The organism is Schaalia radingae (genome assembly GCF_900106055.1).
In the GTDB taxonomy this organism is placed as follows: Bacteria; Actinomycetota; Actinomycetes; order Actinomycetales; family Actinomycetaceae; genus Pauljensenia; species Pauljensenia radingae_A.
The window spans coordinates 1,326,446-1,441,788 of the sequence record NZ_LT629792.1; the positions used below are offsets into that span (position 1 = coordinate 1,326,446).

The 115,343-nt window shown below is 59.7% G+C and carries 97 protein-coding genes, 3 rRNA genes, 1 other RNA gene and 1 riboswitch (2 of these 102 running past the window's edge); of the genes, 11 read left to right on the plus strand and 90 right to left on the minus strand.

What is annotated here, in order from left to right:
• From BLT69_RS05865 to BLT69_RS05995, 27 genes are all read right to left on the minus strand, one after another.
• Positions 1-693, minus strand: the beginning of a protein-coding gene (locus BLT69_RS05865) for a DEAD/DEAH box helicase (RefSeq protein WP_092648613.1). It extends 2,064 nt beyond the left edge of the window; 693 of the gene's 2,757 nt are visible here — the first part of the coding sequence; the start codon lies at positions 691-693; its stop codon lies beyond the left edge, outside the window.
• A gap of 14 nt (positions 694-707) precedes the next feature.
• Positions 708-1,625, minus strand: coding sequence for a helix-turn-helix transcriptional regulator (locus tag BLT69_RS05870; protein WP_092648614.1), 918 nt, complete (start codon positions 1,623-1,625; stop codon positions 708-710).
• The gene (locus BLT69_RS05875; protein ID WP_092648615.1) at positions 1,618-2,562 is read right to left on the minus strand and encodes a helix-turn-helix transcriptional regulator; all 945 of its coding nucleotides are present in this window, start codon (positions 2,560-2,562) and stop codon (positions 1,618-1,620) included. The genes BLT69_RS05870 and BLT69_RS05875 overlap by 8 nt, the downstream gene beginning before the upstream one ends.
• 222 nt (positions 2,563-2,784) lie before the next feature.
• Positions 2,785-3,630, minus strand: coding sequence for an ATP phosphoribosyltransferase (gene hisG, locus BLT69_RS05880; RefSeq protein WP_092648616.1), 846 nt, complete (start codon positions 3,628-3,630; stop codon positions 2,785-2,787).
• A gap of 32 nt (positions 3,631-3,662) precedes the next feature.
• Positions 3,663-3,926, minus strand: coding sequence for a phosphoribosyl-ATP diphosphatase (locus tag BLT69_RS05885; protein ID WP_058236761.1), 264 nt, complete (start codon positions 3,924-3,926; stop codon positions 3,663-3,665).
• Between the two features lie 21 nt (positions 3,927-3,947).
• Positions 3,948-4,991, minus strand: coding sequence for an ABC transporter substrate-binding protein (locus tag BLT69_RS05890; protein ID WP_157886355.1), 1,044 nt, complete (start codon positions 4,989-4,991; stop codon positions 3,948-3,950).
• A gap of 22 nt (positions 4,992-5,013) precedes the next feature.
• Positions 5,014-5,748 carry an ABC transporter permease gene (locus tag BLT69_RS05895; protein ID WP_092649105.1) on the minus strand — a complete coding sequence of 245 codons (735 nt, stop codon included), beginning with the start codon at positions 5,746-5,748 and terminating at the stop codon, positions 5,014-5,016.
• 125 nt (positions 5,749-5,873) lie between these two features.
• Positions 5,874-6,000: riboswitch (FMN riboswitch) on the minus strand.
• Between the two features lie 47 nt (positions 6,001-6,047).
• Positions 6,048-6,710, minus strand: coding sequence for a ribulose-phosphate 3-epimerase (rpe, locus tag BLT69_RS05900; RefSeq protein ID WP_058236763.1), 663 nt, complete (start codon positions 6,708-6,710; stop codon positions 6,048-6,050).
• A 4-nt stretch (positions 6,711-6,714) separates the two neighbouring features.
• Positions 6,715-8,160, minus strand: a complete 1,446-nt coding sequence (locus BLT69_RS05905; RefSeq protein ID WP_070727283.1) for a transcription antitermination factor NusB — start codon at positions 8,158-8,160, stop codon at positions 6,715-6,717.
• A gap of 1 nt (position 8,161) precedes the next feature.
• Positions 8,162-9,106 carry a methionyl-tRNA formyltransferase gene (fmt, locus tag BLT69_RS05910; protein WP_070727285.1) on the minus strand — a complete coding sequence of 315 codons (945 nt, stop codon included), beginning with the start codon at positions 9,104-9,106 and terminating at the stop codon, positions 8,162-8,164.
• A 9-nt stretch (positions 9,107-9,115) separates the two neighbouring features.
• A complete protein-coding gene (locus BLT69_RS05915; RefSeq protein ID WP_070727287.1) occupies positions 9,116-10,711 on the minus strand; it encodes a GTPase family protein in 1,596 nt (531 codons plus the stop codon).
• Positions 10,711-12,405 carry a dynamin family protein gene (locus BLT69_RS05920; protein ID WP_070727289.1) on the minus strand — a complete coding sequence of 565 codons (1,695 nt, stop codon included), beginning with the start codon at positions 12,403-12,405 and terminating at the stop codon, positions 10,711-10,713. Before BLT69_RS05920 ends, BLT69_RS05915 begins: the two co-directional genes overlap by 1 nt.
• A gap of 7 nt (positions 12,406-12,412) precedes the next feature.
• Entirely contained in the window at positions 12,413-13,759 is a 1,347-nt protein-coding gene (hisS, locus tag BLT69_RS05925) for a histidine--tRNA ligase (protein WP_070727291.1), read from the minus strand.
• A gap of 32 nt (positions 13,760-13,791) precedes the next feature.
• Positions 13,792-14,511 (minus strand): MBL fold metallo-hydrolase, encoded by a 720-nt coding sequence (locus BLT69_RS05930; protein WP_058236769.1) that lies wholly within the window; start codon positions 14,509-14,511, stop codon positions 13,792-13,794.
• 3 nt (positions 14,512-14,514) lie between these two features.
• Positions 14,515-15,846, minus strand: coding sequence for a DUF349 domain-containing protein (locus tag BLT69_RS05935; RefSeq protein ID WP_083314510.1), 1,332 nt, complete (start codon positions 15,844-15,846; stop codon positions 14,515-14,517).
• 83 nt (positions 15,847-15,929) lie between these two features.
• Positions 15,930-18,263, minus strand: a complete 2,334-nt coding sequence (locus BLT69_RS05940) for a RelA/SpoT family protein (RefSeq protein WP_307876260.1) — start codon at positions 18,261-18,263, stop codon at positions 15,930-15,932.
• 73 nt (positions 18,264-18,336) lie between these two features.
• Positions 18,337-18,882 (minus strand): adenine phosphoribosyltransferase, encoded by a 546-nt coding sequence (locus BLT69_RS05945; RefSeq protein ID WP_070727295.1) that lies wholly within the window; start codon positions 18,880-18,882, stop codon positions 18,337-18,339.
• Positions 18,879-19,985: a protein translocase subunit SecF gene (gene secF, locus BLT69_RS05950; protein WP_070727297.1), complete on the minus strand. Its 1,107-nt coding sequence runs from the start codon at positions 19,983-19,985 to the stop codon at positions 18,879-18,881. Before secF ends, BLT69_RS05945 begins: the two co-directional genes overlap by 4 nt.
• Positions 19,982-21,823: a protein translocase subunit SecD gene (secD, locus tag BLT69_RS05955; protein ID WP_070727299.1), complete on the minus strand. Its 1,842-nt coding sequence runs from the start codon at positions 21,821-21,823 to the stop codon at positions 19,982-19,984. Before secD ends, secF begins: the two co-directional genes overlap by 4 nt.
• A gap of 46 nt (positions 21,824-21,869) precedes the next feature.
• On the minus strand, positions 21,870-22,328 hold the full coding sequence (locus BLT69_RS05960) for a preprotein translocase subunit YajC (RefSeq protein WP_070727300.1): 459 nt from the start codon (positions 22,326-22,328) through the stop codon (positions 21,870-21,872).
• Positions 22,329-22,480: 152 nt separating this feature from the next.
• Entirely contained in the window at positions 22,481-23,509 is a 1,029-nt protein-coding gene (gene ruvB / locus BLT69_RS05965) for a Holliday junction branch migration DNA helicase RuvB (protein ID WP_058236775.1), read from the minus strand.
• A gap of 1 nt (position 23,510) precedes the next feature.
• Positions 23,511-24,104 carry a Holliday junction branch migration protein RuvA gene (ruvA, locus tag BLT69_RS05970; RefSeq protein ID WP_058236776.1) on the minus strand — a complete coding sequence of 198 codons (594 nt, stop codon included), beginning with the start codon at positions 24,102-24,104 and terminating at the stop codon, positions 23,511-23,513.
• 35 nt (positions 24,105-24,139) lie between these two features.
• Positions 24,140-24,769: a crossover junction endodeoxyribonuclease RuvC gene (gene ruvC / locus BLT69_RS05975; protein WP_058236777.1), complete on the minus strand. Its 630-nt coding sequence runs from the start codon at positions 24,767-24,769 to the stop codon at positions 24,140-24,142.
• Positions 24,760-25,353, minus strand: a complete 594-nt coding sequence (gene pdxT, locus BLT69_RS05980; RefSeq protein ID WP_058236913.1) for a pyridoxal 5'-phosphate synthase glutaminase subunit PdxT — start codon at positions 25,351-25,353, stop codon at positions 24,760-24,762. The genes ruvC and pdxT overlap by 10 nt, the downstream gene beginning before the upstream one ends.
• 7 nt (positions 25,354-25,360) lie before the next feature.
• Entirely contained in the window at positions 25,361-26,284 is a 924-nt protein-coding gene (gene pdxS, locus BLT69_RS05985; protein WP_058236778.1) for a pyridoxal 5'-phosphate synthase lyase subunit PdxS, read from the minus strand.
• On the minus strand, positions 26,281-27,045 hold the full coding sequence (locus BLT69_RS05990; protein ID WP_070727302.1) for a YebC/PmpR family DNA-binding transcriptional regulator: 765 nt from the start codon (positions 27,043-27,045) through the stop codon (positions 26,281-26,283). Before BLT69_RS05990 ends, pdxS begins: the two co-directional genes overlap by 4 nt.
• A gap of 113 nt (positions 27,046-27,158) precedes the next feature.
• A complete protein-coding gene (locus tag BLT69_RS05995; RefSeq protein ID WP_070727411.1) occupies positions 27,159-27,653 on the minus strand; it encodes a SixA phosphatase family protein in 495 nt (164 codons plus the stop codon).
• Positions 27,654-27,688: 35 nt separating this feature from the next.
• Between BLT69_RS05995 and BLT69_RS06000 the strand changes: the two genes are divergently transcribed.
• Entirely contained in the window at positions 27,689-27,904 is a 216-nt protein-coding gene (locus BLT69_RS06000; RefSeq protein WP_070727304.1) for a hypothetical protein, read from the plus strand.
• Positions 27,905-27,930: 26 nt separating this feature from the next.
• On the opposite strand, the gene BLT69_RS06005 is transcribed toward BLT69_RS06000, so the two are convergent.
• The 28 genes from BLT69_RS06005 to BLT69_RS06140 all read right to left on the minus strand — a co-directional run bounded on the left by BLT69_RS06005 (position 27,931) and on the right by BLT69_RS06140 (position 59,411).
• A complete protein-coding gene (locus BLT69_RS06005) occupies positions 27,931-29,541 on the minus strand; it encodes an ABC-F family ATP-binding cassette domain-containing protein (protein ID WP_058236782.1) in 1,611 nt (536 codons plus the stop codon).
• Between the two features lie 19 nt (positions 29,542-29,560).
• Positions 29,561-31,558, minus strand: coding sequence for a primosomal protein N' family DNA-binding protein (locus BLT69_RS06010; RefSeq protein ID WP_058236783.1), 1,998 nt, complete (start codon positions 31,556-31,558; stop codon positions 29,561-29,563).
• Positions 31,559-31,564: 6 nt separating this feature from the next.
• Positions 31,565-32,182 carry a vitamin K epoxide reductase family protein gene (locus tag BLT69_RS06015; protein WP_058236784.1) on the minus strand — a complete coding sequence of 206 codons (618 nt, stop codon included), beginning with the start codon at positions 32,180-32,182 and terminating at the stop codon, positions 31,565-31,567.
• 4 nt (positions 32,183-32,186) lie between these two features.
• The gene (gene metK, locus BLT69_RS06020; protein ID WP_058236785.1) at positions 32,187-33,389 is read right to left on the minus strand and encodes a methionine adenosyltransferase; all 1,203 of its coding nucleotides are present in this window, start codon (positions 33,387-33,389) and stop codon (positions 32,187-32,189) included.
• Complete coding sequence (coaBC, locus tag BLT69_RS06025) at positions 33,386-34,606, minus strand: bifunctional phosphopantothenoylcysteine decarboxylase/phosphopantothenate--cysteine ligase CoaBC (protein WP_070727307.1); 1,221 nt, start codon at positions 34,604-34,606, stop codon at positions 33,386-33,388. The genes metK and coaBC overlap by 4 nt, the downstream gene beginning before the upstream one ends.
• 2 nt (positions 34,607-34,608) lie before the next feature.
• A complete protein-coding gene (rpoZ, locus tag BLT69_RS06030) occupies positions 34,609-34,875 on the minus strand; it encodes a DNA-directed RNA polymerase subunit omega (RefSeq protein ID WP_058236787.1) in 267 nt (88 codons plus the stop codon).
• Positions 34,876-34,918: 43 nt separating this feature from the next.
• Positions 34,919-35,491, minus strand: a complete 573-nt coding sequence (gene gmk, locus BLT69_RS06035; protein ID WP_082628524.1) for a guanylate kinase — start codon at positions 35,489-35,491, stop codon at positions 34,919-34,921.
• Positions 35,492-35,500: 9 nt separating this feature from the next.
• Complete coding sequence (mihF, locus tag BLT69_RS06040; protein ID WP_058236788.1) at positions 35,501-35,812, minus strand: integration host factor, actinobacterial type; 312 nt, start codon at positions 35,810-35,812, stop codon at positions 35,501-35,503.
• A 101-nt stretch (positions 35,813-35,913) separates the two neighbouring features.
• Complete coding sequence (gene pyrF / locus BLT69_RS06045) at positions 35,914-36,762, minus strand: orotidine-5'-phosphate decarboxylase (RefSeq protein ID WP_070727309.1); 849 nt, start codon at positions 36,760-36,762, stop codon at positions 35,914-35,916.
• The gene (gene carB, locus BLT69_RS06050) at positions 36,759-40,073 is read right to left on the minus strand and encodes a carbamoyl-phosphate synthase large subunit (RefSeq protein ID WP_070727312.1); all 3,315 of its coding nucleotides are present in this window, start codon (positions 40,071-40,073) and stop codon (positions 36,759-36,761) included. The genes pyrF and carB overlap by 4 nt, the downstream gene beginning before the upstream one ends.
• Positions 40,057-41,259, minus strand: a complete 1,203-nt coding sequence (gene carA / locus BLT69_RS06055) for a glutamine-hydrolyzing carbamoyl-phosphate synthase small subunit (RefSeq protein WP_070727314.1) — start codon at positions 41,257-41,259, stop codon at positions 40,057-40,059. The genes carB and carA overlap by 17 nt, the downstream gene beginning before the upstream one ends.
• A complete protein-coding gene (locus BLT69_RS06060; protein WP_070727318.1) occupies positions 41,256-42,578 on the minus strand; it encodes a dihydroorotase in 1,323 nt (440 codons plus the stop codon). The genes carA and BLT69_RS06060 overlap by 4 nt, the downstream gene beginning before the upstream one ends.
• Positions 42,571-43,563: an aspartate carbamoyltransferase catalytic subunit gene (locus tag BLT69_RS06065; protein ID WP_058236793.1), complete on the minus strand. Its 993-nt coding sequence runs from the start codon at positions 43,561-43,563 to the stop codon at positions 42,571-42,573. Before BLT69_RS06065 ends, BLT69_RS06060 begins: the two co-directional genes overlap by 8 nt.
• Positions 43,563-44,135, minus strand: coding sequence for a bifunctional pyr operon transcriptional regulator/uracil phosphoribosyltransferase PyrR (pyrR, locus tag BLT69_RS06070; RefSeq protein ID WP_070727319.1), 573 nt, complete (start codon positions 44,133-44,135; stop codon positions 43,563-43,565). The genes BLT69_RS06065 and pyrR overlap by 1 nt, the downstream gene beginning before the upstream one ends.
• Before the next feature lie 153 nt (positions 44,136-44,288).
• The gene (nusB, locus tag BLT69_RS06075; protein ID WP_058236795.1) at positions 44,289-44,954 is read right to left on the minus strand and encodes a transcription antitermination factor NusB; all 666 of its coding nucleotides are present in this window, start codon (positions 44,952-44,954) and stop codon (positions 44,289-44,291) included.
• Positions 44,955-44,956: 2 nt separating this feature from the next.
• The gene (gene efp / locus BLT69_RS06080; protein ID WP_058236796.1) at positions 44,957-45,520 is read right to left on the minus strand and encodes an elongation factor P; all 564 of its coding nucleotides are present in this window, start codon (positions 45,518-45,520) and stop codon (positions 44,957-44,959) included.
• 42 nt (positions 45,521-45,562) lie between these two features.
• A complete protein-coding gene (locus BLT69_RS06085; RefSeq protein WP_058236797.1) occupies positions 45,563-46,096 on the minus strand; it encodes a shikimate kinase in 534 nt (177 codons plus the stop codon).
• Positions 46,086-47,732 carry a 3-dehydroquinate synthase gene (aroB, locus tag BLT69_RS06090; RefSeq protein WP_257590271.1) on the minus strand — a complete coding sequence of 549 codons (1,647 nt, stop codon included), beginning with the start codon at positions 47,730-47,732 and terminating at the stop codon, positions 46,086-46,088. The genes BLT69_RS06085 and aroB overlap by 11 nt, the downstream gene beginning before the upstream one ends.
• Entirely contained in the window at positions 47,681-48,892 is a 1,212-nt protein-coding gene (gene aroC, locus BLT69_RS06095; RefSeq protein WP_070727324.1) for a chorismate synthase, read from the minus strand. The genes aroB and aroC overlap by 52 nt, the downstream gene beginning before the upstream one ends.
• A gap of 57 nt (positions 48,893-48,949) precedes the next feature.
• Positions 48,950-49,645, minus strand: coding sequence for a prepilin peptidase (locus BLT69_RS06100; protein ID WP_157843506.1), 696 nt, complete (start codon positions 49,643-49,645; stop codon positions 48,950-48,952).
• 2 nt (positions 49,646-49,647) lie between these two features.
• Entirely contained in the window at positions 49,648-50,532 is an 885-nt protein-coding gene (locus BLT69_RS06105) for a shikimate dehydrogenase (RefSeq protein ID WP_058236801.1), read from the minus strand.
• The gene (gene mltG, locus BLT69_RS06110) at positions 50,498-51,646 is read right to left on the minus strand and encodes an endolytic transglycosylase MltG (RefSeq protein ID WP_257525466.1); all 1,149 of its coding nucleotides are present in this window, start codon (positions 51,644-51,646) and stop codon (positions 50,498-50,500) included. The genes BLT69_RS06105 and mltG overlap by 35 nt, the downstream gene beginning before the upstream one ends.
• A gap of 136 nt (positions 51,647-51,782) precedes the next feature.
• On the minus strand, positions 51,783-52,280 hold the full coding sequence (gene ruvX, locus BLT69_RS06115; protein WP_058236802.1) for a Holliday junction resolvase RuvX: 498 nt from the start codon (positions 52,278-52,280) through the stop codon (positions 51,783-51,785).
• A 24-nt stretch (positions 52,281-52,304) separates the two neighbouring features.
• Positions 52,305-54,995: an alanine--tRNA ligase gene (alaS, locus tag BLT69_RS06120; RefSeq protein WP_070727327.1), complete on the minus strand. Its 2,691-nt coding sequence runs from the start codon at positions 54,993-54,995 to the stop codon at positions 52,305-52,307.
• A gap of 124 nt (positions 54,996-55,119) precedes the next feature.
• Positions 55,120-55,743, minus strand: coding sequence for a 30S ribosomal protein S4 (rpsD, locus tag BLT69_RS06125; RefSeq protein ID WP_058236804.1), 624 nt, complete (start codon positions 55,741-55,743; stop codon positions 55,120-55,122).
• A 112-nt stretch (positions 55,744-55,855) separates the two neighbouring features.
• Positions 55,856-57,196 carry a replication-associated recombination protein A gene (locus tag BLT69_RS06130; protein ID WP_070727330.1) on the minus strand — a complete coding sequence of 447 codons (1,341 nt, stop codon included), beginning with the start codon at positions 57,194-57,196 and terminating at the stop codon, positions 55,856-55,858.
• Between the two features lie 11 nt (positions 57,197-57,207).
• Entirely contained in the window at positions 57,208-58,653 is a 1,446-nt protein-coding gene (locus tag BLT69_RS06135; protein ID WP_070727333.1) for a L,D-transpeptidase family protein, read from the minus strand.
• Positions 58,654-58,793: 140 nt separating this feature from the next.
• Positions 58,794-59,411 (minus strand): L-threonylcarbamoyladenylate synthase, encoded by a 618-nt coding sequence (locus BLT69_RS06140; RefSeq protein ID WP_058236807.1) that lies wholly within the window; start codon positions 59,409-59,411, stop codon positions 58,794-58,796.
• 153 nt (positions 59,412-59,564) lie between these two features.
• Between BLT69_RS06140 and BLT69_RS06145 the strand changes: the two genes are divergently transcribed.
• Positions 59,565-61,208 carry a DUF4091 domain-containing protein gene (locus BLT69_RS06145; RefSeq protein WP_092648619.1) on the plus strand — a complete coding sequence of 548 codons (1,644 nt, stop codon included), beginning with the start codon at positions 59,565-59,567 and terminating at the stop codon, positions 61,206-61,208.
• Positions 61,209-61,268: 60 nt separating this feature from the next.
• On the opposite strand, the gene aspS is transcribed toward BLT69_RS06145, so the two are convergent.
• Entirely contained in the window at positions 61,269-63,125 is a 1,857-nt protein-coding gene (gene aspS, locus BLT69_RS06150) for an aspartate--tRNA ligase (protein ID WP_092649106.1), read from the minus strand.
• Positions 63,126-63,214: 89 nt separating this feature from the next.
• Here aspS and BLT69_RS06155 point away from each other — a divergent pair, with 89 nt between their 5' ends.
• The 6 genes from BLT69_RS06155 to BLT69_RS06180 all read left to right on the plus strand — a co-directional run bounded on the left by BLT69_RS06155 (position 63,215) and on the right by BLT69_RS06180 (position 71,798).
• Positions 63,215-64,606: an MFS transporter gene (locus BLT69_RS06155; protein ID WP_092648620.1), complete on the plus strand. Its 1,392-nt coding sequence runs from the start codon at positions 63,215-63,217 to the stop codon at positions 64,604-64,606.
• A gap of 228 nt (positions 64,607-64,834) precedes the next feature.
• A complete protein-coding gene (locus tag BLT69_RS06160) occupies positions 64,835-66,847 on the plus strand; it encodes a DEAD/DEAH box helicase (protein ID WP_092648621.1) in 2,013 nt (670 codons plus the stop codon).
• Between the two features lie 33 nt (positions 66,848-66,880).
• Positions 66,881-67,582, plus strand: a complete 702-nt coding sequence (locus BLT69_RS06165) for a queuosine precursor transporter (RefSeq protein WP_092648622.1) — start codon at positions 66,881-66,883, stop codon at positions 67,580-67,582.
• Positions 67,575-68,921, plus strand: a complete 1,347-nt coding sequence (gene tgt, locus BLT69_RS06170) for a tRNA guanosine(34) transglycosylase Tgt (protein WP_092648623.1) — start codon at positions 67,575-67,577, stop codon at positions 68,919-68,921. Before BLT69_RS06165 ends, tgt begins: the two co-directional genes overlap by 8 nt.
• A gap of 16 nt (positions 68,922-68,937) precedes the next feature.
• Positions 68,938-69,825, plus strand: coding sequence for a KPN_02809 family neutral zinc metallopeptidase (gene ypfJ / locus BLT69_RS06175; protein ID WP_092648624.1), 888 nt, complete (start codon positions 68,938-68,940; stop codon positions 69,823-69,825).
• A gap of 74 nt (positions 69,826-69,899) precedes the next feature.
• Positions 69,900-71,798, plus strand: coding sequence for an AMP-binding protein (locus BLT69_RS06180; RefSeq protein WP_092648625.1), 1,899 nt, complete (start codon positions 69,900-69,902; stop codon positions 71,796-71,798).
• Positions 71,799-71,815: 17 nt separating this feature from the next.
• On the opposite strand, the gene BLT69_RS06185 is transcribed toward BLT69_RS06180, so the two are convergent.
• From BLT69_RS06185 to argH, 20 genes are all read right to left on the minus strand, one after another.
• Positions 71,816-72,259 carry a metal-sulfur cluster assembly factor gene (locus BLT69_RS06185; RefSeq protein WP_257590272.1) on the minus strand — a complete coding sequence of 148 codons (444 nt, stop codon included), beginning with the start codon at positions 72,257-72,259 and terminating at the stop codon, positions 71,816-71,818.
• Entirely contained in the window at positions 72,252-72,722 is a 471-nt protein-coding gene (gene sufU / locus BLT69_RS06190) for a Fe-S cluster assembly sulfur transfer protein SufU (RefSeq protein WP_092648626.1), read from the minus strand. The genes BLT69_RS06185 and sufU overlap by 8 nt, the downstream gene beginning before the upstream one ends.
• Positions 72,722-74,002: an aminotransferase class V-fold PLP-dependent enzyme gene (locus tag BLT69_RS06195; protein ID WP_092648627.1), complete on the minus strand. Its 1,281-nt coding sequence runs from the start codon at positions 74,000-74,002 to the stop codon at positions 72,722-72,724. Before BLT69_RS06195 ends, sufU begins: the two co-directional genes overlap by 1 nt.
• 16 nt (positions 74,003-74,018) lie before the next feature.
• On the minus strand, positions 74,019-74,768 hold the full coding sequence (gene sufC, locus BLT69_RS06200) for a Fe-S cluster assembly ATPase SufC (protein WP_058236816.1): 750 nt from the start codon (positions 74,766-74,768) through the stop codon (positions 74,019-74,021).
• A gap of 32 nt (positions 74,769-74,800) precedes the next feature.
• Positions 74,801-75,952 carry a Fe-S cluster assembly protein SufD gene (sufD, locus tag BLT69_RS06205; protein ID WP_092648628.1) on the minus strand — a complete coding sequence of 384 codons (1,152 nt, stop codon included), beginning with the start codon at positions 75,950-75,952 and terminating at the stop codon, positions 74,801-74,803.
• A gap of 1 nt (position 75,953) precedes the next feature.
• Complete coding sequence (gene sufB / locus BLT69_RS06210; protein WP_058236818.1) at positions 75,954-77,402, minus strand: Fe-S cluster assembly protein SufB; 1,449 nt, start codon at positions 77,400-77,402, stop codon at positions 75,954-75,956.
• A gap of 70 nt (positions 77,403-77,472) precedes the next feature.
• On the minus strand, positions 77,473-78,168 hold the full coding sequence (locus BLT69_RS06215) for a helix-turn-helix transcriptional regulator (protein ID WP_070727355.1): 696 nt from the start codon (positions 78,166-78,168) through the stop codon (positions 77,473-77,475).
• A 126-nt stretch (positions 78,169-78,294) separates the two neighbouring features.
• A complete protein-coding gene (locus BLT69_RS06220) occupies positions 78,295-78,924 on the minus strand; it encodes an NUDIX domain-containing protein (RefSeq protein WP_058236918.1) in 630 nt (209 codons plus the stop codon).
• A gap of 28 nt (positions 78,925-78,952) precedes the next feature.
• Positions 78,953-79,957 (minus strand): copper transporter, encoded by a 1,005-nt coding sequence (locus tag BLT69_RS06225; RefSeq protein ID WP_092648629.1) that lies wholly within the window; start codon positions 79,955-79,957, stop codon positions 78,953-78,955.
• An 11-nt stretch (positions 79,958-79,968) separates the two neighbouring features.
• On the minus strand, positions 79,969-81,150 hold the full coding sequence (gene steA, locus BLT69_RS06230; protein ID WP_157886356.1) for a putative cytokinetic ring protein SteA: 1,182 nt from the start codon (positions 81,148-81,150) through the stop codon (positions 79,969-79,971).
• Positions 81,143-82,819, minus strand: a complete 1,677-nt coding sequence (gene recN, locus BLT69_RS06235) for a DNA repair protein RecN (RefSeq protein ID WP_092648631.1) — start codon at positions 82,817-82,819, stop codon at positions 81,143-81,145. Before recN ends, steA begins: the two co-directional genes overlap by 8 nt.
• A 39-nt stretch (positions 82,820-82,858) precedes the next feature.
• Complete coding sequence (locus tag BLT69_RS06240) at positions 82,859-83,698, minus strand: NAD kinase (RefSeq protein ID WP_058236919.1); 840 nt, start codon at positions 83,696-83,698, stop codon at positions 82,859-82,861.
• A complete protein-coding gene (locus BLT69_RS06245) occupies positions 83,698-84,534 on the minus strand; it encodes a TlyA family RNA methyltransferase (protein WP_092648632.1) in 837 nt (278 codons plus the stop codon). Before BLT69_RS06245 ends, BLT69_RS06240 begins: the two co-directional genes overlap by 1 nt.
• 1 nt (position 84,535) lies before the next feature.
• Positions 84,536-84,721, minus strand: coding sequence for a hypothetical protein (locus BLT69_RS06250; RefSeq protein WP_058236824.1), 186 nt, complete (start codon positions 84,719-84,721; stop codon positions 84,536-84,538).
• On the minus strand, positions 84,714-87,338 hold the full coding sequence (locus BLT69_RS06255; protein ID WP_092648633.1) for an HAD-IIA family hydrolase: 2,625 nt from the start codon (positions 87,336-87,338) through the stop codon (positions 84,714-84,716). The genes BLT69_RS06250 and BLT69_RS06255 overlap by 8 nt, the downstream gene beginning before the upstream one ends.
• A 295-nt stretch (positions 87,339-87,633) precedes the next feature.
• Positions 87,634-87,752: ribosomal RNA gene (gene rrf, locus BLT69_RS06260) — 5S ribosomal RNA — on the minus strand.
• Between the two features lie 125 nt (positions 87,753-87,877).
• Positions 87,878-90,982 (minus strand): 23S ribosomal RNA (locus BLT69_RS06265).
• A gap of 264 nt (positions 90,983-91,246) precedes the next feature.
• A 16S ribosomal RNA gene (locus tag BLT69_RS06270) occupies positions 91,247-92,797 on the minus strand.
• Together the 16S, 23S and 5S rRNA genes form the textbook arrangement of a ribosomal RNA operon.
• 511 nt (positions 92,798-93,308) lie before the next feature.
• Positions 93,309-94,577, minus strand: a complete 1,269-nt coding sequence (gene tyrS / locus BLT69_RS06275) for a tyrosine--tRNA ligase (RefSeq protein WP_058236920.1) — start codon at positions 94,575-94,577, stop codon at positions 93,309-93,311.
• 121 nt (positions 94,578-94,698) lie between these two features.
• Entirely contained in the window at positions 94,699-96,174 is a 1,476-nt protein-coding gene (argH, locus tag BLT69_RS06280; RefSeq protein ID WP_092648634.1) for an argininosuccinate lyase, read from the minus strand.
• 91 nt (positions 96,175-96,265) lie between these two features.
• Here argH and BLT69_RS06285 point away from each other — a divergent pair, with 91 nt between their 5' ends.
• Positions 96,266-97,495: an arginine deiminase gene (locus BLT69_RS06285; protein ID WP_058236922.1), complete on the plus strand. Its 1,230-nt coding sequence runs from the start codon at positions 96,266-96,268 to the stop codon at positions 97,493-97,495.
• On the opposite strand, the gene BLT69_RS06290 is transcribed toward BLT69_RS06285, so the two are convergent.
• The 10 genes from BLT69_RS06290 to pheS all read right to left on the minus strand — a co-directional run bounded on the left by BLT69_RS06290 (position 97,401) and on the right by pheS (position 109,902).
• Positions 97,401-98,996 carry an O-antigen ligase family protein gene (locus BLT69_RS06290; protein WP_058236923.1) on the minus strand — a complete coding sequence of 532 codons (1,596 nt, stop codon included), beginning with the start codon at positions 98,994-98,996 and terminating at the stop codon, positions 97,401-97,403. The two genes, BLT69_RS06285 and BLT69_RS06290, sit on opposite strands and share 95 nt — an antisense overlap.
• A 193-nt stretch (positions 98,997-99,189) precedes the next feature.
• Positions 99,190-100,428, minus strand: a complete 1,239-nt coding sequence (locus BLT69_RS06295) for an argininosuccinate synthase (RefSeq protein WP_058236924.1) — start codon at positions 100,426-100,428, stop codon at positions 99,190-99,192.
• A 42-nt stretch (positions 100,429-100,470) separates the two neighbouring features.
• Positions 100,471-100,989 carry an arginine repressor gene (gene argR / locus BLT69_RS06300; protein WP_058236925.1) on the minus strand — a complete coding sequence of 173 codons (519 nt, stop codon included), beginning with the start codon at positions 100,987-100,989 and terminating at the stop codon, positions 100,471-100,473.
• A complete protein-coding gene (locus tag BLT69_RS06305) occupies positions 100,989-102,242 on the minus strand; it encodes an acetylornithine transaminase (RefSeq protein WP_092648635.1) in 1,254 nt (417 codons plus the stop codon). The genes argR and BLT69_RS06305 overlap by 1 nt, the downstream gene beginning before the upstream one ends.
• Entirely contained in the window at positions 102,239-103,141 is a 903-nt protein-coding gene (argB, locus tag BLT69_RS06310; protein ID WP_092648636.1) for an acetylglutamate kinase, read from the minus strand. Before argB ends, BLT69_RS06305 begins: the two co-directional genes overlap by 4 nt.
• Entirely contained in the window at positions 103,138-104,334 is a 1,197-nt protein-coding gene (gene argJ / locus BLT69_RS06315; protein WP_092648637.1) for a bifunctional glutamate N-acetyltransferase/amino-acid acetyltransferase ArgJ, read from the minus strand. The genes argB and argJ overlap by 4 nt, the downstream gene beginning before the upstream one ends.
• Positions 104,331-105,392: an N-acetyl-gamma-glutamyl-phosphate reductase gene (gene argC, locus BLT69_RS06320; RefSeq protein WP_092648638.1), complete on the minus strand. Its 1,062-nt coding sequence runs from the start codon at positions 105,390-105,392 to the stop codon at positions 104,331-104,333. Before argC ends, argJ begins: the two co-directional genes overlap by 4 nt.
• Positions 105,393-105,456: 64 nt before the next feature.
• Positions 105,457-105,978, minus strand: a complete 522-nt coding sequence (locus BLT69_RS06325; RefSeq protein ID WP_092648639.1) for a flavodoxin domain-containing protein — start codon at positions 105,976-105,978, stop codon at positions 105,457-105,459.
• 181 nt (positions 105,979-106,159) lie between these two features.
• Positions 106,160-108,814, minus strand: coding sequence for a phenylalanine--tRNA ligase subunit beta (pheT, locus tag BLT69_RS06330; protein ID WP_092648640.1), 2,655 nt, complete (start codon positions 108,812-108,814; stop codon positions 106,160-106,162).
• 2 nt (positions 108,815-108,816) lie between these two features.
• Positions 108,817-109,902, minus strand: a complete 1,086-nt coding sequence (gene pheS, locus BLT69_RS06335) for a phenylalanine--tRNA ligase subunit alpha (protein ID WP_070725171.1) — start codon at positions 109,900-109,902, stop codon at positions 108,817-108,819.
• A gap of 176 nt (positions 109,903-110,078) precedes the next feature.
• On the opposite strand from pheS, the gene panB reads away from it, so the two are divergent.
• The gene (panB, locus tag BLT69_RS06340) at positions 110,079-110,933 is read left to right on the plus strand and encodes a 3-methyl-2-oxobutanoate hydroxymethyltransferase (RefSeq protein ID WP_070725173.1); all 855 of its coding nucleotides are present in this window, start codon (positions 110,079-110,081) and stop codon (positions 110,931-110,933) included.
• Positions 110,934-110,972: 39 nt separating this feature from the next.
• Positions 110,973-111,893, plus strand: coding sequence for a type I methionyl aminopeptidase (map, locus tag BLT69_RS06345; protein ID WP_257590273.1), 921 nt, complete (start codon positions 110,973-110,975; stop codon positions 111,891-111,893).
• 5 nt (positions 111,894-111,898) lie between these two features.
• Here map and rnpB read toward each other — a convergent pair.
• The 4 genes from rnpB to ettA all read right to left on the minus strand — a co-directional run.
• Positions 111,899-112,279: RNase P RNA component class A (rnpB, locus tag BLT69_RS06350), an RNA gene on the minus strand.
• A gap of 152 nt (positions 112,280-112,431) precedes the next feature.
• Positions 112,432-113,163 (minus strand): zinc ribbon domain-containing protein, encoded by a 732-nt coding sequence (locus BLT69_RS06355; protein ID WP_092648641.1) that lies wholly within the window; start codon positions 113,161-113,163, stop codon positions 112,432-112,434.
• Positions 113,160-114,008: a Nif3-like dinuclear metal center hexameric protein gene (locus BLT69_RS06360; RefSeq protein WP_058236934.1), complete on the minus strand. Its 849-nt coding sequence runs from the start codon at positions 114,006-114,008 to the stop codon at positions 113,160-113,162. Before BLT69_RS06360 ends, BLT69_RS06355 begins: the two co-directional genes overlap by 4 nt.
• A 71-nt stretch (positions 114,009-114,079) precedes the next feature.
• On the minus strand, positions 114,080-115,343 hold the 3' portion of the coding sequence (gene ettA, locus BLT69_RS06365) for an energy-dependent translational throttle protein EttA (protein WP_092648642.1). 419 nt of this gene lie beyond the right edge of the window; the window shows 1,264 of its 1,683 coding nt (coding positions 420-1,683); its start codon lies beyond the right edge, outside the window — the gene reads right to left on this strand; its stop codon occupies positions 114,080-114,082.

The window sequence follows — 115,343 nt, forward strand, 5'->3', positions numbered from 1 at the left end:
CTGGTACAGGGGAACAGGGCGTTTTTCGGAGACGATCACGCGACATGTGCCACGCACCTGCTGCATCCACGCGCCGAACTCTTCGGCATTCGACACCGTGGCCGACAGCGCAATCACACTGACACGCTGCGGCAGGTGGATCATCACTTCTTCCCACACCGGGCCGCGGAAACGGTCAGCCAGGTAGTGAACCTCGTCCATGACTACGTGCGTCAGATCATCGAGCGGCGCACCCGCATAAATCATGTTCCGTAGAACCTCAGTGGTCATCACGACCACTGGAGCACCCGGATTGATGGACGTATCACCGGTGAGCAGACCCACCGATTCTGCCCCGAACCGCTTTTGGAAATCCATGAACTTCTGGTTGGACAGGGCTTTGATCGGGGTGGTGTAAAACGCGCGGGTTCCACGCTCAACAGCCAGATAGGTGGCGAATTCGCCGACAACAGTCTTTCCTGCTCCGGTCGGCGCGGCCACCAGCACAGACTCGCCACCCTCAACAGCTTCAAGCGCTTCCCACTGAAAATCATCAAGCGAAAACCCAAGCGAGTCGGCGAATGCACTGCGCGCACTCGAATCGACGGCGCGCTGAGCCTTGGCAGCCTCGAAGCGTTCAGCCGGACTCATCTGATCCATTTCGCGGGTTGGTTCGCCTTCCTCGCGGACGCGGCAGCGTCTTTTCGGTGACATGCTCGCTTACTCCCCTACTTCCCCATCGCCCACACGTTGCGGGCCCGGCGCGCCACGCGCGCAGCACGTTCTTTCCATTCGGAGGGCACAACCTGCACAACATGTGGGGCAATGTCGATCAGGAAGTGAGTCACCCATTCCTCGTCCCACACTGGCACATCGACACTGAATTCGCTGCCCGAGTCACTCACGACGCTCAGCGGCACGGCGTCAAGAATCCATCGTGCCTCGCTCGTACACGTCATACGCACCATTGCCGAGGGGGACCCATCCGCTGCTGCAGGGTGTGTCACCGGCTGATCGCTGACCCTGATATCGCGCATACGGTCTATCCGAAATGTCCGCTCAGCTGCAGCGTCGTGATCCCAGCCGGTCACTGTCCAGCCGGTTTCGAAACGCTTGATGTTCCACGGGTCAATGGCGCGCTCGCGGTCATGGTCGTCATGCGGGTAGGTGAATCTCACCGCTACTTGGGCAGACAGCGCGCTCAAAATGTCATCGATTCGGGCCTGGTCGCTTCCGGAGGGCGAATAGACCAGGGATTCTTCAAAGGTCTGCGCGCCACGTGTCACCGCCAGCGCCGTGTGCATGACGTGATCGTGCAGGTCAGGACCCAGGATCGGTGTGAGGACCTGCAACCCCACAATGATCAGTGCTGCTTCCTCTTCGGTCAGCCTGGGCGGGACGTCTGCGCCGAGCGTCGAATGCATGGCGACGCGTTCTTCACGCGCGTACAGATCCCAGTCAATTTCCAGCGAGGCCCCCGGCAGGGAGTCGCGCACACTGCCCAGCACTTCGATGTCGCGTTGGACCTGCTTGCGTGTGCGACCAAAGTGCTCGGCAATGTCGTTGACCAAGGATCCAGGATGATCACCGATCCAGGCGACCAGTGACAGCAAACGCGCGGCGGCTACTTCTGTGCGTTCAGGCATCGTCACACCCCCAGCCAGCAGCGGCGTCCAGTCGCGTCATGATCGCTTCGCGCAGCCATTCAGGTGAACGCACCACTACGTGTGAAACGTGTGCGAGGATCGCGCTTATCCATTCGCTGCGTTCGGCGGCCTGTCCGCGATACAGCATCCATCCGTCAGCAACACTCACCTCGCCCTCGCAGCTGCGGGCGCCCTCGGCACGGCACATATCTCGCACTGCCTGCGCCTGTCCGTCTTGAATTGCCAGGGTGGGCGAAACCATGAGGCGTTCGAATGGGTCGCCCACATTGTCCGGGATAGGGCCGGCGTCTCCGGGTTCTCCCAGCAGCGTGACGCCTGACGTTATGCGGGAGGTACGGAAGAGCCGTGGTTCGTCGCAATCCAAATCCAATCCCCACACGTACAGGCCGCGTCCTCGCATGATGATGCGCCACGGTTCGATTGCGCGCTCTGAAACGCGGGTGGATTCGTACATGAATGTGATCGGTTGGCGGTTGCGGATCGCGGTGAGAATATCGACGATCATGTGAGCGCCCGATAATCCGACGCTGAGCGGTGCACACGGTTTTTCTGCACCATCGCTGAGGGCACGCAGTTTCGTGGTCAGCATTGCGCCGCGCTCGGCTCCATCCTGCTCGTTCCACGCGCCCAACGCCATGTTGATCAGCGCGCCGTCCACTGCGTCGAACGTGGCGCGACGGTCAGCAAATGAGTCCGGCGAAATCGCATATCGCTCTCCGTGACGGCCGGGCGTGACGGTCATGATGATGCCAATGTCACGAAGAGCGTCCTTGTCGCGTTGGAAGGCGGAACTGAAGGCTTCTTCTGACAGATTTCGATAGCCTTCCAGCCTCCAGATCTGATCGCGTGTGCGCCCCACATCGGACGTGAGTAACTCAAAGAACGTGTTGAGAACACGGACGTTCGTTGATGACATACTCACTGTTTCAGCCTAGCGGATTGAGTCGCGCCGACATGACGTGGCGGATGGCGTGTGCAGGGTGCGGGGCGCGCGTGAACCGTATGAACGATATCCTCATTCGAACACCCCGCGGGGCGCTGCGATCTGAACCATATGGTTCCCTATCAGATCGGCGGGCTGCCCGGGCACACCAATATGGGCACCCTCGGGCCCCTGCCGTGGCCGGATCGACGCTGTTCAGATACGTGAAGCAGCCAGTTTGGTCACGATGATGGCGCGCGCGCCCTCCGCGTAGAGACGGTCCATCACCGAGTTGATGTTCTCTGCCTTTACCATGACGCGCACGGCGAGCCACTCGGTATTCATCAGGGGCGAAATGGTTGGGGAATTCAGGCCCGGCGTAATCGCAATCGCGGCGTTCAGGTCGCGCTCACGCACGTTGTAGTCGACCAAGACATACGAGCGTGCAACCAGGACGCCTTCCAGGCGTCGGTCGAGCGTCGCAAGCGCTGCGTTATCCCGCATGTCCTCACGGGCAATCAGCAGGGCCTCCGATTGCATCAGAGGGTCACCGAACACTTCCAGGCCGGCTGCGCGAAGCGTACCACCTGTTTCGACGACATCCGCGATCAGGTCGGCAACGCCCAGACGAACTGAGGATTCCACTGCACCGTCAAGGTGGACAACTTCGGCATCGATACCGGCCTCATTCAAGTAATCTCGCACGAGTTTGTCATAAGAGGTCGCAATGCGGCGCCCTTGTATGTCCTCCAGTGACGTGAACTCACCGGCTGGTCCCGCGAAGCGGAAGGTTGAACGGGCAAATCCGAGCGCCCGATGCTCCACCGCGCCCGAAGGCGAATCGCGCAGCAAGTCACGCCCGGTGATACCGACGTGAATCGTGCCATGACCAACGTGGACCGCAATATCGCGCGGACGCAAGAAGAAAAACTCGACATCGTTCGCGTGGTCGCTGATCACCAGTTCACGGCCGCGGCGGTGCAGCTGATAGCCCGCCTCGGTGAGCATCGTGATAGCAGGTTCGGACAGTGAGCCCTTGTTGGGCACGGCAATTCGTAGCATGGTGAGTCCTTCGCAGGTGCGGTGCTGTGAGCTTACAGGTGCTTGTAGACGTCTTCGAGCGTCAAGCCCTTCTTGATCATCATGACCTGAGCATGATAGAGCAGCTGAGAGATTTCGAGCGCCAGGTCGTCGTCGGTTTCATATTCGGCTGCCATCCACACTTCAGCCGCTTCCTCGACGACCTTTTTGCCGATGGCGTGGACGCCGCGGTCAAGTTCAGCGACCGTTCCAGATCCCTCAGGACGTGTCTGGGCCTTCTCGGTCAGTTCTGCAAACAGTTCATCAAATGTAGTCACACGATCACATTACTCGAGCAATCAGCGGCTTGCGAACTCGTTCGTCACCGCGGCGTCAACATCGGGAGCCTGCGTGAGCACACCTGCAGTGTCATACAGGAATTGTCCCATCTTGTTCCATCTGTCGAGATCCTGCTTGCCGCTGGCGGCTCCGTTCCCTGTCGTCATCAGCTTGATCGTGGCTTCGAGTACTGCTCGGGCACCCTCGAACGATGCCGGATCGTTCAGCGTGTCATCGTATTTCTTCGTCACCTCCAAAGCGTGCTGAGGATTATCGGCCGCTCGCTCAATCCCCTGCGTCGTACCGTCCACGATGGCACGCGCCGCATCAGGATGTGCGTCAACCCATTCGCGGGTGCTCACCAGCGTGGCGGACACCAACGGTAAAGCGTCTTGGTCGACGTCAAGGGCGCGCACCTTCATACCATCGAGCCCGAAACGGACCATCTCGTTGTTCGTGAAGACGACGACTGCGTCGACCTGGCCAGCCGCCAGGGCAGCCTGCTGCGTGAAGCCGATCGACACGACGTTGACATCCTGCGTGCTCAACCCAGCGTTGTTCAGGATTGCGAGCAGGCCCAGCCAGTTGGAACCGAATTCGCCGGGGATACCGATACTGTGTCCGCGCAGGTCGTCAATGGAGTCAATGTCGGATTCTTCTGGGACGGCGACAACCACCGGGTAGGTGTGGTAGTAGGAGCCAATGGCAACCACATCCATTCCCTGATCACGAGCCTGCAGTACCTCATCACCCGAGGCAAGCACGACATCTTCTTCACCGGCTGTCAGAGCGGTGAACAGTCCTTCATCGGCGCCGTGATGGCGCAGCGTGACGTTCGCTCCCGCATTCGCGTATACCGCGTCTTCCTCGGCAATGTATGTGGGCGCGAACTGAACGTTGGGAATGTAAGTCAGCCCGAGCGTGACGTCAGTGGGCTCCTGCAAGTCAACTTCGCTTTGGGCATTAGCGGCCGGCGAGGGCGACTCGGAGGAGCTGCAGCCACATAAGGTCAGAGCGCTCGCCGCTACCACTAGTGTTGTCAAAGCGCGTATGCCACGTGCCATCAGTAATCCTTCTTTCATCTTGTCAACTGCGGTTATACCGCTTTTCAATCCGGTAGATAACGATGTAAATGCTCATTGCCAACACGCAGAGCACAACGATGGAGACGAACATTCCGGGCGTGTCCATGTTTTGGCGTTGCTGGACAAGAATGCCGCCCATACCGTTGCCCCCCATGACCATCTCCCCCACCACGGCACCGGTCACCGACAGGGTGAAACCGTTGCGCAGACCGGCCAGGATTGATGGTGCCGCCATTGGCGCTTCAATTTGGCGCAGCATTATCCACCCTGACGCGCCGTCCAGTGAAGCAGCTTCCAGTACGTCCTGGTCAAGGTGACGCAGTCCGACAACGGTGGACACGAGAATCGGGAAAAAGACCATGATCGCGCACAGGGCAATCACTGGGGCCAAGCCAAAGCCGACCCACAGGACCAGCAGGGGTGCCAGTGCGATCGCCGGGATCGCCTGGGTTGCACCCAGGAACGGCTCGACTGCTGCGCGGAACCAATTCACTTTGTAGATCGCGTACGCCAGTGGCAACGCCACAAGGGCACCCGTCGCACAGCCGAGCACTGCTTCGCCTGCGGTGATCAGCACTCGTTGCCACATCCAGGGCTGTGTGAGCAATACCTGTGCTCGCTGAAGGACTTGTGCGGGGCTGGGCAGTCGCCACGGTTCGAGTGAAAAAACAGTGGTGGCCAACGCCCATACGGTCATGATCAACAGGAGGAAAATGAGGGGTGCGCACACGTTCATCACGCTGCTGATTCCTCGAGCGCCGCGTCGCTGGCTCTGGCTGGTTGCCACCTGTTCGTGTCCTCCGCGCACCGGGGGCTCACGCAGCACAAATGACGAGCGCGTCCGAACGCGCGGTCACGCTTCCTGTGCTCCTCCCATCCGGACTTTCACCGTCGGTACCGGAGTTTCACCGGTTCAGCCACGCGTATGAACGCGCGGGTCGCGGACTCTCACCGCCGGTTCGGACTTACACCGACCCCGGAGCATGTGGCAATTATGGCACGCCAACTGGGAAAAGGAAAACTAGATTCCTCAGCTCAGTGACAGTGCGAACCGGCAAGTTCGCGCAACGTCGCAATCTCCGTGTATGCATCCTCTGCCTTGAAAATCGCCGACCCGGCAACGAAGTTCGTGGCACCAGCCTGTGCGCACTGTTCAATCGTCTGGCGTGACACGCCACCGTCAACCTGAATCGACACGGGCAGGTCAGCCGACCTAATCGCATCACGAGTGCGGCGAATCTTGGGCAGCATTGACTCAAGGAACTTCTGACCACCGAATCCCGGCTCGACCGTCATGATGAGGATCATGTCGAATTCGGACAAGATATCGACGAATGGTGCAATGTCAGTTGCCGGGCGCAGCCCCAGGCCCACACGCGCACCCTGGTGTCGGATCTCGCGCGCAAGCCGAATCGGTGCCGCTGCAGCTTCGACATGGAATGTCACCGACTCACAGCCAGCCTCAGCGTAGGCCGGCGCCCACCGGTCAGGATCCTCGATCATCAGGTGCGCGTCCACCGGCAGGATGCCGGTCTTCACGCAGGCTTCTACAACCGGAAGGCCCCACGTCAGGTTGGGCACAAAGTGATTGTCCATCACGTCAACGTGAGCAATGTCAGCTGAGGAAATCGATTCGAGCTGGCCATGCAGATCAGCAATATCGCAATTGAGAATCGACGGCGAAATAGTCAGATGCATGCTCTCAGGATACCCGTTTCATCAGAGCCATAAACATCGCATCGGTGTCATCACGATGCGGCCACAACTGCAGGGTCGGTCCGTCAGCGCTCAACGGCTCAGGCGAGATACCCGCAGCAACCGGCACAGCATCGATCAGTTCCACGCGTCCCGACTCGCTCAGGCGTCGGACCTGGTCAACAGTTTCCGCACGATGCGGCGAACAGGTGACATACGCAACCACTCCCCCAACGCGAACCAGATCAACAGCCCGGTCCAATAAGTCACGTTGAAGCGCAACCAGATCCGCCAGGTCCCCCTCGGACCTGTGCCAGCGTGACTCCGGGCGACGGCGAAGTGACCCCAGGCCCGTACATGGCGCGTCGACCAGGACGCGATCGAATGAGCCAAGCTGCCACGGTGTTCCCTGCCCGCCGAGCGTGCGCCCATCAGCGGAAATGACCTCGACGTTGGTCAGGCGGGCGGTTGCGCGCTCAACGAGGCGTGCGCGGTGAGTGTGGACTTCGTTTGCCAACAGGTGTGCCCCTCGCTCGGCTCCCTCAGCCGCCAGCAGCGCGGCCTTCCCGCCCGGACCAGCGCACAGGTCAAGCCATGCGGTGTCCGACCCTTCGATCGGCGCGGCGGCAGTGACGAGGGCGGCCAGCTGGGAACCTTCATCCTGCGCACCGGCCAGTCCGCGTCGAACAGAGCCGATGCGTGCCGGGTCGCCCGACTCCAGGACAACAGCAAGCGGCGAACGCGTGCCGGGAGCTACCCGCGTGTGGCATGCATCAATCGCTTCATCAGCCAGGTCCTCCACGTCAATCAGACCCGGGCGGGCAACTAGAGTCACCAGTGGTGCCTCATTATTGGCAGCCAGTGTTTCTTCCAGCTCATCCTTGGAGCAGCCATGAGCTGTCAGGGCGTCGCCCAGTGCCGAAACAATCCAAGTCGGGTGTGAATAACGCACAGCCAGGCGTTCGACCGGATTCTCGATTGCGTCAATGTCCGCGTCGATCTGATCAGCGCCGGTGCGGATAATGGAGCGCAAAACAGCATTGACCATCTTCGCCGGACCGTCAGTGAGGACTTCGCGAGCAAGGTCAACGGTTGCGGCGACGGCCGCATGGTCCGGCACGCGCATGTTGAGGATCTGGTGGGCTCCCATGCGAAGCACCGTGCGCAACGATGGATCGAGCTGGTCGACCGGACGTGTCGAATGGGCGTTGATGATCCAGTCGAGGCGGCCCTGTGCGCGCGTTGTGCCGTAGACCAGTTCAGCGGTAAATGCCGCATCACGCCCGTCGAAGGATGCGAAGTCCTCTTTCGCAGCGCGCAGAGCTTTAGGTAGTGCAAGGTTCGCGAACGCGCCGTCCTGCTCGATCAAATCAAGGACCTCAAACGCGACGAGCCGGGCAGGGTCAACGTTGCGTTTCGCCCGATAACCATCCGCATATCGTCCTGTTGCCATCTCACTCCTCCGTTGCCATAACGCCGACACGTTCCTCGCCGCTAAGGCGTGCCCCACGCGCCCAGGCCGCTGCGTCCATCCAGCCTTTACCTGCTGGTGCGACCTGGCCCAGTCTGACGCACGCGTCAGCGCACCCGACCATGACCTCATGCTTTGTCACCTGCAGCAGACCCGTGCCGGGTGTGGGCTGATCGATCGGTTCAGCTCCTGCAATCTTGAGGCGCTTCCCGTCAGACAGAACAGTCCATGCGCCTGGGTTCGGAGTGAAGGCGCGGATGTGACGCGACACCTCTGCCGCGCTCTGGGTGAAATCAATGAATCCCTGGGCGGGGGTGAGCATGTGAGCATAGGTGACACCATCTGTATCCTGCACGTGTGCTGATGCGCGTCCGTCAGCCAGTGCATCCACCGTGGCCACCATCTGGTCGGCTCCGAGACGTCCCATTCGTTCCAGCAGTTCCCCGGCAGTTTCAGACGGGTCGATCGTGACCGGCAGGCGCGAAAAAACCGGCCCGGTGTCCAGGCCGTCTTCCAGCTGGAAGATACTCGACGCCGTTCGTGCATCACCCGACCAAATCGCATACTGGACCGGGGCAGCTCCGCGCCAGCGCGGCAAATCCGAGAAGTGCAGGTTAACCCACCCCAACCGCGGCATTGTTAAGACAGCAGGCGGAATGATCGCGCCGAATGCAACAACGACGCCAAGGTCGGCGTCATAAGCATCAATGTCGCGCTGAAGCGACGGATCGGTAAAACGTGACGACTCGATCAGCTCGAGGCCATGGTCAACCGCGTATTGCGCGACAGGTGATGGGAAGGTTTTCTTGCCTCTGCCTCGTCGAGCCGGCGGACGAGTGATGACCGCGACCACGTCATGTTTCGAATCGTTCAACGCCGACAGGGTGGGCACAGCGACGTCAGGAGTTCCAGCAAAAATAATGCGCACAGCTATATTCTAGTGGGTTCGCGAGGCGGCAGCATTCAGGTGCTTCACGATGTCAGCCTGACGTTCGCATTCAGCTACGAGGGGCCCGCTGACACTCTGTTCGATGACTTCGCTGATCGACCGAGTCAAGCGTGAGTGTGCCCGGCGCCGAGCACGGGCTGCTCCTATGCGCACGCCTATCCACGACAGCAGAGCCACGATTACCGTCAGGGCCAGCCCTCCAAGAACGCACCAGGTGGGAATGGGCAGTCCGCGCCACATCGGCACGTCCCACTGGATCATGAGGAACTGGTCGGCCCCACGCACCGCCAGGATCCACAGCACTCCGGCCAGTGCCATCAGCCATCCGATGCCTTGGAGGATCGCGCTCGCACGCCACCAGGTACGTCGTTCTTGCAGGCCAAAATCGGTTCCGGCAACAGCCTGGTCGAGCGGTGTGGTGACGCTTTCGGCACGTTCGCGGGCTAGTTCACGTACGCGGCGCTGCCACACCTGCGGTCTGCCGTGCGCAATCTGCCCGGCAATGGTTCGCACGCCAGAATTCAATTTGGCACGGGCGACGGGTGTTGCTTCGGGCACAGATGACACTGATGATTCCGAGCTTTCCAGATGGAGGCGTGCCAGCGGGTCGGATTTGAATCGGGCAAGCAGACGGAACGGAAGCCAGCCGCACACTTTCTGAGCACGGTGACGATACCCCGCATCAACAGCTGACGTCACGTGTCCCACACCTGCAGCGCCCGCTGCAACATTAACCAACTGTAAGGTCAGGTTCTTCGGCACCTTCGGCAGTTCAGCAGTTTCAATCTCCAGGTCCCGGCGCGCCACATCAACGGCTTCATCCAGGACGGCGCCAACACGTTCAGCCTGCTGACGCACAATACGTGCGCGCTCAGAGATCATCGAGCGAACCGCATCAATGCCCTCCCCTGTCACCGACGAGGCACCCACCAGCTTCATGCCGGCTGCCTGATCAGCTTCCAGGAGACGACGAATGTCCGCTTCGATCTGGCTACGATCAGTCGGCGACAGCTGGTCGACGTGCGTGAGCACCATACACGCCGGCGCACCGTAGGCAGCGAAACGCGCAATCCACTGCGAATGGATAACGTGGTCGGCATACTTTTGCGGATCAACGACCCATACGATCAGGTCAACGCGGGACGCAAGACGCTCGGTGAGCGCCACATTGTCCTGCTGAATAGAGTCGATATCAGGCAGATCAACCAGGGCCACACTTTCCGGAAGGCCGGCGCCCGACGGGATCATGACCTGCTCGCGCACGCCCATCCATTCGACCAGTTCAGGTGCACGCGTGCCCGCGCCGATAGCGGCCAGAGCCTGTGTGGTGGTGGGGCGGCGTACGCCAACCTGCGCGATGTCGTGCCCCAGGATCGCGTTAAAAAGCGACGACTTGCCTGACCCGGTTGCTCCCACGAACGCAACCACGGTCGTGTCAGGATCGAGCCCTGTGCGTTCGTGTGCGCGCAGCAAGCAATCCGCGACGCGGTCCACGCATTCATTGGATACATCCGGTCCGGCAAGCTCCATAGCGGAGGCAATATGATCCACGCGTTCGGCAGGGTTGGAGAGACCACGGGTCATTATTCGGCTCCTACCGACCATTGTTGGCTCGCCTGCGCAATCGCCTCGGCTAGGCGCGCGTAGTCACCTGCTTCGGGCAGAGCGTCGCGCGCCGGCTGCAGGATTTGGGCGATCTCCTGGTCGGCTGCCTCCACGAGGTTACGGTGCGCCTTCTTGGCCATGTCACGCACCGCCTGGTCGCCGAAAATCGCTTCGAGCAGTTTGTGCGCCACGGCCGCGGTTGCACCAGCTACACCCACTTCAGCTCCGGTCAGTCCACCCGTTGACGCAAAAATGACGATCATCAGCGCCACGCCCACCACGTTGACACCAATGGCCATCATCTGGGCTCCGGCGCGCTTGGACTGGCCCTCGCTGCGCACCATCGCAAGCAGTTCGCGCTGCCATTGGTTCGCGACGCGCTGAGCACGCTCGGACGGATCCAACGCCGTCATGATTGACGAGGGCGACGCGCCTACCAGTGCCGGATCAGTGCGCGACAGCTCGGCCACCTGGTCACTCACGTCAGCAAATTCATCTGCCAGCAAGCTGGTCAAGCCAGCTTCAATGGCATCTTCAACAGGTTCGGACGGGGTCGGGCGCCCTCGAAAGAAGGCAGAAATGCGGTCACGCAGACGCGAAATGCCTCGCGACAGTATGCGCGTGAAATCTGCTGCGCCGACAACTTCCTGCCAGCGGGCCAGCACCTCACCACGCAGCAGCGTGCCGTCGGCAGTGCCCTGGCGGACACGACGCCCGGCAGCCTCCCCGATCCGGTCTATGCGCTCCACAAGTGCCTCAACGGCGGCACGTTCCTCGTCGAGAGCCTGGCTGACTGCGCCGGCCGATTCGATCACCTCTCGCACCGATCCGCGAATCGCCTGCTGAGCCAGTTCGCTGCGGCGTTCGGCGTCTGCACCCAGTGCGCGTAGTCGGTCAACAAGCGGCTGGACGGCATCGTGGGGCAGCAAGCCGTCCTCGAGCGCCTGTTCATCGATAGCGAGCACCGGGGCGTTGCCAAGGCCGCGCTCGGACAATAATGCATTCAGGTCGGCCGCGACCTCCTGGGTTGCCCCAGGCGGAATGCGGTTGAGGACGATCACCGTCTCGATGCCGCGACTTCCGGCCTCTTCGAGCACCTGCCACGGCACGGCATCCGCGTAGCGGGCCGCAGTCGTGACGAAAATCCACAGGTCAGCCGCGTCGAGCAGTTGACGAGCCAAGGCACGATTGTCGTCCACGACCGAATCAAGATCAGGTGCATCGATAACGCCGACACCGTGGGGAATGGCTTCGAGGGCGCGCACACGTAGCGAGTGAGGATGTGATTCGCGCTCAGGATCAGCATCCGCCTCTTCACGCCTGCGCGTCAGGGAGGTGAGAATCCGGTTCGAGTCGAACCACATGGCGTCGCTGGGATTGTGCAGCAGGAGCGGGTCGCGTGTCGTGGGACGTACGGCTGACGACGCCGACACTGCGTACCCAACCATCGTGTTGACCAGGGTAGATTTCCCGGCCCCCGTAGATCCGCCGATCACGCACAGAATGGGTGCCTGGGCATGTTCGAGGCGCGGGATCACATGATCGTCGAGGCGCCGCAGGGCTCGAGCCTGTTCACTACGTGCACGGCGGGCTGACGGCGTTTCGACATTGATCGACACGTCCGCCAACGCATCACGCATTTCACGCGCACTGTGCAGTGGTGAACGCTCCATAGTCAGCCTAGTCCTCCTGTGTGGCCGACGCGATGCGCGGATGCATATCCTCTGCCGGAGGCATCCATGTCTCGCAATCGGCTTCGACCTGGTCACCCGATCGAATGTCCTTGACAGTGTCACCTTCCGAGGCGTCCGGGAACCAGACGAATGGTATTCCTAATCGATCAGCGTAGCGGATCTGTTTGCCGAATTTGGCCGCTGTAGGCGCAACATCGGTGGGAATACCGCGTGAACGCAGGGTCGCTGCGATCCGGTTGGAGTGCCCGCGGTCTTCCTCGTTCATGACGGCGACGACCACCGCGGCCGGTGAGGTACGCGTGGCGGTCACCATTGGCTGCGCGATCATGCGGGAGACGAGGCGAGAGACACCAATGGACAGCCCGACGCCCGGGTAGCTACGTTTGCCGTCCGATGCCAGAGAATCGTAGCGCCCACCTGAGCAGATCGATCCCAGTGACGGGTGTTCGGTCAGCACTGTTTCGTAGACCGATCCAGTGTAGTAGTCCAGTCCGCGCGCAATCTTCAAGTCAGCAAAGACAGCGCCGGGCATGCGCTCATGAGCGTCGCTAATCAGCGCACACAGCTCATCCAGCCCCTCGCGCAAAATGTCGTTGGACAGTTCCAACGCGTCAATACCGTCGCGAAGCTCGGCCACATCATCGGTGTGGATCTGCGCCATTGTCAGCAGGGTGCGTGCCTGGTCGCCTGAGATTCCGGCTTCTGCCAGTTCCTCGGTCACACCCTCGGGCCCAATCTTGTCCAGCTTGTCCAAACCGCGCAGCGCTGCGTCAACGTCGCCAACTCCGAGCGCTTCGCATACGCCCTGAACGACCTTGCGGTTGTTGGCCAGGATCTTGAACGGGCCGATGGGCAGTGAGGACAGTGCTTCGGCCATCACGAGCGGCAGGTCGACCTCGAAGTGGAACGGCAATGCACCGTTGCCGACGATGTCGATATCGGCCTGAGTGAATTCGCGGAAACGTCCTTCCTGCGGGCGTTCGCCGCGCCAGACTTTTTGAATCTGGTAGCGCTTGAACGGAAAATGCAGGTCGTTGACGTTATCCAGGACGTATCGGGCCAGCGGAACGGTCAGGTCGAAGTGCAGTCCGATCCTGCGGTCCTTATCGGTGTGTTCGCCTTTCTCGAGTCCCTGGAGACGTTCAAGCAGGTACACCTCTTTGGAGGTTTCCCCTTTGGACAGCAGCGAGTCGAGGGTTTCGACGGCTCGGGTTTCAATGTTGGAAAACCCGTGGAGTTCGAACACATGACGCAGCGAATCGAGCACATGCAGCTCGATCAGCCGGCCCTCAACGCTCCATTCGGGAAATCCAGACAATTTTGTCCGTGCCATCGTATGTGTCCTTCGATTCTTTTACTCTGTGTCTAGCCTTCGCGTCGTGCGCGCGCAACGTACTGATTGGTCTGAAGTTCGTGTGCCCACGTCGTCAGTGGCCCGTGCCCCGGGATCATGACCGTTCGCGGATCAATGGCGTTGGCCATGGTGCGAAGCGTATGTTTCATTTGGCGTTCGTCTCCACCGGGCAGGTCGGTGCGTCCAACCGACCCGGCAAAGATCACGTCAGCACTCAGCGCCCACGGAATTGGATCGTCATGCTGCCACAGGATTGTGCCCTCGTGGTCCGCGATATTGACGTCGCACTCCCCCAGGAACAATGCCGACCCCTCTGTGTGGCCTGGCGCAGGAAGCATCTGCAGCCAGATGCCGGGCTGGATTTCGAACGTGTCAGAAGGCACGTCGCGCAGATCTTCCGGCTTGTGCCACGTCAGGTCCATGCCGCTCGGTTTCATCGGCAGATACGACATCGGGTCATCCATGCGGTATCTGTCAGGACCAGGGATCCACACCGGTGCGGGCGCGTCAGGTGCCCATGAGGCCACCTCGTGAGCATCCCAGACATGATCAGGATGACCGTGAGTGCACAGAACGGCGCCCACCTGAGCATCAGCGCGATCCAGTGCCCCGCGGATCTGGTCGCACACACCTGCCGACGGGTCAACCACTACGACGTTCGCTTCTGCGTCGGGCTGAAGCACGATGCAGTTTGCCCCGAAAAACGGGGTCGGTATGACAGTGATGAGCACGCGTCACTCCATTGACGAGCGGATCTGATCCAACCACGCAGTCTTCGTTGCCAGTGTTTCGCGCAACGACTGTACCTGATCGGAATTTCCGGCGCTTTCGGCCTTCTCGATGTCGGCTTTCAGTCGGTCGAGCTGTTCTTCCAGCTGCCCCAGCATGCCTTCGGCGCGGGCACGTGTCTCCGGGTTCGAGCGCTTCCACTCGCGTTCTTCAGCCTGGCGCACCGCATCCTCCACGGCGCGCATCCGGCCTTCAACCTGGCCGACGTGGGCCGATGGCACGCGGCCAATCTCATCCCACTGGTCCTGGATGGCGCGCAAACGAGGCTTGACAGCGTCCATGTCTTCGATCGGCAAGAGCGCCTCGGCCTGCTCCAGCAGCGCTTCCTTGGCCTTGAGGTTTTCTTCAGATTCGGCATCTGCTGCTTCATCCTTGGCGCGGCGCGCATCGAAGAACACCTGCTGCGCTGTCCTGAAACGTGCCCACAACGCATCGTCTTCCTTGCGAGACGCGCGAGGCGCTGCCTTCCAGCGATCCATCAGGTCCCGGTAGGCCGACGAGGTTGGCCCCCAGTCCGTTGAATTCTGAAGGGCTTCAGCTTCAGCAATCAGCCCTTCCTTCACGCGACGCGCCTCAGTCTGCTTCTGGTCAAGTGCCGAGAAGAACTGGCGACGATGACGGTCAAAAACAGTGCGTGCACTGGAAAAACGCTTCCAGAGCTCATCTTCGGTGGATTTGTCCAGGCGTGGCCCCTTGCGCTGTAAAGTCTTCCACTCTTCAAGCAAGTCACGCAGTGCCTGTCCTGAATGCTTCCAGTGGGTGCGTTCTGGGTCCTGTTGAGAAATTTCTTCGGCCCGCTCGACCACTTTGGTGCGATCTGCAATGGCCTGTTCGCGAGCAGCCTGGCGCTCGGCCTTGGCTTGAACCTTGCGCTCCTCACCAGCCTGAGCGGCCTTGTCGACGCGCTCACGCAACGCGGGCAGGTCACCGATTGCTGCCGGCTCCGCAACGGCCTCACGCAGCGTGGCTACGGTTTGGTCGATGTCGCGTGCCCCCAGGTGAGGCAGACGGTCTTCAAAAAGGCGGATCGTGGCTTCCAAGTCGCTGTAGCGCCGCTCGTACAGTTCGAACGGGTTGTCCGGAGCGCCCTCCGGGTAGGATCCGATGAGGCGTTCGCTCTCACCGTCAGTGACGTAGATATTTCCTTCAGTGTCCATTCGCCCGAACTCGGTACGAGCAGGTTCGGATGCGGTTTCCGGGGAGCCAGTGGATGGCTGCTGTGGATTAGGCGAGATAGTCACGATCTTCCTTCTCGGGACGTGGATGGACCGATCCATCCGTGCGCGGTTATGTGTCTTGACTGACACTTCCTTATCCTACGCAAAATCACGCTCGAGGGGCGAACTGTCGGTCTCCTCGTTCACGATTCGTCTGCACGGGATTCACGCGCACGTTTCCGGGTGCCCGTCACGCGACGCGCCTCAAAAACACCATCAACACGTCTGAGAGCAGATAAAACGGCGTTCAGATGTGCCATGTCCGCAAGTTCGAATGTGAAGCGCGTAGAGGCCACCTGGTCAGCCGACGTCGACATTGATCCGGTCAGAATATTGACCGAATAATCCGACAGGACCTTCGTCAGATCCGACAGCAATCCAGCCCGATCCAGTGAACGCAATTCAATTTGGACGCGGTACTGCGCGTTCGAACGGTTCGTATCCCACGAGACATCAATGAGACGTTCAGGGTGGAGCTCTTCCAGACGGGCTGCGTTCAAACAGTCACTGTGGTGGACGGAAACACCTTGCCCACGTGTGATGAACCCCATAATCGGGTCGCCGGGCACCGGCGAACAGCATCGGGCCAGCTTCACCCAGATGTCATTGGAACTCATTCCAGACACCACGATGCCCACATCCGAGGTCGCCTTGCGTGTGCGCGTATCGCCTGGTGTGATGCCTTCAGCAAGCGTCTCTTCAGTGCCGGCTCCCCCGCCCAGGTTCTCCACCAGTTTGGACACGACATTGTGGGCAGACAGGTGGTTCTCTCCTACTGCCGCGTACAGACCCGACACGTCCTGGTAACCCAGGTCAGTTGCCACCGACAGGATCGATTCATGATTCATCAGGCGCTGCAGAGGCAGGTTCTGTTTGCGCATCGCGCGCGCCAGTGCTTCCTTGCCGGCTTCGATGGCTCCCTCACGGCGTTCGCGCGAGAACCACGATTTGATTTTCGATCGTGCACGAGGGGACGCCACAAATGCCAACCAGTCATGAGACGGGCCGGCCTTTTCTGACTTCGAGGTGATGATTTCACACGTGTCGCCCGATTCCAGCTGCGTATCAAGAGGAACGAGGCGGGCGTTGACGCGTGCACCGACAGTGTGATGGCCGACCTCGGTGTGGACGGCGTAGGCAAAGTCGACGGGTGTGGCGTGTGCAGGCAGCACGACAACTTCGCCTCGCGGGGTGAACACGTAGACTTCTTCGCCGGCAATTTCGTAGCGCAGCGAGTCGAGGAACTCTTCCGGGTCACCTGTTTCCCGTTCCATTTCCACCAGAGCGCGCAACCAATTCATTTGCTCATTGGTGCTCATTGCGTCGGACGTGCCCGATGTTGCGTTCGGGTTCTCCTTGTACTTCCAGTGAGCGGCTACGCCATTTTCGGCACGCTCGTGCATCTCATATGTACGTATCTGGATTTCCACCGGCTTGCCGCCCGGCCCGACCACCGTCGTGTGCAGCGATTCGTAGAAGTTGAACTTCGGCATGGCGATGTAATCCTTGAACCTGCCCGGAATCGGATTCCACCTGCCGTGCATTGCGCCCAAAACGGCGTAACAGTCTTTGACACTGTCAACAAGGACTCGCACCGCCACCAGATCGAAAATCTCATCGAACGCTTTGCCGCGCACAATCATCTTCTGGTAGATCGAATAGTGGTTCTTCGGGCGCCCGCCGACCGTTCCGCGAATTCCGGCGCGCCGCAGATCCTCTTCGATCTGCGCGATCACGTCACGCAGATAGGTTTCGCGGCGCGGTGTGCGCTGTTGAACAAGCCGGTCAATCTCTTCGTAGATTTCCGGCAGCATCGTCTTGAATGACAGCTCTTCAAGCTCCCACTTGATCGTGTTCATGCCCAGGCGGTGGGCAAGCGGCGCATAAATCTCCAGTGTCTCTTTCGCCTTGCGTTTAGCGGATTCAGGCGAGACGTACTTCCACGTGCGCGCATTGTGCAGGCGATCTGCAAGTTTGATCAACAGCACGCGGATATCCCGACTCATCGCCACGATCATCTTGCGCAGTGTTTCCGACTGGGCTGCGGTGCCATAGCGGATTTTATCGAGCTTGGTGACACCGTCGACCAGCAGTGCGATTGACTCACCAAAGTCAGCGGTGAGCTGCTCAACCGTGTAATCCGTGTCCTCAACCGTGTCATGCAGCAGCGCCGCCACCAGCGTTGGCGTCGTCATGCCCATTTCAGCCAGAATCGTCGCCACTGCGACGGGATGAGTGATGTACGGCTCGCCAGATGCGCGTTTTTGCCCTCTGTGATGAACTTCAGCCGTCTCATAGGCGCGCTCAATAACTGAGATATCTGCTTTCGGGTGGTTGGCGCGCAAGGCACGCACCAATGGTTCAATCTCAGGTGCGGTCGTGCGCCCTCGCGAACCAAACCAGACCAGTCCCGACCGCACAAAGGACCCTGCCGACGGCGCTTTCGGCCTGCTCGGTGGTTTAGTTCTCTCACTCACACAGTCATCATAGGCTCAGGCGCGCCCCCACGTGTGAGGAAGCGCGCCTGAGCTGGAAAGTTACCGGGTGATGTCAGACAGACAGTGCCACTGCAGACTGCACATCCAGGCCCTCAAGCTTGTCTCGGCCCTTCAATTCAGTCAACTCGAGGAGGACCGCCACACCTGCAACCTCGGCCTTGCACTGCTCAAGCAGATTCACCGAGGCACGTGCCGTGCCGCCGGTGGCCAGCACGTCGTCAATGATCAGGACGCGTTGTCCCTCTACGACAGAGTCCGGGCGAAGCTCCATGCGAGCGATGCCGTATTCGATGGAGTAATCCTCACCGATCACCGGTCCGGGCAGTTTGCCGGCCTTACGAATCGTGATCATACCGATGCCCATACGTGTCGCCATCGGTGCAGCCAGGACGAAGCCTCGTGACTCCAGGCCTGCGATAGCGTCAATGCGTCCCTCGTAGTGCTCGCAGAGCAAATTGATAGTTTCCTGGAACGCCGGGCCGTTGGCCAGCAGCGGTGTGATGTCGTGGAAGAGGACGCCTTCCTGCGGGAAACCGGGGACGTCACGCATATTGTCGACGACCAGTTTCTTGATGCGCCTTCCGAGTTCTTCTGTCATTTGCGCTTACGCTTCTTTCGTTGAGGTTGAGCATCATTGCCAAGACGGTGCCCCGGGATGACCGGTCGCGCCGCCACAGCTTGTACCTGAACACTGTCAGATGTTGGGGCGTGGTCACCCTCGTCAGTCGAATCGATTGAGCGTTGCCTGGCGACGATGGTGTTGTGTTCACGGGCGCGTGACCGACGCTCCTCCAGCATGACCAACAGCGGCGAGGCGATAAATATCGACGAGTAGGTACCCACAATCATTCCGACGAACAGTGCCAGAGCAATATCCGTCAGCGTGCCCGCCCCCAGAAGAACAGTACCGATCACGAGGATCGCTCCCACCGGCAGAAGTGCAACAACGGAAGTGTTAATGGAACGCACCATCGTCTGGTTGACGGCGAGATTGACCAGTTCGCCATATGTGTAGCGCTTCTGCTCCCACACGTTCTTCGTCAGGCCGCGCACGTTGTCGAAAACGACCACCGTGTCATACAGGGAGTATCCCAAAATGGTCAGGAAGCCAATGACGGTTGCAGGCGAGACTTCGACTCGAGTGATCGCGAAGAACGCGACGGTCAGGGCCACGTCGTGCAGCAGAGCCGTCATAGCAGAGATTGACATGGTCCACGAGCGGAAGTACACCGTCATCAAGGCGGTGATGACCGCCAGGAAGATGACCAGAGACTGCAGTGCCTTCCCGGTAACGTCTTTACCCCATGACGGGCCGATCGACGAGGACTGGACATCATCTGCGGATATATCGTATGCCTCTGCCAGCGCGTCGCGAACTTGCGCTGTCTGGTTGGGGTCCAGTGACGGTGTCTGGACGCGGATACCGTTCTGACCCAGATTCGACACGCGCACGTCGGTCACGCCCGCGGATTTGGCTGCATCATATGCAAGCTGCTGTTCACTTTGGCTAATGCCGATCATGGAGAATTGCGAACCACCGGTGAATTCGATGGATTGACGCAGTCCCAGCACTGACACGAGGAGCGCACAGACAACCAGCGTGATGCCGGCCGCGTACACGAAAATCTTGCGGTTCGGGACGATCCGATAGGATTTCTCGCCCGCATACAGGGCGTTTCCCCACTGGGCGTAACTTCTCATCGTGCTTCCTCCTGCTTAGCCGCAGCGGCTTGTTCTCGGCGCTGCTCAGCAAGCGATTTACGGGTGCCGACCGCTGTGCTCCCCGATGGCGTTGATACTGACTTCGTCTTGCGCACATCAGTGCGTGCACGCGCCGCGTAGATGGCACTGGACTTTGCACCGAGGTGTTCGGGATCCAAACCGGACAGCTTGTGGCCTTCACCGAAAAATGGGATGCGGATGAGCAGCTCCATCATCGGGTGCGTGAAGAAGAAGATCACCGCAAGGTCAACCACCGTCGTCACGCCCAATGTGAAGGCGAATCCCTGCAGGCCACCCACCGCGAGCATGTACAGCACCACGGCGGCCACGAGGTTCACCGCGTCCGAAATCATGATGGTGCGTTTGGCCCGCTCCCATCCTTCGTCGACGGCTGCCACGAGCGGGCGACCGTCACGCACCTCGTCGCGGATGCGTTCGAAGTAGACGATGAACGAGTCAGCGGTGACGCCAACTGCAACGATCAGGCCAACTACGCCAGGCAGTGAGAGGCGATATTCCATCAGCCATGACAGCAACGTGATGACCAGGTAGGTGATCACGCCCGCCATCAGGAGTGAACCGATCGAGATGATCGACAGGCCTCGGTACTGCCAGATCATGAACAGGACAACCAGGATCAGACCGATCAGACCGGCCCACAGACCCTTGGCCAGGTGATCGGATCCGAGCGTTGCAGAGATCTGCTGCTCGGACTGGACGGTGAAGTCCAATGGCAGTGAACCGAAGTTCAGCTGATTGGCCAGTGCCTTGGCACTGGTTGGCGTGAAATTACCGCTGATCTTGGCATGACCGTCAGTGATTGCTGCATTCATCGACGGTGAGGTAATCACCCTATTGTCAAGGACGACTGCGAAGCGGTTACGCGTGGGATCAGAATTCTGGAAGCCGACCAGACGAGTTGACGCTTCCTTGAATGCTTCGGTACCGACTGAGTCGAATTCGAGGCTCACAACCCACTCGCCTGTTGCCTGCCCCGTCTGGTTGTAGTCCATTGCGGCCTGGGCTGAATTCAGGTTCTCACCTTTGACATCGATCGGGCCAAGCAGGAATTTTTGGGTTCCGTCATCCGAGCACGTGGCATAAGGCTTGTCGGGATCACCGGGAGTGGTCTGGGTGCGTGCCTCAGTCGACATGCAGTCCAGGGTCAGGAAGTCGAACACGACCTGCTCGGTCATCCATGCCGAGTCCGAGTTGTTCTCCGGTGTGGTCGCCGGCTCGGTGCTCAGTTTCCCATCCTTATCCTGGTCGGCAGCCTGGCGGGCCTCATCCTCGGACATGGCCGTGGAGACAAGGGTTTGCGACTGCGGCTGGTCGGCTGCATCTCCAGACTGCGCGCTGCCGGCTCCCGACTGGCCGGAATCGCCGCTTTGAGCCGCTTCCAGTTGTTGCCTGGGTGCAACTGCGGCACCGACCTGCAGCACTGGACGGAAGTCCATCTGAGAAGATGAGCGGATCAGATTCAGCGTCTCCTCTGAGGGACGGCCAGGCAGCGAGACCACAATGTTGTTCGAACCCATTGAGGTGATTTCCGATTCGGAGACACCCGAGGCGTCCACGCGGTTACGGATAATGTTGATCGCCTCAGTGATGTCCTCATCAGTAATATTGCGGTCGTCTTCGCCTGTCGTATTCGGCGTCAGAATCAGCTGGGTTCCACCTTCGAGGTCCAGAGCCAGCTTCGGATGGAGTGTTGCACCTTGAGTTGCGCGTCCGATCAGCAGTGCTGCGATGCCGATAGCGACCACAACAAAGAGCGCGACAAGTGTGCGCACCGGGCGACGTTTCTTATTAGCCACAGTGATGGAGTCCTTGGTCAATGAAGTCGATGAATGGATGAATGAATTAGATGACGGGCGGAATATCGTCCTTGTTGCGGTTCTTGTCCCGCTTATCCTCGTCCTCAAGATCCGCTGCGAGCGTGTCGCCCTCGTTCACTGACGAGGGTGTCTCAGGTTCGATGGGATCATACCCAAGTACAGCAGGCTCATCTTCTTCCTCGGAAATGGCTTCTTCGATGTGATCAGCTGATTCCGTGGCGAAAGGTGGCTCGCCGACTTCGCGGATGACGGAACGTTCCCAGTAAGTTTCGGTGCCGTCCGACGTTTCCAGGATGACGATGTCGCCATCCTGATCCACGTAGCGTCCCCAGAACCCTACGGCGGTCTTCACCCATGCACCGGGCACCATCTGTTCGCTGATGATCCGTTGCTGTTCTTCCTGCTGTTTCGCCATTTTCTTGCGAGCGCGTGATGAGAACCAAAACATCACAATCAGCATCAACAACAGCGGCAGCCAAAGCATTAACGAGCCGGTACCTTGCACGGGGAAACCTCTTCATCCTCGACAAATCTACGTATATGACAGCACCGTGACAGTACACGGCGCCCGCTGCAGTCTACCTGTTCGTCTTCTCGATCGCGACGAACGGCGTCACTGTGCGTGCTACCTCACGTTTAAATCAGCGTGTCCTGATCGCTCGGAGGGGTCAGATTCAGGTGTGACCACGCTTTCGGTGTAGCTGCACGGCCGCGTGGGGTGCGAACAATGAACCCCTGCCTCATCAGGTACGGTTCAGTGACAGTTTCAACGGTTTCAGCTTCTTCGCCCACGGTGATAGCCAACGTGGACAGCCCCACCGGCCCTCCGCCAAAGCGCACGCACAGTGCTTCGAGGACGGCGCGATCCAGTCGGTCCAGTCCCGACTGGTCCACTTCAAACAATGCCAGTGCTTCACGCGCCGATTCCAGTGTGGGTGTTCCGTCCCCATGCACCTGCGCGTAGTCAAGTACGCGGCGCAACAGACGGTTTGCGATACGTGGCGTGCCGCGTGAACGGGAGGCGATTTCATGGGCTGCCTCATCGCTGACCGACACTCCCAGTAGCCCTGCCGACCGGTTGATGACCTGAACCAGGTCCTCTGTCTCGTAGAACTCCAGGTGCCCAGTGAAGCCGAAGCGGTCGCGCAGCGGTGCAGGCAGCAGCCCGGCACGCGTGGTCGCGCCCACCACTGTAAACGGTGGCAGCGTCAGCGGAATCGACGTGGCGCCCGGACCTTTGCCAACGACCACGTCGACACGGAAGTCTTCCATCGCCAGGTAGAGCATTTCTTCAGCGGTGCGTGCCAGGCGGTGAATCTCGTCGATAAAGAGGATGTCACCTTCCTGCAGGCCAGACAGGATCGCGGCGAGGTCGCCAGCGTGCTGGATCGCAGGTCCGGAGGTCAGGCGCAGTGAGGATCCCATCTCCTGCGCAATGATCATCGCCAGGGTTGTCTTTCCCAGTCCAGGCGGTCCGGCCAGGAGCACGTGGTCGGGTGTGACAGAGCGACCGATCGCTGCTTTCAACACCAGTTCGAGCTGTGTGCGCACGCGCGGCTGACCCACGAATTCGCTGAGGTGTTTCGGACGGAGAGCAGCTTCAGCTGCGCGCTCCAGTTCCGTCGCATCTGGCGCGACAATGCGCGGAGACAGGTCGTCGTCCATCTCATCCACGGGTGCCTCCCAGCTTGATCAGTGATGCGCGCAGAAGGTCGGATGCCCCCATCCCCTGCCCGGCAAGTGAGTTGACTGCTTTTCGGGCAATCGCCTGTGTCCAGCCGAGCTGTACCAGTGCAGCGGTGACTTCCTCGGTCACTTCATCACTGTCGGGTTCGCTGGGTACATCTTCAGCGTGTGCAGCGGGCCCCAGCTTGTTTCCAATTTCAAGGACGATCCGATCAGCAAGTTTTGGCCCCACTCCGGGGATCTTCCTGATTTGTGCGCTGTCTTTTTGGGCGAGGGCGTCGCGCAGCTGGTCGGGTGTGAGAACTGCCAACGCCGCCAGGGCGATGCGCGGTCCCACTCCGGAGACGGTGCGGATCACGGTGAACACGTCTTTCTCGTCACGCGTCGGGAAGCCGAACAAAGCGATCGCATCTTCCTTGACATCCATGACGATGTGGAGCGTGACCTCATTGCCACGGATCAGGCTGTGCGCCGTTGGTGGAGTGACCTTGACGGCCCATCCAATTCCACCGTTGACCACAGTGACTTCATCCAGGCCGATGTGCTCAACCGTTCCAGTCAGCAGTGCGATCACCGTTATTCCCCCTCGCTACGAACATCTGTTCCATCTTAGCGGCGATGCCAGCGCGGATCGACCGCACCCGTGCGGTGTTGCGTCGCCTGAGCTTCTGCCCAGATCTGCTGAGCCCGTGTCATGGTGCCCTTGGAGGAGACTTTGCCTGACAGGGACACGGTAATCTGAGAATCATCCCCCGCGCCGAGCAAGCCTGAGCCTCGCCAGGCGTGACAGATTGCAATTGCAAGGGCGTCAGCCGCGTCTGCTGGCTTCGGCGGAGTATCGAGGCGGAGGATGCGAGCCACCATGTGCTGCACCTGCGCTTTCCCGGCGGTGCCAGAACCGGTGATCGCTGCTTTGACTTCTGACGGTGTATGGACTGCCATTGGCAGACGTGCCTGCCCGACACATGACATGGCCACGCCCATCACCTGCATTGTGGTGGTTACTGACTGAAGGTTGTCCTGTGCGAAAACCCGTTCAATGGCCACCACTTCAGGCTGAAAGGTCTCAATGGTGTGCCGGATCTCCTGGGCAATGGATGCGAGGCGAAAATGGGTGGCCAGACTGGTTTTGGTTCTGGCCACGCCGACGTGAACCAGCGCCGCTGCGCGTGACGCATCAACATCCACCACTCCGATTCCGCATCGGGTGATGCCCGGGTCAATCCCCATTACGCGCATTGGTCAACCATCTGCACGAAGAGAGAATGGATCCGGTTGTCTCCCCCAATTTCAGGGTGGAATGATGTCGCAAGGCAGTGCTCGTTACGCAGTGCGACAATCGGCCCGTCAGCTTTGTTGTCGGCACGCGCCATGACGCGAACAGATTCTCCGACCGTATCGACCCATGGAGCGCGAATGAACAATGCCCGAAATGGCGTGTCAAATCCATCCACCTCCAGGTCTTCTTCATGGGAGTCGACCTGCCGGCCAAATGCGTTACGTCTGACAGTCATGTCCATTGCGCCCAATGCGATCTGGTCGCTGCGCCCGTCAAGAATAGTGCTGGCCAGCATAATCATGCCGGCACAAGTCCCCCACATCGGCATTTTCTGATCCACAGCCCCATGCAGCCCTTCGTCCATACCTGTGGCATGCATGAGGATAGACATGGCGGTTGACTCCCCACCGGGAATAACCAGGCCGTCGATCTGTGTCAACTGGTCAGGGTGGCGCACATACACAGCGCGGGCGCCGGATTCTTCCAGCGCCCGCACATGTTCTGAGATATCACCTTGAAGCGCGAGTACGCCTATGGTTCTCACGCTGGTGTCACCATCCGCGCTCAGCCAGGCGGTGATCAACCGGCAAATCGTCGACGTTGATGCCGACCATCGCTTCCCCCAGTCCGCGTGAGACTTCCGCAATGGTGTCAGGATCGTTGTAAGCCGCTGTTGCGCGCACAATCGCGCTCGCGCGCTTAGCCGGATCACCGGACTTGAAGATACCGGATCCAACGAAGACACCCTCGGCACCCAGCTGCATCATCATCGCGGCATCCGCAGGAGTGGCGATGCCGCCGGCGGTGAACAGGACGACAGGCAGGCGGCCTTCTCGTGCCACCTCTGCGACCAGTTCATACGGTGCCTGCAGTTCTTTCGCTGCCACATACAGCTCGTCTTCTGGCAGCGACGTCAGGTGCTGAATCTGGTCACGGATCTTGCGCATATGCGTCGTCGCGTTCGACACGTCACCGGTGCCGGCCTCGCCTTTGGAGCGGATCATGGCCGCGCCTTCACTGATGCGGCGCAGAGCCTCACCCAGGTTGGTCGCACCGCACACGAACGGCACGGTGAACTTCCACTTGTCAATGTGGTGCGAGTAGTCAGCCGGGGTCAGCACCTCGGATTCGTCAATGTAATCGACGCCGAGGGACTGGAGCACCTGCGCTTCCACGAAGTGTCCGATGCGGGCTTTGGCCATGACGGGGATGGAGACGGCGTCAATGATGCCGTCGATCAGATCCGGGTCTGACATGCGGGCCACGCCGCCCTGGGCGCGGATATCCGCGGGGACGCGTTCGAGTGCCATGACGGCCACGGCACCGGCGTCTTCAGCAACCTTCGCCTGCTCAGGGGTGACGACGTCCATAATGACGCCGCCTTTGAGCATTTGCGCCATTCCACGCTTGACGCGGTCAGTTCCGACCTGGCGTCCTTCGTCGGTGGGTGTGGCAGCAGAGGGATTTTCGCTCATTCCTCCTCCTGTTCGAGTTGAGCGCGAACTTCATCGCTCAGTGACATGTTGTGGTAGACGTTCTGCACGTCATCAGAATCTTCGAGGGCGTCCACGACACGCATAACCTTGGTGGCACCTTCAACGTCGAGTTCCACCTGTGTCGAGGCAACGAACTGCGCCTCAGCAGAGTTGTAGTCAATTCCTGCATCCTGCAGCGCGGTGCGCACCGCGACCACCTCGGTCGGCTCACAGGAAATGACGAAGACGTCTCCTTGCTGGGCGACATCTTCGGCACCTGCATCGAGTACGGCTTCCATGATGGAATCCTCATCCACACCGTCGGCCTCCGGCACCTCGACGATTCCGCGACGGGAGAAGAGGTAGGACACCGAGCCGGGGTCAGCCAAGTTGCCACCGTAACGGGTAAATGCCAGGCGTACATCTGATGCCGCGCGGTTGCGGTTATCGGTCAGACATTCGACCAGAATCGCAACACCTGCGGGACCGTAGCCTTCGTACATGATGGTTTCGTACTCAGCGCCACCGGCTTCTGCACCGGAGCCACGCTTGACAGCGCGATCAATGTTGTCGGCCGGAACGGAGTTCTTCTTCGCCTTCTGGATGGCGTCATACAGCGTGGGATTACCTGCGGGATCTCCTCCACCTGTGCGGGCTGCCACCTCAATGTTCTTGACGAGCCTGGCGAAGAGTTTTCCACGCTTGGCGTCGATGGCTGCTTTCTTATGCTTTGTGGTTGCCCACTTGGAGTGTCCGGACATGAATTCTCCCCTTGGGTATGGTCTAGTACGCGTATAGTGTAGCGCCCTGATCCCAGTACGGGCGCCTAGTGCACAGTATGAGAACCGTTGAGGTAAGTGTTTTCACACTTTCGTCACGCTGGTTCGCGAAAAACTTCCATTTCGCACGAGTTCTCGGCCAGCTGCGACCAATTGCCCTCGAAAGTGAGGACGACGGCGGTACCCGTGGGAACACCCCAACGGACTTTTTCCTTACAGGATCGGCGTGCCCCCAGCGATGCCGCCATTGCTGAAATAGCTGGCTCGTGGCCGACCATCATGACTGAGGTGACTGACGCGGGCAGGCTCCGCGCCTTGTCGAGCAGACTGTCAGCGCCGGCCAGATACAGTTCGTCATCAACTGAGGTGGTGCGCACCTCGATCGACGTGTGGAGCTGCGCCGCCGTTTCCTGTGTACGCACGGCGGGCGATGTCAGTGACAGATCAACGTGGTCAATCAGGCGTGAGACTCGTCGTCCCAGTCGCCGAGCCTGCTCAACACCTTCTGGAGTCAGCGGCCTTTGACGGTCACCGGAGCTGCTCGAACCGGCAGCAGCGTGACGTACCAGGATAAGCGTTCGTGTCGTCATAGTATCTACAATAGCGAGGATCGAGGAGGGATTGGATGGCACTGGCACCCGGGCCAGAGGATTTGGCGTGTTCAGCACGCGGATGCAGCCGTACGGCTGAGGTTGCGATCATCTGGTCAAATCCGGCCATTCACACTGGCCGATCCAAGACATGGCTGGCGTGTCGTGATCATCGCGACTCGCTCCAGCAATACCTGGCCTACCGCGATTTTCCCATCCGTGTCGTCCCAATTAACGAGGTCGACTCTTAGCGTCCGACCACGTTAACCTGCAGTTTCTAGGTAAGTGTGACTAGGTCCAGGTACGACTCATCCCACAGATCCTCATCGGCGTCAGGCAGCACCAGCACGCGGTCCGGGTTGAGCGCCTCGACCGCGCCGGGATCGTGCGTGACCAGGACGACGGCGCCCTCATAGGTGCGCAGCGCGTTGAGAATCTCCTCGCGAGAGGCTGGATCAAGGTTGTTCGTCGGCTCATCCAACAGCAGCACATTTGCTGCAGAGACGACCAGCGTCGCAAGGGCCAGGCGCGTCTTCTCTCCGCCGGATAGTACGCGCGCCGGCTTATCGATGTCGTCCTCGCCAAACAGGAACTGCCCCAGCACGTTGCGAACGTGCGTGGTGTCCAGGTCAGGAGCTGCGTGCGCCATGTTGTCATACACTGTGGCGTCCATGTCCAGGAAGTCGTGTTCCTGGGCGTAGTAGCCAAGTTTGAGGCCATGCCCACTGATGACTTGCCCCAGATCAGGCTCTTCCACGCCGGCCAGCAGGCGCAGCAGCGTCGTCTTACCAGCACCGTTCAGACCCAGGATCACCACACGCGAGCCGCGGTCAATTGCCAGATCCACACCAGTGAAAACTTCCAACGAGCCGTAGGATTTCGACAGGCCCTCTCCTGACAGTGGCACGCGTCCGCATGGCGCAGGTTCGGGGAAACGCAAACGCGCAACCTTTTCATGCTGGATTTCCTGACCAGCCTGCTCAACCAGTTCATCGGCGCGGCGCAGCATCTGCTGTGCCGCAACAGCCTTCGTTGCCTTCGCGCGCATCTTTTCGCCCTGCGCACGCAGCTGTTCAGCTTTCTTGAGCGCGTTGGCGCGTTCGCGGCGGTGACGGCGTTCATCCTCGTCGCGTTGACGCAGGTAGGCAGACCATCCGAGGTGGTAGACATCCAGTGCCGTGCGGTTCGCGTCCAGATAGAACACGGAGTTGACCGTGTCATCCAGCAATTTGACGTCGTGGCTGATCACCATGAATCCGCCGGAGTATGCGCGCAGCCAATCGCGCAGCCACAGGATTGAATCGTGATCAAGGTGGTTGGTCGGCTCATCCAGCAGCAAAATATCAGCCTCTGAGAAAAGCACCCGAGCCAGTTCGACGCGGCGTCGCTGACCACCGGACAACGTGTCGAGGCTTTGCTCCAACACGCGATCGTCTAATCCCAGTGAATGAGCGATCTGCGATGCCTGAGCATTGGCAGCCCACCCTCCGGCATTCGTGAAACGCTGGTCGAGCTTGACGTAACGCTCCATCGCCCGCTGTTGGCGCTCCCCTTCCAGGGTGGACATTTCATGCTCAGCTTTGCGGATCTTCTCTATGAGGGTGTCGATACCTCGAACGGAGATGATGCGCTCACGCCCCGTCATCTTCTGGTCGCCAATATGGGTGTCCTGTGCCAGGTATCCGATGGTGCCGCTGCGACGCACGTGCCCAGTAAACTCAGCGGCACCGTGATCGCTCTCCCCTGCTAAGAGGCGCATCATAGTGGTCTTGCCGGCACCGTTTCTGCCAACCAAACCGATACGCATCCCGCGGTCAATCCTGAAGGTGGCGTTCGAGATCAGTACGCGTGCACCGATCCGAAGCGAAAAGTCCTGCACAGAAATCACCTATCGAGTCTAAGCGGTGTCAGAACAACTCGGGAGGATTGACTTCCATTCTCACAGGTGCCAGCTTGTGGGCTGAGCGGTGCTGCCGCACCTGTGTCAGCTGGTCAAGCAGCGTATTTGTGTGCGAAATCGGCGTGCGAACAAGAGTGCGGATGTGCTGGTCGGGCTCATGTTCCGGCATAGCGAGGGAGAGCTGGGCACTATCAGCTGCACGACGTGTGGGCGCCTGTTCGATCGGAACTGTGCCGAGCAGCTCCGCATCTGAAAGACTTGCCACAATCGCGTGAACGTCAGGTGCAGGCCCGTCGAGGGCAACGATTGTCGTAAAGGGGAAGAATCCTACAGAACGACGTTCTGCCAGCTGATCGGCAGCAACTCTGACCGGATCCCACCGCACGAGGGCCTGACCCAGTGTCGGATCTGACAGACCGACAACGATGGCAGGGTGTGCGGGCGCTACACGTGACAATGCTCCGAACCAGCGGCGCATGGCTTCCTCGTATGCCCACAGTTCAGGGCGTGCGGCTGTTGTATCGGCATCGAGGATAACGGCTGCCTCATAACCGCCATCGAGGGTAGGTTCTGCGCCGGGTGTTGCCACCACGATTCGTGAATCCGTCGGACGCAGTGTGTCGATCCGATGGTCTGCAGAAGAGACCACTAGTGGCAATCCCGGTAAAGCTCGAGCCAGTTCCTCTGCCGTGCGTTCAGAGCCGATCTGGCGTGCGCGCACCGCGTGCGCTGCGCAATGCGGGCACGTGAACGCCGACGCATCCCACTGACACCATTGGCACACAATCTGGCGATCGCCTCGCATCGCCAATGGGCCGTGGCATCTTTGACATCGCGCCGTCCGATGACACTGTGCGCAAGCAATAACCGGCACATAGCCGCGTCGTGGCACCTGAATCAGGACATGCCCGCTCTGCGCACTTTCCCGGATAAAGCGCTGTACGCTGGTCGGAATATTACCTGCCGATGGGCCTTCCCTGGCCGCGTCAAAGTCATCGAGGACACGTACGCGCGGCGCATGTTCGCGCAGCGCGTGGCGCAGCGGTGTGAGCGGCACTGCCCATGAGGAATTGACCAGCATATGCGATTTCACCGACCGTGCCAGGCTTGCGCTGAGCAGGTCGACCCCTTCCAGGTGGGCGCGCGCGATCGCAACATCGAGCGCGCTTGCGCGTGGAGACCGCTCCTCGGTTAAACGGTCATCACCGTCATCCCACACGATGATTGCTCCCAGATCCTTCACTGGTGTCCACACAGCTGATCGTGTTCCCACCAGGATGGTCAGTTCTCCGGCTAGTGCGCGCAGATGAACGGCAAATCGATGAGCTGCCGAATCATCCGACCCGACCGTCTCAACACAGTCGGTACCGACGATCAGGGCGATCTGCGCAGCGATTCGATCCACCTGTTCACGCGTGGCGGCCACCACGATGACAGGGGCGCGCGCCGAGCGGATTGCCACAACGGTTGCCAGCTGGCGTATCCAGTCATGAGGCACGACCTGCCAGACGATCCGCCCTGGCGCAGTCGGGTCCCCCTCGTACCACGACAGGAATTCCGTATCCATTGAGATTGGCGAGGGCGCCGCGCAGTCTCGGTGTGCAGCGAGGACGTTTTTTTCACTGCGTGCATGCCGCGCCGGGATCGCCAGTGAGAGCACCTGTGAGGTGGTCGCCAGATGTTTATGCGCAATGTAGCGCGCCAGTGTCAGCGTGGATTCGTTGAGCACCGGAGTGCGTGAAACAACGGACTGGATGGGTGACAGGGCGCGGTGCTGCGGTACGGTCTCCCGACCCACAACCCACCCTCGTTGGCGTGTACCGGCCAATGCAACGCGCACGGTGCAACCGACAGTTACTGCAGAGTCAAGTTCGGGTGGGACGGCGTAGTCAAGCGGATGATCGAGGTGCGCCAAGTCGACGTCGACCAGAACGTGCGCGACAGTCAGTGGGTCACGGAAATCCTCACGTGGCGGTGGTTCGAAGCCCGGCAGGTATGACTCCATTGCGTCTCACGCAATGAGCTCCGGGCCGTACTTAAGGACGATCAGTGCGGCGATGATGACAAGGATACCGCCCGTGATCCACCAGTCCGTGCCCGAGGCTATGAGGGAGCGAATGCTGGCACTTGAGGGCAGCGTTTCGCGGACCAGGCAGATACGCGTCATGGTGGCGAAGATCAGCAGTGATGACACGAACACCACCAGGCACCACGGGCACAATACCTGGATGACAACGTAGGACTGGTAGAACAGCCATAGTGCGCTGGCCAGACCGCCGGCGGCGAGGACTTCCGCGCCGATGAGGAACAGACGTGACAGGCGCGAGCCGCTGAGAAGGGCGCATGCGATAGTGAACACAGCTGCGCCAAAGGCGATTCCGAAAAATGCGTTGGGGAATCCCAGGACGCGGGCCTGCGGTGTCAATGCGACTGCCGAGCATGACAGTGCATCGCTGACATCGCATCCGAAGCGGCTGTTCTGGTCACCTGCAAGGATCCAGGCTTCCACGGACAGGACGAATGAGGCGATCAGGGCTAGAGCCGACATAATGGCCAGCACCACGGCGCTTCGCATCATCCACGCACGCGAGGGAGCATGGTCGAGATCGAAATCGTCCTGGTCCGCCATAGTCTTAGCCTTTCAGTGCTGCGCGCAGATCCTCTATGCGGGTCACGTCTTCCCACGGGAATCCCGGTCGCCCGAAGTGGCCGTACACTGAGGTCTCCTTGTAGATCGGGCGCAAGAGATCGAGGTCCTCGATCATACCTGCTGGGCGCAGGTCGAACACGTCGGTGATTGCGCGCGCGATGGTCGCATCGTCTACCTGCCCCGTATCGAAGGTGTCGACGTACAGACCTACCGGGTGTGCGCGGCCGATGGCGTAAGCCACCTGAACTTCGCAGCGTTTCGCGATGCCTGTTGCAACGATGTGCTTGGCAATCCAGCGCAGCGTGTAGGAAGCTGAGCGGTCAACTTTCGATGGATCCTTACCTGAGAACGCGCCACCTCCGTGCCGCGCCATTCCGCCGTAAGTATCGACGATGATCTTGCGTCCAGTCAGGCCTGCGTCGGCAGCTGGTCCGCCGTACACGAACCGTCCCGATGGATTCACGAGGATTTCGGCGTCTTTCCAGGACACGTTGAGACCTGATTCGTCCAGCACTGGTTCGATGACATGGCGGCGCACTTGCCGAGTCAGGTCTGCCAATGTGAGTGCCTCGTCGTGCTGGGTGGACACAACGATCGTCTCGATACTGACGGGCGTGTGGTTCTCGTCGTATCCGAAGGTCACCTGCGTCTTGCCATCAGGGCGCAGACCGTCGATGGTGCCGTCGTGTCGAACCTGTGCGAGGCGATGAGACAGCTTGTGTGCCGTCCAGATCGGGGCAGGCATCAGATCCGGTGTCTCATCGGATGCATATCCGAACATGAGGCCTTGGTCGCCGGCGCCCTGAAGTTCGCGAGGGTCAGCTGTATCAGCCCCTTCACGTGCTTCAAGAGAACGTTCCACTCCCCCGGCAATGTCCGGGCTCTGCTGGCCGATCGACACGGAGACACCGCAAGAGGCGCCGTCGAATCCAATTCGCGACGAGGTGTATCCGATGCGGCAGATTTCCTCGCGAACGATCTGCGGAATTTCCACGTAGGCGCGGTCCGTGGTTACTTCACCCATGACATGCACCTGGCCGGTGGTGGCGAAAACCTCGATCGCGGCACGTGCATGTGGGTCTTGTTCGAGCAATGCATCAAGGATTGAATCCGCGATGCGGTCACAGACTTTGTCTGGATGACCTTCAGTTACTGATTCTGAAGTAAAAAGTCGAAGCGATGTCACCGGGTTATCTTACCTATCCTCTGTGCGACCTCATCGATGATGCCGGCCGCAATTGTTACCTTCGATCCGCTGACTGTTTTCACGGGCTGTCCCTCGCGATCAACCAGCACGACCTGAGATTCCACGTCACCGAATCCCTGTCCGTTCCCTACGGCGTTAATAGCCAGCAGGTCGGCTGCCTTTCGCCGAGCTTTGTCGGCACCACGCTCGAGCACAACCTGAGGCGAGCCGGTTTCGGCGGCAAAGCCGACAAGCACCGGTGGACGCTGGGGCGAGTGGGCAACCGACGCCAGAATGTCGGTGGTGCGTTCAAGCTCGATGGCAGGCGCATCCTGAGTCGACGGATCTTTCTTGATCTTGTCGTCGGCAACGTGGATGGGTCTGAAATCTGCCACCGCAGCTGCCATGATCGCAATGTCCGTTGTCGCGATGCGGTCAGTGACTGCCTGACACATCTCAGCGGCTGTCGGGGCCGGGATGACGGTAATTCCGTGCGGAATCAGGTGATCGTCGATGTTGGCGGCAACCAGGGTCACGTCTGCCCCGCGTCGACGCGCTTCAGCTGCCAATGCGCATCCTTGCCGGCCGGATGAGCGATTGCCAATAAAACGGACGGGATCGATCGGTTCCTGGGTACCGCCAGCCGTAATGAGGACGCTGCGTCCGGCAAGGTCCCCCTCGTGCGGCTCGAGAGCTTCAAGGACGCGTTCCGTGATGATGAGCGGATCAGGCAGACGGCCTGTGCCGCTGTCTCCTGAGCTCAGCGGACCGTCATCCGGTTCGATAATGATCATGCCACGCGTGCGCAGTGTCTGGATGTTGTCCTGAGTTGCGGCGTTAGTCCACATCGCACTGTGCATGGCGGGTGCCAGAATGACAGGCGTATCGCGATGCGCAGCCAGCACAACGGTGGTGAGCAGATCGTTTGCCATGCCCGCTGCCAGGCGTGCAATGAGATCTGCCGTGGCAGGTGCAATCACAATGGCCTGCGCGTGGCGGGCAATCTCGACGTGCTCGGTTGCTCCACCGTCAAATACGCTGGTTGTGACGGCCTGCCCACTGAGCGCATGCCACGTGGTATCACCGACAAAGTGGGTGGCAGCCTGAGTGGGGATGACTCTCACTGCATAATCGTGGTGCTGGAGTTCGCGTACTACGCGGGTCACCTTGTACGCAGCAATGCCGCCGCCAACTCCGACGACGACCAGTGGCTTCACGGTTAGGCCTCAGGCGCAGACTCGAGCGTCAGCTTGCCTTCGTTGATTTCGCGTAGTGCGATTGACAGCGGTTTATCGTCGGGGTCACTTTCCACTACGGGTCCGACGAACTGCACCATGTTCTGCTCGAGTTGGAGCTGGTAGGTGTTGATCTGCCGGGCGCGCTTTGCCGCGAAGATCACCAGCGCATACTTGGAGTCGACGTGGTTCAGAAGGTCGTCGATCGGCGGGTTGGTGATGCCTTCAGGCTGGGCAACAATTCCGGACATGGGACCTCTTCTCATGTAAATCTGGCTAATTAGCTTGTCCAGTCTACTCCAGCCCCATCAAGACGGCTAGGTCCGTCACGGCCTGGTCAAGGTCGTCATTGATCACAATTGCGTCGAATTCGTGAGCTGCGTCAAGTTCGGCTCGCGCGGTGGTCAGGCGCCGCTCCTGCTCCTCGAGCGTTTCGGTGCCGCGTTCAGTGAGGCGTCGTTTCAGTTCGTCCCACGAGGGAGGCGCCAGGAAGATGAAATGCGCTTGAGGCATGGAAGCACGAACCTGTCGTGCGCCTGCCACGTCAATTTCGAGCAGAACGCTTTTTCCTTCTGACAGCCATTGTTCAACCGGCTTGCGAGGAGTGCCATATCGATGTGCGCCGTGTACCAATGCCCATTCGAGCATCTGTCCGTCATTGACCAGGCGATCGAATTCGTCGTCGCTCACAAAGAAGTAGTGCGTGCCATTGATTTCACCTGGGCGCGGTGCACGGGTGGTGGCTGATACGGACAGTGCGATCTCGGGATGGCGGCTCAGGAGGGAGTGCACAACGGTTCCCTTACCGACCGCCGTCGGCCCAACCAGAACAGTAAGACGGGGCTCATGAAGTTTCATGAGCCCCATCTTGCCACGTCATCCGAATTTCTTGAGTAATTCTTCCCGTTGAACAGGTCCGAGACCTCGCACACGCCGAGTGGGCGCAATACCGATGTCTGCCATCAACTTTGCAGCGGTATTGGTTCCAACGCGCGGAAGAGACTCCAGTAGGGACGTCACCTTCATCTTTGCGACTGCCTCATCAGACTCAGCTAAGTCAAAAACTTCACTCAATGTCATGGATCGAGACTTCAGCGCGGTTTTAATTTCAGCACGCCTGCGCCTCGCCTGCGTGGCTTTCTCCAGTGCAGCTGATCGCTGTTCCGGAGTGAGTTTAGGTAGTGCCACGCCGCTCACCTCCCTTAATTGTGACATGTGTTACTCACGCTTTAAGTATGGCCCCAAAGCGCCACTTACGAGGGAATTCGAGGCGTGTCATCGACTCCGTGTCACTGGAACCTCAAAGAGTCACAGATCTCCTTCACGGCACCAACCAAACGGTCTTTTTCCGGACCGCAGCGTAAGATCTGCCTGGACGAAGACGCCAGCACTCGATCGACAGCACGTCCAAAAACATCTCTGACCTGTTCCGATCCGGCACCCTGCGCGCCAACTCCTGGAGACAGGATTGGACCTGTGAAATCCTCAATGTTGATGTGCAGGTCGGTTAACGCCGACTGAATCGTTGCTCCAATCACCAAACCAAACGGACCAATGTGTTGGAAATCACATTTTGTGTTGAGGGTGTTGACCTCGCTGATGATAAGCCCTGCAACGCTGTGAGCATTGTCCACCGTCGCATGCTGAATGCCGTGACCATCGGGATTCGATGTCAGGGCCAGTGTGAACACACCATGTCCGGATTGTTGTGCCTGCTCGTAGGCAGGTGCCAGCGCTCCGACACCCAGATACGGACTGACGGTCAGTGCATCGCCGGCAAGCGGTGACCCCTCCCCCAGATATGCTGCCGCATACGCATCCATCGTGGATCCGATGTCACCACGCTTCGCATCCACAATGCATACCGCATCCGTGTCGCCGCAGCGGGCGATCACTTCTTCCAGGACAGCTACGCCGGCAGAGCCGTACTGCTCGAACAGTGCACTTTGGGGTTTAAAGGCAGCAACATGATCGCCCAGGGCATCAACAACCCGCATCGAAAATTCGCGCATACCCTGCGCGCTGCGTTCCAGCCCCCACTGATCAAGCAGCGCCGGATGGGGATCAATGCCCACACACAGCGGGCCTCGCTGGCGCATCAGATCCCACAGACGATCACCAAAACCTGCTGTGCTCACTTGTCTTCACCGCTCTCGTTTCCATGCGCACGCAACTCATCCCATCGCTGAAGTGAACACACGTCATATGTGCCACCCAAGCGCACGTCGATTGCCTGAACAGCGGCACTGAATGCCTGCAGCGTCGTGATGATCGTGCGGTTGTTTGCGGTTGCCCCTGCTCGAATCATGAAGCCATCCTGGCGATGCGCCGAACGCTGGGGCGTGTTCACCACCATGTCGACAAATCCGTCACGAATCAGGTCAATAATGGTCGGTTCCCCGTCGGGGCCAGGACCGTCAGAACCCTTGCGCACAATGTGCGCATCCACGCCGTTGCGCCTCAGAACTGAGGCAGTGCCTTCCGTTGCCAAGATGTGGAAACCCAATTCAGCCAGACGCACGACCGGCAGAATCATGGCACGCTTATCACCGTCAGCAACCGAAATAAACACTGTGCCATCCGTTGGCAACTCGCCGTACGCGCCAGTTTGAGACTTGGCGTAGGCTGCCGGGAAACGCCAGTCAATTCCCATCACTTCACCGGTCGACCGCATCTCCGGACCCAGAATTGTGTCCACTACCCCGCCGTCAGCGCGGCGGAATCGTGAGAACGGCAATACCGCTTCCTTCACGGCAATGGGAGCATTCATATTGATGATCCGAGAGTCAACAGCGGGCAGGACACCCTCGTCGACGAGCTGCCGGATCGATGCGCCGATCTGGATGCGGGCTGCCGCCTGCGCCAGCGGAACGCCTGTCGCCTTCGATGCAAACGGCACCGTACGCGAGGCACGCGGGTTGGCCTCGATCACGTACAGAACGTTCGACATGAGCGCGAACTGGACGTTGATCAGGCCGCGCACTCCGATCTGGCTGGCGAGTGCTTCCGTCGAAGCTGTAATGCGGGCAACTTCCCGCTCCGACAGTGACATGGGTGGCAGCACACACGCCGAATCGCCCGAGTGGACGCCCGCTTCCTCGATGTGTTCCATCACTGCGCCCATGAACAACTCGGTGCCGTCGTAGAGCGCATCAACGTCAATTTCAATGGCGTCGTCAAGGAACCGATCGATCAGGAGCGGACCTGAGGTGAACAGCTCGTCAATGTCGGGGCGGTCGAGGTAGGCGCGCAGGGCGTCCGCATCGTTAATGACCGCCATTCCGCGCCCGCCAAGCACGAACGAGGGGCGCACCAGGACCGGGTATCCAACCGCCTGCGCCACACCCAAAGCCTGCGCCGGCGTGTGCGCAATATCGTGGGCAGGTGCGGGCAGCTCCACCTCGCTGAGAATATGACCAAAGGCTTCGCGATCCTCCGCCAGCGCAATCGACGAGGGTGTAGTTCCCAGAATCGGCACACCTGCCGCTTCCAAGTCGGAGGCCAGTGACAGTGGCGTTTGTCCACCCAGCTGGACCAACACACCCTTAACGGGACCAGCCTCGCATTCTGCCCGGTAGATTTCAATGACGTCTTCCAGGGTCAGCGGCTCGAAATAGAGACGATCTGAGATGTCATAATCGGTCGACACAGTCTCTGGGTTGCAGTTGACCATAATCGTGTCGTAGGTATCCTGCAGTGCGAATGCTGCGTGCACACACGAGTAATCGAACTCAAGACCCTGACCAATTCGGTTCGGCCCAGCACCCAGAATCATCACTGCTTCGCGACTGCGTGGAGTAACTTCCGTTTCCTCATCGTAGGAGGAGTAATGGTACGGGGTGCGTGCCGCGAATTCGGCTGCGCACGTGTCGACTGTCTTGAACACCGGGTGGATGTTGAAGGCGTGGCGAACCTGGCGCACAGTTTCTTCGGTCAGGCTACGCAATACCGCGATCTGTCGATCCGAAAAGCCGTGCCGCTTGGCCGCGGTGAGCACGTCCGGAGTCAGCGCCGGCGCGTTCCTGACGCTGCGGGCGACCTCGTTGATCAGCATGATCTGGTCGATGAACCACGGGTCAATGCCGGTTGCTTCGCATACCTGTTCCAGGGTTGCACCCCCGCGCAGGGCTTGTTGGACCTGAACGAATCGGTGCTCGGTCGGGGTGGCGATGCGGGTGAGCAGGTCCTCGACATCTGCCGGTGTCGGATCGGCGCCGTCCCAGTGGAACTGTACGCCCGCCTTGTCGAGGGACCGTAGCGCCTTATTGAGGGCTTCGGTGAAGTTGCGCCCAATCGCCATTGCTTCGCCCACGGCCTTCATGGATGTCGTCAGCGTCTCATCGGCTTCAGGGAACTTCTCGAAAGTGAATCGTGGAACCTTCACCACCACGTAGTCCAACGTCGGTTCAAACGAGGCCGGCGTGGAGCCTGTAATGTCGTTGCGAATCTCATCGAGGGTGAAGCCAGTGGCCAAACGTGCCGCGATCTTCGCGATCGGGAAACCGGTTGCCTTGGAGGCCAGAGCTGAAGAGCGTGAGACGCGCGGATTCATCTCGATGACGATGATGCGCCCGCTCTGCGGGTGCACAGCGAACTGAATGTTGCAGCCACCCGTATCCACGCCGACTTCACGGATCACGGCGATCGCAATATCGCGCAGCCGCTGGAGTTCACGGTCGGTCAGGGTCAGAGCCGGAGCAACCGTGATCGAATCGCCGGTATGCACGCCCACAGGGTCAACATTTTCAATCGAACAGACAACCACCACGTTATCGGCGGCGTCGCGCATCAGTTCCAGCTCGTATTCTTTCCATCCCAGGATGGACTCTTCCAGCAGAACTTCGGTGGTCATGGACGCTTCGAGGCCTGCGCCAGCGATGCGGTCAAGGTCGTCGGGTGTGAACGCAATACCCGAACCCAGACCGCCCATGGTGAACGAGGGACGCACTACCAGCGGATAGCCGAGCTCTTCGGCAGCAGCATGGCAATCTTCCAGCGTGTGCGCAATGGTTGAGCGTGCAACTTCAGCTCCGCAGCGCGCCACGATTTCCTTGAACGTCTCACGGTTTTCACCAGCCTGGATCGCCTCGATGGAGGCGCCGATCAGTTCAACGCCGTAATGCTCGAGTACGCCTTTTTCTGCCAGTTCAACGGCGAGGTTGAGGGCGGTCTGGCCACCCAGGGTGGGCAGTAACGCATCGGGTCGTTCCTTTTCAATGATGGAGGTGACCACTTCGCAGGTCAACGGTTCCACATATGTCGCATCCGCCATCGCCGGATCGGTCATGATGGTTGCGGGGTTCGAGTTAACGAGGATGACCCGCAGGCCCTCTTCTTTCAGGACACGGCAGGCCTGCGTCCCGGAGTAGTCAAATTCGCATGCCTGACCGATGACGATCGGGCCTGAACCAATGACGAGGACGGATTTCAGATCAGTGCGCTGAGGCATCGGAAGCATCCTCCTTATCGTGGCTCAGCATGGAAAGAAACTGGTCGAAGAGGTGTTCCCCATCGTGGGGACCGGCCGCCGCCTCGGGGTGGAACTGGACGGAGAATGCTGGAATGTCGAGGGCGCGTAAGCCTTCCACCACTCGATCATTGAGGTCAATGTGGCTGACCTCAACTCGTCCGTACCGTCCCTTGTCGAAGGGAGCAACTACCGGCTCACCGACTGGCACGTCCACGGCGAAACCGTGGTTGTGGGAGGTAATCTCCACTCGTCCGCTGCGCTCATCGCGCACTGGCTGGTTGACCCCCCGGTGACCAAATTCCAGCTTGTAAGTGCCAAATCCCAGAGCTCGGCCGAAAAGCTGATGGCCAAAGCAGATGCCAAAGAAGGGAATCCCCTGGTCCAAGATGGCGCGGAGCACACCAATCTGGTGCTCGGCGGTTGAGGGGTCACCCGGACCGTTGGAGAAGAATACGCCGTCAGGTTCGAGTTCGAGGATCTCACCGGCGGTGATGTCCTGGGGCACGACGTAGACGTCAACACCCCGTGCCGCGAGCTGCTCGGGTGTACGTGATTTGATGCCCAGATCCACTGCCACGACGCGTTTGTGATTGTCGGCTCCGTCTTCTGCTGCCGGCACCACGTACGTGTGCGACGTTGACACCGCCTGTGAAAGCGATGAACCGGCCATGTGAGGCTGGTCCTGCACGATGCGTACCAGTGACTCACACACATACTCGCTCATGTACTCGGCACCTGCAGGCAGCGCGGTGCCGGAGAAGATCCCCCCGCGCATCGCACCGTGAGAGCGGATGTGGCGTGTAATGGCTCGCGTGTCGACATCTGCGATTCCGACGATGTCCTGGCGGATCAGTTCTTCTTCCAACTCTCCTGAGGCACGCCAGTTGGACGCGCGACGGGCCGGGTCACGCACCACGAATCCGGCGACCCAGATCTGTGAGGATTCGGAGTCCTCCGAATTGACGCCGGTATTGCCGATATGTGGGCTGGTCATGACGACAATCTGCTGATGATAGGACGGATCCGTCAATGTTTCCTGGTACCCCGTCATTGACGTGGCGAAGACGACTTCACCCAATGTGCGGCCACGCGCTCCCCACGCACGTCCACGGAAAATGCGCCCATCTTCGAGGACGAGCAAGGCCAGATCATCGTGTGTGGTCATTGTGCGGTCCCTTCTGCCGCCAAAGCACCGTCACGGACGGTGACCTTCCCGTTGAAGATCGTATGAATGATCCGACCTGTGACATCCATTCCGTCATACGGCGTGTTGACGGAGCGTGAATGCAAGTCAGAGCGGTTGACGCGCACACGCACGGTCGGATCGACCAGCGTGATATTCGCGGGGTTACCGACGGTGAGAGACAGCCCCTGATGGTCAACCAAGCCGATGCGCGCCGGGGTGCGTGACAGGACGCGGGCCACGTCGTGCCAGTCCATCAGTCCGGGCTTCACCATCGTTTCGATAATGATGGGCAGCGCCGTTTCCAGTCCAAGCATGCCGAATGCGCCGGCTTGCCATTCGCAGTCTTTTTCTTCCATGTTGTGCGGCGCATGATCCGTTGCGACGATGTCAATCGTGCCGTCGGCCAGGCCTTCACGCACCGCGTCCACATCTTCTCGTGAGCGCAGCGGCGGGTTGACTTTATAGATCGGATCGTAGGTGGCAGCCAGGTCCTCCGTCAGGAATAGGTGGTGCGGGGTCGCTTCGGCTGTCACATTGACACCCATGCGCTTACCCCAGCGGATCAGTTCCACCGATCCTTTGGTCGACACGTGACACACATGCAGGCGAGATCCCACGTGCTGAGCCAGCAGAATATCGCGCGCAATCACGGACTCTTCTGCCACTGCAGGCCAGCCGGTCATGCCCAGCTCACCGGACAGTTCTGACTCATTCATCTGGGAGCCCTCGGTCAGTCCAGGATCCTGCGCGTGCTGGGCGACTACTCCGCCAAAGGACTTGACGTATTCGAGAGCGCGGCGCATGAGCACCGGGTCCGACACGCACTTGCCGTCATCTGAAAAGACACGAACCTGAGCGCGCGAGTTCGCCATCGCGCCCAGTGCGGCCATGTGTTTGCCTTCAAGAGCTTTCGTGACGGCGCCGACGGGGCGTACCTCGGTCAATCCGATTTCCTGGCCCATCCACCAGATCTGTTCAACTGCCGATGCTGTGTCGGCTACGGGTAACGTGTTCGCCATGGCGTGCACGCAGGTGAAGCCGCCTGCCGCCGCAGCGCGGGAGGCTGATTCGACGGTTTCGGCGTCTTGTTTGCCTGGCTGACGCAGGTGCGTGTGGAGGTCTACCAGTCCGGGCAGTGCAATGAGCCCGTCTGCATCCAGCGTGTGTGCGTGGGCGCCATCGACGCGAGCCTGGTCGCCCTCGGCAATGATGACTCCGTCTTCGATGAGCAGGTCGGTCTGACCGTCTCCTTCGATGTTGAGTCCGGTGATGAGCAGTTGAGTGGGGTGATCAGTCACGGTGGGTTCCTTCCGGGGCAAGCAGCATGTACAGAGCCGCCATACGGACGCTCACGCCATTGGCAACTTGTTCAACAACAACGGATCGCGGCGAATCGGCCGCTTCTGCGCAGATTTCGAGGCCGCGGTTCATGGGGCCGGGGTGCATGATGATGCAGTGGTCGCTCAGACGCGCATAGCGGTGCACGTCCAGGCCGTAGGCATCGTGATATTCACCCGGTGACGGGAAGAATCCTCCACCGGCACCGCTCATGCGTTCACGCTGGACGCGCAACATCATGAGCGCATCGGGAGCCTCGTCGATCGCATGATCAAGATCGTAGTCAATGTCGCAGGCCCACTGCTCCACACCCATCGGCAGCAATGTGGGCGGTGCCACCAGGGTCACGTGCGCACCCAGCAGGCTCAGCAGGTCAACGTTGGAACGCGCCACACGCGAATGCAGAACATCGCCCACGATTGTCACGCGTGCGCCCGCCAGATCCGTGCCCGCAGGAACAGGGTTGACGGACGGGTCGCTCACGTCACGCTTGAAGTGGCGACGCAGCGTCATCGCATCGAGCAGCGCCTGGGTGGGATGCTGGTGAGTGCCATCGCCTGCGTTGATGACGGGCAGGTCGATCCAGCCCGCGTGAGCGAGGCGGTGAGCCGCGCCCGATGAGGGGTGCCGGATCACGACGGCATCTGCGCCCATTGCCTGCAGCGTCAAGGCCGTATCTTTGAGGGTTTCACCTTTGGCGACCGATGATCCTTTGGACTGGAAGGTGATGACATCGGCGGACAGGCGTTTCGCAGCCGTCTCAAACGACCAGCGTGTGCGCGTGGAGTCTTCGAAGAACAGGTCAACGACGGTGCGTCCCAACAGTGTCGGCAATTTCTTGACTCGCTGGGACTGCGTGGCCGCCATTGCTTCGGCAGTGTCGAGGATGTCGATGGCATCTTCGCGGGTCAGGTCGCGAATACTGAGCAGGTGCGAGAAAGTCATCAGCTGTGTCCTCCCAGAATGACGGCGTCTTTCCCATCGGTTTCAGTCAGGAGAATCTTGACTGTTTCCTCACGCGAGGTCGGCAGGTTCTTGCCGACAAAGTCGGGGCGGATTGGCAGCTCACGGTGTCCGCGATCGACGAGGATGGCCAGTTGTACAGAATCTGCACGTCCCAGTGATCCAAGGGCATCCAGCGCCGCTTTGATCGTGCGTCCGGTATACAGCACGTCATCGACGAGGACAACCACGCGCGCATCGATCCCGCCGGCAGGGATACTGCTCGGGTGGGGTGTGCGGATGGGATGACGATGGAGGTCATCGCGGAACATGGTGGTGTCAATGATCGCCAGATCGGCTTGCTCGCCAGAGACTTCCTTGATCCGTTCAATGAGGCGGCGGGCGAGGTATTCACCGCGTGTAGGAATTCCCGCAATGACAAGGCCACGTGCACCCTTGTTGCGTTCGATGATCTCGTAGGCGATTCGGGTCAGGGAACGAGCGATGTCATCACCTCCCAGGACTTCTTTGCCCCGGGCATCTCGCTCGGTTGATTGTGGATATGACTGGCCCACAGTGGACCTCCCTTCCCCGCCTCACAGGACGGACCTTAAAGGTTGATCGTTCCGGTTTTTAGAGTACCGCACTCGCGCGTCTGTCGGCGGGCGCGCCGAGGTGACATTACATACGTGAAGGCCGCTCCCGTTTAGTGGAAGCGGCCTCCAGGCTCAGTAGTCCGACAAGAGCTCGTCAAGCTCATCCATATTCATATTTTCAACATCCGCAAGGCTTGGATGCTGCTTTTCAACATCAGCAAAGCTCGGATTCTGCGTGTCAGCTTCGCTGCCGCTGTCCGGGTCAGGCTCGTCAGGACGTGCAGGCTCGCTGCCGCTGTCCGGGTCAGGCTCGTCAGGACGTGCAGGCTCGTCCATCACGCGCTCACGCGTCCACGATGGCGTCTCGAGGTCACGCCGAATCGCATCGAGCACGGCATTGACAAAAGCAGGCGAATCATCAGTCGAAATGGACTTCACGATCGACACCGCCTCGTCAATGACAACCAGCGGAGGAACGTCGTCCTCGTTCACAAGCAGTTCCCACACTGCAACGCGCAGCACGGCCAGGTCAACGGCCGGCATCCGATCCAGACCGTGCACTTTTGCGTGTTGACGCAGCAATGTATCGATGTCGTGCAGGCGCTCTGCCACGCCCTCGATAATCTGCAGAGAGTATTCCGGTAGCGGTGTCTGCGCTGCGGTAACGACACGCCGCTCACGCAGAAGGTCGCGCAGAACTTCCGGGTTGCGACCCATACCGCGTTGGTCGGCCTCGTAAATGACGTCGGCTGCGCGCTTGCGGGCCTTGGTGCGGGCAGTGAAAGCGAAAGCGGACACGGTCAGTCAGTGACTCGTCCGGAGTATGTGCCGGTGCGGGTGTCAACCTTGATGCGGCTTCCTTCCTCCATGTACAGAGGAACCTGGATTTCATAGCCGGTTTCGAGCGTCGCCGGCTTGGTGCCTGCCGAGGAGCGGTCACCCTGAAGGCCGGGCTCGGTGTGCGTAATAGTCAGTGTCACAGTTGCCGGCAGGTCAATGAAGAGAACCTGGCCGTCGTGCTGGGAGACGATGACATCCTGGTTTTCCACCATGTAGTTCACTGCGTCGCCCACAGTTTCGCGCGGCACCATGATCTGCTCGTAGGTTTCCTGATCCATGAAGACGTAGTCATCGCCATCTTGGTACAGGTAGGTCATGTCGCGGCGATCCACAGTGGCTGTTTCGATCTTGACGCCTGCGTTGAACGTCTTGTCGACGGTCTTGCCGGACATCACGTTGCGGATCTTCGTGCGAACGAATGCAGGGCCTTTACCGGGCTTGACGTGCTGGAATTCGACAACCTGCCACAGCTGGCCGTCAATCACCATCACCAGGCCGTTCTTCAGATCATTTGTAGTAGCCACGTGCATTCCTTCACTCTCGACAAAACCTAATCGCCCGCTATCTTACAACGATTGAGCAATATTCCTCACCACGTCAGCGGGACTGACCCCAACCGTGTTCACACTCACGTCAACCAGTGGCGCATATGATTCCCGCAGTTCTTTCATCATCTGCGTCATCATCGCGCGCGGAGCGCCCAGGGCGACTGACCGAGGGGCACCCATATTCTCTCGGCGTGCGATCTCTGCAGGGGTGGCAGCCAGCTCCACTACGGTTGTGCCGTTGCTGCGTGCTTTGAGCAGTGCGGCACGCACCCCTTCATCTGTCGGCAACGATGCGCTGAGGGTGACGATCTGACCACGTGCCTGGCCGTCTGGGCTGAGCAGACGAAGAGCTGTACGCCGCTGCGCGTCTTCCAGGCGCGGATCGCGGCTCACAATCAGCTGGTGGATGGACAAATCCAGGTCACGTGAGACCACGTCGTCTGTCTCCATGAGACGCAATCCCAGACGGTCAGCCAAGAGCCGTCCCACCGTCGTCTTACCCGATCCTGTCACTCCAATAAGGACGACACTCGGTCCACTCTCAGTCAGCATGAATGCCTACCTTGCTCGCTGGAATGCGCAGCTGCTCAGGATCAACCACCTGCACAACCGGATGGCCACTACCGTCCAAAAGGACGAACCTGAGTTCGCCGTTGCGCACTTTCTTATCCAGCTTCATGATCTGGACAAGGTCGTCGAGGCGCGCACCGCTGTAGGACACAGGCAAGTCAAACGCGCTGAACAGGTCGCGGTGAAGCTGGACATCCTCGTCAGTGAGCATGCCGCGGGCGTGGGCGAGTTCGGCGGCAAAGATGCAGCCGACGGCCACAGCGTCACCATGTCGCCACGTGAAGTTTTCCTGCCGCTCAATGGCATGCGCGAGGGTGTGGCCATAGTTAAGAATTTCGCGCATACCGGATTCCTTGAGGTCGGAACTGACAACACGCACCTTGACGGCAACGGAACGCTCCACCAGTTCTCGCAGGTAGAGTCCGTGCGGATCGATCAGCACAGCAGTGTCTTCGATGTGGTCACGAATCAGGTCAATGATCGCGCGGTCTGCGATGAAACCGCACTTGATGACCTCGCCCATCGCTGAGCGCATCTGCTGGCTCGGCAGCGTGTCCAGCAGCGCGACGTCCTCGATCACAACGCGCGGCGTGTGAAATGATCCCACGAGGTTCTTGCCGGCCGGCGTATTGATACCGGTCTTGCCTCCCACCGCTGCATCGACCATGCCCAGGAGCGTCGTCGGGATCTGGATCACGTCCACTCCGCGCAGCCAGGTGGCGGCGATGAAACCTGCCAGGTCAGTGGTTGCTCCCCCGCCAATCCCAATCACGGTGTCTCGTCTGCCAATGTGAGCTTCAGCTGCTGCCTGCCACCCAACTTCCGCGACCGCAAAGGTTTTTCCGCTTTCGCCATCTGGATGTTCCATGACGGCCACCTCAACACCTTGGCGCGTCAGGTTGTCAGCGATCTGGTCGACGTACTCGGCCACTGCCGGTGGGTGCACAATGAGGGTGCGTGACCCGCCGGGAACGTAGTGGGTCAACACCTGTGGCACAAGCGAGTGTCCGATCAGGACGTCATAGGGAGCAGGTCCGTCCACTGTCAGTGTCGTCACGTCACTGAACGTCATCATGATGTCCTCCACAACACGCTCCACTGGACCTGAATCCGAGGTCACACGTATGGTCGCCACTTCATCGTAGTAGCCTGCGCGTTCACTGCGTAGTCTGCGTAAAGCAGCATCGGCATCACCTGCCAGGAGCGGACGATGATTCTTGCCCGAGGTCCGGCGCACCAGTTCATCGTGGTCCGCGTCGATAAAAACAACGGTCTGACCTTTCAGCAGTTGCCGCACCTGAGGCGAGGTCACAGCTCCCCCGCCCAGTGAGATCACCGAACGGTGGTTCAAGACCAATTCGATCGCCTGACGTTCATATTCACGGAAAGCTGCTTCGCCCTCGTCCCTGAAGATATCAGTGACGGGACGACCCTGGGTGCGCACAACAATCTCATCAGTATCTTCGCACGGCACTCCGAGGCGTTCAGACAACAGCCGTGCGACGCGGGTCTTGCCTGCCCCCGGCAGTCCGACCAGGAAAATCGGCAGATGTGCGGGGATCGCGCTCATGCGCGCGTCTCGATAGCGGCCAAGTAGGCTCGCAGATTGCGCCTGCATTCTTCCAGTGAATTCCCGCCCGCATGTGATTGAAGCGCCCGAGCCATGACGAGGGCGACCATCGCCTGCGCGATGACTGCTCCGGGGACAACCTGACACGTGTCGGAGCGCTGATGCAGTGCCTGCGCATCCTCACCGGTTGCCATATCCACGGTTCGCAACGAGTGCGGCACCGTGGAAATCGGTTTGAAGCCTGCGCGCACAATAATCGGCTGCCCGTTGCTGGTCCCGCCCTCAATGCCGCCCGCATGGTTGGAAGTTCGGGTCAGGTGGCCGTCGTCGGCATGAACTATTTCATCATGTGCGGTTGACCCAGGCATGCGTGCCTGCAGGAAGCCGTCACCGATTTCGACGGCCTTGACGGACTGGATGGACATGAGCGCACCGGCAAGCTGGGTATCCAGGCGTTGGTCAGCACTGACATGCGTGCCGATTCCGATCGGAACGTTGTAGGCGATGACTTCAGCAATACCACCGATCGTGTCACCGTTGCCTTGAGCCTTATCAATCGCCTCCGTGAATTCCTGTTCAGCCTGCGGATCCAGGGTACGTACGGGCGACTTATCAAGGGCCTGGGTTTCGCGCGGAGTCGGAAGCGTGGTGGAGCCAACATAGCGGTCTCCGACAGCAACGACGTGGCTGACCAGTTCAATTCCGGCAACCTGGCGCAAATATTCCTCGGCAATAGCTCCCAAAGCGACCCGAGCGGCAGTTTCGCGCGCAGAAGCGCGCTCGAGGATATTCCGGGCATCCTCGTGGCCGTACGACAGCATTCCTGGCAGATCAGCGTGTCCTGGACGAGGCCGAGTCAGGCGTTTATTGCGGGCAACTTCGCGCTCATCGCCGGTTCCGGCATTGACGAGCAATGCGTCGGGATCCACCGGATCCGCACTCATGACGGTTTCCCACTTGGGCCATTCTGTGTTCTCGATGGTCACGGCGATCGGAGATCCGAGGGTGGTGCCGTGACGAATACCGGACAGAATGTGCACGACGTCTTGTTCGAAGCGTTGACGTGCGCCTCGTCCGTATCCAAGGCGGCGGCGAGCCAATGCCTGCGTGATGGTCTGCGTCGTGCATGTGATGCCGGCGGGTAGTCCATCCAGGGTCGCGACAAGAGCCGGGCCATGTGATTCTCCAGCGGTGATCCATCTGAGCATGCTCCGAGTGTGTCACATTGAGCGACGTCGAAGCATCTCATTCCACTACCGTGTGCCTCACGCAGGTATCTGCCAGGACGGGATGATCTCCCACAGGACCAGTGCCAGCGCTGCTCCGCCAATGAGCCACGGGCCCAGAGCGACGCGGGTGCGGCCATGAGCTCCCAGCGCAATGATCGCCCACACCGCTGCGATGCCCGCTCCCACAAAACAGATGACCAGACCACCCAACGTGCATGCCCATCCGGGGATACCTGTCAGTGCACCCAGCACCGGCGCAAGTTTGACGTCACCGTAGCCTGCTCCGTGCGAAATCTTCGCTGACAGCCACAAGGGCAGAGTCCACATCACCATTCCGCCGATCATGGAGATCCACCACGTGTCGTTGACCTGTTGAGCGTACTCGCTGCAGAAAATGACTGACGCGATGCCGATGATGGCACCCCCAGCAAGAACGAGGGTGTAACGCGTGGGCAACTTATGGGTCTTGGCGTCAACGAACGCGCTCAGAGGCCCGATCATCGCAAGAGTGACGATCGCGGGCGCCATCGGTGAGGCATGCGCGGCAAGCAGGGTGACCATGCCGGTGAGGGCACAGACCCATACCACCGTCATGCGATTCATGGGCCTCATGTTGATGGTGGTGAAGTAGCGACGCTGAACGCGCCATCCTGCGCGGTTCAGCCACATGGCGATCGCGATCCAGACCATCAGCGACAGCGCCAGTGACAGCGCTCCAACATCGTTGCCCATGATCATGATGCTCGAGGTACTTCCGCTGCACGATACACCGCATCCATGACGGGTTCGACTCGGGGTGTTCGACTGGTCATCACGCGCACCTGCGCCAGTCCCTGGAATACCAGCATGTCGAGGCCGTGAGCAATGCGCGCCCCACGGTCACGGTAGGCCTGAACGAGTGGTGTGATAGTCGGTGCATACACCACGTCCAGCAGAGTCTGTTCGGATCGTGGCCGTACACGTGCGGCAATGTTGTCACACACGCCGGCGGGCATAGTGGAGATCACGACATCAGTTTCATCCAGGCTGGCGATGACGCGTTCAGTGTCATCCCACATGATGTGGGTACTGGTCACGCCCAGGCGGCTTTCTGCCATAACAACGGATCCTGGCCCCGAAAAGCGCCGCGCGACGATACGGACATCATCAACGTGCATGCTCTTCAGCGCAGCCAGCGCGGATGAGGCAGTTGCGCGGCCCCCCAGGATCGTTGCGCTGCGAATCGGCTCGAGTCCAGTGCGCGCTCGCCTGACAGCTTCCACGATGCCTTCGACATCCGTGTTCAGACCGGTCAGTACCCCGCCTGCCGGGACGACAGTGTTGATGGATCCCACTGCTTTGGCCAGCGGATCAACTACATCCATGAGCGGGGCAATGACCTGCTTACACGGCATGGTCACTGACAGTCCCAGACAGTTCGGATCCCACTGCTGGATCAGGGATGCAACGCCGTCCCTGTCGCATTCGATGCGTCGGTAGGCCCACCGTGGGTCACACCCCAGATCGTCCCATGCGGTCCTGTGCAGGACGGGTGACAACGAGTGCGCCACGGGCGACCCAATGACCGCCGCCCAGCGGCTCGTGTCAGCACTTTCCGGGATTGGCTTCGCAATATTCATCGAACTTTGCCTTGTTCTTTTCCTGTTCCTCGTTCGTCGTCGCGAACAGGGTTTCACCGGTGTCAAGGTCGATGGTGACGAAATAAAGCCAGTCACCGGGTTCAGGATTGAGGACCGCGTTAATTGCTGTGGATGATGGCGAGGCGATGGGCCCCGGAGGCAGTCCCTTGATCAGGTAGGTGTTATACGGGTTGTCGTTGGCCAGGTCATCCTTCGTAGGAACGCCGCCATACTTGCCCACACCGTACAGGACGGTGGAATCCATCTTGAGCTGGCCACGAGTTTCACCTTCAGTGTCCTTCAGGCGGTTTTCAATGACGCGTGCCACCATCGGCATGTACTTTTCCAGGTGCATTTCGCGCTCCACAATGGAAGCTTTAATCAGGACGGTCTGGCGCTGGTCCTCGGGTACTCCTGCCTGATCCAGTGCGTCGACTCGCGCCTGAATCATCTCCGAGAGCAGGTCAGCAGGCGTATCGTCCTGAGATACCTCGTACGAACCTGGTTCAAGCCAGCCTTCGAGATTACCCTGAGCCTGCGCAGGCAGTCCCAGTGCTTCAGGGTTGTTGATGGCTTCCTGAATCGCCTCGTCACTGAAGCCGCTCACTTCACGCATTTTATCGAGAGTCTGCTTCAGTACCGAACCTGGGGTGACAGTCACGGTGTTTTCCGTACGGTTGGTTTCATCCAGCAACGCTGCCACGGCACCAGAAGCCGACATCTGTTTCTTCAGCTGGTACGTGCCGGGTTTGATGCCCGATGCCGCCTTATTTGCTTCAAACGCGCGGTTAAAGGCTGCAACTGACTTCACCACGTCGGCCTCGACAAGTTTAACTCCAATATCGGAACCGATCTCGCCTTTGTTAATGGTGACTTCGACGCTTCCTGAGCCGGGGCCTGGGTAGTCATCGCTTTGGTCCGCCACAACTCCAGTGGACTTCAGTGCAGACACGGCAACATACGCCGCTCCGCCCAGAACAGCCAGCACGGCAATGATGACGATAAAAGTCCGAATTTTGCGTCGAGTTCGACGTTTGCGCTGCTGACGAGCTGCATTGCGGCGCGCCTCGGCACTGAGTTGTGCACGGCGCTGCGCGCGCGTCGGTAGTTCCACACCACCTGCCGGAGTGCCCCCTGACGATGGGCGAGGTACACGCTGTGAGGGCTGAGAGGTCCTGGATTCTTGCGAGGTTTGCCGGTGACGGTGACGATCCCTTCGTGAAGGGAACGGTGGCCGCAATGGGTCTGAATCAGTCACGTTCGGCCTTTCCACTACTCAACGATGGATCTCCCAGAGACACGGTCTGCCCTGGCGGAGTCCCCGATATTCGTTCGCTCTCCAGCGCTAGCTCCAGAATAATCTGAGCCGCGACCTGGTCCACCATCTCCCGATGGCGGTGAGTTTCCACTTTACTGTCCCGGAGCCTGCTGTGAGCCTGATTGGAGGTTAAGCGTTCATCCACCATACAGATGCGTCCGCCACGCCAGCGTGCCGCAATTCGGTTGGCCACGCTACGGGCCATATGGGCACTTTGTCCCTCTGTCCCCTTCAGGTGCCGAGGCAGCCCGACCACGATCTCAATCGGATCGTATTCATCGATGATGTCCAACAGATCATCGATTTCAGAATGATCCCGTTGAACATGAACGGTCTCCACCGGCAGGCACACGATCCCGCGTTCATCGGACCTGGCCACACCGATGCGCACGGTCCCCACGTCCAGTCCCAGACGTACTCCCGTTCGCATGCTCACCAGGTCTACCTTCCCTGTTTACTTCAGCGAGTCGGTGATCGCTGACAGGGCCTGATCCATATTCGTCAGATCACGACCGCCACCTTGGGCAACGTCATCACGGCCACCGCCACCTCCACCGAGAACCTGCGCAGCAGTGCGCACGAGCATTCCAGCCTTGACGCCGCGCTCACGCGCACTCTGGTTGGTTGCGACAACGATACTCGGCTTGGAGTCGATATCTCCGATCAGTGCCACCACCGCGGGCTCACCCTCGCCCATCTTGTCGCGCACGGCGAGCGCCAGGGAACGCACGTTGTCGGCAGAACTCATCTGGCCGGCCGATGCGGCAACGGCGCGAATGCCATTATGCATTGTGGCCTCAGCGATGAGCTGGTCGACATGTGCCAGCGCGCCGCGCGTTTCGGCCTCCTCGAGCGCTTTCTCTGCTTTCTTCACACGCGCCATCAGCTGTTCAACGCGCGAGGGCAGATCTTCGGGGCGCCCTCCGAGCAGCGATGACAGCTGCGAAACAAGGGCATGTTCGCGAGCCTGGAATCCGTAGGCACCAGATCCGACCAGTGCATCGATACGGCGCACACCAGATCCGATGGATGATTCACCCAACAGCGCGATGCGTCCGATATGTCCGGTTGTGGGGACGTGAGTACCTGCGCACAGTTCCTTCGACCAGTCGCCGCCGATCGACACAACACGCACTTCGGAACCGTACTTTTCACCGAACAACGCCATAGCTCCGGTCTGCAGAGCCTGTTCGATTGGCATCACTTCATCCGTCACAGCCAGATCATCAGACAGCCGATCGTTGACCAGGGATTCAATGTCATCAACCTGACTGGCTTCCAGCGCACTGTTGTGGCGGAAGTCGAAGCGCAGACGTGACGGCGAGTTCTCCGATCCTGCCTGCGTAGCGTTGTCCGAGACGATCTGGTGCAAAGCGCGATGAATCATGTGAGTGGCGGTGTGTGCGCGCGCAATGGCGCGCCTGCGTTCAGTGTCGATCTCCGCCCACGCGTCGGCAGCGACAGAAATGGTACCTTCGACCAGTTCACCGCGATGGACCGTCAGCCCCTTGATCGGAGCCTGCACGTCATCAATGCGGACCACTCCTCCGCCTTCTGCCACGCGAATGGTGCCGTGGTCGGGTTGCTGACCGCCCATCTCCGCGTAGAACGGTGTTTGGTCGAGGACGACCTCAACATGTGCGGGAGCTGTTGCTGCGGGCACTGACTGGCCATCCACCAGAATTGCTGCCACATGCGCGTCGGCTGCCATGTCGGTATATCCGAGGAACTGAGACTGCCCGCCCAGCTCGTGTGCAATCTCGTGGAAAACGCGAACATCAACGTGTCCGGTCTTCTTGGCGCGAGCATCCTGGCGAGCACGCTGCTTCTGCTCGTTCATCAGCTCCGTGAAGCGCTGTTCATCCACGCTCACGCCCTGTTCGGCCGCCATCTCGAGGGTCAGATCAATCGGGAAGCCGTAAGTGTCATGCAGCGCAAACGCGTCTTCACCGCTGAGGGTGGCCGTCGAATGCGCCTCCTGGCTCGTTTCCCTGGCCTGCTTGACTGCCGCGTTCAGGATCGTCGTGCCCGAGGTGAGGGTGTGCATGAACGATTCTTCTTCACCGTACGCAACATCTGAGACAAGATCCCAGTTCGTCACCAGATCCGGGTACGACGGCGCCATGGCGTCACGTGAAACCGGCATCAGCGTCGGGAGTGAGGATGTATCGACACCCAGCAGACGCATCGACCGGATGGCTCGGCGCATCAGGCGCCGCAGAACATATCCACGTCCATCGTTTCCGGGTCGCACGCCATCGAGGATCAGCATCATCGCGGAGCGAATATGATCAGCCACCACGCGCATGCGAACGTCGTCATCGGCATCGTCATGGTAGTGGCGCCCGGACATCTCTTCGACGGCCTGGATGACGGGGTAAACCTCGTCAATTTCGTACATATTCGGCTTGTCCTGCAGGACGAATGCGAGGCGTTCGAGACCTGCACCCGTGTCAATGGCCTTGTCATCGAGTTCGCCTAGCAGCGGATAGTCCTTTCCGCTACCTTCGCCACGCATGTACTGGTCAAAGACGAGGTTCCACAGTTCGAGGTAGCGGTCGCCGCCCGGGTCAACGGTGCCGCCAACAGCTTCGGGACCGTATTCGGGGCCGCGATCGTAATGCCATTCACAGCATGGACCGGCCGGTCCGGGCTGGCCTGTATCCCAGAAGTTTTCCTCGCGTGGAAGCTTGACGATGTGGCGCGGATCCATACCGATCTGTTTGGTCAGCACGTCGTAGGACTCGTCATCATTCTCCCACAGCGTCGTCCACAGTCGATCCCCGTCCAGGCCGTACATGCCGTCCTTTTCCGAGCCGGTCAGCAGATCCCACGCCAGGTGGATCGCACCTTCCTTGAAGTAGTCACCGAAGGAGAAGTTTCCGTTCATCTGGAAGAACGTGCCGTGGCGCGTGGTGCGTCCAACGTTGTCAATGTCGTTGGTGCGGATACACTTTTGCACCGATGCGACGCGCGGCCACGGCGGCGGTTCAACGCCGGTGATATACGGAATGAACGGCACCATCCCCGCGATCGTGAACAGAATCGATGGATCGGGAGAAATCAGGGAAACTGATGGACGAATTTCGTGATCGTGTGCGGCGAAGTAGTCGAGCCAGCGGGAACGAATCTCAGAGGTGCGCATGTGTCCTCATCGTATTGGAAAAATAGAGGGAAAGCGAGGTGCACCTGAAGGGTGACCTCGAACGGTGTGTCGATAAAGACCCCGGGGCGCACAGGCACCCGGGGTCCTCATCACACGTTCATACTCAGCGCGAGTAGTGCTCAACGACCATTTGCACGTCACAGGTCACCGGGACTTCAGCGCGCTTGGGGCGACGCACCAGTGTGGCCTTGAGACGTTCCAGCTCAACGTCGAGGTAATCCGGAACTGCCGGCAGCACATCGCGGTGCACGCCGGAGGCGGCTATCTCGAACGGAACAGTGGTCTGCGACTTTGGCTTGACTTGGATCGTCTGTCCGGGCTTCACGCGGAAAGAGGGGCGGTCAACGATCTTGCCGTCCACCATGATGTGACGGTGGACAACCACCTGGCGAGCCTGCTGGATGGTGCGGGCAAATCCTGCACGCAGAACCAGAGCATCAATGCGCATTTCGAGCAGCTCAACCAGGTTTTCACCGGTCAGGCCGTCCTGACGGCGAGCTTCTTCGAAGATGCGGCGAATCTGAGCTTCGCGGATGCCGTACTGTGCGCGCAGACGCTGCTTTTCCTTCAGACGAACGGCGTAGTCGGAATCCTGGCGACGCCGGGTACGGCCGTGCTCGCCGGGGCCGTAGGGGCGCTTCTCAAAGTAACGCACAGCCTTCGGGGTCAGCGCGATTCCGAGTGCGCGTGACTGGCGCACCTGCTTCCGTGAACGATTCGTCGACATAAAACGGTTTCCTTTCCTGTTTCATGGGTCATGTCCGGCTCCCGTTGAACCGAACATGGGGTCAACACAAACGGCTAAGACCCCAGGTGTTGTCGTGGACAACCCTCATAGCTTACCCCATGGACAGCAGCTGCCTTAACACTGTCAGCCGCTTCGTGATCATTGCCTCAGTTCCGTTTTCAGTTGGACGGTAGTACTGAGTGCCTTGCAGATCATCCGGTAAGTACTGTTGTGCGGCCACAGAATGCGGCGCATCGTGGGCATACAGGTAGCCTTCCCCGTGCCCAAGTTTCTTCGCACCTGCGTAATGGGCATCACGCAGATGAGCAGGCACCGGGCCGCCTTTCCCGCTGCGCAGGTCGGCCAGCGCCTTATCGATCGCGAGATAGGACGCATTGGATTTCGGGGCGGTCGCCACCGCGATCACGGCCTGTGCCAGGATAATACGCGCCTCAGGCATGCCGACCATCGCCACTGCCTGAGCAGCTGCCACGCAGATTCCGAGGATTTCCGGCGCCGCCATTCCCACGTCTTCAGAGGCACAGATCATGACGCGCCTGGCTATGAAGCGAGGGTCCTCCCCCGCTTCGATCATCCGAGCCAAATAGTGCACGGCGGCATCGACATCAGATCCGCGCATTGACTTAATAAACGCGGAAGCCACGTCATAGTGCTGGTCCTGATCCCACCGCACGAGCGCCTGGTTTGCGGCGGTTTCCACGTGGTGTTGAGCAATGACCGTATCGTCCGCATCGCGCGCCGCACCTGCTGCAGCTTCAAGCAGTGTCAACGCCTTCCGGCCATCTGCTCCTGCCAGTCGGACGAGGCTAGCCAAAGCGGCCTCGTCGATGGTGAATTCACTCTTCAGTCCGCGAGCATCGTCAAGGGAGCGGGTAATCAATGCGCTAATCCCGTCTTCGTCGAGTGGATGCAGCGTCAACAGCAAAGAACGTGACAGCAGTGGCGAAATGACGGAGAACGACGGGTTCTCGGTTGTCGCCGCCACGAGTGTGACCCACCGGTTTTCAACAGCCGGAAGCAGTGCGTCCTGCTGGGACTTGGAGAATCTGTGGACCTCATCAACGAACAAGATGGTGTCTTCGCCGCTGGCAGCGGTGCGACGGCGTGCCGATGCGATGACATCGCGAATGTCCTTGACTCCCGATGAAACAGCGGACAATTCTTCAAAATGTCGATGTGAGGCGCGTGCCACGAGGTAGGCAAGGGTCGTTTTACCGGTTCCCGGCGGACCCCACAGGATCATGGAGGAGAGCGGTCCAGAATCTGCTGCCGCTGACAGCATGCGTCGCAGGGGCGATCCCGCCGTCAGCAGATGGTTCTGCCCGACAACCTCGTCAATCGAGGTGGGGCGCATCCGCACAGCGAGCGGCGCATGCTCGTCGAACGAGGGTACCCCATTGGTGTCAATGCCTTCACTGTCAAATAAATCCATAGGGATACGGCTTAATAGTGACTCATGACAGGGGTGCCGATTTCGTCGAAATCGTAGATGAGTTTTGCGCCCCACACGGGCATGTTCAGGCATCCGTGCGAACCGCCCGGTCCGGACCATCCGAATTCACTCACCCACGGTGCGCCATGCATGGCGTACGAGCCCGTGAAGTAGGACACCCACGGCACGTCCTTGGCGCAGTATGGCCACTCGGGTGTGCACCCCATGTCCTGCTTCTCATACTTGAGGTAGACGTGATACAGACCGGTGACCGTTTCGTGGCCAGGTGAGCCGGGAACAATGCTGATGGGTTCGTGAGCCTGTTTCGTGCCAATGTACGGGGTGACCGTCAGCCTGGTCAGATCAATATCGATCCACTTTTCGCCCTCAGCAGCCGGATACGGCAGATTCTCCGCACCCGGGGCGATCGGGCGCGTCTTCGTTTCCTGCGGCACGTCGTCATAGGTGATCGTGCCTTCATACGTTTCGCCATTGTCGAGGGCACTCATCAGCGCGTTCGACAGGTCAGCGACATTATTGGCTTTCAGGCCGGGTTTACCTGGCCATGCTTCTACCAGCACGTCGCCTGCAGCATTGACGTTGTTGATCGTAGGGTCGGCTTCCACATTTGAGGCTTGGGCAGTTGCTGATACCCACGAGCCAACAGCTTCAGAGGAGTAGTGGGCGGTGAGCTTGCTGTCCGTGTTCTCGAAGGAAATCCACTGGGCAACGTCGGCGCGCGAGGGTGTGAAGGAATCGATCGTGTCGGTCAGTGAAACGTCTGGCTCCAGCATTTCATCTGCCTGCTGGGCAGCCTGCTGTGCGGCTTCTGTGGTTACGGACGGCTCCGACTGCGTCGAGGACAGGTCAACTTCCGTGTCGCCCAGCGTTGTCGCAGCGTCCATCAGAGCTGTCGTCAGTGCTTGCGCGTCAATCGTTGTGCCATTTTCGGCAGGATCAACCACGAATGCATCACGGTCGGCGTCGTAGTGGGCGGACGCATCGACGGCAGCAGGTCCCGCTTGACGCGCAAGCGTTTCCGCCATCGCGCTGAGTGCCTCTTCATCCGTTGTGGTCACCACCGGGATCTGTCGGGATGTGAACAGTCCCTGCAGGCGGCTTGTCCAGGAACGGCTCGATTCAAGAGCCAGGGTCGCTGTGGCTTCGGCGTCGATCTGGATACCGGCGTCAGCCAGAGCGATCTCAGTTTCTTTGCCGTCAACCCGGGCGGTGACACGAATGTTCTGCGCACGTTCGTTGATAGCGGCAACGACCTCGTCATGCGTCATTCCTGAAACTGGAATAGCGGCAACAGATGTACGGGGAAGCGCCCGCTCATCGTAGTGGGCAGCGTAGGCAGCCCCCGAACCGACCAGCGCAACCAGCACGGCAGTGCATGCCGCGATCAGGATCCACACACGTGTCCTGCGCGGTTCTCGCCTGACGTGTTCGCTCACAACATCGCTCCTTCGAATATAGCTCCATGCCGGATGCTACCTAAGGAACTGAAATTTGGATACTGATTGTGAGCAAAATTCCCAAATTCGTGTACTCTCGCGCTGTGCCATTCCACAGTGCGAGAGCGCACAGGAAACTTCTATTCAAATAGTGACGTGTCGCCAGCGCCCTTACGGGCGATCACTGCCGTACCGTCGGTGTAATCGATGACGGTTGTCGGTTCGGCCAGACCGACCGGGCCAACAATGACAAGATCCACCATGTTGCCGATGCGGTCGTCAACATCGTGTCCGTCCACCAACGGCTCGTCTTCGCCAGGCATGATCAAAGTCGAGCACAGAAGCGGCTCCCCCAGAGCTTCGACAATCGTTTGAGTAATCACATGATCTGGCAGCCGGACGCCCACTGTGTGCTTCTTCTTGTTCAGCGTCATACGAGGCACGACCTTGGTGCCTTGGAGAATGAACGTGTACGGTCCGGGCGTCAGCGCCTTAATCGTGCGGAATTGGTGGTTGTCGACGATGACAAGCTCACCCAGCTGCGCAAAGGAATGACACAGCAACGAGAAGTTGTGCTTCTCGTCGAGTTTTCTGATCTGCCGGATGACATCCATCCCTTCCTTGTTCCCCAGGGTGCAGGCAATCGCATATCCCGAGTCGGTCGGTAATGCGATGGTGCCACCCTCCTTGAGGAGGTCAACGGTCTTAGTGACCAAGCGGGCTTGTGGATTCTCCGGATGCATTTCAATGTGAGCCATGTCTCTAGTGTGCCTCATTTTTGTCCTCTTCGCTGGAACTTGTCGCGTGTCTCTTCCAAAAAGAAAGTGCCCATTGATCAGCGTCGTTAGGCGGCACGGGCGAGAACTTCATGGCACAGTGGAAGGCAACTGACACCGTGCGGAAGGATCTTGATGGCTGCCCCCACTTCACGCGTCGATATCCGATTGGTTGACGACCTGACAAAGGTGCTTCCCAGCGAGGAGCCCGACTCGCTCACGCATCCATTGGTCACGCGCACCGGTCAGTCGATCAATTTCCAGGTGGCCTGGCACGAGCACCAGGACGTGTACTGGTCGCGCTCTGAATTGACGTTGACCATTCGCACGGACGGTGAGCCCGTCCAGGTCTGTCACGTTGACCTGGTTGCGGCCGGCCTGCCAGCACCGGCAGATGCAGATGACGGGTATCTGGCAACCCAACCATCCCTGCTGCCCGATCTGCTGACCCCTCTGGACGCGAGCGTCGACGGTGCTCTGACGACTGTTGTGCTGCAGGCGCACCATATGGGATGGAATGCCGTATGGGTGAGTGTGCCGGCATTTTCGGGCACAATCACCGTAACTGTCACCCACGCCGATTCAAATCTGTTCGAACAAACCGTATCTGTCACAGGCGTTGATCTGACACACCACGACAGCGATTTCATCAACACCCAGTGGCTGCATCCGGATTGCCTCGCCACGTACTTTCACGTTCCCATGTGGTCCGAGCAGCATTGGCACGCCCTCGCCAATCATGTGCGGGCCGCTACACAGATGGGCGTGAACAGCTTGCTGACCCCGATCTGGTCTCCCCCACTCGACACGGCGGTCGGCACCTACAGGCCTGCGACACAGTTACTGGATATCAGCTATGACGGGACGTACCACTTCGCCACGGAGCGTCTCGATCGGTGGGTTGATATGGCATTGGATGCGGGTATCCGCTACCTCGAACTGCCACACCTGTTCACGCAGTGGGGTGCGCACGCGTGTCCGCAGTTCATCGTGAAAACAACTGAGGGGGAACAACGGCGTTTCGGATGGGACACGGAGGCAACCTCGCCCAAGTACCTCGCGTTTGTCGAACAGCTCATCCCATTCCTCATCGGTTATTTCCGTGGACGCAACCTCGGTGATGCGATCTGGTGGCATATTTCAGACGAGCCTGATGAGACCAACCGTTCCAGCTATCAGGCGGCGCGCAAGCAGGTGATCGATCTGCTGGAAGGGCAGATGGTGGGCGATGCACTGTCCGATCCGGATTACATCGACCTGGTTGACCATCCGATCGTGGCCACCACTGCGGTGACGCGTTTCCGTGAGGCTGGCTACGAGCCATCCTGGGTGTACTACTGCGTGGGTCAGGCGAACGCTGTGGCCAACCGTTTCATTGCGCAGCGCCCGATTCGTCACCGCATGCTCGGTCTGCAGCTGTTCTGCGCGAACAGTCGCGGTTTTCTGCACTGGGCGTTTGACTTCTACTACTCGCAGCTGTCGGTGCGTCCCATTAATCCGTTCGCCGATTCCAGCGCCGGCGGAGCGTTCTTCTCAGGCGACCCATTCGTCGTGTATCCGGCGGACGACCTCGGCGTGTATTACTCGCTACGTTACGAAATGCTCCGAGCTGCCTTCGAAGACCTCGTCCTGTTCCACGACGCCGCCACGCGTATTGGTCGCGAGGAGGTGCTGCGCATCATGGATCCGGATCGCACTGTTGATTTTTCGTCCGGATGGATCAGCGAGGGCGACTATCTTGCGCGGCGTGCCAGACTGTTTGAACGCCTGGCGTCGTAAAAGCCGAGGGCGACCCGACACATGTGTGTCCGAGCCGCCCTGACAAAATGGCACTGACGATCACGACTTGTCAGCCTGGCCAGCCTTTTCGGCCTTCTCCGCCTTGTCGGCTTTGTCGGCCTTCTGATCCTGGTCTGTTTCACCGCGCTTGCGCGGTTTCGCATCGACCCCTGCTTCCTTACGCTGACGCGGCGTGATCGGCGCGGGCGCGTCGGTCAGCGGGTCGTATCCGCCACCGGACTTCGGGAAGGCGATGACGTCACGGATCGAGTCGGCATGCGTGAGCAGCGAGACGATGCGGTCCCATCCAAATGCCACGCCGCCGTGTGGCGGTGCGCCGAACTTCAGTGCGCTCATGAGGAATCCGAACTTCGATTCGGCTTCTTCCTCGGAAATTCCCATCACGTTGAAGACGCGCTGCTGAATGTCGTCACGGTGAATACGGATCGAGCCGCCACCGATTTCGTTGCCGTTGCACACGATGTCGTAGGCGTAGGACAACGCGTGCTCCGGATCGTCCTCGAAGTTGTCACGCCATTCGTCCTGCGGCATGGTGAACGCGTGGTGGACAGCGGTCCATGAGGAGTGCCCCAGCGCCACGTCACCTTCTGCTTCAGCTTCGCCGGTCGGTTTGAACAGGGGTGCGTCGACGATCCACACGAATGACCATGCGTCCTCGTCAATCAGGTTGCAGCGGCGTCCCACTTCCAGGCGCACAGCGCCAAGCAGTTCGCGGGTTGCTGTGGGCTTTCCGGCGCCGAAAAAGATGCAGTCACCGGGGTTGGCTCCTGTGGCCTCGACCAGGCCTTCGCGTTCCTGATCGGAAATGTTCTTTGCTACGGGACCGCCCAGTGTTCCGTCCTCGGCAATGGTCACGTAGGCCAGTCCCTTGGCTCCACGAGCTTTGGCCCATTCCTGCCACTTGTCGAAGGTGCGGCGAGGCTGTGAAGCACCGCCTGGCATCACGATTGCACCCACATACGGGTTCTGGAAGACGCGGAACGGGGTGTCCTTGAAGTAGTCGGTCAGGTCGATCAGTTCGCATCCAAAACGCAGATCCGGCTTATCGGAGCCGTATTTGGCCATTGCTTCGTTGAACGGCATGCGTGGGATCGGAGTCTTCAAGTCGTAACCGATTTCAGCCCACACTGCTCGCAGCACGTCCTCGGACACGGCAATGACGTCGTCCTGGCTGACGAAGCTCATCTCAATATCAAGCTGAGTGAATTCGGGCTGACGGTCAGCTCGGAAGTCCTCATCTCGGTAGCAGCGCGCAATCTGGAAGTAGCGTTCCATTCCACCGACCATGAGGAGCTGCTTGAACAACTGCGGTGACTGAGGCAAGGCGTACCAGCAGCCTGGAGACAGGCGCGCCGGCACGATGAAGTCGCGGGCACCTTCAGGGGTGGAACGCGTCAATGTCGGTGTTTCAACTTCCACGAAGTCGTGTTCGTACAGGGCTTCGCGAGCCGCCCTCGACACGCAGGAGCGCAAACGCATCACATGCTGCAACTGGGCGCGACGCAGATCGAGAAAACGGTAACGCAGACGTGTCTCTTCGCCCACGCTGCCGGATTCTTCGGCATGGGCCGACACCTGGAAAGGCAAAGCCGGCGAGGTGTTCAGAATCTCAATGTCATCGCCCAGAATCTCAACCTGCCCCGTGGACAGTTCCGGATTATCGTTGCCTTCGGGACGGGCGCTGACTTCGCCGGTTACCCGCAGGCAGTATTCTGAACGCAGCTCATGGGCGACGGATTCATCGCGGACAACAACCTGCACGATTCCGCTGGCATCTCTCAGGTCAATGAACACCACTCCGCCATGATCACGGCGGCGGTCAACCCACCCGGTTAATGTCACTGTCTGACCGACCAGGTCGGTCCCCATCTGAGAGATCGTGTGTGTGCGTAACACCAGTTTTCCTTTCATTGACTTCACTGGTCGCCGCATCTGCGAAACAGGCAGCGCAGCAATCCAGAGTGACACAGGGTAGTCTACGGCTCATGGAGACCAACCGCGAAACGCCTGCTCAGATCACCGAGGGTGACGCCGTCACGCGGTGGAGTCGCGATGAGAAAGTTCTGCTGGCTGGTTCCATCGTCTTGATCACCCTGGCAGCATTTGAAGCGCTGGCAGCTATGACGATCATGCCGAATGTTGTGGCCGATCTGGGATCCGATACGTGGTTCGCCGTCGCGTCCGGAGCGGCGATCGCCATGCAGCTTGCCTCCACCGTCATCGCCGGACCTCTGTGTGATGCGCGCGGCCCGCGCAAGGTGCTGCTGTGGGGTGCCGCACTGTTTGTGGTGGGGCTGGCGCTGTGCACATTCGCCGGGCATATCGCACTCTTCGTCATCGGACGCATGATTCAGGGTCTGGGCGGTGGCCTCGTCATGGTGCCGATCTATGTTTTCGTCGGCTCCATCGCGTCACCGCGACATCGGCCCACGTTTTTCGCCGCCTTTTCGATGGCGTGGGTGTTTCCCTCTCTGGTCGGTCCTGCGATTGCCGGATGGGTCACGGCCACGTGGGGCTGGCGATGGGTCTTCGGCGTAGTGCCGTTCATCGCTGCCGTCGGCCTGGCGGCAATGGTCCCCGTGCTGCGGCGTTTCCCTTCTCGTCAGGGTGCGGTCGAAGGTTCGATGCGTCATCTGGCCGCGTTGGCGGCCGGAGCGGGTGGCTCCGTTGTGCTGGTGCAATTTGCAGGAACGCTGAGTGGATGGGCGCTCGTTGCGGCGACTGTTCTCGGCCTGGCCGGCTGTGCCATGACATTGAAGCGCCTGGTTCCCGACGGCACGTTTACTCTTCGCCCCGGTATCGCCTCAATCATTGCCACTCGCGCACTGGTCATGGGCGGTCTGTCTGGCGCGGAGGTTTTCCTGCCGCTTGTTCTCCAGCGTGTGCACTTATGGAGTGCAAGTCATGCATCGCTCGCCGTGACGATTGGCTCAATCACGTGGGCGATAGGCTCAGCGATTCCCACGCGCGTCAACTCTCAGGCAACGCGTGAAAGACTGCCGCTGGTGGGCGCGAGCCTCATGGTGGTCGGCGTTCTTCCCGTGTGTTTCCTGCTGTTGAAAGGGCTCCCGCCGGCTGTCGCCCTTGTGGGGTGGAGTATTACAGGTCTGGGGATCGGAATGGTGCACTCAACATTGTCTGATCTCACGCTCGGGTCAATTGATCCGTCTGAACACGGACGGGCCTCCTCGTGGCTCCAGATTGCTGACAATGCGGGCGGCGCCGTGGAACTGGCAATCGTTTCGGTCGTGTTGGCCGTCTGGATGCCGGCGTTTGAGGGCGGTATTCAGTATGTTCCAGCCCCCGTAATCGCGCTGGGCGTGTGCCTGCTGGCGGTGTTCGCCTCCTCCAGAATCCGCTCAAAACAGGCGCGGTGAGGCATTTCACCGCCGCTCACGCTAGGAAATGAGCGCGAAACGCAATAGTGTTAAAGCTCGTCAAGGCGCTTCCCACTGTGATAGTGATCGGCCAGGAGCCGATGTGTGTTGTTGGTGTAATGGGTCGCGCCCTGTAGCCCCAGGCGTTCCTGGTGGCATTTTTCGAAACCGCGAGCCCTGTGTTCACAACAGTAAGAGGAAACCGTGCCTTCACAAGATTCTGCCCCTATGTCCACATCCGATGCCCTCGGCCTCGATGACGTTCTGTTTCACGAGGACGACGTTGCACAGGATTCGGATGCTGACAGCGAGGCCCTCGCCGATGGAACTGACGACAATGACCATGCCGACGATGTCGATCAGGACGACATCGACCTCGAAGATGACGAGGATTACGATGGAAATGACGACGAGGATGACGACGCCGACGATCAGGTGAACTTCGCTGACCTCGGTCTGCCCGCTCCCCTGCTGGACACGGTCACAGCGATGGGATTCGAGACGCCCACGCCCATTCAGGCTGAGGCGATTCCCGCACTGCTTGAGGCGCGTGACGTGGTCGGCATCGCGCAGACCGGCACCGGTAAGACGGCGGCATTCGGACTGCCGATGCTGACGCTGATTGATCCGAAAGAAAAGGATGTCCAGGCGGTCGTTCTGGCTCCGACGCGCGAACTGGCGCTGCAGTCAGCCGATGCGATGGAAGAGTTTGCGGCGAGCTACCGCGGCATCAACATTGTCGCCGTCTATGGTGGCTCTGCATACGGCCCGCAGCTTCGCGCGCTGAAGGATGGCGCGCAGATCGTCGTGGGCACACCTGGCCGCATGATCGACCTGATCGAGAAGGGCGCGCTGGATCTGTCCTCGGTGCGTATGCTCGTCCTTGATGAAGCCGATGAAATGCTGCGCATGGGATTCGCCGAGGATGTGGAGACCATCGCCGCCACAGTTCCCACCCAACGCGTCACGGCACTCTTTTCGGCCACAATGCCGGCAGCGATTGAAAAAGTGGCGCAAACCCACTTGCATGATCCGTTGAAGATAGCGGTGTCGGAAGAGTCATCGACCGTTGACACCATCCACCAGACCTACGCGGTTGTGCCGTTTAAACACAAGAACAATGCGCTGGCCCGCGTCTTGTCGACCCGCTCGGCCGACGCCGTCATCGTCTTTGTGCGCACGCGACTGGATGCTGAAGAGATTTCACTGGATCTGACGGCTCGAGGTTTCCGCGCGGCCGGAATTTCCGGCGATGTGGCACAGCAGGAACGTGAGCGCATGGTGGAGCGTCTGCGGTCCGGTTCTTTGGACGTTCTGGTTGCCACCGATGTGGCGGCCCGAGGTCTGGACGTGGAGCGGATCGGCCTGGTCGTCAATTTTGATGTGCCACGCGAACCTGAAGCCTACGTCCACCGTATCGGTCGCACCGGGCGCGCCGGCCGCGAAGGCGAATCACTGTCGTTCTTCACTCCTCGCGAGCACTACCGTCTGCGTCGTATCGAAAAACTGACGGGCACTGCGATGGAGGAAGTCCACATCCCCACGCCACAGGCTGTCAGCGAGTTCCGTTCGCGCCATTTCCTCGACATGTTGCCCACGCGTATTGAACGCGGGCAACTCGACATGTTCGAGCAGCTCATCCGCGAGTTCGCAGATGAGCACGCGTGCGATCCACTGATCATCGCCTCAGCAATGCTGGCGCGCACTGTCCATGACAATGGCACGCACGATCACAAGGACCGCCGCTCCGACGGCAAGATTCGCCGCGAGGAAGTCCTCGATGAGAACGGTGAGTTCCTGTCTGCATCTTTCGAAAACGGGCGTGATTCGAAGCCGCTCAAGGGTGGGAAGAACGGTGCCCGCCGGCGCGCCGGCGGCAAGCCGCAGCGTACCCCGATGGGGACGCGCTACCGCATCGAAGTCGGCAAGAAGGATGGCGTCAAACCTGGATCCATTGTTGGAGCAATCACGGGCGAAGCTCATCTGAAAGGCTCTGATGTGGGCCGTATCGATATTTACCCGACATTCTCACTGGTGGACATCGGCCCGAGCCTGTCCGACGATCAGATGGAAAAACTCGGTAAAGCCCAGGTTGCCGGGCGTACGCTGCGTATCCGTGTTGATGGCGGGCCGCGTTCGCGTGCCACCGATGCAGGACATGTGCGTCGTCCCCGCAGCGGATCGGGTGATCATCACTCGGGACACCGTTTCGGTGCACGCGGCCAGCGCAGGCCTCGCTAAAGCGGGCCTTAGACCCAGGTACGGAAACACGTCATGAGTACTTCTTCACAACCACGCGTCCAGCGTCATCGATCCGTCTACGACATCGTCGCAATATGTTTTGTCGCGTTCTTGCTGATCTCCAATATCGTGGCAACCAAAGTGATCGGGATCCATATTGGCCCGCTCATGCTGGTTTTCGATGGCGGCGCGATCTTGTTCCCACTGACCTACATCCTGGGCGATTTACTCTCTGAGATTTATGGCTTTGCGCGGGCAAAGCGCGTCATTCTCACCGGTTTTGCAGTTTCCATCTTGGCCTCCCTGACCTTCCTGGTTGTCGGGGCTGCCCCTGTAGGCCCGGGGTATGAGAATCAGGATGCTTTCGTCGCCGTGCTCGGTTTCGTGCCACGCATCGTGGCTGCATCGGTGTGTGGCTATCTGGTCGGACAGTTGCTGAACTCCTGGGTCCTGGTGCGCATGCGCCAGCGGTGGGGTGAGCGTAACCTGTGGGTTCGACTCATCGGTTCGACAATGGTGGGCGAGCTGGCTGACACGCTGATTTTCTGCACCATCGCCTTCGCCGGAATCATTCCCGGATGGGACTTCGTCAACTACGTGGTGGTCGGATACCTGTACAAGGTGGGAGTCGAGGTCATTTTCCTGCCCCTGACCTACGCAGTGATCGGTGCGGTGCGCCGCTGGGAACAACCAGAGCGCAACGCCGCGCATGAAAATGAGGTAACGCATGACTGACGCGCCGCAGTGGATCGCGCTCCCGTCCCGCCCGCACCCAGAAATCACGCCCCAGCCCGGCCAAGCTGACAAAGTGAGCGAGGGAGGAGTCGGTTTCGAGGTCACATACCGTCACGACAGCGGTATGGGACTGTCCCGCACGGGTGTCATTACCACGCCTCACGGTCAGATCCACACCCCCGCATTTATTCCAGTGGGCACGAAAGCCAACGTCAAGGCACTGGTTCCCGAGATGGTGGCGAATCTGGGCGGCCAGGCGGTCCTCGCGAACGCCTACCACCTGTACCTGCAGCCCGGATCCGACATCGTGGATCGTGCCGGCGGCTTCGGCGCATTCATGAATTGGCACGGCCCGACATTCACCGACTCGGGTGGTTTCCAGGTGCTCTCACTGGGCGCTGGCTTTAAGAAAGTGCTCACGCAGGAGTTTTCGGGAGTCTACAAGGAGGCTTCTGCCGCCGAGCAGGACTGGATGTTCCGCCAGGCCGTGAAATCTTCGCGCGCAGTGGTCGACAGTGACGGCGTGGTGTTCCAAAGCCACATTGACGGTTCCCATCACCGTTTTACTCCGGAAAAGTCGATGCAGATTCAGCATCAGCTGGGTGCAGACATCATGTTCGCATTTGACGAGTTGACCTCGCTGCTGCATCCGCGTTGGTATCAGGAGGAATCCCTGGAGCGTACGCATGAGTGGGCGCGGCGTTGCCTTGCTGAACATGAACGTTTGACCCGAGAGCGCGCGGATCATCCTTACCAGCAGCTCTTCGGCGTTGTCCAGGGCGCACAGTATGAGGATCTGCGTCGCTGTGCTGCGCGCACCCTGGCGCAGATGGAAGTCGATGGCCGCACCTTTGACGGGTTCGGAGTGGGAGGCGCCCTCGAGAAAGAGAATCTGGGGCGCATTGTGTCGTGGGTATGCGAGGAGCTGCCCGACGATCGCCCTCGTCACCTGCTGGGAATTTCCGAACCGGATGACCTGTTTGCCGGAGTGGAAGCTGGGGCGGACACGTTCGACTGCGTGAATCCGTCGCGCGTAGCGCGAAATGCCGCGATCTACACCCCGGACGGGCGCTTTAACGTGACGAATGCGCGCTTTGCTGACGACTTCACTCCCCTGGTCGATGGATGCGGGTGCTACACGTGTCAGCACTACACCCGCGCCTACGTGCGTCACCTGTTCAAGGCCAGGGAGATCCTTGCGTCCACGTTGGCGACGATTCACAATGAGTGGTTCACTGTGCACCTGGTCGATGCGATCCGCGGAAGCATCCAGTCAGGTGACTTCGATGCTTTCCGTGATGAAATGCTCGGACGCTATCATCACGCTGACCAACGCTAGGGGCTACTCTTGCGATATGAGTTTTAACGAGGGGGTCCAGTCTAATTCTGGACGAGTGCGTACCAGCCGCGGCGGACGTGGCGTTGCCATCGGTGGCGGATCCGTTGCCGTACTGATCGGCCTGTTCCTGCTGTCACGTCTGACGGGAATCGACCTGACCGGCCTGGCCGGAGGGGCGCAGCCCAGCGTGGAAGAACAGTCCGGATCGTCTCTGCAACACTGCCAAACTGGTGCAGATGCCAATCAGTACGTCGAATGCCGCATGGTGACGACCGCTGATTCACTGGACGTAGTTTGGCAGACTCAGTTGCCCGAGCAGGCCGGAATGGACTACCAGCCGCCCAGCTTCCAGCTCTTCGAGCAGGCGGTGAACACAGCGTGTGGTACGGCCTCTTCACAGGTCGGTCCTTTCTACTGCCCCTCAGATGCGTCAGTGAACCTGGACCTGGGTTTCTTCCAGCAGATGGAATCGCAGCTCGGCGCTGCCAACGCACCTTTGGCTCAGGAGTATGTGGTCGCTCATGAATGGGGCCATCACATCCAGCATCTTCGCGGCATCTTTGCCGAACATCGCAGCCAGGAGACCGGTGAGCAAAGTGATGCAGTGCGTCTTGAACTGCAGGCAGACTGCTACGCCGGCGTGTGGATGCATTGGGCCTCACAGACCAAGGATCCCGAATCAGGCGAGGCATTCCTGAAAGAGCCGACTTCTGAGGAACTGGCGCAAGCATGGCAGACTGCCGAAGCCATTGGTGATGACCGTATTCAGGAGCAGGCGCAGGGCACGACCAATCCTGAAAGCTGGACACATGGGTCAGCTGAACAGCGACAACGCTGGCTTGAAACTGGCGTGCAAAACGGCTCGCTGGAGAAGTGCGATACATTCGCTGCACCGGAAGTGTGACGGCAAGCGCCTCGATTGGGAGGCAGTGTTGGCGGTGCGATAGCATCGAACCGTATCGGTGAGGAGATTGCGCTATGAGTATCGTCGAGCAGGCACACGCCCACTATGAGCCGGGATGTCCGTATGAAATTCCGATCCCGGACACGCCACTGTTCGAACTGCTCAATACGACTGCCCGACTGTACCCGTCGCATGTGGCGCTGGATTACATGGGTGCGACCACGACCTATCGGGAAGTCCTCGCTCAGGTGCTGTGCGCCGCCCAGGTCCTGGTGGATGCTGGCGTGCGAAAGGGCGACGTGGTCGCCATCGCACTGCCGAACTGCCCGCAGGCATTTGTTGCGTTCTATGCCTGCATGAGGATCGGAGCCGTAGCGGCTGAGCACAATCCGCTCGCACCCGCCCACGAAATTGAAGGCCAGCTCAAGCGTCACCACGCCAAGGTCGCCATTGTGTGGGAAAAATGCGTCGGCTCCTACCCCACTGACGGGTCGGTTGACATCGAGAAGGTTTTCACCGTCAATATCGCAGCCGGTCTTCCCACCATTCAGCGCCTCGCATTGAAGTTGCCGGTCGCCAAGGCAAAGCAGATGCATGACAAGATGCGTGGTGAGGTTCCTGATTCGACGCGTTCCTGGGATCATGCAGTGGCCGCTGCTCACAGTATTCGTCGCGATTATCCGCATCCAACTGGCTCAGATCGAGCCGTTATCTTGCACACGGGCGGCACCAACGGTATTCCAAAGTCGGTTCCGCTCACTCACACCAACATCGGCGCCAATGTCAATCAGAACCTGTTCTGGGTGTGGAAGCTGCACGAAGGCGCGGAAACGTTTTTCTCCCTGCTTCCCTACTTCCACGCATTCGGGTTGACGTTTTTCCTGTGTACCTCCGTCAGGAAGGCGGCGACGCAGGTCCTGATGCCGACTTTCGATGCGGCAATGGCTGTTGCTGCGCATCGTCGTCGTGCCGTCACGTTCTTTGTCGGTGTTCCCGCGATGTTTGAGAGGATCCTGAAGGAAGCACGAAAGACGCATACGCCGCTCGACAGCATCCGGTATTCGGTCTCCGGAGCGATGCCGTTGTCTACCGCATTTGCCGACGAATGGGAAGAATATACCGGCGGCATTATCCTAGAGGGCTATGGCTTGTCTGAAACCTCTCCTGTCATCTGCGGGTCGCCTCTGGGACCAGGCAGGCGACATGGCACACTGGGTATCCCCTTCGCTTCCACCGAGCTGCGCCTAGTCGACCTTGAGGATCCCACGCGTGATGTCGACGATGGCGAGCCAGGCGAGATCGTTGTGCGCGGCCCGCAGGTCTTTGAGGGCTACCTGGATGCTCCCGAGGAAACCGCAAAAGTCTTCACACAGGACGGCTGGCTCCGCACCGGCGATATCGGTGTCAACGATGACGGTTTCATCACGCTCGCTGACCGCCGCAAGGAACTCATTTTGTCCGGCGGCTTCAACGTGTATCCCTCGCAGGTCGAGGACGCGATTCGTTCCATGCCTGGGGTGAAGGATGTGGCCGTTGTCGGTCTGCCGAAGGGTGATGAGACCGAGGAAGTAACCGCTGCGCTGATCATGGACGAGGGCGCTCCCCTGATTTCCTTGGATCAGGTCCGCGAATGGGCAGAGCGATCGATCTCGCACTACGCATTGCCGCGCCAGATCGCGTTCATCTCCACCATGCCGCGTAATCAGCTGGGCAAGGTCATGCGGCGCAGGGTTCGTGAGCAGTTGCTGAATCCGGCAGCAAAGTTGTGGGATTCCACGTCAAAAGCGGTTGAGGACGCCGTCACCCCGGTAGTGAAAGGTGTCAGCGAAGCTGCCACAACGCTCTCCCGCGGAGTATCCGATGCAACCGAGGCGGCGATCCGGTCCTATCAGGAAGAGCAGACCCGCCACGAGGCTGCCAAGCGCGCCGCAGATGGACAGACGGATACGGGCGAGAGTTCCTCACGCGACTAAGCACAAACAGACGATGCTCAGACGTTGAATCCGAGGGCGCGGAGTTGATCCCGCCCATCAGGAGTAATGCGTTCTGGCCCCCAAGCGGGCATCCACACCCAGTTGACCATCACCAGATCCGTGAACGTCTGCAGCACCATCTGCGCCTGCTGTTCGATCACGTCGGTCAGTGGGCATGCAGCAGATGTCAGCGTCATATCCAGCTGGATACTGTCATCCTCACTGACCGTGATGCCGTAGAGCAGACCGAGGTCAACGATGTTGATTCCCAGTTCGGGGTCGATGACGTCCTTGAGTGCTTCTTCCACGTCTGCGGCGGGAACGGTGCCGTTTTCCACGTAGTCAACGCCGGTGGGCAGTTGCTGCTGTGGTGCGGGGGCAAAGCGCTGTTCGACAGGTTCCGTCTGAGCCATCGGGTTTGCTGACTGCGCGCCTTCGGGCGAATAGGGCGTGTCACTCATGATCGTCTCCTGCTATGTCGATACCAACTTGTGCCAGCGCGTCACGCAGGGCGTACCATCCCAGCAGTGCGCACTTGATTCTGTTCGGGAACTGGCTGGTTCCTTCAAGGGCCGCGGCATCCCCCAGCGCGTCCAGGACTGTATCGTCCACACCCTGACCGCGCGAATGCATCATGGTTTCCATATCGGCGTACAGGTCACGCACCGTGTCAGTCGGTTGGCCTTCGACCATGTCGGAGAGCATCGACAGGCTGGCCTGCGAGATGGAGCAGCCATCCCCGTCCCACACCAGGTGTTCAATGTTTCCGGCATCGTCAACTCTGATGCCCAGGGTCACCTCGTCACCGCATGTGGGGTTGACCTGGTGTGAGGACGCCTGGATGTTGTCCACCGTGCCGCTGCCTCGGCGTTCGCGTGAGTGATCCAGGATCACTTGCTGGTACATCTGTTCAAGACTGCTCATTATGCTCCTGTGAAAAAACCTGCTGTTGCGCTCACCGCGTCGATCAGCTGATCGATCTCGGCGCGTGTCGTGGTCACTGTTGCCGTCGCCCGCGTCGATGCGCGCTCGCAGAAAAACTGGTGCAACGGGATGGCGCAGTGGTGTCCTACTCGCACCGCAACGTCACGCGAGTCAAGGAACTGGCCCACATCATGTGGGTGGACTCCGTCCATCGTCCAGGCCACGACTGCCAGACGGTCGTGCGTGGTTGTCGGTCCCAGGATCTTCACGCCTTCGACGTCGGACAATCCTTCCAACATCAGTGTGGCCAGTTCCTCTTCGCGCCTGGCAATGGCATCCATTCCAATGGTGGATATGTACTCCAGTGCGCGTGCCCACCCGACCGCCTGTGCCACTGGTTGCGATCCGGCTTCGAAGCAGTCAGGTGCAGGCAGGAACTCAGTGGAATCCATCGTGACAGATGCGACCGTTGAGCCGCCCGTCAGCACTGGTGGCATCGCTTCAAGCAGGTCGCGACGTGACCACAATGCACCAATTCCAGTCGGCCCACACATCTTGTGTGATGACAGAGCAATGAAGTCTGCGCCCAGTGTTGTCACGTCAATCGGAAGGTGCGCAGATGACTGGCATGTATCCAGAACCACCAGTGCGCCGACGTTATGGGCTGCCTGGATGATCGGCTCAATCGGAGTGATCGCTCCGGTCACGTTGGATGCGTGTGTGACGGCGACGACCTTCGTGTTCGGCGTGATGACGTCCAGTGTATCGAGGTCGATTCGTCCCTCGGGGTCCAGATCGAGCCACTTGAGCTCGGCTCCGCTGCGCTGGCAGGCCAGCTGCCACGGCACCAGGTTCGAGTGGTGTTCGGCGCGTGAGATCACGACCCGGTCCCCTGCCTGCAGGCTGAAGCGGACATCGTGGCCTGTCGAGCCACCAGCTGACCCGTTCGTCATCGCGTAGGCGACGATGTTGAGTGCTTCAGTGGCGTTCTTCGTCCACACCACTTCGTCCGGCCGCGCTTTGATGAAGCGTGCGACGGTGGCGCGCGCGTCCTCGTACAGTTGCGTTGAGTCATCTGACAGCACGTGGGTACCGCGATGCACGGCACCGTTGTGGTGCCGGTAAAAGTCAGTAACCGCGTCTATGACGCACGAGGGTTTTTGAGATGTGGCTGACGCGTCAAAGTAGGCGATGGGGCCACCCGCCCTACCGCGCCGCGTCAGGTACGGGAAGTCCTGACGAATCTCATCGACGGTGAACGCGCCGATCGTCTCACTCACAATCTGCTCCTACTGCTTACTGAAGGTATGAGTCGTACCCTGTTTCTTCCAGTTGTTCAGCCAGTTCCGGGCCGCCTTGAGCGGCAACGTGACCGTCAACAAACACGTGCACATGGCTGGGGTGAATGTAACGCAGGATTCGCGTGTAGTGCGTGATCAGCATGATCCCGCAGTTCGTGGACTCGTGGACCCGGTTGACACCCTCGGAGACGATCCTCAGCGCATCCACGTCAAGGCCGGAGTCAGTCTCGTCAAGAATGGCGAACGAGGGGCGCAGCATCTCCATCTGCAAAATTTCGAGGCGCTTCTTTTCACCACCGGAGAAGCCCACGTTGACGTCACGCTCAGCGAAAGCCGGTTCGATGCGCAATTTCTCCATTGCGGCGTTCATGTCCTTGACCCAGGTCCGGATACTCGGCGCCTTCCCGTCGATCGCGGTCTTGGCGGAGCGCAGGAAGTTCGACACTGACACGCCCGCCACTGCCACGGGGTACTGCATCGCCAGGAACAGGCCGCTGCGGGCGCGCTCATCAACGGTCATGTCCACAATGTTGTGACCATCGAGGTAGGCGGCGCCTTCGGTCACCTCGTAGGCTGGATGACCGGCCAGCGCGTAGGCGAGTGTGGATTTGCCTGATCCGTTCGGTCCCATGATGGCGTGGATCTCGCCAGATTCGATGGTGAGGTCGACACCTTTGAGGATCTGTTTCGTGCCCTCAGGTGTTTCTACGTTGACGTGAAGGTTCTGAATTTCCAAAGTCGACATGTCGCGTTCTTTCTCTTACGTTCGAGGGCGGCTCAGCGTCCCGTAACTTCAAGTTCTCTTTCAACCGATTCCATCAGATGCTTTTCAATGGCCGGAACACCGATCTGGTCAATCAGTTCCGCGAAGAATCCTCGCACCACGAGGCGACGGGCATCTTCCTCGGTGATTCCGCGGCTCATCAGGTAGAACAATTGTTCATCATCAAAGCGTCCTGTCGCTGATGCATGTCCTGCTCCGGCGATCTCACCGTTTTCAATCTCCAGGTTGGGAACTGAATCAGCATGAGCGCCTTCGGTCAAAATGAGGTTACGGTTCAGCTCATAGGTGTCTGTTCCGTCAGCAGGTTCCTGGATGAGGCAGTCACCAATCCACACCGAGTGCGCATCCTTACCCTGCAGGGCGCCTTTATACGTCACGCGTGAGTAGCAGTTGGGTGCTGAGTGGTCCACGAACACACGGTGTTCCAGGTGTTGTCCTCCGTCCACGAAGTACACGCCCAGCATAGTCAGTTCAGCGCCCGGCCCTTCAAAGTCGGTATCGGCGCACAGGCGAACCGTATCGCCACCCAGTGTGACCACGATGTGACGCACTTTCGCGTTCTTGCCAATGCGGATGCGGTGGTTCGACGCGTGTACAACACTGTCGTCCCATTCCTGCAGGGACACGAACGTTAACGAGGCGTTCTCACCGGTAGTGATCTCAATGCCCTGGTTGATTCGCGCGTCGGCGCTGTCCGTGTGGTTGAGGATCACTGTGGATTCGCTGTGTGCGCCAGCGTCGATGACCAGGTGCTGGCTGCGTTGGTCAGAGGCCGTATCCACCGTAATAAGAATTGGATCGTCGATGCGTTGTCCGGCTGGAACGGACACGACCTGAGCATCATGGAACGTATTCCATTCAACTACCGCGGTCCTGTCACCAGGAGCCAGCACGGTGCCCACGCGTGAATCGTTTCGCGAGACGGTTTCAACGCAGACGCCTTCGGGAGCTTCCACAGTCAGCGGAGCGTCCTCGGTATCGTAGTTGGCCGGGTCGAACAACATCGAGATACGGCGCATCGGGGTAAATCGCCAGTCTTCTTCCTTGCCTTTGGGCACGGGAATATCGTCGAGGTTGAACGACGTCGGCCGATCTGCGCGCGATGGGTGTGGGCTGACGTGATCTTTGCGATGGTCTTGAGCCAACTCAGCCCACCGATCCTTCCATTTGTAGTTCGATGAGGCGGTTCAGTTCGAGTGCGTACTCCATGGGGAGTTCCTTCGCAATAGGCTCGACGAATCCGCGCACAATCATGGCCATAGCTTCGTTTTCATCCAGGCCGCGACTCATCAGGTAGAACAGCTGATCTTCTGACACTTTCGAGACGGTGGCCTCGTGCCCCATTTCCACGTCGTCGGTGCGCACATCCACATACGGGTATGTGTCGGTGCGGGAGATCTTATCGACCAGCAGCGCGTCGCACAGAACATTCGACTTGGAGTGGCGCGCACGCGCATTGACCTGCACGAGGCCTCGATACGAGGTGCGCCCACCCCCTCGTGACACTGATTTGGAGACAATGGACGAGGACGTGTGCGGCGCCATGTGCACCATCTTCGCACCCGTGTCCTGGTTCTGGCCGGGGCCGGCAAAACCGATTGACAGTGTTTCGCCTCGGGCGTGGTCACCCATGAGGAAGCACGCGGGGTACTTCATCGTGATCGCGGAGCCCATGTTGCCATCGATCCACTCCATCGTTCCACCCTCGTCAACGATGGCACGCTGAGTCACCAGGTTGAGCACGTTGGTCGACCAGTTCTGGATGGTCGTGTATCGCACGCGGGCATCCTTGCGCACGAAGATTTCCACGACTGCGGCGTGCAGCGAGTTGGAGTCGTAAATCGGGGCCGTGCAGCCCTCGACGTAGTGAACGTAGGAACCCTCGTCCGCTACGATCAGCGTGCGCTCAAACTGGCCCATCGCTTCGGTGTTGATGCGGAAGTAGGCCTGCAGAGGGATCTCAACGTGGACGCCCGGTGGCACGTACACGAATGAGCCACCCGACCATGCTGCCGTGTTGAGTGCTGCGAACTTGTTGTCACCTGAAGGTACCGAGTGCCCGAAGTATTCCTTGAAGATCTCGGGGTATTCACGCAGGCCGGTGTCGGTGTCCATGAAGACGACGCCTTGCTTCTCCAGATCAGACTGAATCTGCTGGTAAACAACTTCAGATTCGTACTGCGCGGCCACGCCTGCGACCAGACGCTGTTTTTCCGCTTCGGGAATGCCCAGGCGGTCATAGGTCTGACGAATGTCTTCGGGCAGGTCGTTCCAGTCTTTAACCTGACGGTCGGTGGGACGCACGTAGTACTTGAAGTCACCGAAGTCGATGTCGGACAGGTCGGGACCCCATGCCGGCATGGGTTTGCGCTCGAAGATCTCCAGAGCTTTCAGTCGGCGCTCCAACATCCATTCGGGTTCATTCTTTTCGGCCGAAATGTGGCGCACCACCTGCTCGTTGATGCCTTTGGGAACATCATGTGAGTAGTCGTCCTTGTCGTGCCATCCGAATTCGTATGCACCGATGGATTCGATAATCGCTTCATCACTTCTGCGCTTATCCTCAGATGAAACGATTGGCGGTGACTGGCTCATATTGTCCTTTCCTCAGTGACTTGACTGGCGTCAAGATCGTGACTTTGCCGCTGTGTCAAAAGCACTCACGCTATCGCCTGAGAGCCGCCAACGCAGAGCGCCGGATTGTGGGGGCACCCACGGGAATATGCGTGGTGCATACGTGCTCCCCTCCGGCCAAGGTGGCCAAACGTTGAACATGCACGTCCAGCAGACGCGCAAAGGCTTGGGTTTCCGCTTCGCACAATTGTGGGAAGTCATCGGCTACCTGCTGGATCGGGCAGTGACCCTGACATAGCTGGATTGCGAAGGTGCCATCGCCAATGTCGCGCACTGTCGCTGCGTAACCGTCCTGGGTGAGCGCGTCAGCCAGAGCCTGTGCGCGCACTTTCGGGTCGTTCCCTGCTTCACGCACGATCGGCGCGTATCGACGTTCGATTTCGCGTGAGCGGGCAGCGGCAAATGAGTCAATGGCCGGGCCACCTCCGACCTGTCCCAGGTAGCCCAGAGCCTTGACAGCCAACTCGGAGTATCCCTCTGGGAGCCTGTCGTGTGCTCGCTCGGTTGCCACGTAGTGACGCGCTGGTCGCCCTCGTCCACGCTTTTCAGTCGAGTAGTCCTGATACTGAACGATTTCTCCAGCGTCCTGCAAAATGGTGATGTGCCGTCTGACCGCCGCCGTGGTCAGATCCAGGATCTTCGCGATGACCGTAGCGGTCACGGGACCTTTTTCGACGATTAGGTCGAGCACCTGCTCGCGGGTGCCGATTTCAGTCGGCTCTCCCATGACTGTCCTCCTTATCGCCGTCAGTAACTACCCCACCAGTGTACGGCTTTTAGCAACACGATGCTTTCTAAATTACGGCGATTGAGATCACTTGCACGCTATAAGGAGGATTCGAGTCTGGAGCAGTCAGTTCTGACGCGCAGAACGCATCCACGGCGCGTCGCTGGCACGCAGGGTCTGCCACCCGTGGGCGCGCGCAGCGAAGGTGGCGAGGATTCCCACGCAGGCTGAAGGGTTATGCAGATTTCCCGCAGCAACGAGGCGAACAGCTTCATCCAGGTTGACCCAGCGGGTCACCATCGCCGCTTCCTCATCCTCACGCTCGAAGGTGGTGCCAGTCGGAGAAACATCGCGGGCAAGGAAGATCCGCAGAGATTCTTCGGATCCTCCAGGTGAGGTGAAGTAATCGACGAGGACATCCCAGCGCTCGGCCTTCTGATCCGTTTCTTCAGCAAGTTCGCGTTTGGCCGCTGTCAGGGGGTCTTCACCCTCGATATCGAGAAGGCCGGCCGGTATCTCCCACAGGTGCGCGCCTACTGGATGGCGGTACTGGTATTCCAGCAGTACTTCCTCATTACCGTCCTCACCGCGCAATGCGACGATGCCGACTGCGCCTGGATGCGACAGGTACTGGCGAATCACTGAGTGAGAGTCGTCAAGGATGACCTCGTCTTCAGCCATGTCAAAGACTTTGCCGCGCCATACGATGTCGTGACTGGCGACGGGTGCGCTTCCGCTGCGATCAGCGATGGGCATCTGTTCGTCCTCGTGTGCCGTCACGGTGTTACTCTCCTCCGCTTTGTGACTGGGCTCCGTCTGCCGGTTCGTTGTTTGGCGCGGGTGGAGCCGCTTGCCGGCCTGAGAGCTGAAGCTCTGGGAACACGCTGGTGGCGCTGTCCTCGCCGCCCAGTGCGCGTGGCTGAGCCTGGGCGCTCGGAAGTGCGAGAACTGTTGTCAGCGTGGCGATCGCTGTTCCTACGGAATCAACGGTGGTGATTGGAGCGTTCTGTGCACGCAGCTGGGCAATCATCGCGTCCGCATCACCGGCATCACCCACGATCACGCCGGGATTGGGCGCACTTGCCAATGCGCGAGCCATTCCGACCCATGCGCTCGAAGAAGTCGGGCCTCCTGTGCCGCTCTGGGCGTCCTGCGCGGTTGCTATTCCAGCCTTCATCGTGCGCGGCCCGACCAGAATCAGGGTGTCAGCCTGACCGCCCTCGGATTCATCGAAGGTGACAATGGGACGCGAATCATCGGTCAGGATGTCACGGAGCAGATCCTGGTTGGCGCCAGAGGAGGTCATAATAGTCACGATGGCCTGCCCGATCACTCCGTCACTGGTCAGATCTGCCGGAACGTCACCGGCGAGGTTGGTCTCAACTGGCGTGGCCAGCGTATTGCGATACTCGGTCATGGACTGAGAATCCCAGTTGTCTGTCAGTGTTGCGACGCTGACAACTGTTGCACCGGCTTTGCTCAGCATAGTCTTGAGTTGCTCGATATCAGCAGGATCGGTGGCCGCCATTTTCAGCAGACCAATATTGCGTCCTTCGAGGGTTCCCGGCACAATCTCGTCGCCCATTTGCGCAACGGCTGCTTCTGACAGCTTGAGGCTGTGTTCGGCTTCTTCGAGTTGTTCCTGAGCGGTTCGCTGCGCCTGTGCGCGCGATGAGCTCAGTGCGTCATCGAGCCGTACCTGCAGGGGGCCGGCACCGAGGATCACGCCCACGCACAGCGCGATGAAGATCGCGATGATGGAGACTAGGTGATAGCGAAAATTAACCATGATGACCTCTTTTAACTGCTCCCTGCGCTGAAGGGCCACCAGCTTGCGACCCAATGGGCTACGACTTCCATAGCACCCTGCCCCCACGGTGTGGACCACAGTGCCGCACCGGCCAGCAGGACGGCGACGATAACGAATACGATCAGCCAGAACGCTGAAATGCGTGGACGGTAGGTTTCGCGAATGGCACGCGATGAGATAAGCGCGTCGCCTGCCTTGAGACGCGTGAAGAAGGTTGACGCCATTCCGGCGCGTCCGCGATCGAGGAAATCCTGGAGTGTCAGGTGAATACCGATCGTGGCGATCACGGAGGCACGTTGCGTGGCAGCCAGAATGATCGCTGCATCCTCACTGGTCCCAGATGCGGTCATTACTTCGTAGGAGCGTCCCTGTCGGTTGAGGCGCTCGCGTCCTGGAGCGGTGCCGTCACGGTTCTCCCGCACCACTAGTTCAGCCCCGCATCCCAACGCCTTTTCTGAGACCGCATCCATGTCGGCCACGATGATGTGGGGCTTCATGCGTTCGCGAAGCAGCAGGTCCGCTCCCCCGTCAACGCCGACCAGGATGGGGTTGGTATCGCGAATCCAGCGACGCAGCCCTTTGAGTTCCTTGAAAGAATCTTCAGCCTTATTCACCAGGAGAACCGGGCGACCCTGCATCTTGGTGCGCAGGGTCGGAATCCCTTTTTCGTGGTAGAGCAGGTCAGATTCGCGCTCAAAATAGTCATCTGTGAATTCATCGAACGCTTCGATCTGAGTGCTCAGACCCAGGCGTGCTTCCTCGCGTGCGCGCAGGTCGTCCTCGTCAGTCATCACGTGGCCGGATGCGATCAGTCGATCATCTTGCGTCACCTCTGTGCCGCTGATCGTGATGGTGTCTCCCTCACGCAGGGTCATAATGTCAGAACCCAGGTCATCGAGCAACAAAATGCCTGCTTTGAGGACGAGGGCTGGACCGAGGTTCGGGTAGCGGCCGGTAGAGGACGCTGACGCGTTCAAAATTGCTGTGGGTTGTGCGTCAATGAGCAGTCGGGCGGTGGCCCGGTCCAAGTCAGGCCTGTCGATAACCGCAATTTCACCGGCTTCGAGGCGCCGGGCGAGCCGCACGGGATTCTCGTCGATGCGAATCCGTGCCCTCACATCCGCATCGCTGGGAGCCTGCGATGGTGGCATACCTGTCTCATTGTCACTCACAGGGCGATTGTGGCACGGTTGCGGCCAGAATCAATTCTTTCGCGTGACGGCGTGCCGTTTCTGAGGTGGTCGGCGAGCCGGTCATTCGCACGATCTCGTCGATGCGTTCTTCCCCGTCAACGCATGTCACACGCGCAGTTCCACCCTCTTTGTGCACTACCAGGTGGGTGTCTCCATAGGCTGCCACCTGAGCCAGGTGGGTGACCACGATCACCTGGTGTACGCGTGCCAGCCGTGCCAGTCGCGCGCCCACCTCTGTGGCTGTGCGCCCACCGATTCCGGCGTCGACCTCGTCAAAGACGAAGGTGCGGGGCGTCGCACGATGCGAGAGCGCCACTTCCAGTGCCAGCATGACGCGTGAAAGCTCGCCACCTGATGCTCCGCGAGACACTGGCCGGGCGGGCGCGTCAGGATGAGGCTGCAGCATGAATGTGATGTCTTCACACCCCGTGGAGTTGGGTTTACGGTGCATCAGTTCGACGTTCAGGTGTGCCCCTTTCATCGCCAGTGCTGCCAGCTCGGCATCGACGTGCTCGCTGAGTTCGTCTGCGAGGTGCCGGCGGGAGGTGCTCAGGCGCTCCCCCAGTTCCAGTACGCGCTGCTGAGCCTGCGCAAGTTCAGCGGCGAGGGAGTCTTCGTTGACATCCGGATCTGTCAGTTCTTCAAGTTCAGCGCGCGCCTGAGCTTCCCATTCAAGCAGCTGAGTGGCATCTGCGGCCCGCCCCTGCAGCAGGCGATTCAGGTCGGCGCGCCGTTGGTGCAACGCGTTAAGACGCTCCGGGTCGGCGTTCAGTGTGGACAGGTAGGCCTCGGCATCATCTGCCAGCGAGTCGGCATCAAGACGCAGAGTGTGGGCACGCTGGGCGAACGAATCGAGCGTGGAATCAAAACGCGAGGCATCTGCGAATGCGGCCTGGACGCGGTGCAGCAGATCGATCAGGTGGGTCTCGTCAGATTCACCGCGCAGACATGCGTAGGCCAGAGCCACCTGGGCGCGCAGATCCTCAACGTTGGTCAGTCTTTCAGTCTGAGTGCGCAGATCGTCGTCTTCACCCGGATACGGGTCCAGCTGGCGGATCTGGTCAGTGATGCGGGTCAGTTCCTCAATGCGTGTCGCACGTTCGTCGGCGTGCGAGCGCGCCATGTCCAGGCGTTTTTTCGCATCGACTGCTGCTTTCCAGGCTTGCGCGTAGTCGCAGAGAAGCTCCTGGTGCTGATCGTCGCCTGTCTCATCGAGAGTGGCGCGCTGGACGGATGCCTGACGTAGACGCATCTGGTCGGCCTGGCCGTGAATCGTGACGAGGCTATCGCCAATATCAGCAAGAATGGATACCGGGATGGGGCGTCCTGCAAGGTGGGCGCGTGATCGACCCTTGGCACTAACCGTTCTGGACACGATGAGCTCACCGTCTTCGACGTTGGCTCCAAGCTCCTGGGCGCGTGCGGCAACCATGTCATCGACTTCGAAAATGCCGTCTACTTCGGCCTGCTCACACCCCTGACGCACGGTCTGAGAATCGGCCCGAGTGCCGAGCAAAAGTGACAGTGAGGTCAACACCATCGTCTTACCGGCTCCGGTTTCACCGGTGACAACAGTCAGGCCAGGTGAAAATTGCACGTCGGCTTCGTCAATGACGCCCAGGGACTTGATGCGGAGCGCATCGATCACCTTGGCCTCCTCTCGCCTCTCCAGCTCTCACGTGACAGATTAACGCTCGGATGGGCGTTTCCTCCAACCATCCACAGGCAGCTGGAATCGTTTGACCAGTCGCGTAGAAAATGGAGTGTCATCGAGGCGCAGCAGGTGGACGGGGCGACATCCTCGTGTGGCAGTGATGGTTGTTCCGCTGGGGACGGTGCGCTGACGCAGACCGTCGCACCACACTTCTGGCGCACTCCACGCATCTTCGAGGATATTGACGCTGAGCACTGACGAAGGGCTGACAACAAGTGGCCGCGTGAACAGGCCATGCGCGGCCAGCGGAGCCATGATGATTGCCTCCGTGTCGGGCCATACCACTGGCCCGCCAGCAGAGAACGAATATGCAGTTGAGCCGGTGGGTGTGGAGAAGATGATGCCGTCCGCCCCGTAGGTGGATACAGCCTGTCCGTCCACTCCGAATCCCAAGTGGACCGGGTGCGCCACGTCTGTGTGCATGACGACTGCTTCGTTCAGCGCCCAGTCGTGCCATTCGGTGCCATCGGGGAAGTGCGCATGGATGTCGAGCGTCATGCGCGTATCCATGGTGTAACGTCCATCTGCAATCATGTCAACAACTGACAGGATGCCGTCCGCAGACACTTCCGCAAGGAAGCCCATGTGCCCCATGTTGATGCCGAGCAACGGTGCGTCGAATTTCCGGGCGTATTCTGCTGCGGCAAGAATCGTGCCGTCGCCTCCTGTGGCCAGCACCAGGTCGATATCGCCGGTGCAGTCTCCTTCAGGCACCACGTCAATGTCGCGTACCGAAAGTTCACGTGCTGCTGCCTGGGCGGCTGCCTGTGCTTCTGGGCGGTTGATGTGGCGCACCAGCATGACGCGCTGAATCACGAATGTTTCCTTCCCTTCACTGCCGGCCCTTCCTGTACTGCTCTGACAATCCGATTGTGCAGGTTTTGCTCCAAGATCGCATCCGGATGACCTGAGCGCATCGCCAGGAAATACTCGACATTACCGGCAGGACCCGGCAACGGTGAAGCCTGAACGGCGTATATATCCAACCCATTGCTACGCGCACATTGCGCGACTTTTTCCACCGTTTCCACGTGCTGATCGGGGTCACGCACCACGCCTCCGTGGCCGAGCCTGTCTTTGCCGATCTCAAATTGAGGCTTGACCATCAACAGGTAGTCCGCGTCGGGTGTTGCCACGGAAATCAGCGGCGGGATCACCAGTGTCAGTGAAATGAACGATAAGTCGGACACCACCAGGTCAACGGGTGGCGTGATATCGGCGGGCGCGAGCGTACGAATATTGGTGCGATCACGTACCTCGACGCGCGGATCCGACTGCAGCTTCCAGGCAAGCTGCCCATATCCCACGTCAACAGCGATCACCTGCTGTGCGCCTCGCCGCAACAGGACGTCAGTAAACCCGCCCGTCGATGCTCCCGCATCCAGACACCGTCGCCCCTGTATGCGCGGTGCTGATTTTCCGAGGGCGTCCAGCGCGCCGGCAAGTTTGTAGGCACCGCGTGAAGCGTAGTCGACGGCGTCCCCCTCGGTAATGACGATTGCCTGTGCAGGATCCATTTGTCGAGCCGGCTTGAGCACCACCTGCCCGTCGAGTTTGACGCGCCCGTCGTGGATAAGTTCCTGAGCGTGGGTGCGTGAGCGTGCCAGGTGGCGGCGCACCAGTTCGGAGTCGATTCTCCTGAGTTTCATCTCAGCGGCTCACGTGCTCGAGGGCAGCACGAAGCTGCGCATCGAATCCTGCCAGCGTGCGTACCTGAATCTGTGCGCTTGCCTCGTTCAATCCGTCGAGTTCGACTTCTCCGTTGGGAATTGTGACCGCGTCCTCACGATCATGCGGATCATGAGGGCGCGGTGTCACGGGGTCGTTCTCACTCACTGGCACTGTCCTGCGACACGTCCTGCACGCTGTCCGCTGCGGCAGCGTCATCCTCGCTTTCAGCGGTCTTCACGCCGGTCTCGTCATCTGCGCCCTCGCGCAGCAGAGCTTCGAGTTCTTCTTCACCAGGAAGGAACGCCGGGATCGGATTGTCTGTGCTGAGGGCTTCCTCTTCGACTTCGGAATCCGGGCGCGTATCTTCAGCCAATTCCGCGTCAATGGCGTCTGAGACCTCGGGATTTTCCGCTTCGTCTTCCGGTTCGTCCTGAGGTTCAGGCGGGGTCACAATCCCTGCCGGATCGTCGTTGGGCACAACCGTCAATTCCGGGCACCGCACGGGCTCATCTGATTCGACAGCCCACGCTGCGGCTGCCAGCGCACGATACGAATCCAGGGTGACCCTGGTCGGTTCAGTCAACTCGATACCGTCCAGGCGCAGCGTGCCCCACTTGGTCACCGATGCTACCTGGGAGTACCCACAGGTCCACGTGTTGTCCTTGTGATGTTTGGGATGAGGATGAGCCTCGTTCAACCCTCGCATGTCAAGGGCGAGGTAGGTGGGTCGCTGACCCTTTCGTGCCCGGATCACATCTGCTGCCTGATGGACACCGGTAAGCACGTGAAGGGCAGGGTAGCCAGCTGAGACAGCGCCGGCAATATCGGTTTCGAGTCGGTCTCCCACGCTCAGTGGATTGTGTGCTTCGACCAGGTTCGCACCGCGTTGGTAGATTCCGGGCGTCGGCTTACCTGCCGCGGTTGCACGCTGTTTGGTGGCATGTTCGACGGCGGTCACCAGAGAGCCGTTTCCGAGGGCAAAGCCTTCTTCTGTCGGCAGTGTGGAGTCCATATTGGAGGCAAAGAATCGGGCGCCGGCCTGAATCGCGTAGGCAGCCTGCGACATCTGTTCCCAGCCGACAGTTCGGTCCAGTCCCATGACGACTGCATCTGGCTGGTCACTTGCACGTTCAACGAGGGTGAATCCAGCTTTTTCGAGAGCTTCGCGCAGTCCGGGACCACCAACCATAAAGACCTTGGCGCCGTCATCGAGCTCGTCGCTCATAATAGCCGCCACGTCCATCGCGGATGTCATGATCATGGATTCGTCCGCTTCGAATCCCATCGAATTCAGCTTTTCAGCGACTGCCTGAGGCGGACGTGAGGCATTATTGGTCACGAACACCGTCTTGATGCCGTTCTCACGCGCGGCGACGACGGACGGGGCCGCATGCTCAATGGGGTCTGATCCCATCCATGCCACGCCGTCCAGGTCAAGCAACGCTGTGTCAAAGAGACTGGACAGTGGTTCGTCGGTTCCGTGCAACGTGCTGCCACGCTTGGTGACGTCCGCATCAGCAATCATTTCGATGTCCACGATGTCGGGATCTTCGATTTCTGGCGGCATCGATTCTTCGACTTGAGTGGCTTCTTCGTCGCGCCCCAGTTCGCGCAGACGATCGGCTTTGACGCTCATCAGGCGGCGCACATATTCGGTGTCGGCATCTTCAGGCAAGGCTGCCAGCGCATCATCGACCAGCACCAGGCCGACTTCGTTTTGTCCTAGATCCGCACGCGCACCAGACGAAACGAGGACGAGTTCGACCTGTTCACCCAGGTCAAGAGCGGCGGTGTCGGTCTTGTCAATAATGTCAACTGCTCGTTCTGGATGGCCCAGTCCGCGTTCACAGTCCGCTTCCACGGCGCGCAGAGACTGGTCTCCGCGCATGCGTCGCACGGCTCGCACCTCACGCAGTGCTTCTTCATAGCGTCCCGATGCGTAGGCAGTCAATGCGGCTGCTTCGCGTACTGTATCGACACGACCGGCTCGCTTGGCTGCGGCGCGGGCATGCTCGTAGGCCTGCTCGGGATCCAGATCAATGAGTTGACCGGCCATGACGAGGTGGCGTGCCACGATGTCATGGTTAGCTCCCGATAGCGTCTTGAGTGAACGCAGGGCTTCAGAGTCGAGTTCACTGGCTGATACGCCGGCTGGAATTGTCGGCTCATCACCGTGAGGTGACACGTATTCTTCGGTGCTCGCGTAGTTGGCATCGCCGCGCTGATTGTTTCCTCGGTCGTGACGTGAACGGGAGCGGTCATCGCGCCAGCGGTCTCCACGATCGTTTCGGTCGAAACGGCTGCCACGTTCGGAGTGGTCATGACGGTCATTCCGACCGCCTCGGTCTGACCAATTCCTGCCTTTACCGTCACCTCGTCTGTTGAAGCGCTTTCTGCCATCGCGGTCGAAACGGTCAGAACGTCCGCCGCGACGATCGTCGCGTTCTCTAAAGCCGCGCCCCTCGCCATGACGGTCGCGGTCACTGTCTGAGCGGTTGAAGCTGCCGCGCTTGAAATCACGGTCATTGTCGCGCTGCTGCCATTGTCCGCTTCCGCGTCGTGACTCACCGTCGCGTCGGAAACCACCGTCACGCTGAAAACCACCGTCTCGCCGTGATTCGCCGTCATCGAAGCGACGATTGCGTGAGTGGTAGCCATCGGAAGAGCGCCGGCCTCCCTGCTCATCTCGACGGCCGAAGCCTCGGCGGTCTGAAGAGCCCCTCCATGAACGCTCGCCTCGTGAGCGGAAGTCGTTCGATCGATCGTGTCGTTCGTCTGCCATGAATGGTCTCCCCTATTCGTCTGTGTCCCGCCCTATCTACGGAGCTGCTTCACACGTTAATACTGCTGTTAATGCTACCTGATATGCGCTGACATACCTGTCAGCTCATGAATTTCGTGCGCAGATACACGTCTGAGGCGGGCAGTTGCCCGTGCACTACTATGTTGGTTGACTGGGTATCCGGTCGGTCGGCCCCGCTGGGTGCGTGCGTCCGGGTAGTGTGTGCGCGTAAAAAGGGGGGGGTGGGGTACGTGCCTGTCTCCAGGCCTGTACCCCACCCCCAACTCACGGTTGATTGCGGCAGTGTCTTACTCTCCCACGACCCCCCGGTCGCAGTACCATCAGCGCAAAGGCGGCTTAGCTTCCGGGTTCGGAAAGGAGCCGGGCGTTTCCCGCCTGCCATGAGCCACCGCAAAAAATGTCACCCACCCACAACGTGTGGGTTGAGTGTGTACCGCACAGTGATTGCAAGCACCACACCCCAAACACAGGGTGCACGTGTTTTCTCGCTTCGCCCCACACACACTAGTGTGTGAGTGTTGGTTTAGAATCGGCCCATTAGTACCAGTCGGCTCACAACACCTCACAATGCTTCCACCTCTGGCCTATCAACCCAGTCATCTACTGGGGACCTCCCACCCCCCAAAAAAGGGGGGCACGGAAACCTCATCTCGAAGAAAGCTTCCCGCTTAGATGCTTTCAGCGGTTATCCCAACCGAACGTAGCCAACCAGCAATGCACCTGGCAGTACAACTGGCACACCAGAGGTTCGTCCATCCCGGTCCTCTCGTACTAGGGACGGGCCTTCATCAAGTTTCCAACGCGCGCAGCGGATAGGGACCGAACTGTCTCACGACGTTCTAAACCCAGCTCGCGTACCGCTTTAATGGGCGAACAGCCCAACCCTTGGGACCAACTCCAGCCCCAGGATGCGACGAGCCGACATCGAGGTGCCAAACCATGCCGTCGATATGGACTCTTGGGCAAGATCAGCCTGTTATCCCCGGGGTACCTTTTATCCGTTGAGCGACCACGCTTCCACAAGCCATGGCCGGATCACTAGTTCCTACTTTCGTACCTGCTCCACCCGTCAGTGTCACAGTCAAGCCCTCTTGTGCACTTACACTCACCACCTGATCACCAACCAGGCTGAGAGAACCTTTGAGCGCCTCCGTTACCCTTTAGGAGGCAACCGCCCCAGTTAAACTACCCACCAGGCACTGTCCCCAAACCCGATCAGGGCTCCAAGTTAGATGCATACTTGAACCAGAATGGTATTTCACCAACGACTCCACCACACCTAGCGGCACGGCATCACAGTCTCCCACCTATCCTACACAAGCACAAACACACACCAATACCAAGCTATAGTAAAGGTCCCGGGGTCTTTCCGTCCTGCTGCGCGAAACGAGCATCTTTACTCGTACTGCAATTTCACCGAGATCACGGTCGAGACAGCGGAGAAGTCGTTACGCCATTCGTGCAGGTCGGAACTTACCCGACAAGGAATTTCGCTACCTTAGGATGGTTATAGTTACCACCGCCGTTTACTGGGGCTTAAATTCAAACCTTCACCACAAAAAAGCAGTTAAGTCGTCCTCTTAACCTTCCAGCACCGGGCAGGCGTCAGTGCGTATACAGCGCCTTACGGCTTAGCACACACCTATGTTTTTAATAAACAGTCGCTTCTCCCAATTCTCTGCGACCCCAACCAGCACCACCCACGCAAAAGCAGGCACACCAGCAGGGCCCCCCTTATCCCAAAGTTACGGGGGCAATTTGCCGAATTCCTTAACCATGATTCACTCGCACGCCTCGGTATACTCTACCTGACCACCAGAGTCGGTTTAGGGTACGGGCGCTCATCTTCCTCACATCCAGGCTTTTCTCGGCAGTACAGGATCACCACTAGCCACCCCAACAGGCAGCCCCATCAGCCCTCACCCACGCGATCAAACGCAGCTTCCCGGATTTCACCCAAGAAACAGGCCACAACCTTAGACACACATAACCACCAGTGTGCAGCAACTACCTCCCTGCGTCACCCCAATGCTCACCACACACCCCACACCACACACAGCCACACAACAGCATCATCCCGAAAGACAACACCACGCACGGCAAGCACACGACGCGAAAGCATGCAGCGTCAGACGGAAAACAAACGGTACCAGAATATCAACTGGTCACCCATCGACTACGCCTGTCGGCCTCGCCTTAGGACCCGACTAACCCAGGGCGGACAAACCTGCCCCTGGAACCCTTAGTCAATCAGCGCGTAGGATTCTCACCCACGAAACGCTACTCATGCCTGCATTCTCACTCCCACCCCGTCCACCACCCATCACCAGGCAGCTTCACCCAGAGCAGGACGCTCCCCTACCCAAAAACAAAAAGTTATTGCCACGGCTTCGGCGGCACGCTTAAGCCCCGCTACATTATCGGCGCACAACCACTCGACCAGTGAGCTATTACGCACTCTTTCAAGGATGGCTGCTTCTAAGCCAACCTCCTGGCTGTCAACGCGACTCCACATCCTTTCCCACTCAGCGCACGCTTAGGGGCCTTAGCCGATGATCTGGGCTGTTTCCCTCTCGACCACGAAGCTTATCCCCCGCAGTCTCACTGCCACACCCACTTGAAATGGCATTCGGAGTTTAGCTGACGTCAGTAACCAACACGGCCCATCAACCAACCAGTAGCTCTACCTCCACCAAGCCCAGTGTGACGCTGCACCTAAATGCATTTCGGGGAGAACCAGCTATCACGGAGTTTGATTGGCCTTTCACCCCTACCCACAGTTCATCCCCCAGGTTTTCAACCCTGGTGGGTACGGGCCTCCACCACGTCTTACCATAGCTTCACCCTGACCATAGGTAGATCACCCCGCTTCGGGTCCACAACACGCGACACACGCCCAAAATTAAGACTCGCTTTCGCTACGCATCCCCCACACGGGTTAAGCACGCCACGCATCACTGACTCGCAGGCTCATTCTTCAAAAGGCACGCCATCACCCAACAAAAGCAGGCTCTGACGGCTTACAGGCACCCGGTTTCAGGCACTATTTCACTCCCCTCCCGGGGTACTTTTCACCATTCCCTCACGGTACTATGCACTATCGGTCACCAAAAAGTATTCAGGCTTACCAGGTGGTCCTGGCAGATTCACACGAGATTCCACGAGCCCCGCACTACTCGGGCACCCCCTTGGCACACACGCACACACACAGCTACACGACTATCACGATACTTCGGTCACCCATCCCAAGATGTTCACCACACGCACACGCACACACCCCCACCCCCGGCAGAAGATGAGAAAAAAGAGCCCCACAACCCCGCACACGCAACCCCCGCCGAGTCACACACGCACACGGTTTAGCCATCATCCGCTTTCGCTCACCACTACTCACGAAATATCTTCTCCTACGGGTACTAAGATGTTTCACTTCCCCGCGTTCCCCCTACCACCCTATGAATTCAGATGATAGTGACCAGGCACAACCCCAGCCAGGTTCCCCCATTCGGACACCCTCAGATCAACGCTCGCTCGCCAACTCCCCAAGGATTATCGCAGGCCGCCACGTCCTTCATCAGCTCTTGGTACCAAGGCATCCACCGAATGCCCACAAAAACTAAACACAACACAAACATGAAAACATGCAAAAACAACAAAACACAGAAAACACAATAAAGATGCTCACAACCACTATACAGTTCACAAACAACCCACCACACACCCAACCACCACAACAGCAGCAGCCAGACGCAGGCAACAAACACTTCCAAAACACACAGGAATTGAAAGAAAACCCGACAATGTGTCTGCCCCGCCAACACTCACAACCCCACAACGCGCCCCACCCCAAAAAGAGCAGAAACAAACGCACAAACAGGGCTCCCTAGAAAGGAGGTGATCCAGCCGCACCTTCCGGTACGCCTACCTTGTTACGACTTCGTCCCAATCGCCAATCCCACCGTCACCTGCTCCCCCCAAAAAGGTTAAGCCACAAGCTTCGGGTGTTACCAACTTTCGTGACGTGACGGGCGGTGTGTACAAGGCCCGAGAACGTATTCACCGCAGCGTAGCTGATCTGCGATTACTAGCGACTCCACCTTCACGAGGTCGAATTGCAGACCCCGATCCGAACTGAGACAAGCTTTAAAGGATTCGCTCCACCTCACAGCATCGCAACCCTCTGTACCTGCCATTGTAGCATGCGTGAAGCCCAAGACATAAGGGGCATGATGATTTGACGTCATCCCCACCTTCCTCCGAGTTAACCCCGGCAGTCCCCCACGAGTCCCCACCATAACGCGCTGGCAACATAGGGCAAGGGTTGCGCTCGTTGCGGGACTTAACCCAACATCTCACGACACGAGCTGACGACAACCATGCACCACCTGCACACCCCCAACCAAATGCACACCTATCTCTAGGCGCTCAGGGCGCATGTCAAGCCTTGGTAAGGTTCTTCGCGTTGCATCGAATTAATCCGCATGCTCCGCCGCTTGTGCGGGCCCCCGTCAATTCCTTTGAGTTTTAGCCTTGCGGCCGTACTCCCCAGGCGGGGCACTTAAAGCGTTAGCTACGGCGCAGAAACCAAGGGCGGCCCCCACACCTAGTGCCCAACGTTTACAGCATGGACTACCAGGGTATCTAATCCTGTTCGCTCCCCACGCTTTCGCTCCTCAGCGTCAGTAACGGCCCAGAGACCCGCCTTCGCCACCGGTGTTCCTCCTGATATCTGCGCATTCCACCGCTACACCAGGAATTCCAATCTCCCCTACCGCACTCAAGCCTGCCCGTACCCACCGCACACCCCCAGTTAAGCCAGAGGATTACACGACAGGCGCGACAAACCGCCTACAAGCCCTTTACGCCCAATAAATCCGGACAACGCTCGCGCCCTACGTATTACCGCGGCTGCTGGCACGTAGTTAGCCGGCGCTTCTTTACCCGCTACACTCACCACTACCCAAATAGCGGCTTGCACACGAGCGAAAGAGGTTCACAACCCGAAGGCCTCCATCCCTCACGCGGCGTCGCTGCATCAAGGTTCCCCCCATTGTGCAAAATTCCCCACTGCTGCCTCCCGTAGGAGTCTGGGCCGTATCTCAGTCCCAATGTGACCGCCCACCCTCTCAGGCCGGCTACCCGTCAAAGCCTTGGTAAGCCATCACCCCACCAACAAGCTGATAAGCCGCGAGCCCATCTCCCTCCAGAAACCACAAAGGCCCCTTTCCCACACCCCCCATGCGGAAAGCGCAGAACATCCAGTATTAGCACCCATTTCTGAGCGTTATCCCAAAGAAAAAGGCAGGTTACTCACGTGTTACTCACCCGTTCGCCACTCTCACCACACAACCACAAAGGCCACGCAGATCCCGTTCGACTTGCATGTGTTAAGCACGCCGCCAGCGTTCGTCCTGAGCCAGGATCAAACTCTCCAAACAAAAAACAAAAACCATAATCTGCTCAGAAAACAACCACCCCACAACAGGGCAGCCAATCCCAACCAAAAAAACTCAAAAAACAAAAACAAGCATCAACAAAACAAACACACTATCGAGTTCACAAACAACACCCCCACACGCCCACAACCCCAAACAAAAGGCCACAAACGCGGGACAACCACCACAAACAACACCAACCACAAACAATCAGCACCGCCCGGGCGACAAGAAAATACTCTACGAACAATCGGGCGATCTGTCAAATGAGTGGGCCGGGATCTGCATCACAGATGCCGGCCCTTCGTCAGGTCTCACGTACCGATTGACATTTTCACCACGCTCGTTGACGTTCTCATCGCACCGGTCGATGTTCTCAATACGCCAGCTGGCATCGTCGATTCGCCACTCGACATTCTCAACGTAGCGCTAAGTCGTGCCGTGTCAGTGGCAAGCATCGCGTTCAGGCCGGTTCACGGCCACCTGCACGCACCTCGGTTCAGTCAGCACTTGTTCACTGATTGGCATGCACAACAGCAAGGTTGCGGCGCCCTCGTCGAATGAGCGCCAGACCGCCGGCGAGCAGGTCTGATGCTTCAATCGGGGCGTCTTCGTCTTCGACCTTGACATTGTTCAGATACGCACCACCGGATGCGACGGTACGGCGCGCAGCAGAGCGGCCCTTCTCCAGGCCCGACGCAATCAAGGCATCCACAATCGTGTCATGGCCAACGCGAATGCTACCGGATGGTAGTTCGCCAGTTGCAGCAACCAGCGTCTCTTCGTCAACTTCACGCAGATCTCCTCTGCCCCACAGCGCTTCTGTCGCAGCCTGCACGCGAGCGACTGCATCTGCACCGTGCACCAGCGTGGTGACCTTTTCGGCCAGCTCCTTCTGTCCTTCGCGCAGATGTGGACGCTCAGCAACCGACTGGGCAAGCTCTTCGATGCGTTCGCGGGAATCAAAGGTGAAGACCTTCAGCAACTTCACGACATCCTCATCCGCGACCTGCAGCCAGAACTGGTAGAACGCGTACGGGCTCATCATCTGAGGATCCAGCCAGATCGCGCCGCCCTCGGACTTGCCGAACTTGGTGCCGTCAGACTTCGTGATGATCGGTGTGGTCATCACATGCGTGGTGGCGCCCTCGACTCGGCGGATCAGTTCCACACCGCCAATCATGTTGCCCCACTGGTCGTTTCCGCCGGTTTCCAAGGTGCAGCCGTAGTTCCGGAACAGTTGCAGGTAGTCATGCGCCTGGAGGATCTGGTAGCTGAATTCGGTAAACGAGATTCCCTCTTCAGAATTCAGGCGGCGAGCGACGATATCTTTCGACAGCATGGTGCCGACTCGGAAGTACTGGCCCACGTCGCGCAGCAGGTCGATCGCGGACAGCTGGCTGGTCCAGTCAAGGTTATTGACGAGGCGTGCCGCGGCCGGCCCGTCGAACTCAAGGAACTGCGAAAGCTGGGCGCGTAGTCTGTCCGCCCACTGTCCCACCACGTCGCGTGACTGAAGCTGGCGTTCACCAGACAGGCGCGGATCACCGATCATGCCCGTTGCGCCACCAACCAGCGCCAACGGCTTGTGGCCGGCGTTTTGCAGGTGCCGCATGAGAAGCACCTGCACCAGGTGACCGTGATGCAAAGAGGCGGCAGTTGGATCAAAACCGCAATAGAAGGTGACCGGACCAGCGTTCAGGTGCGCACGCAGCGCATCCAAATCCGTGTGCTGAGCAATCAGCCCACGCCACTGTAGTTCGTCCACTAAATCCTGTGTCACCGCTCTGCTCTCCTTATGATCGCGGTCGTGTTGGCTTTCTTCTCTCAGGTGCGCGCCAGGCAGACGTTCACCTACTGCGGTTAGCTTAGTCGGGTCGGGCCACCCTCGTCACACGTGTCCACTACGAACGAGACGACGCCACGCCCTCCTGAATCCAGGCGCGATGCGAGCTGGCCAGACGGGTCGCCTCGGACAACTGCTCGCGCACCCGGTCCGGCGCCGTTCCTCCTCGGGCATTGCGGGCAGCAACCGATCCCTCAACGCTGAGCACGTCGCGCACGCGAGGTGTCAGGTGCTCGCTGATCGCAGCAAATTCGTCATCGGTCAGGTCCCACAATTCCACGCCTCGTGCCTCTGCCTGGCGCACGCACGCACCGGACAGTTCGTGCGCCACTCTAAAAGGCACTCCCTGTTTGACGAGCCACTCGGCAATATCTGTAGCCAGCGAGAAACCCTGTGGTGCAAGCTGCGCCATTCGCTCGAAGTTCAGGCGCATCGTGGAGACCATTCCGGCAATGGCCGGCAGCAGCACGTCAAGCGTGTCGATCTGATCAAAAACAGGTTCCTTATCTTCCTGCAGGTCTCGATCGTAAGCCAGCGGGATTCCCTTGAGGACGCTCAGCAGCGCCGTGAGGTCACCGATCATGCGCCCGGCCTTGCCTCGTCCCAGTTCGGCCACGTCGGGATTCTTCTTCTGCGGCATGATCGATGAGCCCGTGGAGAACGAATCATCCAGAGTCACATAGTCGAATTCTCGGGTATTCCAGATGACGATTTCTTCGCACAGGGTCGATAGGTCGATTCCGATCATCGTCATGACGAAGGCGAACTCTGCAACCACGTCGCGCGAAGCTGTGCCGTCGATAGAGTTGGCGACACTGTCGGTAAAGCCCAGTTCCTCGGCAATGGTCTGTGGGTCCATTCCCAGCGTGTTTCCTGCCAGTGCGCCCGAACCGTACGGGCTGACGGCAGCTCGTTGATCCCAGTCACGCAGACGTTCCACATCGCGCAGTAAGGGCCACACATGTGCGCCGAGGTGATGGGCGACCAGAACGGGCTGCGCGTGCTGCATGTGAGTGCGTCCGGGCATGATCGCATCCCCCGCCAGGCGAGCCTGTTCGAGCAGCGCGTCCACAACGTCAAGTGTCAGCGCTCCAATGTGTCGCGCCTCGTCGCGCAGATACATGCGGATGAGCGTAGCGATCTGATCGTTGCGTGAGCGGCCGGCGCGCAACTTCCCACCCAATTCAGCGCCCGCTTTGTCGATCAATGCGCGTTCGAGCGCAGTGTGCACGTCCTCGTCATCAGGGTCAGGGACGAGGGCGCCCGATGCGACTTCTGCGCTGAGTTCGTCGAGGGCGGATTCCATGCCGTCCAGTTCTTCGTCGGTCAGCAGCCCTGCTCTGTTTAGGGCGCGTGCATGAGCTTTCGAGCCGGCCAGATCAGCCTGGGCCAGCCGCCAGTCAAAGTGAGTTGACACGGACAATCTGGCAAGCGCCTGAGAGGGGCCGCCTGAAAATCGTCCACCCCACAATGCGACGGGACGGGCGGGAGACGATTGGCGTGGTGCTGTATCAGATTTCGAGTTTGCGCTCATAGTTTCATGATGCCTGTTCGCACGCCGCGATGCCAACATCGACACAGACAAAATGCATATACTCAGCACGGCAGCAATGTGAGGAGGAACAGTGGACGTCAATCCCCGTGTGGATTCCGAGATCGGTCGGCTGCGTGAGGTGATCGTGCACCGCCCCGGTCAGGAAGTCGAACGGCTCACTCCCCTCAATCATGCTGAGCTTCTTTTTGATGATCTGATGGATCCGGGCCGTGCACGAGCTGAGCACGATCAGTTCGTCGAAGTCATGGAGGGCGAAGGCATCGAGGTGCACAAGCTGCGCACATTGTTGTCGCAGACACTGCACCACGAGCAGGCCCGCCAGGCGGTACTGGATCGCACGCTCAATGAACGCCGGCTCGGACCGGTGCTCACCCCTGCGCTGCGCGAATGGACGGCGGATCTGTCGGCAGATCGCCTGACCGCCATGTGTGTGGACGGTTTGACGGTCGATGAGTGGAAGAGCGTGTCGCCTGTGCGCTCGCTGGTGACACGCACGCTCGAAGATGAAGATTTCCTGATTCGTCCCCTGCCAAACCACCTGTTCACGAGGGATGCGTCTGCGTGGATTCACGGTGGCGTGGCCGTCAATTCGATGTCACGTCTGGCGCGCGAGCGCGAATCGCTGCACTATTCGGTTATCTACCAGTACCATCCACGTTTTGCCCCCTGGGATTTCCACTGGTGGTCGCGCGGCACATCAGGTGCTATTCGCAGTGCCGAGGGCGGCGACGCTCTGGTGGTGGGCGATGGGATCGGTGTGTTTGGCGTGTCGGAACGCACCACGCCGCAAGGTGTTGAGCGCTTGGCTGTCAAAATGTTCGAGGCCGGTCACGCCCACACGGTCCTGGCTGTCGTATTGCCGCATGTGCGTACCTTCATGCACTTGGACACAGTGTTGACGCAGGTCGACCGGGATGCTTTCTTGCTGTATCCGCGCTTGGGTGACGTGCGCACGATGACGTTGCGACCCGGCCCCGATGGGGGCGCTCCGATCGTCGAGGATATGCATTACGATCTTCGACGCGCACTGGAAGTGCTGATGGGCCGCTCGTTGCGTTTCATCAGTCCGGATGGCACCTTCTCCGACGTGGATCGCGAGCAGTGGAATGACGGTTTCAATGCGCTGGCGATTGCACCTGGCAAGGTGATTACCTATGATCGTTCCCCGCTGTGTAATGCTGCGTTGCGCCGCGCAGGCATCGATGTCATCGAGATTCAGGGGGCTGAGCTGGGACGCGGCCGCGGCGGTCCGCGCTGTATGTCGTGTCCTGTGGTGCGCGACCCCGTTGACCAGGACTAGGCGGGACCGGCAGGGACAATACCCCCACGCCCACTTCGCTGTCTTCCTGTTCGACCCTGACGACCAGCCATGTGGCCAGGGCGACGAACAGAATCCATGTGCCTTCGAATAGGAGGCGCGATTCAGTGAGGGACTGCACCAAAATGGCCGTCATCATCAGTGCCGGTGCCAGCGAGTACACGTCACCGTCGATACGGCGAATGGCGACGTGCAAGACGCGAATACCGATGACGCAGATGGCAATGACGAAGACGGCCAGGCCAATGAGTCCGGTCTGGAATGACACGTCCACGAATGCGTTGTGGGCGTGAGGCGTGGGCGCGCCGTCCTGACGAATCACCAGATCGCGATACATCGGGATCCACGGTGGCCACAGCATGACCCATCCCCACCCGCCGATGGGCCGTTGTTTCCACAGCTCAAACACTGCACGCCAGATGTCAGAGCGTCCCGTCAGGTCTGCGTCGCGACCGATAAACTCAGCGATCGGGGCGTACAGGAGCGCTCCGACGACGCTGACGATCAGCAGAGCCATCGCCGAAATTCGCAGGACGCGCTGCCGCCTGTGCGCGCGCACGCGCCGTAGAACGGTTCCAACCAGGAATACTCCGGCGCATGCCAGCAGCGCCACGAAAACGGTAGCTGACCGTGTCAGCGCCAGTGTCGCCGCGTAGAGGGCGAACCATGTGAGGGCACGCCTGGAGCTCATGCGTCGCGCGCGGAGCTGAATCACCGTGCAGATGATGCCGAACAGTGCGATTGCGGCCAGTGGGTTGCGGTTGCCGACAAACCCCTGGATGGGGCCACCTCTGAACAGTGCGGATTCAGTCCACAGCTGCGTGGCGCCCACGTTACCCTGGCCGCGCAGCCACACAGGAACGATCGGATGGCCGACAAAGATGGCGCACCATAGCTCCATCACCAGGCTGATTCCCACCGACCATCGCATCGCTGCGGCGAACGCGTCGATGAGGCGCTCCAGCGGCACCGCGATGGCGATCATGATTCCAATGAGAGCGCTCAGTGTGCTGCCCAGTGATGCTAACGCTGAGATCCCCGGATACTCGGCCCACAGGGCTGACATCCAGCACACCAGTAGGAATGCCGCGATCGTCCACGGGACACGGCGGATCGTCACGCGCCGCCCCGCAATGACAAACATCGCGATGAATACTGCTGCGGACAGCACGACGATGATGCCGTATCCGACCCATCCGATCAGCGCGCGAAATCCCGTTCCGCTGAATGTCAGGAAAAAGACCCAGGCAATCATGGGTTCGAGGTATTCGTTGGCGTGAGCACCCCACCGAAGTGTTGCATTCAGGCGTGCTCTGCGAATTGCCCACGTCAAGGTGCTGAGCGCCCAGCCGGCGTTTCGCAGCGGAGACGACATGGTGACGCGCAGCTCACGAGGGCGCACATCCGAGGAAGCCTCCCTCGTCACTGTCCGGTCAAGAAGACGCCGTGACGAGGAGGATGCGATCGCAAGGTGGTGCGCCATGTGTCCCCTCGAAAACCTGGTGGTGAAATGAAGAAGCGGAGGTTCGTGCCGTGGGCAGGGACAACCCCCGGCTTCGATGCCTCAGAATACGAGGGTACGAAAAACCGGGGGTAAGTCCTAATCGGTTCGATGAGGAGTCGGACGCTCTTTAGAAACGATCCGGTTACGGTTCGATCACGAGAGGAAGCGCCGACTAGTGCGCGTCCTCGTCGAAGTTCACACCGCGTCCGAAACGCACGTCGCGGGCTGCTGCCAGTTTGGCGCTCATTCCGTAGATTTCAATGAAGCCGCGCGAGTGGGACTGGTCGAAGGTATCGCCCGTCTCGTAGGTCGCAAGGTTGAAGTCGTACAGGGAGGAGTCGGAGCGTCGACCTGTCACCGTTGCTCGCCCACCGTGCAGCGTCATGCGAATGTCACCACTGACGTAGGTCTGCGTGTTCTCGATGAAAGCGTCCAGCGCATTCTTGAGCGGTGAGTACCACTGCGCGTCGTAGACGAGTTCGGACCAGCGTTCGTCCACGCGGCGCTTGTAGCGTGCCAGTTCGCGCTCGACGGTGACGTTTTCAAGCTCCTGGTGAGCGGCGATCAGGGCCACGGCTCCTGGTGCTTCATATATTTCACGCGACTTGATGCCCACCAGGCGGTCCTCGACAATGTCGATACGGCCGATGCCCTGCGCGCCAGCGCGGCGGTTCATTTCCTGAACGGCTTCCAGAGGAGTCACGGCACGCCCATCGATGGCGACGGGGACACCCTGCTCGAAGGTGATGACTACCTCGTCAGGAAGTGGCGGGTAGGTCGGGTCGTCGGTGTAGTTGTACACGTCCTTGGTCGGCGCGTTCCAGATGTCTTCAAGGAACCCTGTTTCGATGGCACGACCCCACACGTTCTGGTCGATCGAGAAGGGATTGTGTTTCGTCGTCTCAATGGGCAGATTGTGCTTGTTGGCGTAGTCGATGGCCACGTCGCGGGTCAACGCGAGGTCACGCACGGGAGCGATCGTTTTCAGGTCAGGAGCCATCGATGTGAGGGATACTTCGAAGCGGACCTGGTCGTTGCCTTTGCCGGTGCAGCCGTGTGCCACGGTGGTGGCGCCGAATTGCCGTGCGGCGCGCACCAGGTGCTTAACGATCAGCGGGCGTGACAGCGCAGATACGAGGGGGTAGCGCCCCTGGTACAGTCCGTTGGCTTTCAGCGCGGGCATGCAGTAGTCGAAAGCAAACTCTTCCTTCGCATCTGCGACGTATGCTTCCACGGCGCCGCAGTCGAGGGCGCGTTGGCGGATCACCTCCAGGTCTTCGCCGCCCTGCCCCACGTCAACGGCAACGGCAACCACTTCCATACCTGTCTGCTGTTCGATCCAGCCGATTGCAACAGAGGTGTCAAGCCCACCGGAGTAGGCCAGTACAACGCGGTCTTTGTGTTCACTCATTTCGTTTCTACCCTTTGATTGTCGTACTCGAATGATTCACGCTTATTGGCGAGGCTCGACCAGTGCGATCAGTGTTGACTGAAGTTCCACGGCGTCCTCAGTGCTGCGACATGCGACGAAAATAGTGTCATCTCCTGCCACGGTGCCAACGACTCCCTCGAGCCGCGCGGTGTCGATGGCTGATCCGAGCAGGTTGGCTGCGCCCACTGGTGTGCGCACAACCAGGAATGTGCCGGCGGTGTCTACTGCAACGAGCAGGTCCTGAGCCCATCGCTCCAGGCGCGCCAGTGATTCTTCTCCACGACGCGTCTGTTCCCCGTCCAGGTCCGGCACTGAATAGATCTGTTTACCTGAGGCCGTGCGAATCTTCGTGGCGTGCATCTCCACGAGGTCACGTGACAAAGTGGCCTGCGTCGTTTCGATACCCAGCACGGCCAGTGCTTCACGCAGTTCCTTCTGAGAGGAGATCTGCTGATCGGCAAGGATGTCCACAATGGCTCCGCGTCGAGCGGTGCGTGACGACGGGATGCCTTGCGTGTCAGGGCCGGCGTGGTCTGTCATCAGTCCTCCTTGTGTGCGTGGCCGAGTGTCTGCCGGGCGCTGTGAACCAATGCAGGCAGAGCCTCAGTGAAGGACTGAGCCTGCTGGTCTGACAGCGTTAACGGTGGTGCCAGACGGATTGTATGGGCGTTTGGCGCATTAATGATAAATCCTTCGTCAGCTGCATGGCGCACAAGCGCACTGGCGCACGGTTCATTAAATTCGACCGCAATAAGCAGGCCGCGTCCGCGCACCTCGCGCACCGCCGCTCCGCCTGCCTCACGCAGTTCGGCGCGCCACTGTTCACCCAGTGTGAGGGCGTGTGCCAGCAACGCATCGTTTTCGATGGTGTCGATGACGGCCAGGCCTGCGGCGGCGCACACCGGGTTGCCGCCAAAAGTCGTGCCGTGCATTCCCTGGGTCAGGATCGATCCAGCCTGGCCGATACCGACGCAGGCTCCAATCGGCATGCCTCCACCTAGTCCTTTGGCGAGGGTGACGACGTCGGGCGTGATTCCTGCGTGGTGGTGCGCCATCCACTGTCCGGTGCGTCCCATGCCGCTTTGTACTTCGTCAACGACCATCAGTGCGCCGATCTCATTGCAGCGCCGACGCACGGCCTGAAGGTACTCATCACTGAGCGGGTAGACGCCTGCTTCTCCCTGGATGGGTTCAACGATGATGCCTGCCACGCCTTGGGTCAGATGGCGGTCGAGTGCGTCCATATTGTTCGGCTCAATGAATTCGATTCCTTCGAGCAACGGTGCAAATGGAGTGCGGTAAGCCTCTTTCCAGGTCACTGAGAGTGCGCCCGCTGAGCGTCCGTGGAATGCGCCAGTCAACGCAATGATGCGAGGTGTCGTGTCGGCAGAAAAGCCCTTGGTACCCTCGTCGATCTTCGTGTTGCCCCAGGTGCGGATCATTTTGATGGCGCACTCGTTGGACTCCGTTCCCGAATTGGTGAAAAAGACACGTGATCCGTCTGGAACGGCGTCCGCGCACACGATGCCGAGAACGCGTTCGGCCAGTTCAATCTGCGGCGGTGTGGCAAAGAAATTGGAGACGTGATCCAGTGTTGCCAGTTGCGTACTCACTGCGCGCTCAATGGCCGGGTGGCAATGTCCCAGCACGTTGACGGCAATTCCGCCCAGCAGGTCCAGGTACTCTGCTCCGGTGTCGTCCACAACCGTGCAGCCCTGTGCACGCGTGAGGATACGCTGAGGAGGTCCAAATGTGTCCATGAGCGCCTCATGGTAGCGATTTTCCCAGGTCATTGATCCTCCCCTTCATTTCCGTCGGTGGTGATCATCGTTCCGACGCCCTCATCAGTAAAGACTTCCAGCAGCATGGAGTGCGGCTGGCGGCCGTCGATGACGTGGACACGCGGCACACCCTGTTCGAGGGCGGCCAGCGCAGCAGTCATCTTCGGCGCCATCCCCGAATCAAGGGTGGGAACGAGGGCGGCCAGTTCGCTGCGCGAGAGGCGACTGATCAGAGAGTTTGGATCCGGATAGTTTGCGTAGAGTCCTTCCACGTCGGTCAACATGATGAGCTTTTCAGCACCGATCGCGCCAGCCAGTGCTGCTGCAGCAGAATCGGCGTTAATGTTGAGCACTCCAGATGGCGCATCCTGGTTGGGTGCAACGGAGGAGACTACCGGGATGAAACCCGAATCCACCAGCGCCATCAGTGGCTGGGCGTTGACGTGGGTAATAGTTCCCACCAATCCAATATCAACGGCTTCACCATCGACCCATGCGGGTGTGCGTTGAGCCTGGAACAGACCCGCGTCTTCTCCTGCCAGTCCGATGGCCTGGTAACCCTGAACGTTGAGCAGGCTGACCAGTTCGCGCTGTACTTTTCCAATCAGCACCATGCGCACAATCTCCATGACGTCCTCGGTGGTGACCCGCAGCCCTTTGGTGAAGGGCGCATCAAGGCCCACCCGGGACAGCATCTGGTTGATCTGAGGACCACCGCCGTGAACGACGACCGGCTTGACACCCCACTGGTGCAAGAAAAGGACATCCTGGGCAAATGCGTGCATGAGTGAGTCGTCCACCATCGCATTGCCGCCATACTTGATCACGACATACTTGCCGCGGTGGTGACGCAGCCACGGCATTGTTTCCAGCAAAATAGCGGTCTTATCCTGCGCGGTCAGTGTGGTCATGATGAGTACGCGCTGTTCTCGTGGACGTAGTCGTAGGTCAGGTCGGAGGTGATGACGGTGGCACTGGCTGAACCATTGTGCAGATCGACCTCAATATTGACCTGCCGATCCGTCATGTCGACGAGGTCTCGCGACTGCCCCACTCCCCCTGCCTGGCAGACCTGCACACCGTTGAAGCTCACGTCAATGGCATCCGGGTCAAATGGTGCGACCTCTTCAGGGATTGTGCCGATTTCTGACAGGACACGCCCCCAGTTCGGGTCATTGCCGAAAATTGCGGCCTTGAGCAGGTTCGATCGCGCGACGGCCCGGGCGATAATCTCGGCGGCTTCTTCACTGTGTGCACCGCGCACGGTGATGTCGATGTCGTGGGTGGCACCCTCGGCGTCCGCGATAAGCTGACGTGCCAGCGTGGCGCAGGCGCTGCGCAGATGTTCGGTCAGTTCCTGTGCATCGGCGTGGTGACCGGATGCTCCAGAAGCCAGTGCAATGACCGTGTCATTGGTGGAGCGGCATCCATCTGAGTCCACGCGGTTAAACGTCGTGCGGACCGCTTCACGCAAGGCGGCGTCAAGTTCACGCTGGTCAACGACTGCATCGGTTGTCAGGACGCACAGCATGGTCGCCAGTGCCGGCGCGAGCATACCTGCACCTTTCGCCATTCCTCCGACCGTGTAGCCGTCTGCATGAATCTCGATCGTCTTGTTCACGGTATCGGTGGTTCGGATGGCATCGGCAGCGTTGGCTCCCGCTTCAGGCGTATCAGCAAGTTCGCCCACCGCCATATCAATTCCGCTGATTACTGCCTCCATCGGCAGCAGCTCACCGATCAAACCGGTGGAGCACACACCGACCTGCATGCTGTCGGCCAGGCTGAGTGCCTGCGCGACGTGGTCGGCCATCTGTTGGGCGTCACGTGCGCCCTGCTCGCCCGTGCAGGCGTTCGCTCCCCCGGAGTTCAACACGACGGCACTGACAGTGCCCGCGGCGAAGTGTGCGCGGGAAAGATGGACGGGAGCAGCGGCGACGCGGTTGGAGGTAAAGACTGCTGCCGAGGCGCGAAGCTCGGTCGGTCCGGTGTTGACGACGAGGGCGACGTCACGGTTACCGCTGGCTTTGATCCCTGCGTGAACCCCTGATGCGAGAAATCCCTGAGGTGCTGTCACGCCGGTCAATGGTGCTGTCTGGTTCATGGTGTCACTCCGATGGTGGGGATTCCGGTCAGTTCGGGCAGGCCGAGCGCAAGGTTTGCGCTCTGGATGGCTGCACTCGCAGTTCCTTTACCGAGGTTGTCGAGTGCGCAGATAGTGACAAGACTGTGGGCACGTTCGTCAATCACTGCATTGACGAGGGCACAGCCGGTCGCGTTGACAGGCGCAGTGGACGGCCAGGGTGCCTCGTGGCTGACACCGATCAGCGGCTCATTATCGTAGATGCTGTAGGCGTGGGCCACGTCATCTGCACTGACGGATGCGTGCAGCGGTGCCACCACTGTCGCCACGATGCCGCGAGCTGTGGGGACCAGAACGGGCGTGAATGCCAGGCGAACGTCGTCCGCCCCACTGATGCGCAGGTTCTGGATGATTTCGGGGATGTGCCGGTGCGTTCCTCCCACGCCGTAAGGCACGATCGCGCCGAGTGCCTCGGAGGCCAGCAGATGCTGTTTGGGTGATCGGCCGGCACCTGAATAACCCACTGACAAGGTGGCGCATAGGGTGAGTTCGACGATGTGCGCGGCGATGGCTGGCTGTATTGCCAGGGTGACTGCTGTCGCATTACAGCCGGGCACGGCGATCTGACCGGCGTGTGCGAGGGCGTCGCGTTGACGTGTCATCTGTGTTTCGCCGCTGTGCAGCAATTCTGGCATTCCATAGGTCCACGGTTCGGCTGCGTCGGTGCCGTAGTAGCGATGCCATTCGTCTGCATCGGACAGTCGATGGTCGGCAGCGCAGTCGATGATCAGTGCTGACGTGCCAGCGCGTGCGAGTTCATCGGAAAGTCGGGCGGAGTGTCCGTGTGGCAGGGCCAGGAAAATCACATCAACGCCGCAGAGAGCCTGGGCTGTTGTTTCCTGGATCACCAGCGCACCTTGGGGCCCAGTGATGTTCGGATGCATCTGTGCCAGGGTGTTGCCGGCGGAAGATGCTCCCGTAACTATGCTGAGCGTGATGTCAGGATGCGCGGTAAGGAGGCGTGCGATTTCGCCTCCTGCGTATCCCGATACTCCTGCAATAGCTGCCCGAGAATTCATATGCATGACTATACACAGGCATGCATAATTTGCATAACGGGTGTCCTCTATATGGACACCAGGGCTACTGAGCGTCCGACTCCTGCGGTGCCGTATTACCCGACTTCAGATCCTGTGCTATCTCATCTGCCCACTGATCCACTTCGTCCCACGGCCGAAAATCGCCCTCGACCGCACCGGCAAGGCGCGCGATAGTGCGCTCACGCAGTGACAGGCGCGAGGGGTCGTAGCGACCCGGGAACTTCTGGTGGTGGACAATCGGCACCTTCATCAGCACCGGGCCAATGCGCGAGGGGTCCTGCAGCGAATGCTTCGGCACCCCGGACAGGCCCACTGAAAAAGCCCACACTGGCATCGACAGCAGGTTCGGGCGAAAACGCTCCATGAAATCGTTCGCCTGCGCCATCCACTGCGTCATGTACACGGCTGAGCCGCACACAACAGCGTCGTAGGATTCCAGAGACTTCACGTCCTCCGGATTGATCATCTCGACATCGAGGTCGTGCGAGCGCAGACGGTCAGAGATACGTTCGGCAACCTCACGGGTTGCACCATGTTTTGACGAAGCAGTGACGAGGATTTTCATAATCCCAGTATGGACGCTTTGGCGCGCCAATGTGAGCCGAATCGTTCAAGAAGTCGCAAATTCTGCCCTGCTGTGCATACGTTTCAGACTCTGAGCAGGACTAACGCCCGAGCACACGCGTATGCGCCAGTGCGGCCGGCGCTTCACGCACCGGCCGCACTGATCACGATTCGCGCATTCGTTATGCGCGAAGTTGCGCCCCGAGCGTCTTACCTGTGCGAGAAATGATGTCGTTGCGTGTGCGCATAACCTCATCTGCACTCAGCGTGCGATCATCGGCACGCAGTTTCACAGTGAAGGCCAGCGAGCGGTGACCGTCGGGAACCTGGTCGCCCTCGTAAATGTCAAAGAGAGATACCTCTTCGGCCAGGGCACCTGCCGCCTGGCGAATCACCTGAGCAACGCGAGCAACGGGAATATCATTGGCGACAACCAGTGCGAAGTCTTCTTTTGCCACCGGGAACGTTGACACGCCGCTCACCTGAATTGGTTCTTCCGCCATATGCGCCACCAGCGCGTCGACGTCCAGCTCCAGTGCGCATGAGCGCTTGGGTAAACCGAATGCCTCACATACACGCGGGTGAAGTTCGCCGGCTCGCGCCACAACAGTCAGAGTCTTGCCGTTGCGGACGAAAACCTGCGCCATCCTGCCTGGATGCCACGGTGCCACTGCGTGCGGGTCACTGCTCGCCTGAGGCATCGGCGGCCCCTTGCGCACGGGGGTAGATTCAGGAAGCCAGCCGCGTGCTGTTTCCACCTTGACGCCCAGTGACTGTGCGACGCGCCAGACGAGGTCGATGGCATCGGCCCAGTCGTAGACGCGGGGCTGCTCGAACACCCCGTTACCTGTGGCATTTCCGCACAAGATTGCTCCCACATGCCACGGCTGCGAGGGAACGCCGGCCTGGAGCTGAGCTTCCACCTCGACAGAGGGACGCTGCTCAGCGGACGGCAGATCGGATGGAACCGTTCCTGCCGGGCGCACAACCTTCGCAATCTCAAAGACCGCGATGTGGTTCATACCGCGTGACATGTTGCGTCCGGCAACATCGAGCAGCGTGTCCAGGATGCGTGTACGCAGCAGCGGCGCATCGTCGGCCAGCGGATTGCGCAGGCGCACTGCCTGACGGTTCGGGTCATCGGTAGCCAGCTGCTGGCGGTCATGGGCAGCAGTGGACATGAAGGGGTAGGACTCTACCTCGGTCAGTCCAGCATTGGCCAGGACGCGTGCGACATCACGGCGAGTCTTCTGCGCCGTGGTTAAGCCGTGTCCAGCAGGGGCTTGCGGCAGGATTGACGGGATCTCATCGTATCCGTGCAGGCGCGCGACCTCTTCGACCAGGTCGGCAGGCCCGGTCAGGTCAGGTCGCCAGCTCGGAGGTGTCACCTGCCATTGGGCCTCGCTGTCCTCGCCATGAACCTGGCAGCCGATTGTTTCCAGCAGTTCGCGAATGCGTGCTGGAGGTAATTCGAGTCCGGTCAGGCGCTGCGTCTCACTCACTTTCATGTCGATCGGTCGAGCTTCGGGCACGGTATTGACCTCGAACACGTGGGGGTCAGCCTGTCCCCCGCCGTATTCTTCAAGCAGCGCACATGCCCGGGCAATCGCGACGGGCGGAATCGCCGGGTCCGAACCGCGTTCGAAACGCTTCGAGGCTTCAGAGGCCAGGAAGTGGCGTCGGGACGTGCGCGCAATTGAAATGGAATCAAAGTGCGCAGCTTCGAGGACCAGGTCTGTTGTCCCCTCAGTGATTTCAGAGTCGAGGCCGCCCATCACTCCGGCAAGTCCTATAATGCGCGATCCATGCTGGCCTTGTGGAGAATCCGTGATAAGCAGGTCTTCGTCGTTCAGTGCGCGATCTTCACCATCGAGGGTGACGAGATGCTCACCTTTTTCAGCTCTGCGCACCACGATGGGTGCTGCCACAGAACCAAGGTCGTAAGCGTGCATCGGCTGGCCCAGATCCAACATGATGTAGTTGGTGACGTCGACGGGCAGGCTGATTGAGCGCATGCCTGCCATCTCCAGGCGCTCCACCATCCATTTGGGCGTCTGAGCGTGCGTGTCGACGCCGCGCACGATGCGTGTAACGAAGCGGTCGCACCCGACGTGGTCGCGGATCGGGCGCTTGTCCTCAACTTCCACGCTCAAAGCTGAGTCGGAGTGTTCGGGCAGGTCAAGGCCATCGGGCAGACCGGGATCAGTCAGGGTTGCTCCCGTTGAGTGGGAGTATTCGCGCGCCACGCCACGCATGGAGAAGCAGTAGCCGCGGTCCGGAGTGACATTGATTTCGAGGACTTCTTCCCCCAGTCCCAGCAGTGGAATCACATCTGATCCGGGAGCGGGGATCTGGTCGGCATCAAACTTGTCGGTCAGAACGAGGATGCCGTTGTGGTCCTCCCCGAGGCCCAGTTCGCGCTCCGAACAGATCATGCCGTCAGAGATGTGACCGTAGGTCTTGCGGGCAGAGATCTCGAAGGGGCCGGGCAGAACTGCGCCCGGCAGGCTGACGACCACCAGGTTGCCCACATCAAAATTGTGAGCACCGCAGATGATGCCGCGACTGGGCAGGTCAGATGGCTCTTTCCCAGTTCCCGGCTCGTCGTTGTACTGGCCGACATCGACTCGGCAGTAGTTGATGACTTTGCCGTTGGATTGTTCTTTCGGCTCGCGTGTGAGCACTTTGCCTACGACAAGCGGGCCCGTCACGCGGGCGGGATGAATTGTTTCTTCCTCCAGGCCCACTTTCACCAGCGCTGCGGCCAGTTGCGGAACCGTCACGGAGGCGGGAATTTCTACGTGGTCACGAAGCCACGACAATGGAACCATAGGCATGTTCAGTGTCCCCTTCCGTTGAGTCCGAACTGCTGGGAGAAGCGCACGTCTCCCTCGACGATGTCGTGCATATCAGCGATGCCGTGACGCAGCATGAGCGTGCGTTCAATACCCATGCCGAATGCGAAACCGGAATACTCGTCAGGGTCGACGCCGCAGGCGCGCAGCACGTTTGGGTTGACCATGCCGCAGCCACCCCATTCAATCCAGCCGGGGCCGCCCTTCTTCTGCGGGAACCACAGATCCATCTCGGCGCTCGGTTCAGTGAAAGGAAAGAAGCTGGGGCGCAACCGCGTGCGCGCGTCAGGGCCGAACATCTGGCGCGCAAAGTGATCCAGCGTTCCCTTCAGGTGCGCCATCGTCAGGTGGCGATCAACTGCCAGACCCTCAACCTGGTGGAAAACAGGTGTATGTGTCGCGTCGAGCGCGTCGGAGCGGAATACCTTACCGGGGCATGCGACGTAGAGCGGAACACCGCGAGCGAGCATGGAGCGGGCCTGAACTGGCGAGGTGTGCGTGCGCATCACCAGGTGACCGTCATCCTCGTGGTCGCCACCGACGGAGCGGCCATCGACGTAGAGGGTGTCCTGCATCTGGCGAGCCGGGTGGTCAATGTCGAAGTTCAGCGCATCGAAGTTGAACCATTCGTGCTCGATTTCCGGGCCTTCTGCGATGTCCCATCCCATCGACACAAACAGGTCGGCCACTTCCTCCATCAAGGTTTCCAGAGGGTGACGCGCGCCCAGACTCTGGCGCCCGGTCGGCACCGTTACGTCCACGGCTTCCGTCTCCAGCGCGCGGGCTTCCTCTTCGTCGCGCAGCACTGATTCACGTTCGGACAGCGCAGTGGCGAGTTGCTTGCGGGCACCGCCCAGTGTCTTGCCTGCCTGCGCACGGTCAGCGGGGTCCAGTGACCCGATCGTGCGGTTAGCCTGGATCAGGGGTGCCTGATCACCCATCACCTGCGTGCGAACGGTCTTGAGTTGGGCCAGCGAACTCGCCTCACTGATACGCGCCAGCGCATCAGTGACGAGGGCGCTCACCGCTTCACCGTCAAGCGGATTGAGCTCAGGAGCACAGTCAGCCATATCCTGCTTCCTCGGTCGAAATTGACAATCGGTCATACGGGAAAACTCCACGTTTCCTCTTCCCCCATATTAGCCGTCGAAGCGAGTCCGCCCATTCGTCGCCATTGGCTGGACAGTTCACTGAGCGCGATCGCGTGTAAGCCCGGTGCACTGACGAAAGCGTCTAGGCTACAGATATGAGTTCACTTGCGCCCTCCGACGCTGCGGCCGTTGATACGGTCCCCGCGCCGACGAAACCGAAAAAAGTTCGCGTCCACCACCTTGCTCAAGCTAAGCAGCAGGGCCGAAAACTCACGATGTTGACAGCTTATGATGCGCTTATTGCCCCGCTGCTGGATGCGGCAGGTGTTGACATGCTGCTGGTGGGTGATTCCTACGGCAACGTGATGTTGGGGTATGACTCCACGTTGCGCGTCACGTTGGACGACATGGTTCGAGCAACTTCAGCAGTGGCACGTTCCACACGCCGCGCCCTGGTAGTGGCAGACCTTCCGTTCGCAACGTACGAGGCCAGTGCACAGCAGGCGTTTGAATCGGCTTCCCAATTGATGCGCGCTGGTGCCCATGCGGTCAAACTCGAGGGAGGCCGACCGCGCGTGGAAGCTGTCCGACTACTGAGCCAGTCCGGTATTCCCGTCGTCGGACACCTGGGGTACACGCCGCAATCAGAGAACACGATCGGCGGTCCGCGTATGCGTGGCCGTGGCGATCAGCGCGATGCGATGATTGCTGACGCGCTGGCTTTGCAGGATGCCGGTGCGATTGCCGTTGTGTTGGAGATGGTGCCTGACAACGTGGCCATTGACGTCACTGCTGCGCTGGAGATTCCCACTATTGGTATCGGTGCTGGCCCGCACACCGATGGGCAGGTACTGGTGTGGTCGGACATGGTGGGGATGCAGGAATGGGTTCCCTCGTTCGTCCATCGTTTCGCGCAGATCGGGCGTGAGATCACGGCGGCTGCTGCCGAGTATGTGGAAAGTGTGGAAGATGGCACATTTCCTGCTCCGGAGAATTATCACCAGCAGTGACATCCCAGCACTGGTCGGCAAAAGATCTAGGCTAGGGCTATGAGTAGTTCTGACAATTCTGGTCGTATTCCGGCATCTGCCAATGCGCGTCGCGCGCCGCTGGGCAATCTGACTGCCGGACGTATCTCCCCCATGCGCTCGGTGCCTGAGTCGATTGAACGCCCCGAGTACATGTTCCACGATGGCCCTGAAAACGTCACTGCCTCGGATATTAAGGATGCGGACACTGTGGAACGGATCCGCCACGCTGGCCGCATTGCCGCCGATGCGCTTCGTGTCGTGGGTGAGGCGGTTCGCCCCGGTGTGACAACCGATGAGCTCGACCGCATCGGACATGATTTTATTGTCGGTGCTGGCGCCTACCCGTCATGCCTGGGTTACATGGGGTATCCGAAGTCGCTGTGTACTTCCATCAACGAGGTCATCTGCCACGGCATTCCTGATGATCGCCCCCTCGAAGATGGCGACATTGTCAACGTCGATATCACGGCGTTTTACGAGGGTGTCCACGGTGACACCTGCGCCATGTTTGAGGTGGGAAATGTTGATCAGGAGTCGCGTCTGCTCAGTGAGAGGACACGCGAAGCGATGATGCGTGGGATCCGGGCGGTCAAACCTGGCCGTGAGATCAACGTGATCGGACGTGTCATTTCGGTGTATGCGAAGCGTTTTGACTACGGCGTGGTGCGCGATTACACCGGACACGGCGTGGGCGAAGCCTTTCACTCGGGTTTGATCATTCCGCACTATGATGCTGCACCACTGTATGACACGGTGATGGAGCCGGGCATGGTGTTCACCATTGAGCCGATGCTGACGCTGGGCACTGTCGAATGGGAGCAGTGGGATGATGACTGGACTGTTGTCACGGCCGATCGTTCCCGCACCGCGCAGTTCGAGCACACAATCGTGGTGACCGAAGATGGCGCCGACATTTTGACACTGCCGTCGAACGCGTGAGAGTGCAGATGAGCCGGCCTGTACGCCGGGTTCTGTCCTGCTGACCGAAGTCGGCAGCGGCGACCATTCCTCTAGGACCAGTGTTGCCACTGGCCTCAAGCAACCTACCCGCAAGCGTGGAGCGGGCCGCTCGTACTTGCTGCTCGGTTTTGCTCCGGGTGGGGTTTACCTAGCTAGACCAGTCACCTGGCCTACTGGTGGGCTCTTACCCCACCTTTTCACCCTGACCGCTGGTGCGAAGTGTTCTTCGCGCCAGCGGCGGTCTTGTTTCTGTGGCACTTTCCCGCGGGTTTCCCCGGGTGGCTGTTAGCCATCACCCTGCCCTGTGGAGCCCGGACGTTCCTCGTCACCGCATCACGCGGTGCCGCGGCCGCCCGGCCGACTCATCTGCATCCTCGAGTCTACGACGCGCGCGGCGCCAGGGCCTACTTCGATCGGTGTGATTTTCAGGGGACGGCGTGCTGTCGGGTGATATCGTGCGGGGGCGGGGTGGAATAGCGTGCGGTCAGGCAAGAACCGCGCGTGGCCGGGGCGACGTTTAGGCGTCGGTTCGCACCACTATCTGGCTGGTGTCGACGCACCAGTACACCTCGTCTGCGGGCAATGCATTTATCTGCTGCAGCTCGGCGGGCGAAATTTCGCCGGTGGCTCCTGTGACGACGCCGCCTCGCACCTCCACGATGGCGAAGGGGCTGTGCCGCTGCCAGACCGAGTCGTATTCGGCGATGAGGTCAGAGGGCAGCGAGTCATTCAGGTCAGCTCTCTTGCACTCCAGGTCAGCCAGTTCGAGGTCAGACTGCGCGTTATCATCTTCGAACTGTTTCTTGGTTGCTTCCACGTCCTGCGTCAGCGCCTGCGCTTCGCGGATCATGTCGTCTTGTGCTTTTTGGGCAGCTTCGAGGCGTTCTTCAACTTCAAGTTGGTCTTCTTCGAGGCTGTTGAGCCGGGTGCGCATCTGGGCGATTTCGTGTTCCATTGCATTAATGTCGCGCAGGGGAACTTCATTGCGTTCGATGCGTCCTTCCTGGGCACTCTTGCGTGTGTTGACTCGCTCAATGTCCGCTTCGATGCGCGCCACGTCACGTTTCGTGTCGGCTATCACTGCACTCTGATTGATCGCAGCACGCTTGAGGTCCTCTGCCCGTCCGGCAAGTTCACGCAGCTTGGCGTGCGCCGGGTGTGTGTCACGCTGGTGTCGCATCTTCATGATGGCGCGATCCAATGACTGCAACTCGAGTAGCGAGCGTTGATCTTCAGGTGATGCCTTCACTGAGTTCCTCCGGTTGTCTGCATGTGAGCCGTCCATGGTTCTGTCACTATGGTAGACGCTGTAATGTCGACGGAGACGTTGTCCGCCTCGGCTTGCTCGCTGAGTCGTTGCGCGAGCACCGGAACCCACGGCCATTCGGTCGCCCAATGGGATCCTGAGATCAGTGCAGGCGCTCCGCCTTCGAGGTGTTCGGACGAGGGGTGGTGGCGCAGATCAGCGGTGACGAACACGTCGGCACCGGATGCGCGTGCCTGCTCAAGCAGGGAATCACCTGCACCGCCTGACACCGCCACACGCGCGACGGTTGATTCCAGGTCTCCGCCCACGAACAGGCCGTGCGGACCGGCAGGCAATGCAGATGCCACTCGCTGCGCAAATTCACGCAGGGTCACCGGATCTATTGTTCCGACGCGCCCCAGTCCCACCGAGCGGCCGTCGCGGTCACGTCCCGAGGGGTCCAGCGGCTGCGTGCGTTCCAGTCCCAGCAGGTCTGCCAAAGCATGCGCGACTCCCCGATAGGCGATGTCGGCATTGGTGTGGGCGTTGAACAGTGCGCACTCGCCACGTACGAGTGTGGCGACGACGCGCCCTTTCGGGTCGCTTTCAGGTAGGAACGACACGCCTCGCAGATACAGCGGATGATGTGTGATGATCATGTCGATCTCATTGCTCACAGCTTCGTCGATTACCGCGGCCACGGGATCAACGGCAATGAGAACGCGGCGCACCTCGCGTGAGGGATCTCCCACAATGAGGCCTACCTTGTCCCACTCTTGTGCCGTTTCGGGTGGATACCACCGATCCATCACAGTAACGACATCGCTCACAGTCCACGTTGTAGTCATGGAATTACCCTAAGCGTGTTCGCATGCGATGTGCACAAGGTGGGACGAGGTGTGTCAGTTTGACGCTCTCCTCAGTCGCGCGTGAGACGACGGTGCGTGACGCGGTGCGGGCGGGCTGCATCAAGACCAAGACGCTCCACCTTGTTGTTCTCGTAGGATTCGAAGTTTCCTTCGAACCAGTACCACTTCGCAGGGTTTTCTTCCGTGCCTTCCCACGCGAGGATGTGCGTGGCAACGCGGTCGAGGAACCAACGGTCGTGGGTGACAACCACCGCGCACCCGGGGAATTCGAGCAGCGCGTTTTCCAGTGATCCAAGTGTTTCCACATCGAGGTCGTTGGTCGGCTCATCCAACAGGAGCAGGTTGCCGCCCTGTTTAAGCGTGAGCGCCAGGTTCAAGCGGTTGCGTTCACCACCGGAAAGCACGCCTGACGGCTTCTGCTGGTCCGGTCCCTTGAATCCGAATGCGGACACGTAGGCTCGCGACGGCATTTCAACGTTGCCGACTTCCAGGAAGTCGAGGCCATCTGAGACAACCTCCCACACTGATTTGTCCGGATCGATGCCCGCACGGTTCTGGTCGACGTATGAGATCTTGACGGTCTCACCGATCCTGAGGTCTCCCCCGTCCAGCGGTTCAAGCCCAACAATGGTCTTGAACAGAGTTGTCTTGCCCACACCGTTCGGACCGATCACACCGACGATTCCGTTGCGCGGCAGTGAGAACGACAGGTCATTGATGAGGACACGGTCACCGAAGCCCTTGTGCAGATTGTTTGCCTCGATCACGATAGAGCCCAAACGAGGCCCTGGCGGGATCTGAATTTCCTCAAAGTCAAGCTTGCGTGTGCGCTCCGCTTCGGCAGCCATCTCTTCGTAGCGTTCCAGACGGGCTCGTGACTTGGCTTGGCGTCCCTTGGGATTGGAACGAACCCAGTCGAGCTCTTCACGCAGCCGCTTGGCCAGTTTCGCATCCTTCTGTCCCTGGACTTTCAGGCGTTTTTCCTTCGTTTCCAGGTAGGTGGAGTAGTTGCCCTCATAGGGGTAGAGGTGACCGCGGTCCACTTCAGCGATCCATTCGGCTACGTGGTCAAGGAAGTAGCGGTCGTGGGTCACTGCGATCACCGCGCCGGCATACGTGGACAGGTGCTTTTCCAGCCACTGCACGGACTCGGCATCCAAGTGGTTCGTTGGCTCATCCAGCAGCAGCAGGTCAGGAGCTTCGATCAGCAGACGGCACAGCGCCACGCGACGACGTTCCCCACCGGAAAGAACCTTCACATCCTGATCGGCAGGCGGGCAGCGCAGTGCGTCCATGGCCTGCTCCAGCTGGGAG

Coding starts and splice junctions, on each gene's coding strand:
- BLT69_RS05960 (WP_070727300.1), bottom strand. CDS start 22,328: ATGCTTTGGCTGCCGCTGTTGTTGATGCTGATTGTGATGTTTTGGTTC.
- BLT69_RS06130 (WP_070727330.1), bottom strand. CDS start 57,196: ATGGATTTATTTGACAGTGAAGGCATTGACACCAATGGGGTACCCTCG.
- BLT69_RS06140 (WP_058236807.1), bottom strand. CDS start 59,411: ATGGCTCACATTGAAATGCATCCGGAGAATCCACAAGCCCGCTTGGTC.
- BLT69_RS06290 (WP_058236923.1), bottom strand. CDS start 98,996: ATGGCGCACCACCTTGCGATCGCATCCTCCTCGTCACGGCGTCTTCTT.
- BLT69_RS06305 (WP_092648635.1), bottom strand. CDS start 102,242: ATGACCTGGGAAAATCGCTACCATGAGGCGCTCATGGACACATTTGGA.
- BLT69_RS05920 (WP_070727289.1), bottom strand. CDS start 12,405: ATGGAGCGTTCACCACTGCACAGTGCGCGTGAAATGCGTGATGCGTTG.
- BLT69_RS06165 (WP_092648622.1), top strand. CDS start 66,881: ATGAGTACTTCTTCACAACCACGCGTCCAGCGTCATCGATCCGTCTAC.
- BLT69_RS06245 (WP_092648632.1), bottom strand. CDS start 84,534: ATGAAACTCAGGAGAATCGACTCCGAACTGGTGCGCCGCCACCTGGCA.
- BLT69_RS06160 (WP_092648621.1), top strand. CDS start 64,835: ATGTCCACATCCGATGCCCTCGGCCTCGATGACGTTCTGTTTCACGAG.
- hisG (WP_092648616.1), bottom strand. CDS start 3,630: ATGCTACGAATTGCCGTGCCCAACAAGGGCTCACTGTCCGAACCTGCT.
- BLT69_RS06180 (WP_092648625.1), top strand. CDS start 69,900: ATGAGTATCGTCGAGCAGGCACACGCCCACTATGAGCCGGGATGTCCG.
- BLT69_RS06145 (WP_092648619.1), top strand. CDS start 59,565: ATGGCTGCCCCCACTTCACGCGTCGATATCCGATTGGTTGACGACCTG.
- argH (WP_092648634.1), bottom strand. CDS start 96,174: ATGAGCGCAAACTCGAAATCTGATACAGCACCACGCCAATCGTCTCCC.
- ruvX (WP_058236802.1), bottom strand. CDS start 52,280: ATGCGAACGGGAGTACGTCTGGGACTGGACGTGGGGACCGTGCGCATC.
- BLT69_RS05895 (WP_092649105.1), bottom strand. CDS start 5,748: ATGAACGTGTGCGCACCCCTCATTTTCCTCCTGTTGATCATGACCGTA.
- BLT69_RS06360 (WP_058236934.1), bottom strand. CDS start 114,008: ATGACTACAACGTGGACTGTGAGCGATGTCGTTACTGTGATGGATCGG.
- rpsD (WP_058236804.1), bottom strand. CDS start 55,743: ATGTCGACGAATCGTTCACGGAAGCAGGTGCGCCAGTCACGCGCACTC.
- carB (WP_070727312.1), bottom strand. CDS start 40,073: ATGCCTCAGCGCACTGATCTGAAATCCGTCCTCGTCATTGGTTCAGGC.
- BLT69_RS06220 (WP_058236918.1), bottom strand. CDS start 78,924: ATGCCCATCGCTGATCGCAGCGGAAGCGCACCCGTCGCCAGTCACGAC.
- pheT (WP_092648640.1), bottom strand. CDS start 108,814: ATGCCTATGGTTCCATTGTCGTGGCTTCGTGACCACGTAGAAATTCCC.
- sufU (WP_092648626.1), bottom strand. CDS start 72,722: ATGAGCAGTCTTGAACAGATGTACCAGCAAGTGATCCTGGATCACTCA.
- BLT69_RS05945 (WP_070727295.1), bottom strand. CDS start 18,882: ATGACAGAAGAACTCGGAAGGCGCATCAAGAAACTGGTCGTCGACAAT.
- aroC (WP_070727324.1), bottom strand. CDS start 48,892: ATGCTCAGATGGATCACCGCTGGAGAATCACATGGCCCGGCTCTTGTC.
- BLT69_RS06100 (WP_157843506.1), bottom strand. CDS start 49,645: ATGGGCAACGATGTTGGAGCGCTGTCACTGGCGCTGTCGCTGATGGTC.
- BLT69_RS06065 (WP_058236793.1), bottom strand. CDS start 43,563: ATGACTTTCTCGCACCTGCTCAGTATTCGCGACCTGACCCGCGAAGAT.
- BLT69_RS06000 (WP_070727304.1), top strand. CDS start 27,689: ATGGCACTGGCACCCGGGCCAGAGGATTTGGCGTGTTCAGCACGCGGA.
- tgt (WP_092648623.1), top strand. CDS start 67,575: ATGACTGACGCGCCGCAGTGGATCGCGCTCCCGTCCCGCCCGCACCCA.
- argB (WP_092648636.1), bottom strand. CDS start 103,141: ATGACCACACTGACCGCGCAGGATAAGACCGCTATTTTGCTGGAAACA.
- sufB (WP_058236818.1), bottom strand. CDS start 77,402: ATGAGCCAGTCACCGCCAATCGTTTCATCTGAGGATAAGCGCAGAAGT.
- BLT69_RS05935 (WP_083314510.1), bottom strand. CDS start 15,846: ATGGATCGGTCCATCCACGTCCCGAGAAGGAAGATCGTGACTATCTCG.
- BLT69_RS05870 (WP_092648614.1), bottom strand. CDS start 1,625: ATGCCTGAACGCACAGAAGTAGCCGCCGCGCGTTTGCTGTCACTGGTC.
- BLT69_RS05875 (WP_092648615.1), bottom strand. CDS start 2,562: ATGTCATCAACGAACGTCCGTGTTCTCAACACGTTCTTTGAGTTACTC.
- ruvC (WP_058236777.1), bottom strand. CDS start 24,769: ATGCGCGTAATGGGGATTGACCCGGGCATCACCCGATGCGGAATCGGA.
- alaS (WP_070727327.1), bottom strand. CDS start 54,995: ATGCGCACCTCTGAGATTCGTTCCCGCTGGCTCGACTACTTCGCCGCA.
- BLT69_RS06085 (WP_058236797.1), bottom strand. CDS start 46,096: ATGCTGACTGAGAGTGGACCGAGTGTCGTCCTTATTGGAGTGACAGGA.
- pdxS (WP_058236778.1), bottom strand. CDS start 26,284: ATGAGCGAAAATCCCTCTGCTGCCACACCCACCGACGAAGGACGCCAG.
- BLT69_RS06295 (WP_058236924.1), bottom strand. CDS start 100,428: ATGAGTGAACACAAAGACCGCGTTGTACTGGCCTACTCCGGTGGGCTT.
- ypfJ (WP_092648624.1), top strand. CDS start 68,938: ATGAGTTTTAACGAGGGGGTCCAGTCTAATTCTGGACGAGTGCGTACC.
- BLT69_RS05905 (WP_070727283.1), bottom strand. CDS start 8,160: ATGGCAACAGGACGATATGCGGATGGTTATCGGGCGAAACGCAACGTT.
- BLT69_RS05915 (WP_070727287.1), bottom strand. CDS start 10,711: ATGACCCGTGGTCTCTCCAACCCTGCCGAACGCGTGGATCATATTGCC.
- BLT69_RS06185 (WP_257590272.1), bottom strand. CDS start 72,259: ATGAGTGACACGCCCTATTCGCCCGAAGGCGCGCAGTCAGCAAACCCG.
- BLT69_RS05990 (WP_070727302.1), bottom strand. CDS start 27,045: ATGTCCGGACACTCCAAGTGGGCAACCACAAAGCATAAGAAAGCAGCC.
- hisS (WP_070727291.1), bottom strand. CDS start 13,759: ATGGCACGGACAAAATTGTCTGGATTTCCCGAATGGAGCGTTGAGGGC.
- rpoZ (WP_058236787.1), bottom strand. CDS start 34,875: ATGTCCGGAATTGTTGCCCAGCCTGAAGGCATCACCAACCCGCCGATC.
- BLT69_RS05995 (WP_070727411.1), bottom strand. CDS start 27,653: ATGACGACACGAACGCTTATCCTGGTACGTCACGCTGCTGCCGGTTCG.
- rpe (WP_058236763.1), bottom strand. CDS start 6,710: ATGCATCTGACTATTTCGCCGTCGATTCTCAATTGCGATATTGCTGAT.
- BLT69_RS06255 (WP_092648633.1), bottom strand. CDS start 87,338: ATGGCAGACGAACGACACGATCGATCGAACGACTTCCGCTCACGAGGC.
- BLT69_RS06325 (WP_092648639.1), bottom strand. CDS start 105,978: ATGAAAATCCTCGTCACTGCTTCGTCAAAACATGGTGCAACCCGTGAG.
- BLT69_RS05890 (WP_157886355.1), bottom strand. CDS start 4,991: ATGGCACGTGGCATACGCGCTTTGACAACACTAGTGGTAGCGGCGAGC.
- aroB (WP_257590271.1), bottom strand. CDS start 47,732: ATGCAGGCGCAATCTGCGAGCCTACTTGGCCGCTATCGAGACGCGCGC.
- map (WP_257590273.1), top strand. CDS start 110,973: ATGAGTAGTTCTGACAATTCTGGTCGTATTCCGGCATCTGCCAATGCG.
- BLT69_RS06155 (WP_092648620.1), top strand. CDS start 63,215: ATGGAGACCAACCGCGAAACGCCTGCTCAGATCACCGAGGGTGACGCC.
- carA (WP_070727314.1), bottom strand. CDS start 41,259: ATGACCACACACGATGATCTGGCCTTGCTCGTCCTCGAAGATGGGCGC.
- argJ (WP_092648637.1), bottom strand. CDS start 104,334: ATGAACCAGACAGCACCATTGACCGGCGTGACAGCACCTCAGGGATTT.
- ruvB (WP_058236775.1), bottom strand. CDS start 23,509: ATGGACGACGACCTGTCTCCGCGCATTGTCGCGCCAGATGCGACGGAA.
- BLT69_RS06225 (WP_092648629.1), bottom strand. CDS start 79,957: ATGGTTAATTTTCGCTATCACCTAGTCTCCATCATCGCGATCTTCATC.
- panB (WP_070725173.1), top strand. CDS start 110,079: ATGAGTTCACTTGCGCCCTCCGACGCTGCGGCCGTTGATACGGTCCCC.
- sufC (WP_058236816.1), bottom strand. CDS start 74,768: ATGTCGACTTTGGAAATTCAGAACCTTCACGTCAACGTAGAAACACCT.
- gmk (WP_082628524.1), bottom strand. CDS start 35,491: ATGGGGCTCATGAAACTTCATGAGCCCCGTCTTACTGTTCTGGTTGGG.
- BLT69_RS06105 (WP_058236801.1), bottom strand. CDS start 50,532: ATGAATATTGCGAAGCCAATCCCGGAAAGTGCTGACACGAGCCGCTGG.
- BLT69_RS06010 (WP_058236783.1), bottom strand. CDS start 31,558: ATGGAGTCATACCTGCCGGGCTTCGAACCACCGCCACGTGAGGATTTC.
- BLT69_RS06215 (WP_070727355.1), bottom strand. CDS start 78,168: ATGGGAGAGCCGACTGAAATCGGCACCCGCGAGCAGGTGCTCGACCTA.
- pheS (WP_070725171.1), bottom strand. CDS start 109,902: ATGGCTGACTGTGCTCCTGAGCTCAATCCGCTTGACGGTGAAGCGGTG.
- argC (WP_092648638.1), bottom strand. CDS start 105,392: ATGAATTCTCGGGCAGCTATTGCAGGAGTATCGGGATACGCAGGAGGC.
- BLT69_RS06015 (WP_058236784.1), bottom strand. CDS start 32,182: ATGGCGGACCAGGACGATTTCGATCTCGACCATGCTCCCTCGCGTGCG.
- argR (WP_058236925.1), bottom strand. CDS start 100,989: ATGACAGACCACGCCGGCCCTGACACGCAAGGCATCCCGTCGTCACGC.
- secF (WP_070727297.1), bottom strand. CDS start 19,985: ATGAGAAGTTACGCCCAGTGGGGAAACGCCCTGTATGCGGGCGAGAAA.